The 80,848-nt window shown below is 71.8% G+C and carries 59 protein-coding genes, 2 tRNA genes and 2 pseudogenes; 40 read left to right on the top strand and 23 right to left on the bottom strand.

What is annotated here, in order from left to right; translation table 11 throughout:
- Nucleotides 1-45 precede the first annotated feature (45 nt).
- Entirely contained in the window at nt 46-696 is a 651-nt protein-coding gene (locus ACFV6E_RS30945; RefSeq protein ID WP_385160992.1) for a TetR family transcriptional regulator, read from the bottom strand.
- A 114-nt stretch (nt 697-810) separates the two neighbouring features.
- Between ACFV6E_RS30945 and ACFV6E_RS30940 the strand changes: the two genes are divergently transcribed.
- On the top strand, nt 811-2,334 hold the full coding sequence (locus tag ACFV6E_RS30940) for an FAD-dependent monooxygenase (RefSeq protein WP_385466077.1): 1,524 nt from the start codon (nt 811-813) through the stop codon (nt 2,332-2,334).
- Nucleotides 2,335-2,603: 269 nt separating this feature from the next.
- Here ACFV6E_RS30940 and ACFV6E_RS30935 read toward each other — a convergent pair whose 3' ends face one another.
- The 4 genes from ACFV6E_RS30935 to pepN (ACFV6E_RS30920) all read right to left on the bottom strand — a co-directional run bounded on the left by ACFV6E_RS30935 (nt 2,604) and on the right by pepN (ACFV6E_RS30920) (nt 8,528).
- The gene (locus tag ACFV6E_RS30935; RefSeq protein WP_385466071.1) at nt 2,604-3,110 is read right to left on the bottom strand and encodes a MarR family winged helix-turn-helix transcriptional regulator; all 507 of its coding nucleotides are present in this window, start codon (nt 3,108-3,110) and stop codon (nt 2,604-2,606) included.
- A gap of 61 nt (nt 3,111-3,171) precedes the next feature.
- The gene (locus ACFV6E_RS30930; protein WP_385466068.1) at nt 3,172-4,443 is read right to left on the bottom strand and encodes a hypothetical protein; all 1,272 of its coding nucleotides are present in this window, start codon (nt 4,441-4,443) and stop codon (nt 3,172-3,174) included.
- On the bottom strand, nt 4,440-5,552 hold the full coding sequence (locus tag ACFV6E_RS30925) for a HesA/MoeB/ThiF family protein (RefSeq protein ID WP_385466074.1): 1,113 nt from the start codon (nt 5,550-5,552) through the stop codon (nt 4,440-4,442). The genes ACFV6E_RS30930 and ACFV6E_RS30925 overlap by 4 nt, the downstream gene beginning before the upstream one ends.
- 399 nt (nt 5,553-5,951) lie before the next feature.
- Nucleotides 5,952-8,528: an aminopeptidase N gene (gene pepN / locus ACFV6E_RS30920; protein WP_385466065.1), complete on the bottom strand. Its 2,577-nt coding sequence runs from the start codon at nt 8,526-8,528 to the stop codon at nt 5,952-5,954.
- Nucleotides 8,529-8,640: 112 nt separating this feature from the next.
- On the opposite strand from pepN (ACFV6E_RS30920), the gene ACFV6E_RS30915 reads away from it, so the two are divergent.
- A complete protein-coding gene (locus ACFV6E_RS30915) occupies nt 8,641-9,162 on the top strand; it encodes a DUF1203 domain-containing protein (protein WP_385466062.1) in 522 nt (173 codons plus the stop codon).
- A 57-nt stretch (nt 9,163-9,219) separates the two neighbouring features.
- Here ACFV6E_RS30915 and ACFV6E_RS30910 read toward each other — a convergent pair whose 3' ends face one another.
- Nucleotides 9,220-10,236, bottom strand: coding sequence for an aspartate-semialdehyde dehydrogenase (locus ACFV6E_RS30910; protein ID WP_385466059.1), 1,017 nt, complete (start codon nt 10,234-10,236; stop codon nt 9,220-9,222).
- 259 nt (nt 10,237-10,495) lie between these two features.
- Here ACFV6E_RS30910 and ACFV6E_RS30905 point away from each other — a divergent pair, with 259 nt between their 5' ends.
- Together ACFV6E_RS30905 and ACFV6E_RS30900 are read left to right on the top strand one after the other, a co-directional pair.
- Nucleotides 10,496-11,017, top strand: coding sequence for a sigma-70 family RNA polymerase sigma factor (locus ACFV6E_RS30905; protein ID WP_385161002.1), 522 nt, complete (start codon nt 10,496-10,498; stop codon nt 11,015-11,017).
- Between the two features lies 1 nt (nt 11,018).
- On the top strand, nt 11,019-11,771 hold the full coding sequence (locus tag ACFV6E_RS30900; protein ID WP_385466056.1) for a hypothetical protein: 753 nt from the start codon (nt 11,019-11,021) through the stop codon (nt 11,769-11,771).
- A 75-nt stretch (nt 11,772-11,846) separates the two neighbouring features.
- Here the strand turns inward: ACFV6E_RS30900 and ACFV6E_RS30895 are convergent, their stop codons facing one another.
- Nucleotides 11,847-15,152: a S8 family serine peptidase gene (locus ACFV6E_RS30895; protein WP_385466053.1), complete on the bottom strand. Its 3,306-nt coding sequence runs from the start codon at nt 15,150-15,152 to the stop codon at nt 11,847-11,849.
- A gap of 300 nt (nt 15,153-15,452) precedes the next feature.
- Between ACFV6E_RS30895 and ACFV6E_RS30890 the strand changes: the two genes are divergently transcribed.
- The 3 genes from ACFV6E_RS30890 to ACFV6E_RS30880 all read left to right on the top strand — a co-directional run bounded on the left by ACFV6E_RS30890 (nt 15,453) and on the right by ACFV6E_RS30880 (nt 19,178).
- Nucleotides 15,453-15,911: an NUDIX hydrolase gene (locus ACFV6E_RS30890; RefSeq protein ID WP_385160976.1), complete on the top strand. Its 459-nt coding sequence runs from the start codon at nt 15,453-15,455 to the stop codon at nt 15,909-15,911.
- A gap of 257 nt (nt 15,912-16,168) precedes the next feature.
- Nucleotides 16,169-17,932: a TIGR03767 family metallophosphoesterase gene (locus ACFV6E_RS30885; protein ID WP_385160974.1), complete on the top strand. Its 1,764-nt coding sequence runs from the start codon at nt 16,169-16,171 to the stop codon at nt 17,930-17,932.
- Between the two features lie 91 nt (nt 17,933-18,023).
- Nucleotides 18,024-19,178: a serine hydrolase domain-containing protein gene (locus ACFV6E_RS30880; protein WP_385466050.1), complete on the top strand. Its 1,155-nt coding sequence runs from the start codon at nt 18,024-18,026 to the stop codon at nt 19,176-19,178.
- Nucleotides 19,179-19,279: 101 nt separating this feature from the next.
- On the opposite strand, the gene ACFV6E_RS30875 is transcribed toward ACFV6E_RS30880, so the two are convergent.
- Nucleotides 19,280-20,356 (bottom strand): hypothetical protein, encoded by a 1,077-nt coding sequence (locus ACFV6E_RS30875; protein WP_385160971.1) that lies wholly within the window; start codon nt 20,354-20,356, stop codon nt 19,280-19,282.
- 261 nt (nt 20,357-20,617) lie between these two features.
- Entirely contained in the window at nt 20,618-23,206 is a 2,589-nt protein-coding gene (gene pepN / locus ACFV6E_RS30870; protein ID WP_385160969.1) for an aminopeptidase N, read from the bottom strand.
- Between the two features lie 163 nt (nt 23,207-23,369).
- On the opposite strand from pepN (ACFV6E_RS30870), the gene ACFV6E_RS30865 reads away from it, so the two are divergent.
- The gene (locus tag ACFV6E_RS30865) at nt 23,370-24,014 is read left to right on the top strand and encodes a DsbA family protein (protein ID WP_385160967.1); all 645 of its coding nucleotides are present in this window, start codon (nt 23,370-23,372) and stop codon (nt 24,012-24,014) included.
- 82 nt (nt 24,015-24,096) lie between these two features.
- Here ACFV6E_RS30865 and ACFV6E_RS30860 read toward each other — a convergent pair whose 3' ends face one another.
- From ACFV6E_RS30860 to ACFV6E_RS30840, 5 genes and pseudogenes are all read right to left on the bottom strand, one after another.
- Complete coding sequence (locus tag ACFV6E_RS30860; RefSeq protein ID WP_385160965.1) at nt 24,097-24,303, bottom strand: hypothetical protein; 207 nt, start codon at nt 24,301-24,303, stop codon at nt 24,097-24,099.
- Nucleotides 24,304-24,407: 104 nt separating this feature from the next.
- On the bottom strand, nt 24,408-25,046 hold the full coding sequence (locus ACFV6E_RS30855) for a response regulator (protein ID WP_385161000.1): 639 nt from the start codon (nt 25,044-25,046) through the stop codon (nt 24,408-24,410).
- Nucleotides 25,043-25,282 (bottom strand): annotated as a pseudogene (locus tag ACFV6E_RS30850) (hypothetical protein); the annotation flags it as partial. The gene ACFV6E_RS30855 and the pseudogene ACFV6E_RS30850, both read right to left, overlap by 4 nt.
- A 170-nt stretch (nt 25,283-25,452) precedes the next feature.
- Entirely contained in the window at nt 25,453-26,094 is a 642-nt protein-coding gene (locus ACFV6E_RS30845; RefSeq protein WP_385160963.1) for a superoxide dismutase, read from the bottom strand.
- A gap of 176 nt (nt 26,095-26,270) precedes the next feature.
- On the bottom strand, nt 26,271-27,647 hold the full coding sequence (locus tag ACFV6E_RS30840) for an amino acid permease (protein WP_385466047.1): 1,377 nt from the start codon (nt 27,645-27,647) through the stop codon (nt 26,271-26,273).
- Between the two features lie 638 nt (nt 27,648-28,285).
- Here ACFV6E_RS30840 and ACFV6E_RS30835 point away from each other — a divergent pair.
- Nucleotides 28,286-28,876, top strand: a complete 591-nt coding sequence (locus ACFV6E_RS30835) for a biotin transporter BioY (protein ID WP_385160959.1) — start codon at nt 28,286-28,288, stop codon at nt 28,874-28,876.
- Here the strand turns inward: ACFV6E_RS30835 and ACFV6E_RS30830 are convergent.
- Together ACFV6E_RS30830 and ACFV6E_RS30825 are read right to left on the bottom strand one after the other, a co-directional pair.
- A complete protein-coding gene (locus ACFV6E_RS30830; RefSeq protein ID WP_385160957.1) occupies nt 28,866-30,203 on the bottom strand; it encodes an FAD-binding protein in 1,338 nt (445 codons plus the stop codon). The genes ACFV6E_RS30835 and ACFV6E_RS30830 overlap by 11 nt on opposite strands.
- 122 nt (nt 30,204-30,325) lie before the next feature.
- The gene (locus ACFV6E_RS30825) at nt 30,326-31,138 is read right to left on the bottom strand and encodes an LPXTG cell wall anchor domain-containing protein (RefSeq protein ID WP_385466044.1); all 813 of its coding nucleotides are present in this window, start codon (nt 31,136-31,138) and stop codon (nt 30,326-30,328) included.
- Nucleotides 31,139-31,369: 231 nt separating this feature from the next.
- Here ACFV6E_RS30825 and ACFV6E_RS30820 point away from each other — a divergent pair.
- Both ACFV6E_RS30820 and ACFV6E_RS30815 read left to right on the top strand, forming a co-directional pair.
- A pseudogene (locus tag ACFV6E_RS30820) lies at nt 31,370-32,132 on the top strand (serine/threonine-protein kinase); the annotation flags it as partial.
- Between the two features lie 1,823 nt (nt 32,133-33,955).
- Nucleotides 33,956-34,522, top strand: a complete 567-nt coding sequence (locus ACFV6E_RS30815; protein ID WP_385466080.1) for a hypothetical protein — start codon at nt 33,956-33,958, stop codon at nt 34,520-34,522.
- Here ACFV6E_RS30815 and ACFV6E_RS30810 read toward each other — a convergent pair.
- Nucleotides 34,509-36,113 (bottom strand): amino acid permease, encoded by a 1,605-nt coding sequence (locus ACFV6E_RS30810; RefSeq protein WP_385160953.1) that lies wholly within the window; start codon nt 36,111-36,113, stop codon nt 34,509-34,511. The two genes, ACFV6E_RS30815 and ACFV6E_RS30810, sit on opposite strands and share 14 nt — an antisense overlap.
- Nucleotides 36,114-36,358: 245 nt before the next feature.
- Between ACFV6E_RS30810 and ACFV6E_RS30805 the strand changes: the two genes are divergently transcribed.
- Together ACFV6E_RS30805 and ACFV6E_RS30800 are read left to right on the top strand one after the other, a co-directional pair.
- Complete coding sequence (locus ACFV6E_RS30805) at nt 36,359-36,847, top strand: ribose-5-phosphate isomerase (RefSeq protein WP_385160951.1); 489 nt, start codon at nt 36,359-36,361, stop codon at nt 36,845-36,847.
- Between the two features lie 106 nt (nt 36,848-36,953).
- On the top strand, nt 36,954-37,763 hold the full coding sequence (locus ACFV6E_RS30800) for an Fpg/Nei family DNA glycosylase (protein WP_385160949.1): 810 nt from the start codon (nt 36,954-36,956) through the stop codon (nt 37,761-37,763).
- A 22-nt stretch (nt 37,764-37,785) separates the two neighbouring features.
- Here ACFV6E_RS30800 and ACFV6E_RS30795 read toward each other — a convergent pair whose 3' ends face one another.
- Complete coding sequence (locus ACFV6E_RS30795) at nt 37,786-39,015, bottom strand: GNAT family N-acetyltransferase (RefSeq protein WP_385160947.1); 1,230 nt, start codon at nt 39,013-39,015, stop codon at nt 37,786-37,788.
- 159 nt (nt 39,016-39,174) lie between these two features.
- Here ACFV6E_RS30795 and ACFV6E_RS30790 point away from each other — a divergent pair, with 159 nt between their 5' ends.
- Both ACFV6E_RS30790 and ACFV6E_RS30785 read left to right on the top strand, forming a co-directional pair.
- Complete coding sequence (locus ACFV6E_RS30790) at nt 39,175-40,353, top strand: PP2C family protein-serine/threonine phosphatase (protein WP_385160945.1); 1,179 nt, start codon at nt 39,175-39,177, stop codon at nt 40,351-40,353.
- 73 nt (nt 40,354-40,426) lie between these two features.
- The gene (locus ACFV6E_RS30785) at nt 40,427-40,882 is read left to right on the top strand and encodes an HD domain-containing protein (protein ID WP_385466041.1); all 456 of its coding nucleotides are present in this window, start codon (nt 40,427-40,429) and stop codon (nt 40,880-40,882) included.
- A gap of 19 nt (nt 40,883-40,901) precedes the next feature.
- Here ACFV6E_RS30785 and ACFV6E_RS30780 read toward each other — a convergent pair whose 3' ends face one another.
- A complete protein-coding gene (locus ACFV6E_RS30780; protein WP_385466038.1) occupies nt 40,902-42,161 on the bottom strand; it encodes an acyltransferase family protein in 1,260 nt (419 codons plus the stop codon).
- 636 nt (nt 42,162-42,797) lie between these two features.
- Between ACFV6E_RS30780 and ACFV6E_RS30775 the strand changes: the two genes are divergently transcribed.
- A complete protein-coding gene (locus ACFV6E_RS30775) occupies nt 42,798-42,992 on the top strand; it encodes a hypothetical protein (protein ID WP_026178055.1) in 195 nt (64 codons plus the stop codon).
- Between the two features lie 357 nt (nt 42,993-43,349).
- On the opposite strand, the gene ACFV6E_RS30770 is transcribed toward ACFV6E_RS30775, so the two are convergent.
- A tRNA-Gly gene (locus ACFV6E_RS30770) sits at nt 43,350-43,423 on the bottom strand.
- A gap of 163 nt (nt 43,424-43,586) precedes the next feature.
- On the opposite strand from ACFV6E_RS30770, the gene ACFV6E_RS30765 reads away from it, so the two are divergent.
- The 5 genes from ACFV6E_RS30765 to clpX all read left to right on the top strand — a co-directional run bounded on the left by ACFV6E_RS30765 (nt 43,587) and on the right by clpX (nt 48,474).
- Nucleotides 43,587-43,663: transfer RNA gene (locus tag ACFV6E_RS30765), tRNA-Pro, on the top strand.
- A gap of 205 nt (nt 43,664-43,868) precedes the next feature.
- Nucleotides 43,869-45,275, top strand: coding sequence for a trigger factor (gene tig, locus ACFV6E_RS30760; RefSeq protein ID WP_385466035.1), 1,407 nt, complete (start codon nt 43,869-43,871; stop codon nt 45,273-45,275).
- Nucleotides 45,276-45,620: 345 nt separating this feature from the next.
- Complete coding sequence (locus tag ACFV6E_RS30755; protein ID WP_385160996.1) at nt 45,621-46,229, top strand: ATP-dependent Clp protease proteolytic subunit; 609 nt, start codon at nt 45,621-45,623, stop codon at nt 46,227-46,229.
- A gap of 117 nt (nt 46,230-46,346) precedes the next feature.
- Nucleotides 46,347-47,027 carry an ATP-dependent Clp protease proteolytic subunit gene (locus ACFV6E_RS30750; protein ID WP_385160927.1) on the top strand — a complete coding sequence of 227 codons (681 nt, stop codon included), beginning with the start codon at nt 46,347-46,349 and terminating at the stop codon, nt 47,025-47,027.
- 160 nt (nt 47,028-47,187) lie between these two features.
- Nucleotides 47,188-48,474 (top strand): ATP-dependent Clp protease ATP-binding subunit ClpX, encoded by a 1,287-nt coding sequence (gene clpX, locus ACFV6E_RS30745; RefSeq protein ID WP_385160925.1) that lies wholly within the window; start codon nt 47,188-47,190, stop codon nt 48,472-48,474.
- Between the two features lie 77 nt (nt 48,475-48,551).
- Here clpX and ACFV6E_RS30740 read toward each other — a convergent pair whose 3' ends face one another.
- Nucleotides 48,552-49,526, bottom strand: a complete 975-nt coding sequence (locus ACFV6E_RS30740; RefSeq protein WP_385160923.1) for a hypothetical protein — start codon at nt 49,524-49,526, stop codon at nt 48,552-48,554.
- A 135-nt stretch (nt 49,527-49,661) separates the two neighbouring features.
- Between ACFV6E_RS30740 and ACFV6E_RS30735 the strand changes: the two genes are divergently transcribed.
- The 12 genes from ACFV6E_RS30735 (at nt 49,662) to ACFV6E_RS30680 (ending at nt 68,502) form a co-directional block, all read left to right on the top strand.
- Nucleotides 49,662-52,286, top strand: a complete 2,625-nt coding sequence (locus ACFV6E_RS30735; RefSeq protein WP_385466032.1) for a valine--tRNA ligase — start codon at nt 49,662-49,664, stop codon at nt 52,284-52,286.
- Between the two features lie 234 nt (nt 52,287-52,520).
- Nucleotides 52,521-54,047 carry a bifunctional folylpolyglutamate synthase/dihydrofolate synthase gene (locus ACFV6E_RS30730; RefSeq protein ID WP_385160919.1) on the top strand — a complete coding sequence of 509 codons (1,527 nt, stop codon included), beginning with the start codon at nt 52,521-52,523 and terminating at the stop codon, nt 54,045-54,047.
- Nucleotides 54,048-54,050: 3 nt separating this feature from the next.
- On the top strand, nt 54,051-54,410 hold the full coding sequence (locus ACFV6E_RS30725; protein ID WP_385160917.1) for a DUF4233 domain-containing protein: 360 nt from the start codon (nt 54,051-54,053) through the stop codon (nt 54,408-54,410).
- 114 nt (nt 54,411-54,524) lie between these two features.
- Entirely contained in the window at nt 54,525-54,938 is a 414-nt protein-coding gene (ndk, locus tag ACFV6E_RS30720; RefSeq protein ID WP_385160915.1) for a nucleoside-diphosphate kinase, read from the top strand.
- A gap of 404 nt (nt 54,939-55,342) precedes the next feature.
- Nucleotides 55,343-56,362, top strand: a complete 1,020-nt coding sequence (locus ACFV6E_RS30715) for a rod shape-determining protein (protein WP_081217257.1) — start codon at nt 55,343-55,345, stop codon at nt 56,360-56,362.
- A gap of 241 nt (nt 56,363-56,603) precedes the next feature.
- Nucleotides 56,604-57,548 carry a rod shape-determining protein MreC gene (gene mreC, locus ACFV6E_RS30710; protein WP_385466029.1) on the top strand — a complete coding sequence of 315 codons (945 nt, stop codon included), beginning with the start codon at nt 56,604-56,606 and terminating at the stop codon, nt 57,546-57,548.
- Nucleotides 57,549-57,560: 12 nt separating this feature from the next.
- The gene (mreD, locus tag ACFV6E_RS30705) at nt 57,561-58,232 is read left to right on the top strand and encodes a rod shape-determining protein MreD (protein WP_385160911.1); all 672 of its coding nucleotides are present in this window, start codon (nt 57,561-57,563) and stop codon (nt 58,230-58,232) included.
- Nucleotides 58,233-58,368: 136 nt separating this feature from the next.
- Nucleotides 58,369-60,624 carry a penicillin-binding protein 2 gene (gene mrdA / locus ACFV6E_RS30700; RefSeq protein ID WP_385466026.1) on the top strand — a complete coding sequence of 752 codons (2,256 nt, stop codon included), beginning with the start codon at nt 58,369-58,371 and terminating at the stop codon, nt 60,622-60,624.
- A 166-nt stretch (nt 60,625-60,790) separates the two neighbouring features.
- Entirely contained in the window at nt 60,791-61,990 is a 1,200-nt protein-coding gene (rodA, locus tag ACFV6E_RS30695) for a rod shape-determining protein RodA (RefSeq protein ID WP_385466024.1), read from the top strand.
- Between the two features lie 65 nt (nt 61,991-62,055).
- Nucleotides 62,056-63,570: a CHAD domain-containing protein gene (locus tag ACFV6E_RS30690; RefSeq protein ID WP_385466021.1), complete on the top strand. Its 1,515-nt coding sequence runs from the start codon at nt 62,056-62,058 to the stop codon at nt 63,568-63,570.
- A gap of 164 nt (nt 63,571-63,734) precedes the next feature.
- On the top strand, nt 63,735-65,735 hold the full coding sequence (locus ACFV6E_RS30685; RefSeq protein ID WP_385160903.1) for a TIGR03960 family B12-binding radical SAM protein: 2,001 nt from the start codon (nt 63,735-63,737) through the stop codon (nt 65,733-65,735).
- 127 nt (nt 65,736-65,862) lie between these two features.
- Nucleotides 65,863-68,502, top strand: coding sequence for a SpoIIE family protein phosphatase (locus tag ACFV6E_RS30680; RefSeq protein ID WP_385160901.1), 2,640 nt, complete (start codon nt 65,863-65,865; stop codon nt 68,500-68,502).
- A 13-nt stretch (nt 68,503-68,515) separates the two neighbouring features.
- Here the strand turns inward: ACFV6E_RS30680 and ACFV6E_RS30675 are convergent, their stop codons facing one another.
- Together ACFV6E_RS30675 and ACFV6E_RS30670 are read right to left on the bottom strand one after the other, a co-directional pair.
- On the bottom strand, nt 68,516-69,358 hold the full coding sequence (locus ACFV6E_RS30675) for a DUF2637 domain-containing protein (RefSeq protein WP_385160899.1): 843 nt from the start codon (nt 69,356-69,358) through the stop codon (nt 68,516-68,518).
- 18 nt (nt 69,359-69,376) lie between these two features.
- Nucleotides 69,377-69,589, bottom strand: a complete 213-nt coding sequence (locus ACFV6E_RS30670; RefSeq protein WP_385160897.1) for a hypothetical protein — start codon at nt 69,587-69,589, stop codon at nt 69,377-69,379.
- Nucleotides 69,590-69,899: 310 nt separating this feature from the next.
- Here ACFV6E_RS30670 and ACFV6E_RS30665 point away from each other — a divergent pair, with 310 nt between their 5' ends.
- The 7 genes from ACFV6E_RS30665 to obgE all read left to right on the top strand — a co-directional run bounded on the left by ACFV6E_RS30665 (nt 69,900) and on the right by obgE (nt 80,586).
- Nucleotides 69,900-71,042, top strand: coding sequence for a hypothetical protein (locus ACFV6E_RS30665; RefSeq protein ID WP_385466018.1), 1,143 nt, complete (start codon nt 69,900-69,902; stop codon nt 71,040-71,042).
- Nucleotides 71,043-71,090: 48 nt separating this feature from the next.
- Nucleotides 71,091-71,843, top strand: a complete 753-nt coding sequence (locus tag ACFV6E_RS30660; protein ID WP_385160893.1) for a TIGR03936 family radical SAM-associated protein — start codon at nt 71,091-71,093, stop codon at nt 71,841-71,843.
- Nucleotides 71,844-72,105: 262 nt separating this feature from the next.
- The gene (locus tag ACFV6E_RS30655; protein WP_385466015.1) at nt 72,106-76,377 is read left to right on the top strand and encodes an Rne/Rng family ribonuclease; all 4,272 of its coding nucleotides are present in this window, start codon (nt 72,106-72,108) and stop codon (nt 76,375-76,377) included.
- 488 nt (nt 76,378-76,865) lie between these two features.
- On the top strand, nt 76,866-78,218 hold the full coding sequence (locus tag ACFV6E_RS30650) for a phospholipase D-like domain-containing protein (RefSeq protein WP_385466012.1): 1,353 nt from the start codon (nt 76,866-76,868) through the stop codon (nt 78,216-78,218).
- A 215-nt stretch (nt 78,219-78,433) separates the two neighbouring features.
- Nucleotides 78,434-78,754, top strand: a complete 321-nt coding sequence (gene rplU / locus ACFV6E_RS30645; protein WP_103551359.1) for a 50S ribosomal protein L21 — start codon at nt 78,434-78,436, stop codon at nt 78,752-78,754.
- A 14-nt stretch (nt 78,755-78,768) separates the two neighbouring features.
- Nucleotides 78,769-79,023 (top strand): 50S ribosomal protein L27, encoded by a 255-nt coding sequence (rpmA, locus tag ACFV6E_RS30640; RefSeq protein WP_006374707.1) that lies wholly within the window; start codon nt 78,769-78,771, stop codon nt 79,021-79,023.
- 126 nt (nt 79,024-79,149) lie between these two features.
- Nucleotides 79,150-80,586 (top strand): GTPase ObgE, encoded by a 1,437-nt coding sequence (gene obgE / locus ACFV6E_RS30635; RefSeq protein WP_385160886.1) that lies wholly within the window; start codon nt 79,150-79,152, stop codon nt 80,584-80,586.
- Nucleotides 80,587-80,848: the final 262 nt, after the last annotated feature.

Genomic DNA, 80,848 nt, shown 5'->3' with positions numbered 1-80,848 from the left:
GTCCGCGCACCTACGGGTGCGCGGACTCCCCCGGCGGACGTCTTTTCACGGGCTGGTCCGCGGGTGCGGCGCCGTGAGGTAGCGCTGGACCGTCGGTGCCAGCCACGCCACGATCTCCTCGCGGTGCAGCGCCACCGCGGGCGGCAGCCGCAGCACATAGCGGGCCAGCGCCATCCCCAGCACCTGTGAGGCGGCGAGCGCGGCCCGCTGCGCGGCCTGCTCCGGATCGGGGCAGACCTGCCGCGTCACGGGCAGCAGCTGCTCGCGGAAGACGCCCTGGATGCGCTCGGCCCCCGCCTGGTTGGTGACACCGACCCGGAGCATCGCGGTCAGCGCCTCGTTCTCCTCCCACAGGTCCAGGAAGTGGCTCACCAGGAGCCGCCCCACCTCCTGCGGACGCACCCGCGCGGGGTCGGGCAGCCGCAGGTCGACGTCGAGCACCGCGGCGAACAGCCCCTCCTTCGAGCCGTAGTACCGCATGACCATCGACGGATCGATCCGCGCGTCCCGGGCGATCGCGCGGATCGTCGCGCGCTCGTAGCCGTCGGCGGCGAACCGCTCGCGCGCAGCCGCCAGGATCGCGGTGCGGGTGGCGTCGGATCGGCGTGCGACGGCGGGAGCGGCGGCCGCGGAAGCGTCCGAAGCGGCCGTACCGGGCGCTGGGGCCGGAGCGGCCGAAAGTGCGTTCTCAGTCATGCCAACAAACGTAGGCCAACGTGTGTTGACGGTCCAGGGGGGTAGTCCTATGTTGGCAAACGAGCGTTGGCCCACAAGCGTTGGCCTACAACTGTTGGAGACGCCATGGACGCGATGAACGGCAAGGCCCGCACCCAGGCCCGCACCCCCCACACCCGTCCGGGGTCACGCGACGTCGTCGTCGTGGGCTCGGGCCCCACCGGGCTGCTGCTCGCCGGTGACCTCGCCACCGCCGGCGTCCCGGTCACCCTCGTCGAGAAGCGCCCGCACAAGATCAGCAACCTCTCCCGCGCCTTCGTCGTGCACGCCCGCACCCTGGAGCAGCTCGACGCCCGCGGGCTCGCCGACGAACTGGAGGCCAAGGGCGAACCCCTCGACCGCATCGCCCTGTTCGGCCGGCTCGAGGTCCCGCTCGACACCCTCCCTTCGCGCTTCAACCACCTCCTCGTCATCCCGCAGTACGAGGTCGAGAAGGTGCTGGAGCGGCGGGCCGTCGACAGCGGGGTGCGCTTCGTGTACGAGACCGAGGTGACCGGGCTCGCCCAGGACGTGGACGGGGTGACGCTCCAAGTCCGCGGGCCGGGCGGCGAGCCGGACACGCTGCGCGCCGCGTACGCCGTCGGCACGGACGGGATGCACAGCGCGGTGCGCGAGGCGGTCGGGCTGCCGTTCCCCGGGAAGTCCGTCATCCGGTCCGTCGTCCTCGCGGACGTGCTGCTCGCCGAGGAACCCGCGGAGATACTGACGGCGCAGGCCGTCGGCGACGCGTTCGCGTTCATCGCGCCCCTCGGCGACGGCTACCACCGGGTGATCGGCTGGCACCGCAAGCGGGACCTCGCCGACAACGAGTCGCTCGACCTCACCGAGGTCAAGGAGATCGCCCGGCTCGCCCTCGGCCGCGACTACGGCATGCACGACGCCCGCTGGATGTCCCGCTTCCACAGCGACGAACGCCAGGCACCGGCGTACCGCGTGGGCCGGGTCTTCCTCGCCGGGGACGCCGCGCACGTGCACACCCCGGCCGGCGGCCAGGGCATGAACACCGGCCTCCAGGACGCCGCGAACCTCGGCTGGAAGCTGGCCGCGGTCCTCGACGGGCGCGCGGGCGACGCGCTGCTGGACACCTACCAGGCCGAGCGGCACCCGGTCGGCAAGTCCGTGCTGCGCAGCAGCGGCGGCATCGTCCGCCTCGCGATGGCCAAGTACCCCTGGTCGATGGCGTTCCGGGCCGCGCTCACCACGTTCCTCGACCACGTGGGCCCGGCCCGCAGGCACCTGACCGGACTGGTCACCGGCATCGGCTACGCGTACAAGGCGCCGCGCGGGGCGCACCCGCTGGCCGGCCGCCGCGCCCCGGACGCGGCCCTGCGCGGCGGCGGCCGGCTCTACGAGGCGCTGCGCGGCGGCCGGTTCGTCCTGCTCACACCGGAGCCGTACGAGACCGGGGACCGCGGGGACCGGCTGGCCGTCCGGCACTGGGCGGACGACCGGCGCACGACCGTACTGGTGCGGCCCGACGGGTACGTGGCCTGGGCGGCGGAGGGCCGGCGTGACGGCGGGACCGCGGACGCGGCGGCGGTCGAGGCGGCACTGACCGCGGCGGGCGCGACCGACGCACCGTCGGCCGCACTGCGCTGACTTGACGCTCGCACTGCGCTGACCCGGCGTCCGGACGCGACCGGCCGTGCTGCGCTGACCCGGCGGCCGGACACGACCGGCCGTGCTGCGCCGACCCGGCGTCCGGACACGACCGGCCGCGCTGTGCCGGCCGCACTGCGCTGACTTGACGCTCGCACTGCGCCGACCCGGCGTCCGGACGCGACCGGCCGCACTGCGCCTACCTGGCGGCCGGACACAACCGGCCGCGTCGCTCAGGCGGTCGGCCGGCCGGGGCGCGGCATGGTTGCTCAGACGTCCGTGTCCGCCAGCAGCAGGCGCAGCAGGCCGGCCAGCCGGCCGGCCTGGTCCGCGTCCAGGGCGGCGAGCGCCTCCGACTGGACGGCGAGGCCCGCGCCCACCGCCCGGTCGATCAGCCGGTGCCCGTCCTCGGTGAGGGTCACCTGGAGCCCGCGGCGGTCGTGCGGGTCGGGCGACCGGCGCAGCAGACCGGCGCGTTCCAGCTTGTCGAGGCGTCCGGTCGTGCCGCCGGTGGTGAGCATCAGCGCGGCCGAGAGCCGGCGCGGGGAGAGGGTGTACGGCTCGCCGGCGCGGCGCAGGGCGGCCAGTACGTCGAACTCCCCGCGCGAGATGCCGAACTGCGCGTAGGCCCGCTCCATCCGGTCGCCCATCGCGCGGGCGAGCCGGAAGACGCGCCCGAAGACCTCCATCGCGGCGGTGTCGAGGCCGGGCCGTACGGCGGCCCACTGCGCGACGATCGCGTCCACGGCGTCCTTGCCGGTCGGGTCGGCTGTCATGGGACGAGTATCCGCCGCCGCTGGACGAGGCGCCCGGAGCGACGGTCCGCCCGCGGGCCCTTCAGTGCGCGGACTTCGTGGTCAGCGCCGTGCGCCCGCGGGGCCGCCGGTTGCGCCACCAGGTGCGGGCCCAGAGCAGGTGCATCCCGCCGAGGGCGACGACGACCGCGGCGGCGTCCAGACGCTGCGCGGCCGAGTGGCCCGGACCCAGCGCACGCACCGCGCGGGCGAAGAGGGTGAGGTCCGCGGGCAGGCTGACGGTGGCGAGGAAGGCGAGGCACAGCGTGGTGCCGACGACGAGCACGACGCTGTAGACACGGACGGCGCGCCGTTCGTGACCCGGCAGCGCACGGCTGGGATCGCACAGTCCGGCGCGCGCCCCGGAGCCGTTCCCGCGCCCGCCCGCGGGGCCGCGCAGCAGCCGCCGGACGGCGTACTTGGTGTACGCCACCCCGTCGCCGTACAGGTCACGGCAGCCGGTCAGGTCCTGGAGCACGAAGTACAGGTCCGTGCGCATGAAGACCATGAGCTGGAAGGGGAGCGGGAGCAGGGCGAGGAGGGTGAGCGCGGCGAGGATCCGGTGGGCGGTGCCGCCGGCGGCGGCCGAGGCCAGGGCGGCCAGCGCGGCGACGGTCAGATTGGTGGCGATACCCGCCAGATAGGCGGTCAGCCGGTGGCGACGCGGCGCGAGTTCGATGCCGCTGATGTCCGTCTGCATGACCAGGAATTGCAGCCGGGTGCCGAGCCGTATCCGGCCGGGTACGCCGGTCGCGCGCGCGGCGACGAGATGCGCGCACTCGTGGAGGAGCAGCAGCGTCCAGCCCGCGCCCGCGCCGAGGGCGATCACCGCGCTGCCGTGCGGGCTCCAGAGCAGGGTGTGATAGCTGAGCCGTACGGGCGGGCGGGACAGCAGGGTCACCGCGATCAGCAGCCCGATCAGCACGGGGACGACGGGACTGAGCACCCAGCGCACGTGCCGGGGCCTGATCCGGGGGAACGTCGGCTGCGGCGGCGCGGGCTGCTCCACCGCGCGCCCGTCCAGCTCGGCGACGAACCCGAGGTCGAGCAGGCCCGCCACGAAGTCCGGTACGTCGATGTCGTCGCCCGTCGTCTCCCGTAACCGCGCGCCGGTCTCGCCGGCGCTCAGGCCCTGGCCGAGCAGGTCCAGGGCCTGCTTGCCGACCTCGGGCAGGGCCACGAAGCGGCCCGTGGCCAGCCGTCCGACGATCCACTCCGCGCCGTCGGGACGGGAGCCGAGGCGGTGCAGCCGGACGCGGGTGGCGGCGGTGGGCGCGGCGGGCGGCGTGCGGCTGTCCTCGGCGGCCGCGCTCATCCGCGCTCCCCGGCCTCGGCCGCCCGGCCGCCGCAGGCCGCGCAGTCCGGGTCCCGGGGGAATCTCTGGAGCACGGGGTCGCCCGGCAGCATCAGGTTGAGGCCGAAGCGGAAGCCCGGTTCGAGGGCCGGGACACCGGTGAGCAGGGCCAGGGCCGCGTGCGCGAGGAGGCCGCCGGAGAGCCCGGCGGTGACGGCGGACGCCGGGTTCCAGGGCATCCGCGGTGAGGCGACGTCCTCGTCCTGGCCGGGCGCGAGCCGCAGGTCGCGGCGGGCGATCTCGCCGGCCCGCAGACACTCCCAGCAGGCGCCGCGGCCGGGTACGTACACACCGGCGGTGACCAGGGGGCCGCGGTAGCCGGCGGCCACCCACGGCAGGTCCGCCGCCAGGCAGACCCGGTTGGCCCAGCGGCGGATGGCGTCGGGGCGGTCGGCGCTGAGCACGAGCAGGTCGTAGCCGGGGGCGGCGGCCACCAGGTCCGCCAGGTCGGCGGGGCCGCGCACCTCCCGGCGTTCGCCCGTCACCGTCACGTCGGAGTTGAGGGCGCGCAGGGTGGCGAGCGCGGCCTCGGTCTTCGGACGCCCGAGGTCGGACTCGCGGAAGAGCGGCTGGCGGTTGAGGTTGGACAGCTCCACCGTGTCCGGGTCCACGCAGTGCACGTGCCCGACGCCGGAGGCGACCAGGCTCTGGGCGGCGTACCCGCCGGTGCCGCCGACGCCGAGCAGCAGCACCCGGGCCCGGCGCAGCCGCAGCTGGGCCTCCCACGGACTGGTACGGGGGCCGAGGTCCATCCAGCGCAGCAGCGGCACGCCCCGGCTGTAGCGGACCTCCTCGCGCTCGGACACCGGGACGGCGGCGCCCGCGTCCTCCACGAACCCGGCCGCCAGCAGATCGGCCATGGCCAGCCGGGCGTCCTCGCCGGGGAGCCCGGGATGGGCCCGTACCACCTCGGCGACGACCGCGGCCGGTGCGCGGCTGCCGTCCATCGCCCCGACCAGGGTCCAGATCCAGCCTTCCGGGTCGGAGATCTCGGCGCCGATGCCGTGGACGACGCTGCCGATCCGGACGTTGCCCTCGGACGTGCGGTACGCCCGGTGCTCGGGCTTGATCCGTGGGCGCTCCAGGGCCCCGACCGCTTCGACCGTCGCCGGCACCGTCACAGTGACCCCTTCCCGCGCACTCCACTTGTGGGACATCCCTTGACACTGTGATCGCCTGAGCAGAGCCTTTTCAAGACGCGGTCAGGGGGTCGCGTCAGGACGCTCAACACCCCTACGTCGGAGAGGAGTTGGCGTGCCTATCAAGATCGTCATCCGCCCGCTGGACAAGAAGGAGACCACGGGCGACAGCAGCGGAGGCAACGGCGGCTGACCGCCGCCGTGCGGCACGTGCGAAGGGGGCGCCCGGTGATCACCGGGCGCCCCCTGTCACGTACGGAGCCGGAGTACTAGTGCCCCGGCAGGCAACGTTTGCCCGTCAAGGAGCGGCGTCCGTTGCCTGTTGGGGCACTATGCCTGGGTGCCCGCCGCCGCGTCCGCCGCCTGGGCCGTCAGGGCCCGCTCGACGCCCGCGCGGGACTCCGAGATCAGGCGCCGCAGGGCCGCGCTGGGCTCCGCGGCGGCCAGCCACGCGTCGGTCCTCGCGAGGGTGTCCTCGGTGACCTGCACCGACGGGTAAAGGCCCACCGCGATCTGCTGGGCCATCTCGTGCGACCGGGAGTCCCAGACGCCCTTGACCGCCTCGAAGTACTTCTCCGTGTACGGGGCCAGCAGCTCGCGCTGGTCGGTCTGCACGAAGCCGCCGATGACAGCCTCCTGCACGGCGTTCGGCAGCTTGTCGGACTCCACGACCGAGGCCCAGGCCTCCGCCTTCGCCTCTTCGGTGGGCCGGGCCGCCCGCGCGGTCGCCGCGTGCCGCTCACCCGCCGCGGTCTTGTCCCGCTCGTACTCGCCCGCGATCTCCGCCTCGTCGAACCGGCCGACCGCGGCGAGCCGCTGCACGAACGCCCAGCGCAGCTCGGTGTCGACGGCCAGGCCCTCGATGACCGTCCGCTCGTCGAGCAGGGCCTCCAGCAGGTCGAGCTGCTCGGGCGTGCGGGCGGTCGAGGCGAAGGCGCGGGCCCAGGCGAGCTGGTGGTCGCCGCCCGCCTCGGCGGCCCGCAGATGGGCGAGGGTCGCGTCCGTCCAGCGGGTCAGCAGCGCCTCGCGCGCGGCCGGGTCCGCGTACAGCTCGATCGCCAGCTTGACCTGGCGGTGCAGCGACTGCACCACGCCGATGTCGGTCTCCTTGCCGATGCCGGACAGCACGAGGGAGAGGTAGTCGCGGGTGGCCAGTTCGCCGTCGCGCGTCATGTCCCAAGCGGACGCCCAGAGCAGGGCGCGCGGCAGCGACGCGTCGAAGTCGCCCAGGTGCTGGGTGACGAACGCCAGCGACTCCTCGTCGAGCCGGACCTTGGCGTACGACAGGTCGTCGTCGTTGAGCAGGACGACCGCGGCGCGCATGCCGACGAGCTGCGGCACCTCGGTCAGCTCGCCGTCGACGTCCAGCTCGACGCGCTCGCCGCGCACCACCCGGCCCTTCTCGTCGGGGCCGTACAGGCCGACGGCGATGCGGTGCGGGCGCAGCACCGGCTCGCCCTTGGCGCCCGCGGGCAGGGCGGGCGCCTCCTGGCGGATCGCGAAGCGGGTGATGACGCCGTCCGCGTCGGTCTCGATCTCCGGGCGCAGGACGTTGATGCCGGCCGTCCGGAGCCATTTCTGCGACCAGGTCTTCAGGTCGCGGCCGCTGGTCTCCTCCAGCTTGCCCAGCAGGTCCGACAGGCGCGTGTTGCCGAACGCGTGCGCCTTGAAATAGGCCTGCACGCCGCGGAAGAACTCGTCCATGCCGACGTAGGCGACGAGCTGCTTGAGGACGGAGGCGCCCTTGGCGTACGTGATGCCGTCGAAGTTGACGAGCACGTCGTCCAGGTCGTTGATCTCCGCCATGATCGGGTGCGTCGAGGGGAGCTGGTCCTGCCGGTACGCCCACGTCTTCATGGAGTTGGCGAACGTCGTCCACGAGTGCGGCCAGCGCGAGGCGGGGTGGTGCGCCTGGCAGGCGATCGACGTGTACGTGGCGAACGACTCGTTCAGCCACAGGTCGTTCCACCACTCCATGGTCACCAGGTCGCCGAACCACATGTGGGCGAGCTCGTGCAGGATGGTCTCGCCGCGCACCTCGTACGCCGCGTCGGTCACCTTGGACCGGAAGACGTACTGGTCGCGGATGGTCACCGCGCCCGCGTTCTCCATCGCACCGGCGTTGAACTCCGGCACGAAGAGCTGGTCGTACTTCTTGAACGGGTAGTCGTAGTCGAACTTCTCCTGGAACCAGTCGAAGCCCTGCCGGGTGACCTCGAAGATCGCGTCCGAGTCGAGGTACTCGGCGAGCGAGGGCCGGCAGTAGATGCCGAGCGGCACGGACTGCCCCTCCTTCTCGTACACACTGTGCACCGAGTGGTACGGCCCGACGATCAGCGCCGTGATGTACGAGGAGATCCGCGGCGTCGGCTCGAAGACCCAGGTGTCGTCCTTGGGCTCCGGGGTCGGCGAGTTGGAGATGACGGTCCAGCCGGTCGGCGCCTTCACGGTGAACTGGAAGGTGGCCTTCAGGTCGGGCTGCTCGAACGAGGCGAAGACGCGGCGGGCGTCCGGCACCTCGAACTGGGTGTACAGGTACGCCTGCTCGTCGACCGGGTCGACGAACCGGTGCAGACCCTCGCCGGTGTTGGTGTACGCGCAGTCCGCGACCACCCGCAGCACGTTGCGGCCCGCCAGCAGGCCCGGAAGCGCGATCCGCGAGTCCTTGAAGACCTCGGCGGGCTCCAGCGGGTCACCGTTGAGCGTCACCTCGTGGACGGTCGGCGCGACCAGATCGATGAACGACTCGACGCCGGTCTCGGCGGAGTCGAAGCGCACCGTGGTGACCGACCTGTAGGTGCCACCCTCCTGCGCGCCGGAGAGGTCGAGATCGATCTCGTACGAGTCAACGGTGAGCAGCTTCGCCCGCGCTTGCGCCTCTTCGCGGGTCAGGTTTGTGCCAGGCACGCGGTCATCTCCTCGTGATGTGTTCGGTGGCGCCATCCTTCCACGGGCCCGGGGCGAAGGCGATGTCCGTTTCCCGCCGGTGAACACGGCGGGCCGCGGCCAGCCTGGAGACATGACCGACACCACGACGCAGCACTTCGCACGTGCCATCGAGCCGGGCGCCCTGAAGGAACTCCGCGACACCGACGACGCGGGGCGGCCCTGCGCCCCGTTCACCGACGACGAGGGCGGCGCCCCGCTCCGCTGCTGCCTGCGCCGCTCCGAACCGGGCGAGCGCATCGCCCTCGTCTCCTACGCCCCGCTGCGGCGCTGGGCCGCGCGGACGGGCGCCGACCCGGGCGCGTACGACGAGCAGGGGCCCGTCTTCCTCCACGCCGAGGAGTGCGGCGGGCCGTCGTCCGGGGCCGGCCACCACTCCCTCACGAGCGCGGGCTCCCTGCGCGTCGTCCGCCGCTACTCGGCCGCCGGGCGCATCCTCGGCGGCCGGCTGATCGAGGTGCCGGGCCCGGCCGACGCCACCGACGCGGCCTTCGAAGCGGCCTTCCGCGCCGCCTTCACCGACCCGGACGTGGCCCTGGTCCACATCAGGGCGGTGGAGTACGGCTGCTTCTTCTACGAGGTACGCAGGCCGTAGGGGCACGGGCCGCCGAGTGCTTGGTCGGGCGCTGAGCGGCCGGCCCGGCGCGGACGGTCAGTCGCTGAGCTGTGCCGCCACCAGCTCCGCGATCTGTACGGCGTTCAGTGCCGCGCCCTTGCGGAGGTTGTCGCCCGAGACGAACAGGGCGAGGCCGTGCTCCACGGTCTCGTCGGCGCGGATCCGGCCCACGTAGGAGACGTCCTGGCCCGCGGCCTGGAGCGGTGTCGGGATGTCGGAGAGGGCGACGCCGGGGGCGCCGGCCAGCAGCTCCGTGGCGCGCTCGACGGAGATCGGGCGGGCGAAGCGGGCGTTCACCTGGAGGGAGTGGCCGGAGAAGACGGGGACCCGGACGCAGGTGCCGGAGACCTTCAGCTCCGGGATCTCCAGGATCTTGCGGGACTCGTTGCGGAGCTTCTGCTCCTCGTCGGTCTCGTTCAGGCCGTCGTCCACGACGGAACCGGCCATCGGCAGCACGTTGAAGGCGATGGGGCGCTTGTAGACGTTCGGCTCGGGGAAGTCGACCGCGTCGCCGTCGTGGGTCAGCTTGTCGGCGTCCGCGACGACCTTCTGGGCCTGCCCGTGCAGCTCGGCCACGCCCGCGAGGCCCGACCCGGACACCGCCTGGTAGGTGGCGACGACCAGCGCCTGAAGGCCCGCCTCCTCGTGCAGCGGCTTCAGCACGGGCATCGCGGCCATCGTCGTGCAGTTCGGGTTGGCGATGATGCCCTTGGGGCGGTCGGTGATCGCGTGCGGGTTCACCTCGGAGACGACAAGGGGGACCTCGGGGTCCTTGCGCCAGGCCGAGGAGTTGTCGATGACGACCGCGCCCTGGGAGGCGACCTTCTCGGCGAGGGCCTTGGAGGTGGCCCCGCCCGCGGAGAAGAGCACGATGTCGAGGCCGGAGTAGTCGGCCGTGGCGGCGTCCTCCACCGTCACACCGTCGACGACCGTCCCGGCCGAGCGGGCCGAGGCGAACAGACGCAGCTCGGTGACCGGGAAGTCCCGCTCGACCAGGATCCTGCGCATGACCGTGCCCACCTGACCGGTGGCTCCGACGATTCCGACCTTCACCGCGACTCCTTAGTGCCTGCATTGCCGTGCCTGCAATGCCTGGGTTTCCATCATGCGTCTCACCGGTGGCCGGATGTCCAATCCTTTGCCCGAGGGGTGGGACGCCCCGTGTGACGTATCCCTCGGGCCGCGCGCGCGTGTGAGCCACGTCTCGGGGCGCCTCCCGCCGAACGTTTCCGGGCGCCCCGGCGTCCTAGGACAAACGCGGCCGGGCCCGCCGGACGGGGAGCGCCGGGAGGGGCCCGAGGGAGGGGTGAGTGTGCTGCGCGGAAAGAGCCGCCGCGGCCAGGGGGTGGAGGATCCCCTGGACGCGGCCCAGGAACGCCGGGTGCGCGCGGTGCTCGCGCTCGGCGGCGTACCGCAGGCGGACCTGCCGGACGGGGTGCAGCAGGTCCGCCTGCGGCTGCTGGAACGCGCGGCGAAGGGCGACGAGGCACCGCGGGACGTGTCCGCCTGGGCGGCGGTCGTCGCCTCCAACCTGGCGATGGACTGGCACCGGGCCAAGCGCAGACAGGAGCGGCTCGGCGAGCGCCTGGCCGCGCTGCGGCAGCCCGAGCAGCCCGCCGACGACGAGGCCCGCGTGCTCTCGCTGACCGTCGCCCGGGGCCTGGACGGACTGCCCGACGCCCAGCGGCAGATCCTGGTCCTGCGGTTCTACGCCGACCTGCCGGTGCGCGGGATCGCCGAGGAGCTGGGCATCCCGGAGGGCACGGTCAAGAGCAGGCTGCACTCGGCGGTCCGCGCGCTCCGCGCCCGCCTGCACGAGGACGAGGTGGTGTGACATGGCCGACGCGTACGGAGCCGACGCCCGTGGGGGCGAGCCGGCCGGTGCGGCCGTGGACCCGCTCCTCGCCGCGCTGACGGACGAGCCGCTGCCCGAGGAGGTCCGCGACGACGCCGCCTTCCTGGCGGAACACCGCTCGGCCCTCGCGGACGTGGCCCTGCTGCGGGAACAGCTCACGGTCCTGGCGGACGCACTGACCGGACCGGACAGCTCCGACAGCGCACCAGAACCGAAATCGGCACCGGCGCCCGTCAGGAAACGCCGCCGCCCCGGCGCCTTCGCCCTCGCCCTGGGCGGTCTCGTCGCCGCCGTCGCCGTCTCCGTGGTGCTCGGCATGGGCTGGCTCGTCGCGCGGGGCGGGGGCGTCTCGGAGGACAGCGGTGCCGCGGACAAGGCCGCGGCCGGCGACAGCGGGTCCGCGAAGCGGTCGGCCGAGGGGTACGTCGCCTGCGCCCGGCTCATCGTGGAGGGCACGGTCGCCGCGGTGGAACCCGTACCCGGGACCGCGCGGGAGCGCGTCACCCTCGACGTGGACCGCTACCTCAAACCGGACGACGGCGGGGACGAGGTCGGCTTCGTGATGGACACGGACGCCGACCCGCGGCCGCGCGTGCACGACCACGTCCTGATCGGCATCCCGCGCGGCGCCACGTCCCCGGACCTGTGGGCCACGGGCGACAAGGCCGTCGCCCGAGAGCGGGCGCGGATCCTGGCGGCGCTCCCCGGCTCCCGCACCACCGACTGCGGCTGACCGGCGCGGACGGGACAACGCGGAGGGCGGGCGCCCGCGCACGGACGCCCGCCCCCCTGACTGCTGTACCGCCGGTTACTGCGTGACCTTCTCGATCAGCACGCTGCCGGTGCCCGCGACCGTGCCGCGGGCGTTCACGAGCTGCACCTGGCCGAAGAACTCGCGTCCCTCGGGCGCGGCCGCCGCGGCGGTGACCGAGGCGGTCACCGGGACGGAGGCGCCGGTGGCCAGCTCGACCGGGCCCGACCCGTCGACCGTGACCTGGCCGAGGGAGGACGCGTAGAACACGTTTTGGTAGTCGTACGCGGTGGAGCCCGACGGGACGGAGTAGGCCGCGACCTGGACGGTGTACGTACCGGCGGCGGGCGAGGCGACGGAGACCGCCTCCTCCGAGTCGCCGTCGGCGGAGCTGCCGACCTCGTTGCCGGCCGCGTCGTACACGTACAGGTCGAGGTCCGCGGCCGTGTCGGAGACGCCGCCGATGGCGACGTCGAGCGACGTGGCGCCCTCGGGCACCTCGACCGTGGTGGTCGTGGTCGCGCCCTCGGCGATGGTCGGCCGGTCGTTCTTGGCCGAGCCGAGCGGGCCGCCCTTCAGCGAGCCGTCGATCGCGGCGAAGTCGTTCGTCACCTTCCAGGAGGCGGTGGCCGGGGTGCCGACCTTCGCCTCGGGCACGGTCACGACCGCCGGGTCGAAGGTGGCGCCGAGCACGGAGACGTCCAGCTTGTAGGGGTTGTCGAGCAGCGGCGAGGTGCGGCGCGCCTCGACCTCGATCTCCCAGACGCCCGGCTGCGGGTCGGCGTACGAACGCACGTCGGGCTTGCAGCCGTTGCCGTCGAGGTAGTTGTTGTAGCAGTACGGCGTGGAGGTGTTGTCGACCGGGACGCCGTAGGGGTGGATGGCGATGAACCGGGTCTGGCTCAGGCCCTTCAGCCCGCCGATCGCGACCTCCAGGGACTTGGCGCCCTCGGGGACCGTCACGAAGTAGGACTGGGTGCTGTTGCGCTGCACCGAGTCCGACGCGGAGTAGCTGTACTTCAGCGGGGCCGAAACCACGACGGTGGTCATGACCAGCTTGTCGGTGCCGACGGTCCTGGGGTCGTCGACCTCCAGGACCGCGGACTTCAGACCCGCCGACCTGGGCGCGGCCTGCACCTTGACGGTCACCGGCTTGTTCAGCGGCAGCTTCACCTCGTCGGAACCGACGATCTTGAAGGTGTTGCCCGCGTTGTTCTCGAAGTGCAGCTCGTGCCGGACCGCCTTGTCGGCGCCGGACGTACGGGTCAGCGTGATCTCGTACGTCTTCTTCTGGCCGGCCTTCAGACCGCCCTCGCGGTCGTAGAGGCCGGTGCCGTGGCCCGGTGTCTCCAGGTACTCGTCGATCGCGGTGTCGACGGGGGCCTTGACCGTGTACTCGTGCGCGGTGGCGCCCTTCTGGATCGACTTCCAGGCGTCGACGATGTTGATCAGGCCCGCGCCCTCCTCGTACGCCTGCACGCCCTTGATGTGGTCGGCGGTCGAGGTGAGCGCCGTGCGCAGGTTCGCCGGGGTGAGGCCGATGTGCTTCTGCTTCGCCGCGGACAGCAGCAGCGCGGAGGCACCGGCCGCCTGCGGGGAGGCCATCGAGGTGCCCTGGAGCATCGAGTAGCCGGCCGGCAGCGAGTAGCCCGCCTCGGCGACCGGGGAGCCCGGCAGCCAGGTCTGGGTGGTGTTGATCGCGGCACCCGGCGCGGAGAGCGTCGGCGTGAAGCCGCCGTCCTCACGCGGACCGCGCGAGGAGAACGGCATCATCGCGTACTTCGCCGACACCGCGGAGCCGTAGTTGGCGGCCCAGGTCTCCTTGGAGATGGTGGCGCCGACCGAGATGACCTTGTCGGCGAGGCCGGGGTCGCCGATGGTGTTGGCGCCGGGGCCCGAGTTGCCCGCGGAGATCACGAGCTGGACACCGTAGGTGTCGATGAGCCGGGTGTAGAGCTCGGCGCGCGCGTTGTTGCCGTCGTTGAGGGAGGGCAGGCCGCCGATCGACATGTTCACGATGTCGACGCCGCGGTTGACGACGAGGTCGATCATGCCCTCGGTGAGCGCGACGTTGGTGCAGCTCCCGGTCCAGGTGCAGGCGCGCGAGGAGACGAGCTTGGCGCCCGGGGCCGCGCCGTTCATCTTGCCGCCGAACAGACCGTTGGCGGAGGTGATGCCCGCGACGTGGGTGCCGTGCTCGGACTCGATGACGCCGATGTTGACGAAGTCGGCCGTCTTGCCGACCCAGTCGCCGCCGTAGGGGTCCATCGGGACGTCCTTGCGGATCTCCACGACGAACGGCTGGCGCTCCACGACGTCGGTCTTCGGGTCGTCGGTCCCGAAGTAGCCGATCTGGTAGCCGTCCTTGTACGGCTTCAGCGGGGTGTCGTCGCCGAAGTCGTGGTTGTTGTTCAGGTCGACGCGGACGGTGCCGGCCTTCGCGTCGTACAGGACGCCCCAGGAGTCGATGGTGTCACCGTCCCGGTTGGCGTCGCCCGCGGCGTCGCCGCCCGCGGTGTAGGACTCCTTGAAGGTGCTGATCTGGTACGAGCCCGCGGGCGCCGTCCAGCTGCTGCCGCCGTAGGTGAAGGAGGTCCCCGAGACGGAGGTCACCATCGGGCGCCAGGTCTGGTCGGAGTCGACGATCGGGTCGGTCGAGGTGACCCAGTCGACGATCTTCCGCTCGCCGGTGGTGGTCTTCTGCAGTGCCGGGTGGCCGAGGTCCACGCCCGAGTCGAGGATGCCGATGGTGACGCCGCGGCCGTCCGCCTTCGGGTTCTTCTTCACGAAGTCGACGGCACCCGTCTCGAAGGACGGGTTGTACGGGTTCTCGGCGGGGGTCTTCGCGTTCGGGGCCGCATAGGTCTTGGCCGACGCCTTCGAGGAGGCGCCCTTTGCGGTGTCCGCGCTCGGCGTCGGGTCGTCCAGCTCGATCTCCTCGCGTAGATCGATGCCGTGCACGGACGACAGCTTCGCGGCGGCGGCGATGGCCGAGTCCGCCTTGGCGGTGGGGACGGTGGCGCGGACGTAGCCGAGCTTGTCGTAGGTGCGGCCCACGGAGGCGCCCTTGACCGCGTCCAGCTTCCCGGCGACCTGGCCGGTCTGCCCGGGAGCGGTGGCGATCATCATCGTGACGTTCTTGGCGCCGCCCGCCTTCGCCTCGGCGAGGAGGTCGGCGTCGTCGGAGCCGAGCTTGGCGGTCGCGGACTTGGTGCCCGGGTCCGCGGGCGCGGACGGCTGGTCGGCGGAGAAGGCCATGGGTATCGGCCCGGCCGCGGAGAGCGCGGCCACCAGACCGGCGGCCACGGCCACGCGGGCCACGCGTCTCGCGCCCGATATCGGAGCGCGCTGAGGGTCGGTCATCAGCATCCCTTGTAGGTAAAGGAACGAGCGTGGAACGACCGGCCCGGGGATCAGCCGGAGCCGGTCGCGGCAGTTCGTAGCTGTTCTGAGCTGGTCGTATCAGTCCGGTATGTGCATCCGGATGACCGCTCAGCTTTACCTGAGGGGAAGTTGTTTGGGGAGACTTGACCGGGGCGGGACGAACGCTTGGCGTAATTCCGCCATGCGCCACGGCGCCCAAAGCGGCACAGGACGGGACGTTGCCGACGATGCCCCGGGGAATGCCCGCACCCGGCCGCCACGCTGCCGTAACGTCTGGTCATGCACCAGGAGTTGCGGGTGGCGGCCTACGCCGTGTGTGTACGAGACGGGCGGATCCTGCTGGCCCGCTGGGTCGCAAGGGACGGCAGCAGGCGGTGGACCCTGCCGGGCGGCGGCATGGACCACGGCGAGGACCCCTACGACACCGTCGTCCGCGAGGTGACCGAGGAGACCGGGTACACCGTCGAACCGGTGACCCTGCTCGGCGTCGACTCCATCCGGCGCGCCTACCCGCGCCGGCTCGGCTCCGGCGCCGACTTCCACGGGCTGCGCATCGTCTACGAGGGCCGGATCACCGGCGGCGAACTGCGGCACGAGACGAACGGCTCCACCGACATGGCCGCCTGGCACGCCCTGGACGAGGTGCCCGACCTCTCGCGGGTCGCCCTCGTCGACATCGGCCTCGCCCTGTGGCGCGAGCGCCCGGCCGCCGGACGCGCGGCGGTGGCCGACGTGTAGCGGTCACCGCGGGACCGGCGCACAGACCCCGCTACCCCGCGAGGTGAACGCGGAGTGACCGCCTCCGAGCCGTTCGGAAAGGGTCCCGTGGACGCGCAGGGTAGTCCTAGATCCACGTACCGTTATCGGCGTTGCCCGTTGCGGTCCAGTTAATGCGCAGGCCACCCCCGGTGCCAACGATCCGGAGTGAGCGGGAAGTTCCCACGAGGGACCCCCGCGACCTCTGCTGACGCGTTCGCACCCGGGGAGATAGCGCCATGTCGCGCCTACGCTCTGTCGCCACTGCCGCCGCCGCTCTCGACCGCCGCACCCTCCTCGCCGCCGCCGGTGCCCTGACCACCTCCGCGGGCATCGGCTACGCGCTGCGGCCCGCCGCCGACGCGCACGCCGCCGCGCAGACCGCCGCCGCCCCGGGGCAGGCCCCCGTCGCCATGTCCCGCCGCGCGCCCGCCGCGCCGCTCGCGCCGTACACCCGCGGCACCACCCTGGCCGCCGTCGCGGTGCGCGGCGAGGGCTCCGGCTACCGGCGGCTCGGTGACGGCCCCGCCTGGCAGCGGGTGGTGCGCGGTGAACTGGCCGGAGCCAAGGACGGCCGGGAGGGCCGCCGCACCGCGCTCGCCTCCTTCGTGCAATTCACCGACCTGCACCTGGTCGACGTCCAGCACCCGCTGCGCTACGAATACCTGCGCGCGCAGACCGCCAGCGCCTGGCGTCCGCAGGAGGCCCTGTCGGTGGCCGGCGCGGTCTCCCTGGTGGAGCGGGTCAACGCGCTGCGGGGAGCCCCCGTCACCGGCTCCCCGCTGCACTTCGTGATGACCACGGGCGACAACACCGACAACAACTCCAAGACGGAACTCGACTGGTTCCTGAAGGTGATGAGCGGCGGCCGGGTCACCCCCAACTCCGGCGACCCGCGCCGCTACGAAGGCGTCCAGAGCAGCGACCTCAAGCTGTACTGGCAGCCCGACGCGGCCCTGCGCGACGCCGACAAGCAGCTCGGCTTCCCACGCATCCCCGGCTTCCTCGCCGCCGCGATCCGCGAGCTGAACAGCCCCGGCCTCGGCCTGCCCTGGTACTCCACGGTCGGCAACCACGACGCCCTGCCCGGCGGCTGCTACGCGCCCGGCGACTCCTTCTTCGCCGAGTTCGCCGTCGGCGGCAAGAAGCTGATGACCCTCGACACGGCCGCCGGGAAGGCGATCTGGGACAACGTCAAGAAGGGCGGCGACCCCAAGGGCGTCGACTTCCGGGCGATGCTCAAGGCGCAGGCCCGCCACATGAGGCCGGTGACCCCGGACCCGGCGCGCGCCCCCTTCACCCGCGCCGAGTACCTCAAGGCCCACCTGGATCCGGCGCACACCGGCCCCGGACCGGTCGGCCACGGCTACTCGCAGGCCAACCTCGACGCGGACACCCAGTACTACTCCTTCCGCATCGCCGACGGCCTGATCGGCATCAGCCTCGACTCCACCGACCCCGGCGGCCACTACGAGGGCTCGCTCGGCACCGCCCAGCTCACATGGCTGGAGAAGACGCTGAAGGACAACAAGGACGCGTACGCCGTCGTCTTCAGCCACCACACCAGCAAGACGATGCGCAACCTGCGGCCCGACCCCGCGCACCCGGGGGAGCGGCGGCACGGCGGTGACGAGCTGGTCGCGGCGCTCGGCCGCCACTCCAACGTCGTGGTCTGGGTGAACGGGCACAGCCACAAGAACCGCATCACCCCGCACCAGGCGTCGGGCGGCGGCTCTTTCTGGGAGATCTCCACCGCCTCGCACGTCGACTTCCCGCAGCTCGCCCGGGTCATCGAGATCACCGACAACCACGACGGCACGCTCTCGCTGTTCACCACGCTGATCGAGTCCGCGGCCCCGCACCGCACGGACCACACCGACCTCACCCAGACCGGCCTGGGCTCCCTCTACCGCGAGCTGGGCGCCAACGCCCCGGGCGCCCGCACCGACCTCGGCGGCTCGGCCGACGACCGCAACACCGAACTGGTCCTGAGGAAAGGCTGAATCACGCTCAACCCCGGTACCGGTGGTCAACTCCCGCCGCCCCGGTGCGGTCCCCTTCCCCGACCGTGTCACCACACGAGAGGGGCAGGACATGTCAGTGCGTACGGGGCTGGTGGGAGTGACCGCCGTCGCGGTCGCCGTGGCTCTGGCGGGACCCGCGGTCGCGGCACCCGCCGGTGACGGGCACGGAACCGGTGACGGACACGACGCGACCCGGCGGGCGATGGACGCCGCCGTGCGGGACGGCGTCCCGGGCGTCACCGCCACCGTCCGGGACGGCCGCCGCACCTGGTCGGCCGTCTCCGGCACCGGCGACCTCGAAACCGGCGCGCCCCGCTCCGCCGACGACCACTACCGCGTCGGCAGCATCACCAAGACCTTCGTCGCCACGGTCCTCCTGCAACTGGAGGCCGAGGGCCGGCTGTCGCTGGACGACACCGTGGACGCGTGGCTGCCCGGCGTCGTCAGCGGCAACGGCAACGACGGCCGCGCGATCAGCCTCCGGCGGCTCCTCAACCACACCAGCGGCATCCACAACTACACCGAGGACGACGGTTTCGCCCGCACCTACTTCCTGAAGGACGGCTTCCTCCAGCACCGCTACGACACGAAGACACCCGCGGAACTGGTCGCCGTCGCGACGGCCCACGCCCCGGACTTCGCCCCCGGCACCGACTGGCACTACTCCAACACCAATTACGTACTGGCCGGCATGGTGATCAAGAAGGTCACGGGCCACTCCTACGCGACGGAGATCCGCCGCCGGATCATCGAACCGCTCGGCCTGCACGCCACCCTCGTGCCCGGCACGAACCCCAAGGTCCCGAAGCCCAGCAGCCGCGCCTACGGCAAGCTCTCCCGGTCGGACACCGGACCCACGTACGACGTCACCGAGCTGAACCCGTCCCTCGCCTCCGCCTCGGGCGAGATGATCGCCGACTCGGCCGACCTCGACCGCTTCTACTCGGCCCTGCTGCGCGGCAGGCTCCTGCCGCCCGAGCAACTCGCCGAGATGCAGACCACCGTCGAGGCCGGCGAAATACCGAACGCCAAGTACGGCCTCGGGCTCATCGACCGTGAACTGAGCTGCGGCGTCCACGTCTGGGGCCACGGCGGCGGCATCCACGGCTCCACCTCGGAGGCCGTCACCACCGCCGACGGCAGGCATTCCCTCGCCCTCAACTTCAACGGCGACTGGTCGGGCGACAGCGACGCGGTGCTCGAAGCGGAGTTCTGCCCCGAGTAGCGCGAGCAAGAAGGAAGGACGGACAGGAGGAGGGGCCGCCGGTCGTCCGGCGGCCCCTCCTCTCCCCTCCTGGTCCCTGCCCGTCCGGGCCCGGTCCGCGGCTACCGGGGCAGTACCATCACGTACGCCGCCGGATCCCGGTCGGCGGCGGCCATCAGCGCGGTGCGCACGACCGCCGCCTGCTGTTCCAGTGCGTCCCGGAGCTTCCTGGGCGTGAGATGCACGACCGTGATGCCCAGCCGCTCCAAGTGCTCGCGCTTGCGGGCGTATTCGGAGAACAGGGCGTCATCCTCCTGGCGCGGTGCCCGGGTGTCCAGCTCGACCGCGACCGCCTGCTCCGGCCAGTACGCGTCCAGACCGCCGAGGTGCGGCCCTCCGGGTAGCCGCAGATCGACGTTCCACACCGGATCGGGCAGACCGTGTTCGCGGACCATGCGGTAGAGGCGGTCCTCGGCGATCGAGCGGCCCTCGGCCAGCAGCGAGTCCACCGCGTCCACCACGTGCGGCCTGCTCAGCAGCCGCGCCCGCGTCAGCTCCCGTACGACCGACGCCGGTTCGCAGTGGCCGCCGCGTACCGCCTCGGTGAGCAGCCGGCGTACCACCCCGGCGTCCATCAGATGCGCGACGGCGTCCGCGAGGGCGCGCGGGACCGGGGCGACCGGAACGCCGGTGACCTGGACGGGGGCCGGCAGCGCGGGCGCGCGCACCACCCGGGCGCAGCCGGTCGAGCGCAGCCGGCGCAGCCGGGGCACCAGGACGTCGATCCGGTCCAGGGAGAGCAGCGGCGGCGCCGACGCCAGCCCGTGCAGGGTCAGCGCGGCGAGGCCGGTGATCATCGCGTCGGCGTACTCGGGTTCCGGGGAGTTCCCGGGGCTCGCGTGCCGCTCGGGCCCGGCCGGGCCGGACTGGGCCGGGACCGCGGGCGCCGCCCCGCCGAGCGGGGCGCGGGCCGCGTACAGCAGGACCGCGTGCAGCCGTTCCTCGCTGGTGGGCGGCCCTGGATGGAGAAGGCAGACGCCGGGCAGGAGCTGCTGCCAGCGGCCGCCGGGGCGGCAGTTGGCGTTGGTCTCGGCGGCGGTCACTCCGCGCGCCCGCAGCTCTGCGGTGGTCAGCACGCGCCGCCGGACGCCGGACAGGCGGTGCGAGGGGGAGGGGGAGAGCGGGGTGTTGTGGTTCATGACCCGGCACCTTCCGCGCCGGATCCGCTCCCTAACCGCTGTTACACGCTTGTCGGCGAATCCGGACAAGCCCGTCCTAAAGTACGGGCGTTCGACTGCCGAAAAGGGCTGGTCCGGCCGGGCGGACAGCCGGGTTACGGCCTGGGATACCCGGATTCCGTAACCGCCGCACACGGCAGGGGGGCGTGCGCCCCCGGGGCACCGGTCGCGCCGGTGCCCCGGGATGCTCCGTGTCCGCCGGTGCCGCGGGGCGGCCGTGCGCTACGCGGAGGCGGCGGCCGTGTCGCACGCCTGCGCGCGCAGCGAGCGCGCCAGGTCGTCCCGCGCCTCCAGGACGAGACGGCGCAGGGCGGGCGGCGCGTCCTCGTGCGCCGACAGCCAGGCGTCCGACGCGGCCAGCGTGTCCGGCGAGTCCTGGAGCGAGGGGAACAGGCCCCGCACCACGTCCATGCCGATCTGGATGGAGCGCTCCGCCCAGACCCGGCCGATCGCGTCGAAGTACTTCGGCGCGTACGGCGCGGTCAGCTCCCGCTGCCCGGACTGCTGGAAGCCCGCGATGGTCGCCTCCACCAGCGCGTTGGACAGGGCGTCCGACTCCACGACCGACGCCCACGCCTGCGCCTTGACCGCCGCCGACGGGCGGGCGGCGAGACAGCGGACCTGGTGCCGCTTGCCGGACGCGGTGTCGTCGCGGGCCAGTTCGGCCGCCAGTTCCTGCTCACCGGCCGAGCCGTGCGCGGCGAGCGGCTCCAGGAACGCCCAGCGCAGCTCCTGGTCGACGTCCAGGCCCTCGATCGCCTCGGTGCCCGCCAGCAGCCCCCGCAGCAGGGCGAGTTCGTCCTCGCCGGAGGCGACCCGGGCCAGGAACCGCGCCCAGGTCAGCTGCTCCTGGCTGCCCGCGGCGGCGCGCCGCAGCTCCGTCACCGCGCCCTCGGCGAGCAGCCGCCCGCCCTCGGCCCGCCACCCGGGGGCCGCGTAGTGCACGAGCGCGGTGTGCGCCCAGCCGTGCAGGGTCTGGAGCACGCCGATGTCGCTCTCGCGCCCGGCGAAGCGCAGCACCAGGGCGACGAAGTCACGGGCGGGCAGCAGCCCGTCCCGGGTCAGGTTCCACAGTGCCGACCAGCACAGCGCGCGGGCGAGCGGGTCGGTCAGGTCGCCGAGCCCGGCGCGCAGCGTCGCCAGCGAACCCTCGTCGAAGCGGACCTTGCAGTACGTGAGGTCGTCGTCGTTGACCAGGACCAGCTCGGGCGCCTCGGCGCCGGCCAGCTCCGCGACGACCGTGCGCGGCTCGTGGACGTCCAGCTCGGCGCGGGCGTAGCGGACCAGCGGGCCGCCGGCGGTCTCGCGCCGGTAGAGGCCGACGGCCACCCGGTGCGGCCGCAGCTCGGGGTGCGACTCGGCGGCCTCCTGGAGGACGGCCAGTTCGTCGATCCGGCCCCCGGCGCCCAGCAGCACCTGCGGGGTGAGGGAGTTGACGCCCGCGGTCTGCAGCCAGGACCGCGACCAGGCGGCCAGGTCGCGCCCGCTGGTCTCCTCGAGCGCCGACAGCAGATCGCCGAGCCGGGTGTTGCCGTACGCGTGCCGCTTGAAGTAGCGGCGGGCGCCCTCCAGGAACGCGTCCCGGCCGACGTACGCCACGAGCTGCTTGAGCACGCTGGCGCCCTTGGCGTAGGTGATGCCGTCGAAGTTGAGCTTGGCGTCCTGGAGGTCACGGATGTCGGCCGTGACCGGGTGCGTGGAGGGGAGCTGGTCGGCGCGGTACGCCCACGCCTTGCGGCGGTTGGCGAAGGTGATCCAGCCGTCCTCGAAGCGGGTCGCGCCCACCAGCGAGAAGGTCCCCATGAAGTCGGCGAAGGACTCCTTCAGCCACAGATCGTCCCACCACTCCATGGTGACCAGGTCGCCGAACCACATGTGCGCCATCTCGTGCAGGATCACGGTCGCGCGGGCCTCGTACGACGCCCGCGTCACCTTGCCGCGGAAGATGTACTCCTCGCGGAAGGTCACCAGACCCGGGTTCTCCATCGCGCCGAGGTTGTACTCGGGCACGAACGCCTGGTCGTACTTGCCGAACGGGTACGGGAAGTCGAAGTTGTCGTGGAAGAAGTCCAGACCCTGCTTGGTGACGAGGAAGACGTCGTCCGCGTCGAAGTACGGCGCGAGCCCCTTGCGGCACATGGCGCCGAGCGGGATCTCCAGCTTCGTACCGTCGTCGAAGGTGCGCGAGTAGCTGTCCGTCACGTAGTGGTACGGGCCCGCCACCACGGCCGTGATGTACGTCGAGATCGGCTTCGTCTCGGCGAACCGCCACACGCCGTCGGTCAGTTCCCCGGCGCCGTTGCCCCAGACCGTCCAGCCCTCGGGGGCCCGCACCTCGAAGCGGTACGGAGCCTTGAGGTCCGGCTGCTCGAAATTGGCGAAGACCCGCCGGGCGTCCGCGGGCTCGTACTGGGTGTACAGGTACACCTCGTCGTCCTCGGGGTCGACGAAGCGGTGCATGCCCTCGCCGGTGCGCGAGTAGGCGCACTGGGCGTCGACGACCAGCTCGTTGTCCTCGCGCAGGTCCTCCAGGGCGATCCGCGCGCCGTCGAAGACCTGGTCCGGGTCGAGGTCCTGGCCGTTCAGCGAGACCGAGGTGACGCTCGGCGCGATCAGGTCGGCGAAGCTGCCCGCGCCGGGCTCGGCGCACCGGAAGCGGATGGTGGTGACCGACCGGAAGGTGCGCGGCCCGTCCTCCGCACGGTGCTCCCCGACGGCGGACCGCAGGTCGAGGGAGACCTCGTACGCCTCGACGGACAGCAGCGCGGCCCGCTCCCGGGCCTCGTCGCGGGACAGATTCTCACCGGGCACGGGCGGCACCTCTCAACTGTGACGGTCGGTACGAACAGGACCGATCCTGCCATGTGCCCCTGACGGCGCCTACCCGGGAATGGCCGGGACGGCCGTGACTGTTCCCGTGGGAAGAGTCCGCAGCAGTCCGCAGCCGTTGGCAACCGTTCTCACGAGGAGAGCCATGTCCGAGAAGACCCCCGTCGACTTCTGGTTCGACCCGTCCTGCCCCTGGGCCTGGATGACCTCGCGCTGGGTGCTGGAAGTGGAGAAGGTGCGCGACATCGAGGTGCGCTGGCACCTGATGAGCCTCGCCGTCCTGAACGAGCCCAAGCTGGACGAGCTGGACGAGGGCTACCGGGAGTGGCTCACCACCCAGGCGTGGGCGCCCGTACGGGTGGTCGCAGCCGCCTGGCAAAAGCACGGCGACGACGTCCTCGGCCCGCTGTACACCGCGCTCGGCGAGCACTTCCACAACAAGGGCGAGGGCCCCACCCGTGAGGCGATCGCGGCGGCGCTGGCCGACGCGGGTCTGCCCGCGGACCTGATCGACTACGCCGACCAGGAGGACTTCGAGTTCGACGCCGAGCTGCGCGCCTCCCACAAGGAGGGCATCGACAAGGTCGGCCAGGACGTCGGCACGCCGGTGATCGCGGTACCGGGCGCCAACGGACAGCAGCTCGCCTTCTTCGGCCCGGTCGTCACCCCGGCGCCCAAGGGCGAGGAGGCGGCGAAGCTGTGGGACGGCACGCTGCTGGTCGCCTCGGTCCCGGGCTTCTACGAGATCAAGCGCACGCGGACGGCGGGGCCGGACTTCAGCAACCTGTAGGCGGCCCGTACACACGGGGGACCGGCCGCCGCGGCGCGCACTCCGCGCGGCGGCGGCCGGAATTCGTCTCCGTGGCGTACCTCTACAGGAACTCGACGGGCAGCGTCCCGCCGTCGTGCTTGTCGGTCCACCGCTGGAAGCGCAGACAGCCCTTGCGGGTGCAGCGCCAGTAGTCCTCCACGTTCCGCTTGCCGGTGATCTCCCGGATGGCGGCCTTCTCTGCGTCCCACCGCACTCGGCGGAAGTCCTGCATGGTGCCGCAGTTCAGACAGTCCAGGTGCTTGTACACGAGCGCCCCCTAGGCCGGTGCCCAGGCGACGGGCCCGGCCTTGCGAGCGTAGGGGCGCCGAAGCCGCGGCGTCAGCCCGCACCGCACCCCACCGCCCCCGCCCCTCACGGCGACCGCCTCAGCAGCCCCTTCTCCATCGCCACCACCACCGCCCGGGTCCGGTTGTTCACGTCGAGCTTGGCGAAGAGCCGGAGCAGATGGGTCTTGACCGTCGCCTCCGCGATCACCAGCCGGCGGCCGGTCTCCGCGTTGGTCAGCCCGTCCGCGACCGCGTTCAGGACGTCCGCCTCGCGGGGCGTCAGCGGCACCATGGCGGGCCGGCGCATCCGGGCGACCAGCCGCTCCGCCACCCGGGGCGCGAGCACCGTCTCCCCGCGCGCCGCCGCGTGGACCGCGTCGACGAGCTGCTCCCGGGTGGTGTCCTTGAGCAGATAGCCGATCGCCCCGGCCTCCACCCCGCGCTCGATCTCCGCGTCGGTGTCGTACGTGGTCAGGATCAAAACCCGCGTCCCCGGCCGGCGGGCGACGATCTCGGTGGTCGTGACCCCGTCGAGCACCGGCATCCGCAGGTCGACCAGGGCGACGTCCGGCTCGCAGCGGTCCACGAGCTCCAGCGCCGCGCGCCCGTCGCCCGCCTCGCCGACGATCTCGATACTGGGCTCGGCGGCGAGCAGCGCCACCACCCCGGCGCGCATCACCGCGTGGTCGTCGACCACGAGGAGGCGTACGCGTTCCCCGGTCAGCGTGCCGCTCCGTTCTCTCCGGACACCGTCTCCCGGGAAACCGTCTCCCCGGACACCGTCTCCCGGGAAACCGTCTCCTCGGACGCCGGCGGTACCAGCGCGAGGACGCGCGTACCGTCGCCCACCGAACTCGTCACCGTCAGCCGGCCGCCCAGTTCCGCCAGCCGCTTGCGCATCCCGTCGAGCCCGAAGCCCGTCGACTCCGCCACCAGGAACCCGGTCCCGTCGTCGGTGAGGACCCGGGCCCTGGGGGTAACCCCCGGCGGGTGGTCCCAGGGCGCGGAAGAGCCCCCCACGAGTCACGTCCTCGCGGGGGGCTCTCCGCCATACCGCCTGCTTGCGTGAAGGTTGAGAAGACGATCACGAGCAGGACGAAGGGGCCGGGGTACGGCCTGGGCTTCGGGGTTCAGGGGGCGAGCAGCAGTACGTCCGTACGCGACCTGGCGGCCTCGTAACGGCGGGCCACGTCCTGCCAGTTGACGACCGCCCACATGGCGTCGATGAAGTCCACCTTCTGGTTCCTGTACTGGAGGTAGAAGGCGTGCTCCCAGGCGTCGAAGACCAGGATCGGGGTGGCGCCCTGGCCGACGTTGCCCTGGTGGTCGTAGACCTGCTCGACGACGAGGCGCCCGCTGAGCGGTTCGTACGCGAGGACGCCCCAGCCGGAGCCCTGCGTGGTCGCGGCGGCCTTGGTGAGCTGCGCCTTGAAACCGGCGAACGAGCCGAAGGACTCGGTGATCGCGTCGGCCAGGTCGCCCACGCCGTCCGCGGCCAGCGGCTCGCCGCCGCCGTCACCGGTCATGTTGTGCCAGTAGATCGAGTGCAGGATGTGCCCCGACAGATGGAAGGCGAGGTTCTTCTCCAGGCCGTTGACCGCGCCCCACGTCTCCTTGTCCCGGGCCTCCGCGAGCTGCTCCAGCGTGTCGTTCGCGCCCTTGACGTACGCCGCGTGGTGCTTGTCGTGGTGCAGCTCGATGATCTCGGGGCTGATCACGGGCGCGAGCGCGGAGTAGTCGTAGGGCAGTTCAGGAAGTGTGTAGACGGCCATGGCGGGTCCCCTCCGACCTCTTATTGCAAACAGCTTGCAAGTGCACGCTAGCAGCAAGAGAGTGGTCCCGCGTGCCCGGGCACGCGAAAGGGCCCTCGCACGAAACCGTCCTCCGTGCGAGGGCCCTGCCGCGGGCGGCCGACCGGGTGTCGGCCGCGGTTGGGGAGTGCCGGGTGTCAGTCGCGGGCGCGCGCCCGCTGCCAGGCGTATCCGACGGCGGCGAGCACGAGCGTCATCGCGCCCGTCGAGTAGAGCTGCACCCGGGTGTCCGGCTGCCGCGCCATCAGGACGAACACCCCGGCCATCCCCGCCATCGCGACCCACGTAAGGACCGGGAAGGCCCACATCCGCACCGCCAGCCGCTCCGGCTCGGTCCGCTCCAGCAGCCGCCGCAGCCGGAGCTGCGAGACGGCGATGAGGATCCAGACGACCAGGATCACCGCGCCGATCATGTTCAGCAGCCAGGCGAAGACGTCGTCGGGCCGCCAGTAGCTGAGCAGCACGCAGCCGAAGCCGACGACCGAGGAGACGAGCACCGCCACCCGCGGCACCCCGCCGGACACCCGGCCGAGCGCCTGCGGCGCCTGTCCCCGCTCGACCAGCGAGTACGCCATCCGCGAGGCGCCGTAGATGTTGGCGTTCATGGCGGAGAGCAGTGCCACGAACACGACCACGTTCATGAGCTGCGCGGCGCCCGGGATGCCGAGCCGGTCGAGCGCGGCCACGTACGGGCCCTTCTCGACGACCTCTTTCGCGTCCCACGGGACGAGCGCGACGATGACGGCCATCGAGCCGATGTAGAAGACCGCGATGCGCCACATGGCGGTGCGCACGGCACGGGCGACGCCGCGCACCGGGTTCTCCGACTCGGCCGCGGCGATGGTCACCGTCTCCAGACCGCCGTACGCGAAGACGGAGGCGAGCAGGCCGATGACCAGGCCCTCGCTGCCGTTGGGCAGGAAGCCGCCCTCGCCGGTGAGGTTCGACAGGCCGGGGGAGCCGGTGCCGGGCAGGACGCCCAGCAGGGCGAGGACGCCGAGTACCAGGAAGAGCGAGATCGCGCCGACCTTCAGCGCGGCGAACCAGAACTCGAACTCGCCGAAGTTCCGCACCGCCGCGAGGTTGGCCGCACACATGACGACCATGAACAGAGCCACCCAGGCCCACTCCGGGGTGCCGGGCAGCCAGCCGCTGACGATCTGCGCCGCGCCGATGCCCTCCAGACCGACGGCCGTGCACATCAGCACCCAGAACGACCAGCCGGCGGTGAAGCCCGCCCAGGGCCCGACCGCCCGCTCGGCATGCGCCGAGAACGAGCCGGACGAGGGGTAGGCGGCGGACATCTCGCCGAGCATCCGCATCACCAGCATGACGAGCACGCCCGAGATCGCGTACGCGACGACGATCGAGGGGCCGGCGGCCGCGATGCCCGCCCCGGACCCCACGAACAGCCCCGCCCCGATCACACCGCCCAGCGCGATCATCGACAGATGGCGCTGCTTCAGCCCGTGGGTGAGCGGCGGTGCCGGATCGGCGACGGCATTCCGAGGCATGGCGCGGGTGTCCGTAACGTGAGACGTGACAAAAACTCCCACAGTCTGGGTGCTCATGACAGAAAAGCAAAACGCCTGTTCACGATACGGACGAAGCCGATACGGAGCGTCGAAATCCGGTTACCGCCAGGCGCCGCACGCGTAACGCCGCTCGAGCCCGCCGAACCGCACCCCGCGACCCGGCAGCGGCAACCGCACGGCCGGACGAATGGCAACCCTCCACGGCCCGCAGTCGCGATCGCACGGAAGGGGCCGTGCCGGTACATCAAATGCCCGTCGCTCGCGTGGTCACGGGCGAAGGCGAGCCGGACATCTCCGGGGCGGCCGCGTGAGCGACGGGCGGATGTAACGGCGCGGCCCCGACCCACCCCCGACAGCAGGCGCCCCGGCAGCCACCGTCGGCAGCCGCGCCGACAGCAGATTGGCGAGACCATACAGCGCACCCAAACCCGCCCACCGTGACCGCCCCCTCCCCACCTCAGTGACCGGCATCACGTCGGACGAGGTGTGAACCGCCGCTTTGTGAGGTGCCCACCAAAGCCCGGATCACCGCTTTGTCGAGCGCTGACGGTGATCGGCCGCACGCCCTGGGATAGCGTCACGATGTCCCGACCCTGCCGACACCCGCCGGAGTCCACATGAGCGCCCTGAGCACCACCGCCGCATCGACCTCCCGCCCCGGCGAGGTCCTCGCCGACCTGATCCCCTCCTCCCGCGTCCGGGACGCCGCGCTCGTGGCCGGCGGCGCCGTGCTCACCGGGATCGCCGCCCAGATAGCGCTGCCCGTGCCCGGCTCGCCGGTGCCGGTGACCGGCCAGACCTTCGCCGCCCTCCTCGTCGGCACCGCGCTCGGCGCCCGCCGCGGTCTGCTGTCGCTCGCCCTCTACGCGCTCGTCGGCATGGCCGGTGTCCCGTGGTTCGCCGGGGGCGGCTCCGGCGCCGGCGCGCCGTCCTTCGGCTACGTCCTCGGCATGCTGCTCGCCGCCACCGCCGTGGGCGCCCTCGCCCGCCGCGGCGCCGACCGTTCCGTGCTGCGCATGGCCGGCACGATGCTGCTGGGCGAGGCGATCATCTACGCGATCGGTGTCCCGTACCTGGCCGTGGCCACCGGCATGTCGCTCACCGCGGCGATCGCGGCGGGCCTCACCCCGTTCCTCATCGGCGACGCGCTCAAGGCGGCCCTGGCGATGGGCGCGCTGCCCACCGCCTGGAAGTTCCTCAAGAAGTGACGTCCGCGAGGGCGTGAGTGCCGGGGAAGAGGCTCGCCGGGTCGTACCGCGACTTGATGACGGCGAGCCTCTTCCGCGTCTGCGGGTCGTACAGACCCGCCGTGCGGTCGCCCGCGCCGAACGCGAAGTTGACCGCGCGCCCGAGCGTCCACGGCGCCAGCTCCGCGAAGGCCGGGTCGAGCAGCGCCCGCGCCGTCGCCCGGCCGGCCGTCGTCAGCAGCCGCACCAGGAACCGCCCTTCGCGGTACGGCACCGAGTTGGGCGCCGCCCGGCTCAGCGCGCCGCCGAGGTGGTTGATCTGGACGACGGCCATCGCGGGCGCACCCGGCCCGGTCCCGGCGAGCACCCGCCCCGCCGCCGCGACGTCCAGCGCGCTCAGCACGACGCCCTCGCCGTAGTACGTGTGCGGGGTGTCCGGATCACTGTGGATGCTGGGGCTCTCGGCGTACGGCATCTCGCGCAGGGTGTCGCCGAGCGCGGAGCCGAGCGCGCGCAGCGGGGCCACCAGCCGTTCCCCTTCGGCGGCGGAGTCCGTGCAGGCGACGCGCACCGAGAGCACCCGGCGCCCGCGCAGGTGCGGCGGCAGCGCGGGGAGGTCAGGGTAGGGCACGACCGCCAGCGACGAGGTGACGGAGTCCGGCAGGCTCCGCGTCCAGTGCTCGTACGCCCGCAGCACGGCCACCGGCTCGACCCGCGCCGCGTCGAAGGCGAGCGAGCCGCCGTACAGCCGGTCCACCGGCAGCAGCGCGGTCTCCAGCGCGGTGACGACGCCGAGGCCGTGCCCGCCGCCGAGCAGCGCCCAGTACAGCTCCGGTTCGGACCCGGCGGTCACCCGGCGCGTCCGGCCGTCGGCCGTCACCACGTCGAGCGACCGCACCAGATCGGCCGCGTAACCGAACCGCCGGCCGAGGATGCCGAGCCCGCCGCCGAGGGTGTACGAGACGGCGCCCACGCCCGGCGCCGAGCCGTTCGGCGGGGCCAGCCCGTACGGCTCGGCCGCCGCGACGACCTGCCCCGCGCGGGCCCCGGCCGCGATCCGGGCCGTGCGGGCCGCCGGGTCGACCGTCACGCCGTCCATCCGCCGGGTGGTGATCAGTACGCCGCCGGACGCGTCGCCCGGCAGGCCGTGCCCGGTGGCCTGCACCCGGACGGGCAGCCCGCGCGCCGCGGCGTACCGCACCGCGGCCACCACGTCGTCGGCGCAGGCCGCGGGGAAGACCGCGGCGGGCCGCTGCGTGAAACCGGTCTGGAACCCGGCGAGTTCGTCTTGGTACCCGGCGTCACCGGGGCGTAGGAGGAGCCCGGTCCCGCGTTCAGAGGTGTCCATGGCGCCGATGGTGGACGGTAAAACCTGACAAGTACGGTCAGGTTTTACCGTCCACCGCTGTAGTTGCCGTCCGTCGCGTCCCGTCGCTTTCCGCCGCCGTCCGCTGCTGCCCGCGTGCTGCCTCAGCCGAGGTCGCCGTGGTCGCCGTGGTGGCCGAGGCCCGGCTCCGTCCGGCGGCGGGTCCACCACAGACCCGCCGCGCCCGCGGTGATGAGCACCGTGCCGCCCGCGCCGAGCGGAAGCAGTTGGTCGGCCGGCCCGGTCTTGGGCAGCTCGTCGCGACTGCCGCTGCCGCCGTTACCGCCATTGCTGTCGCTGCTGTCGCTGCTGTCGCTGCTGTCACCGCCGGGGGCCGCGGGCTTGTTGTCGGTACCGAGCAGCAGCGGGGTGGCCGGGGCGTTCGGCGACGGGTTCGTGGTCCCGAACGGTACGGGGCCCTGCTGCCAGAACGTCTTCTTCCCTGCACTGTCCTGCACCGGCAGGCAGATCTTCCCGGTCTTCTTCAGATCGAAGGCCGCGTCGACGTCGTACGACTTCGAGGCGCCCGCCCCGAGCGAGCCGACGGCGCAGCTGAAAGCGCTGTTCGAACCTTTTGGAAGATCGGAATCCGAAAGGGCCGTGCAGCCCTTGACGCCCTTGATCTGCATTCCGTCGAAACCGACCACCAGAAGCCGTACGCTGCCGCTTTCCTTGGTCCCCTCGTTCTTCACCGTGGCGGTCAGCGAAGTCCCTTGAGTTTTGTTGTCGACCGATATCCTCTCGGGTAGCCGGGTGGTCAGCTTTACGCCCGCCGGCGCTTTGTCGACGGCCTTTCCCCCGTCGCTGCTGCCCGGACCGGTGTCGTCCGCGGTGGCGGTGAAGGCCAGTACCATCGCGGCCGAGAAAGATGCTGTGAGCAGCAACCCTGCGGCGGTCGTCGTACGGCGAGCACTCATGTTCGTCCCCCTTGGCTGCGCCTGAATTCGCAGTACTTGAAGAGGTACCACAAGATTTCTCCGCACTATGCTGTTACGGACCGAAGTGTGACCATTGGCTTTCGGCTGTTGCGGAGTTCGTGGCGCGTGTTGAGGGGGTGCACGGGATTGCCGGGGAATGTGCAGGGTGGTGCTCCGGGATTAATGGTGACCGGTCGCTACCGATTGGCCGAGAGTATCGGCCAGGGGGGAATGGGGCGCGTGTGGCGTGCCTCCGACGAAATACTCGACCGGCAGGTGGCGGTCAAGGAGATGCGGATCGACGGACTCGACCCGGAGGACGCCCGCACCCGCAGGGAACGCGCGCTGCGCGAGGCCAGGGCCACAGCCCGGATCGACCATCCCAACGTCGTCCGCATCTACGACGTGGTGGACGAGGGCGAGCGGCTGTGGATCGTGATGGAACTGGTCGCGGGGCGTTCGCTGGAACAGATCGTGGTGGCCGACGGGCCGCTCTCCCCGCCCGGGGCGGCGCGGCTCGGGCTCGGGCTCGTGGCGGCGCTGCGCGAGGTACACGCGGGCGGTGTACTGCACCGGGACATCAAGCCGGGCAACGTGCTGGTCGAGAACCGCGGGCACCGGATCGTGCTCACCGACTTCGGCATCGCCGCGATGGAGGACGCCAAGGCGCTGACCGTGGTCGGGATGCTCGTCGGCTCCCCCGACTACATGGCGCCCGAGCGGATCTCCGGCCGCCCGCAGGGTCCGCCCTCCGACGTCTGGTCGCTGGGCGCGACGCTCAGCGCGGCGCTGGGGGGCCGCTCGCCGTTCTCCCGCTCGACGACCCTCGCCACGCTGCACGCCGTCCTGTACGAGGAGCCCGAACTCCCCGCCGCGGCGGGCCCCTTGCGCGACATCCTGGCGTCCCTCCTCCGGAAGGAACCGACGACCCGCCCGGGCCTGGAACAGTTGGAACACCTCCTCCTGCCGATCGCCCACCCGGAACCGGAACCGCGCCGTGCAGGACCGCCGGGACCACAGCGGGGGCTGTGGCAGAAACCGGGCGAGGACCGAGCCCGGGAGGAGACCGACGGCCGGGACGAGACCGGGGCCTGGGGACAGGTTCCGGGCACGGAGCCGGAGACGGCGCCGGGACCGGGGCGGAGGCCGGTGCCGGAAGCGGAATCGGGAGCGGGCGCCGAAGAGGTGCCGAGGTCGGCGCCGGGTGCGGGGCCGGAAGCGGTGCCGAGGCCGACGCCGGGGGCGGGACCGGGAGGGGCACCGGCACCAGGCCCGGTGCTGTGGCCGAGCCCGGCACAGGGCTTCCCGACAGCTCCGGACAATGGGGCTCCGGCCGCTCCGGATCACGGGTCTCCGCTCGTTCCGGAGAACAGGTTCCCGACCGCTCCGGATTACGGGGCCCCGGCCGGACCGGGCGACGGATCTCCGACCGCTCCGGACCACGGCGCCCCGACCGGGCCGGATCACGGGTCTCCGGTCGGATCGGATCACGGGTCTCCGGTCGGACCGGGCCACGGGTCTGCGGCTGCTCCGGGCGACGGGTCTCCGACCCCTCCGGGCAATAGGTTCCCGACCGCTCCGGATCGCGGGTCTCCGGCCGCCCCGCACCATGAGCCCTCAGTCGGCCCGCGCCAGGGGCCCTCGGCCGGACCGGATCGTGGGCTCTCGGCCGGGTCGCGCCATGAGCCTTCAGCCGAGCCGGGCCAGGGGCCCTCGGCCGGACCGGATCATGAGCCCTCGGCCGGGCCGGACCGCGGGCTCTCGGTCGGGCCGCGCCATGAGCCTTCAGCCGAGCCGGGCCAGGGGCCCTCGGCCGGGCCGGATCATGAGCCCTCGGCCCGACCGGATCACGGGCTCTCAGTCGGACCGCGCCACGGGCCCTCAGCCGGCCCGCGCCACGAGCCCTCGGCCGGACCCGGTTACGAGCCCTCGACCAAGCCGGGCCGCGATGAGCCGGAGCCGGGTGCCGACGCCGTACCGGGTGCCGACGCCGTACCGGGTGCCGACGCCGTACCGGGTGCCGACGCCGTACCGGGCGCCGATACCGCACCGGGGACCGGCCTGGACCCGGCCCCGATGGCCGGCCCGACTTCGTCCCCACCCCCGACCCCACCCCCGACCCCACCCTCACCCTCAGGCTCGACCCCGACGGCCGACCTGGACACGGCGCCGGCGGGTCACCCGTCCCCGGGCCCAAGGGTCTTACGAGAGCCGGAGCCGGAGCCGGAAGTCCCTCTGCCCGGTCCGGAACCGCGTCCTGAGCCGCGGCTGACCCCCGACCCTGTGCACTGGCCCGAGGCGGGAGCGGCGCGGGACACGGCCGACGCCGGAGCCGTTCCCGACGAAGCGGGCGACGCCGAGTCGGCGGATCAAGCCGACGTACCCGACCAAGCCGTAACCAACAGCGCGCCCCCGACCGCCGACCGGGACAGGACCGCCACCCACGCCGAGCCGACCGGCGAAGCCGCACCTGCCGGCCCGCACGAGACAGCGGGCCGCTCCGAAACCCCCGTATTCCTGCGCTTCGGCCCGGTCAGCCCCGTCGCTCCGGTCCGGGACGCCGTACCGGAAGCGCACGTACCGGCAGCCGCCCCCGCCCTGCCCAAGGCCCCGAACCCGGCTACCCCCAGCACACCCCCGAACGCCTCCACGGAAACGTCCAGCACCCCCGGCACTTCCACCGAAGCCCTCTCAGAAGCCCCCTCCGAAGCTTCCGCAGCGTCCGCCGCGCCCCCCACCCCGTCCCCGCCGAAAACCGCCCCGGCCGGCCGCCCCGCCACCCTCCGCCGCGCAGGCATCGTCGTCGGCACCGGTGTCGTGCTCGCCGGAGCCGCCGTCTGGATCGTGGTCGCGGCGACCGGCGGGTCCGCGGACCGGGACGCGGACGGCGGCGCCTCGCCCACCGCGTCCGCGCCCGCCGCCACCTCGCCCACCGTCGACGGCACCGCGCGGCCCCCCACCCTGCCCCCGGGAGCGCACCGCGAGGCCGGCGGCTTCGCGTGGGCGACGCCCGACGGCTGGCGGCGGGACGTGAAGACGGGCGCCGAGGTGCACTACACCTCACCGGACGGCGGCCAGGAACTCGCCGCCAAGTCCTCCCTCGCCCGCGGCGACCTGATGGACACGTGGCGGACCTCGGAACAGAACGCGCACCAGGGCGAGGACTACCGGAAGATCCGCCTGGAGGAGACGACGTTCCGCGGCCGGCCCGCGGTCGTGTGGGAGTACACGTTCACCCTGAAGGGCGTGCCCTGGCACGCCCGGCTCCTCGGCTTCGACCAGGGCGGCAAGTCGTACCAGGTCAACACCTGGTACCAGCCGGGCGTCGAAGCCGAGGCGCTGCCCATCTACGAGAAGGTCAAGGACAGCTTCACGGTGCTGTGACCCGGGCGCCCCCGGAATCCTCCGCGCCCCCGGAATCCTCCGCGCCCCCGGAATCCTCCGCGCCCCCGGCGCCGGACGCGCCCCCGGCGCCGGACGCGCCCCCGGCGTCCACCACGCCGCTCACGCCGCTCACGCCGCTCACGCCGGACCCGCCGCCCCCGCGCCGCCCCAGCCATTGCCGGCCCACCGCGACCACGACGACCACCGCGGCGACGAGCAGGGAGAGCAGTACCGTCTCCCGCCCGTCGTGCTCGGTGTCCGTCAGCATGTAGCCGAGGACGAAGACGATCAGCGCGGCCGTCGCCCAGGTCAGATACGGGTACAGCCACATCCGCACGACGAGCTTCTCCGGCGCCACGCGCTCGATGATCCGCCGCATCCGCAGCTGCGAGAAGCAGATCACCAGCCAGACGAACAGGGCCACCGCGCCGGAGGAGTTGACGAGGAAGAGGAAGACGGAGTCGGGATACTTGTAGTTGAAGAAGACGGCGACGAAGCCGAAGACGACCGAGACGACGATCGCGGCTCGCGGCACCCCGCGCGCGGTGGTCCGGGCGAACGCCCGCGGCGCGTCCCCGCGCTCCCCGAGCGAGAACGCCATCCGGGAGGCCGTGTAGAGGCCGGAGTTCAGACAGGACAGCACCGAGGTCAGCACGATGAAGTTCATGATCTGGCCGGCGTGCGCGATGCCGAGGGAGTCCAGGGCGGCGACGTAGGAGCCCTTGTCCTCGACGGACGGGTCGTTCCAGGGCAGCAGCGCGACCACGACGAGGATCGAGCCGAGGTAGAAGACGGCGATCCGCCAGATGATGCTGTTGGTGGACTTGGTGACCGCGCGCTGCGGGTCCTCGGACTCGCCGGCCGCCAGCGTGGCGATCTCGCTGCCCATGAAGGAGAAGACGACCAGCAGGACGCCGGTGAGGATCGCGCCCGGACCGTGCGGCAGGAAACCGCCGTGGCCGGTGAGATTGCCGAATCCCGCCCGGTCGGTGTCGGCGCCGGGCAGCACCCCGAACACGGCCAGCAGACCCACCACGATGAACGCGCCGATCGCCACGACCTTGATACCGGCGAACCAGAACTCGAATTCACCGTAGGAGCCGACCGAGACCAGATTGGTGGCGGTGAGCACGAGCATCACGATCAGCGCCCAGCCCCACTGCGGCACCGCGGGGATCCAGCCCTCGAGGATCTTCGCGCCCGCGGTCGCCTCCACGGCGAGCACGACCACCCAGAAGAACCAGTACAGCCAGCCGATCGAGAAACCGGCCCAGCGGCCGAGCGCGCGGTCCGCGTGGGCGGAGAACGAGCCGGAGGCCGGATTGGCCGCGGACATCTCCCCGAGCATCCGCATCACCAGCACCACGAGGGTGCCGACGAGAGCGTAGGACAGCAGGATGCCGGGGCCCGCGGTGGCGATGCCGGTGCTGGAGCCGACGAAGAGCCCGGCTCCGATGACACCGCCGATGGCGATCATGGACAGATGGCGGTTCTTGAGTCCTGCCTTGAGCCCCGGATCACCGGGGGCGGGGGAGACACCGGCATCTTCAGGGCCGTCTCCGGCCTTCGACAGGGTCGGCTGCGAGGTCATGGGGGGTTCCTTTGCGCCGGCGGACAGAATTCCCGTACGCGGGGGGACGAGCGGGGTACGGGAACTCGTACGCGCGAGATGACCGGCGTACGAGTCGGTCCAGTGAATCGGAGGCAAAGAAATTCGTGAACCTTTGATTCCGGATCGTTACTTGAGGTTTTACTGAGCTTTCATAGTGTTGCCCCTGTATTTCCGGTACGGCACCCGGCGAGGCCGATCGGAAACGGCCGTGTCACACTCGGACCATGCGCGTGTATCTCGGCTCCGATCATGCCGGTTTCGAACTGAAGAACCACCTCGTCGACTGGCTCAGGTCCGCCGGCCACGAGCCCGTCGACTGCGGGCCCCTCATCTACGACGCCCAGGACGACTACCCGCCCTTCTGCCTGCGCGCCGCGGAGCGCACGGCGGCGGACCCGGACGCCCTCGGCATCGTGATCGGCGGCTCCGGCAACGGCGAGCAGATCGCGGCCAACAAGGTGGCCGGCGTCCGCGCCGCCCTCGCCTGGAGCGAGGAGACCGCCGCGCTCGGCCGCCAGCACAACAACGCCAACGTCGTCGCGATCGGCGCCCGGATGCACACGCAGGAAGAGGCCACCAAGTTCGCCGAGGTGTTCCTGGGCACCCCGTTCTCCGGCGACGAGCGGCACATCCGCCGCATCGACATGCTCTCGGTGTACGAGACCACGGGCGAGCTCCCGCCGATCCCGGCCCACCACCCGCAGCAGCCGTAACACCGGCGTCGCCCGGCCCGGCGGTCCGTACCCGAGAAGCGGGGACGGGCCGCCGGGCCGCGCGCCGGACGCACCCCGATCACCCAGCAGCGCAGCAGGAGGACCCGTGCCCGAGGGGCACACCATTCACCGCCTGGCCGAGGACTACGCCGCCGCCTTCGCGGGGCGCCCCGCCCGGGTGAGCAGCCCCCAGGGCAAGTTCGCCGACTCCGCGGCCCTGCTCGACGGCACCGTCCTGGAGTCCGCCGACGCCCACGGCAAGCACCTCTTCCTCGGCTTTTGCGGCGCCGACTGGGTCCACATCCACCTCGGCCTCTTCGGCAAGGTCGGCTTCGGCGCCCAGCCCGCCCCGCCGCCCACCGACACCGTCCGCCTCCGCCTGGCGAACGACACCTCCTACGTGGACCTGCGCGGCCCCACGGCCTGCGCGCTGATCACGGGCGCCGAGAAGCAGGCGATACACGACCGCCTCGGCCCCGACCCGCTGCGCCCGGACGCCGACCCGCAGGCCGCCTACCGGCGCGTCTCCCGCAGCCGTACGACGATCGCCGCGCTGCTGATGGACCAGAAGGTGATCGCGGGCGTCGGGAACGTCTACCGCGCCGAGGTCCTCTTCCGGCACGGCATCGACCCCTACCGCGCGGGCAAGGACGTCACCCCGGCCGAGTGGGACGCGATCTGGGCCGACCTGGTGGCCCTGATGCGCGAGGGCGTCCGCCACAACCGCATCGACACGGTCCGCCCCGAGCACACCCCCGGGGCGATGGGCCGGCCGCCGCGCGTCGACGACCACGGCGGCGAGGTCTACGTGTACCGGCGGGCCACGCTGCCCTGCCACATCTGCGGCGGCGAGATCCGCACCGCCGGTCTCGCCGCCCGCAACCTCTTCTGGTGCCCCGGCTGCCAGCAGCGCTGACCGCCCCGCCGGAAGTCAGACCTCAGAACCCGTGCGGCAGCCACGGTGCGACCGCCGAGGAGAAGCCCGTCGCGGCCTCCTGGAGCGCGCCCAGGCGCTGCTCGCGCACCCGGCCCGCCGCCGCCAGCGACGTCAGGGAGATCCCGCCCAGATACGCCGCCCCCAGGTCCCGTACGGACAGCGCGAGGTCGGCCGGGTCCGCGGTGCGCACGCAGGTCGCGCCCTTGGTGTCGCCGCTGAGCCGCCAACGCCCCTCGTTCCAGGGGCAGAAGGCGTCCTCGACCTCGAACACCACGTCCACCGGCGCCTGGTACGTACGCGCCTCCAGCGCCGCCCCGACGTCGACCAGCCGCAGGTACAGCGAGTCCCGCACCCGCAGATTGCACCGGCGGACGTCGGACACCAGGTGCTGCCAGCCGTCGTCCACGGGCGTGCTGTGCACCCGCAGCGTCGTCGTCAGGTCCAGGTCGAACAGGAACCGCCACAGCGCCGCCCGCACCTCGGGGCCGAGCCCCTCCAGCTCGTTCAGCTTCACCATGCCGTTGTGCCCGGCGGGCCCCCAGTCGGGTTTGACGCGATAGCGCGCGTACCCCACGATCTCGCCGTCCCGCTCCGCGACCACGCACTGCAACGGGGACGCGCCCTGCCGCTCGCTCTCCGGGTCGAGAATGCCGAGCCGGTCCCAGCCGGGCCGCCGCGCGAGCAGCCCGGGCCGCCCCGGCACCAGCCGGGCGTAGACCGCCTCGCACGCGTCGAGCACCTCGGCCGGCGCCGCGTACCGCAGCCGTACGTCATCCGCACCGGCCGGGACCGACAGTCCCACGCGGGTCGTGTCGATCTCGGCCTGGAGCTGCTGGGTCGCCATGCCGTAGCCGAACCGGCCGTAGATCGCGGGCTCCGAGGCCGTCAGCACCGCCAGCGGCTCGCCCCAGGAACGGACGTCGTCCAGCTGCCGCCGCATCATCGAGGTCAGCACCCCGCGCCGGCGGTGTGTGGCCGCGACGCTGACCATCGTGACACCGGCGGCGGGGACCGAGGCGCCCCCGGGGACGGTGAGCCGGAAGGTGAAGGCACCCGCCGTCCCCACGCAGCGGTCGTCCTCCCAGACGCCGAGGGAACGGTCGAACTCCGTCAGCGCGTCCCACAGCTCCCGCTCCTCGGCCGGTTCCGGTACTCCGCCGAACGCGCGGATCAGGTTCGCGTACCAGACGTCCAAGTCGGCCTGCCGCAGCACCCGCAAGTCAGTCGTCATAGGCCATGCCTACCAGGGGGCCGGGGGGCGGGCGAGGGATTTTCGCGCGGGTCGCAGGCCCGTTCTCTCCTGAGATGTCCGTGAAGTTCCGCGCTCGGACGGGGGACAAGTGGGACCTCCCGTGCCAAGCGGCAGGTCCGATGGATAAGGTCCCGAGCAATGGCAGCAGGACGAGAGCGGCGCGCGGAAGCCGAGACGTCGACGGCCCGGTTGAAGAAGCAGTGGCACCGGGCCCGTGTCGCGCTGCGCAGATCCGCCGTCGACTACTTCCGCGGCGACGGCTCCGACTGGGTCGCACTGGCCGGTCTGCTGCTCACCATCCCGGTGATCGCGGCCACCACGATGGTCAACTCCGTGTGGTGCTCGCCGGCCGCCCTGGTCCTGCCGATCGTCGCCGGCGGCCTGCTGCTGCGCCCGGCCAGCCTGCTCGGCCTGTACGCCGCCGCGGCCACCGCGCTGATCGTGGAGTCGGTCCGGCTCGGCCCGTACACCGAGGGTCCCTCCCGGGTCACCCCCGGCGTGGTGCTGGTCGTCGCGGCCTGCGGCTTCTTCGGGCTGATCATCGCGCAGTTCCGCAGCCGGGTCGGCGTGCCCTGGCGGCGTGGCGGCACCATGCTCTTCGACCTGCGCGAACGCATCAGGGTGCAGAGCAAGCTGCCGAAGCTGCCCGTCGGCTGGCACCGGGAGATGGCGCTGCGCCCCGCGGGCGGCCAGTCCTTCTCCGGGGACTTCGTGGTCGCGGCCCGCACCAACGGCGGGCGGACCCTGGAGGTCGTCCTCACCGACGTGTCCGGCAAGGGCATGGACGCGGGCTCCCGCGCCCTGCTGCTGTCCGGCGCCTTCGGCGGCCTGCTCGGCTCGCTCCCGCCGCACGCCTTCCTGCCCGCCGCCAACGGCTACCTGCTGCGCCAGGACTGGGACGAGGGCTTCGCCACCTCCACCCATCTGGTCCTCGACCTGGACTCGGGCGACTACGAGCTGTTCACCGCCGGGCACCCGCCGGGCCTCCAGCTCAGCGCGGGCAGCGGCCGCTGGGAGGAGAAGGCCGCCGACGGCCCCCTCCTCGGCGTCTACGATGGCGCCCAGTTCGACCCGGTCAAGGGCTCGCTGCGCCCCGGTGACGTGCTGATGCTGTTCACCGACGGCCTGGTGGAGACCGCCGACCGGGACATCGTCGAGGGCATCGACCGGCTCACCGGCGAGGCCGACCGCTATGTCGCGGGCGGCTTCCACGGCGCCGCCTGGCACCTCATCGAGGCCGTCGCGAAGGACGTCAACGACGACCGGGCGCTGCTGCTCATCTGCCGCGAGGGCCCGACGGCGGCGTCCGCCCGCTGAGCACCCGAGAACGGCCGGCGCGCAATTCGCCACTGGGGCCCCGGCGGCCGCCGCGCCGTAAGACACTGGCGAGGTGACGCGAACTCTCCTCACCCTGGCCGAAGTCGAAGCCCTCGCCCGCGCGGCGCACGCCGATCGGACGGACAAGGCGGGACGGCCGTACGCCGAGCACCTCCGAGCCGTCGCGGAGGGGGTGCTCGAGCGCGGCGGCGACGACGATCAGGTCGCCGCGGCCTGGCTGCACGACGCCGTCGAGGACGACGCCCTGTCACGGGAGTGGCTGGACGCCGCCGCCCTGGCGCCGCGCACGAAGGAGATCGTCCTGGCGCTCACCAAGGGCGAGGACGAGCCCCCGGAGGCGTACGCGCGGCGGATCCGCACCACTCCGGGGGCGCTGCTGGTGAAGGCAGCCGACCTGGCGCACAACGCCGATCCGGCCCGGCTCGCGGTCCTCGACGAGCACACCCGGGCCCGCCTGGCCAAGAAGTACGCCACCATGCGCGCACTCCTCGGCCTGCCGCCGTCCTGACGGGGTCCGGCGGGGGTCTCTACCGAGAGACCCGCTGAGCCGTCTGCTGCGCCGCCTGCGGGGCGGCCTGCTCGGCGGAATGCGTGCCACCGGCGGACGGCGTGCCCCCGGTGCGGGTGCGCTCGCGGGCGATCTCCGCCGCGTCCTGCTTGAAGGCCCACTCCATCCTCGGCTCCATGGCGAAGCGGAACATCCGCTGCACCGGCGGTGTGCACAGCGCGGTGATGACCGAGGCCGCGACGGCCGTCACGAGGATCTCGCCGCCGGGCGTGTGCACCCAGGAGTGGTCGAACCAGCCCCAGAAGCGCGAGCCCTTGGCCAGGAAGCCGTGCAGCAGATAGCCGTACAGCGTGCCCGCGCCCAGCACCGTGAACCACATCTTGCGGCGCGGCACCCAGGCGAAGAAGCAGGCGGTCAGCACCATCGAGCAGCCGAAGAGGGCGAGCGTCATCACGACACCGGCCCACCAGGGCGAGCCCAGCTCCTGGGCGCTGTCGCGGTGGTAGAACCACGCGGACGTCATCTTCGGGGCCGTCCAGTACGCCACCGCCAGCGCCGCCGCGAAGACGGGCACCGACAGGACGCGGATCTCCGGGCGCCGCATGAACTGGAAGTGGGCCGGCTTCATGCACAGACCCATCACGAAGAACGGCAGGAACTGAAGGACGCGCTGGAGGTCGAGATCGTCGCCGATGTCCGGCGAGACGGAGGCCAGTACGGCGATGGCGAGCGCGAGCGGCAGCGGCCAGCGCACGGCCTTCCAGATCGGGGTGGTCAGCCGCCACACGAACAGGGCGACCAGGAACCAGGTGAGGTACCAGGGATCGAGCAGGCTGATCGGCTGGTCCGGATCGTGGTCGGCCCACCGCTTGAACAGCGAGTAGGCGACCTCGAAGATCACGTACGGCACGGCGACGCCGGTGACCAGCCGCCTGAGCCGGTCGGGGCGCATGTCGAAACTGCGGGAGAAGTAGCCGGAGATGAGGATGAAGGCCGGCATGTGGAAGGTGTAGACGACCATGTACAGCGCCTCTGCGGCGCGGCTGTCGTCGGTCAGCGGCTCCCAGGCGTGGCCCATCGCGACCAGGACGATCGCCAGGTACTTGGCATTGTCGAAGAACGCGTCCCGTTGTTTGACCGGCTTGGTCTCCGGGGACCCGGTCCCGGGAGAGGGCCGCGGCGTGGACGCGGAGCGCGGGCTCGGCACTCCCTCCGCCGGCGAGGTGGCCGGGGGGAGCGGCGCGCTGTTGGGGCCGTGCGGACGCAACGAGTTCGTCACAGAGCATCCCACCAGCGCACCGGCGGGAGGATCCGGGACCTCGCTGCACATGCGGGGGACGAGGCAGCGTGGAACATCTGAGGCACCCTAGCGTTGTCTGTGGGATTCCGTAAAACCCCTCGGTGTCATTCCTGGTTATCGCCTGCGGATACCCCGGATTTCGTGGAGCCAACATCCGAATGCGGGGCGGCTGTTGAGGCGGATGGCTCTAGCGAACCGCCCCTTGTGCCCCGCTTCATCCTGACTAAACGCCGCATAACGCCCGCGGGCGACTCTGGTGGAATGTCCGGTTGATTGCCTTTTAGTGGGTCCGTGTTCACCTGCCCCGAAGACGGCGCCGGCGGGCCCCGGTGTGCCTGTGGCAACAATTCGAATTACCTGCGAACAGATTGTGTGCACGCCGAAACGATCACCCTTGATTTCCTGTGCGCGAGTGACTCGAATTGCCGTGCGGGGCCGCCCGGTTGCGGTGTCGCGGCCCCTGACGCCGATGTGGTGGCCATGCTTCCGTGGCCGACGATGCCTCACCTGCCGCATACGGTGGCCCTGTTGGTGGCACGATGGTCCTGGCGGGGGTGCGCGGGGATGGCACCCCCGGGCCGGGAGAGCGGAACCGACCGTAGGGTGTGATCAGTTGTGGCCATTTCGCTGTCAGTGGTGCTGCTGTTGGCGATCATCCTGGTGGTGTTGATCCGGGGAGGATCGATCAAGGCGGGCCCCGCCATCGTGGCGATTCTCTTCGGCTTCTTCCTCGCCTCGACCGGGATGGCCCCGTCCATCAACCGGTTCCTGAACTCGATAGCGGAGACCATCAACTCGATCAGCTTCTGAGCCGGTGGCCGCCGCGGAGCGCCGCCGGGCGCCGGTGCGCGCCGTCCCGGACGGCGCGGCCCCGACGGGCCGCCGCGCCGCCGGCCGCCCGGCCCCTCTGGCCACGCCCGGCCCGGCCGGTACTCACCCGGCCGGGCGGAATACGGCCTTTCTCGGCCTCCGGCCGCCGTGCACCGCCCGCCCGGACCCGGCGCACGCCGCGGGGCGGCCCGGCAACGGCGGTATCCCGTCGCGCAGGGTCGAGCGCGCGGACAAGGGGAGCGTGAGGGCGCGCGGGGGCTCGAAGGGCGGCGTGCGCACCCGTAACGACTCGGGGCCAGGCGGAGGAGTGAACCTCCGGCCTGGCCCCGACATGTCTGGAGCGGGCGACGGGAATCGAACCCGCGTAGCTAGTTTGGAAGACTAGTGCTCTACCATTGAGCTACGCCCGCACAGCTCGCACCGCAGGTCAGCGACCGCGGCACAGAAGGCATCGTAGCGGGTGGCACCGCCTCGGCGCACACCCCCTCAGCGCATCGCCCGCCCGGCCCGGGAGTGCCCCGCAAATGCGGCGGCCGCACCGTCGGCGGGCATGTACCCTACGTGTCGCACCGACGGGGTGTGGCGCAGCTTGGTAGCGCGTCCGCTTTGGGAGCGGAAGGCCGTGGGTTCAAATCCCGCCACCCCGACCAGCAGGATCACCCCCCGGGCCCCGTACGGGCCCGGCTTACCGGCTCACCTTTTGGGGCGTGTACCGCCTGCGGTTACTATGCAAGCTGCGCGCCCGTGTGTCTGCACTCCCATGTCTCTCAGGGGCCGCGAATCCGCTGAGGCCCTGCCGGTCGGCACAGGCACGCAGCAGAACCCCCAAGAAGTCAGCCACAAGGAGACCGAACCGTGAAGAGCGCCGTGGAGAACCTGAACCCGACCCGGGTTCGGCTCACTGTCGAGGTGCCCTTCGAGGAGCTCAAGGACAGCCTCGACGCGGCGTACAAGAAGATCAACCAGCAGGTCACGGTGAAGGGCTTCCGGAAGGGCAAGATCCCGGCGCGCGTCATCGACCAGCGGTTCGGTCGTGGCGCCGTGCTGGAGGAGGCCGTCAACGACGCGCTCCCGAAGTTCTACACCGACGCGGTCAACGAGGCTGAGCTGAACGTTCTCGGCCAGCCCGAGGTCGACATCACCGAGCTGAAGGACGGCGAGACGCTGAACTTCACCGCGGAGGTCGACGTCCGCCCGGCCATCGAGATCCCGGACTACTCGGGCATCGAGGTCGAGGTCGACGCCGTCGAGGTCACCGACGAGGACGTCGACAAGGCCGTCACCGAGCTGCGTGAGCGCTTCGCGTCCACCTCCCCGGTCGAGCGTGCCGCCGAGGACGGCGACGTCGTCACCATCGACCTGGAGGCCAAGGTCGACGGCGAGGTCCTGGAGGACGGCATCGCCTCCGGCGTCTCGTACACCATCGGCTCCGGCGAGCTGCTCGACGGCATCGACGACGCCGTGAAGGGCGTGGAGGCCGGTGGCGAGGCCACCTTCGCCTCCGAGCTCAAGGGCGGCTCGGCGGCCGGCAAGGAGGCCGAGGTCACCGTCAAGGTCACCCAGGTCGCCAAGCGTGAACTGCCCGAGCTGGACGACGACTTCGCGCAGCTCGCCTCGGAGTTCGACACCCTGGAGGAGCTGCGCGCGGACAGCCGCAAGCGCCTCGAGAACATGAAGCAGTACGACCAGGCCACGCAGGCCCAGGAGCGCGTCCTGGAGAAGCTGCTCGAGCTGGTCGAGGTGCCCGTCCCCGAGAAGCTGCTCGAGGACGAGATCAACACCCGTAAGCACAACCTCGAGCACCACCAGCTCGGCCAGATGGGTCTCGACCTCGAGAAGTACCTCGAGATCCAGGGCAAGACGGCCGAGGAGTTCGACACCGAGACCAAGGACGCCGCGGTCAAGGGCATCAAGACGCAGTTCGTCCTGGACGAGCTGGTCAACAAGGAGAAGCTGAACGTCAACCAGGAGGAGCTCACCGAGCACCTCATGCGGCGCGCGGCCTCCTCCGGCATGTCCCCCGACCAGTTCGCCCAGGCGGTCGTCGAGGGCGGCCAGGTCCCGATGCTGGTCGGCGAGGTCGCCCGCGGCAAGGCCCTCGCGGTCGTCGTCGAGGCCGCCACGGTCAAGGACACCAACGGCGAGGTCGTCGAGCTGGACGACGACGAGGACGAGACGGCCGAGACGGCCGAGACCGCCGAGGCCGCCGAGACCGCCGTCGAGCAGGCCGACGAGGCCGGCACCGAGGCCGAGGAGAAGTAGGCGACGCGGTCCGACCGCCTCGCGCGCAGTCGCACACGGGCCCCCGGGAGACACACGTCCCGGGGGCCCGTGCGGCACCACGGGGGCGGCGCGGACCGGGGCCCGGCGGGTGTCCCGCGGGTGCCGTTCCGTACGCCCCGACGGCGGGCGACCTGCGCTCACAGCGAACAGTTCCCTCTGCGGGATTCCCCGGAGGGACCAGCGCGTTAGGGTCCTTGAATACGAGGGCAGGGGAGTCCCCGAAGCCGCCCCGGGGCGGTGCGGGCGGGACCCCACGCCTGAGCAGAAGACGTGAGACGGCCCGGCGCCGTCGTAAGACGAGCAGGTGGATACGTGACGAATCTGATGCCCTCCGCCGCCGGCGAGCCTTCCATCGGTGGTGGCCTCGGCGACCAGGTCTACAACCGGCTGCTCAACGAGCGGATCATCTTCCTCGGCCAGCCGGTCGACGACGACATCGCGAACAAGATCACCGCACAGCTGTTGCTCCTTGCCTCCGATCCGGAGAAGGACATCTACCTCTACATCAACAGCCCCGGCGGCTCGATCACGGCCGGCATGGCGATCTACGACACCATGCAGTACATCAAGAACGACGTGGTGACCATCGCCATGGGCATGGCGGCCTCGATGGGCCAGTTCCTGCTCAGCGCGGGCACCCCCGGCAAGCGCTTCGCGCTGCCGAACGCCGAGATCCTGATCCACCAGCCCTCCGCGGGCCTCGCGGGCTCCGCGTCGGACATCAAGATCCACGCCGAGCGGCTGCTGCACACCAAGAAGCGGATGGCTGAGCTGACCGCGTACCACACGGGTCAGTCGGTGGAGCAGATCACCCGTGACTCCGACCGCGACCGCTGGTTCGACCCGGTCGAGGCCAAGGAGTACGGCCTCATCGACGACATCATGCCCACCGCTGCCGGCATGCCGGGCGGCGGCGGCACCGGGGCGGCCTAGGCGGGCTCAGGCCCGGCGCGGGCCGCCGTGCCGGCCTACGGCCGGATCGCGCGGCACGCGAGCCCCGCAAGCCCCCCAGCGACCGCCTCAGCCCCTTTCAGGCTTCCAGGAGACACAGTGAACGACTTCCCCGGCAGCGGCCTCTACGCCCGCACGCAGGCCGAGTACACCGGTCCTCGTGCGGAGTCCCGCTACGTCATCCCGCGCTTCGTGGAGCGCACCTCGCAGGGCGTGCGCGAGTACGACCCGTACGCGAAGCTCTTCGAGGAGCGGGTGATCTTCCTCGGCGTCCAGATCGACGACGCCTCCGCCAACGACGTCATGGCGCAGCTGCTGTGCCTGGAGTCGATGGACCCCGACCGGGACATCTCGATCTACATCAACAGCCCCGGCGGTTCCTTCACGGCGCTCACGGCCATCTACGACACGATGCAGTTCGTGAAGCCGGACATCCAGACGGTCTGCATGGGCCAGGCCGCCTCGGCCGCCGCGGTCCTGCTGGCCGCCGGCACGCCGGGCAAGCGGATGGCGCTGCCCAACGCGCGCGTACTGATCCACCAGCCCTACAGTGAGACCGGTCGCGGGCAGGTTTCCGACCTGGAGATCGCGGCCAACGAAATCCTCCGGATGCGTTCGCAGCTCGAGGAGATGCTGGCCAAGCACTCGACCACGCCGATCGAGAAGATCCGCGAGGACATCGAGCGCGACAAGATCCTCACGGCCGAGGACGCCCTGTCCTACGGTCTGGTGGACCAGATCATCTCCACCCGGAAGATGAACAACTCCGCGGTGGCGTGACGCAGGGCTGTATCGTCTGCCGCTCCTTGGCACGGTCCACGTCAAAGTGAACCGTGCCAAGGGGGGCCCGAACGGGGGGCCCGGCAAGGTACCGTCGGACATAAGGCAGCACCAGGAGCCGCTGGACCTAGGCGTCTCCCAGGCGAAGGGGAAGCACACCGTGGCACGCATCGGTGACGGCGGCGATCTGCTCAAGTGCTCGTTCTGTGGCAAGAGCCAGAAGCAGGTCAAGAAGCTCATCGCAGGCCCCGGTGTGTACATCTGCGACGAGTGCATCGATCTCTGCAACGAGATCATCGAGGAAGAACTCGCGGAGACGAGCGAGGTCCGCTGGGAGGAACTGCCCAAGCCCCGCGAGATCTACGAGTTCCTCGAGGGCTACGTCGTCGGCCAGGAGGCCGCGAAGAAAGCCCTGTCGGTCGCGGTGTACAACCACTACAAGCGGGTCCAGGCCGGTGAGAACGGCGGCGCCCAAGGCCGCGAGGACGCCATCGAGTTGGCGAAGTCCAACATCCTCCTGCTGGGCCCGACGGGCTCCGGCAAGACGCTCCTCGCGCAGACCCTGGCGCGCATGCTGAACGTCCCGTTCGCCATCGCCGACGCGACGGCGCTGACGGAGGCGGGGTACGTCGGCGAGGACGTCGAGAACATCCTCCTGAAGCTCATCCAGGCGGCCGACTACGACGTCAAGAAGGCCGAGACCGGGATCATCTACATCGACGAGATCGACAAGGTGGCCCGCAAGAGCGAGAACCCGTCGATCACGCGCGACGTGAGCGGCGAGGGCGTGCAGCAGGCCCTGCTGAAGATCCTCGAGGGCACCACGGCCTCGGTGCCGCCGCAGGGCGGGCGCAAGCACCCGCACCAGGAGTTCATCCAGATCGACACGACGAACGTGCTGTTCATCGTGGGCGGTGCCTTCGCGGGCCTGGAGAAGATCATCGAGTCCCGGGCCGGCGCCAAGGGCATCGGCTTCGGCGCGACGATCCGCTCCAAGCGCGAGCTGGAGTCCAAGGACCAGTTCGAGGACGTCATGCCCGAGGACCTGGTGAAGTTCGGCATGATCCCCGAGTTCATCGGCCGGCTCCCCGTCATCACCTCGGTCCACAACCTCGACCGCGAGGCGCTCCTCCAGATCCTGGTGGAGCCGCGCAACGCGCTGATGAAGCAGTACCAGCGCCTCTTCGAACTCGACGGTGTGGAGCTGGAGTTCGAGCGCGAGGCGCTGGAGGCCATCGCCGACCAGGCCATCCTCCGCCAGACCGGCGCCCGCGGCCTGCGCGCCATCATGGAGGAGGTCCTGATGTCGGTGATGTACGAGGTGCCGTCCCGCAAGGACGTGGCCCGCGTCGTCATCACCGCGGACGTCGTCCATTCGAACGTGAACCCGACCCTGATCCCGCGCGACGCGCGCGGGCGGGGGCCGGGCGAGCAGAAGACGGCGTAGCGCCGAACCTACGCTGACACGCATACGGAAGGGCCCCGGTCGACCGACCGGGGCCCTTCCGTCGTACTCGGTGCGCGTCAGGCCTTGACGCGCACGTCGTTGCGGAGCTTGGCGGCGTTGGCCGCGGCGTCCTCCATCGACATGCCCTTGCCCGCGGCCATCTGCGCCACCTCGATCGACAGGACGTAGGCGACGGTGCTGTGGTCGCCCCAGATGCACAGCGGCATCGTCACCTTCTTCGGGGCGCCGCTGTCGGTCTGCGACGAGTCGTTGTTCGTGATCTCCGACTCCTGGCACTTCATGATGCCGTTCTCAAAGCCGTCCGGCGTGAACTCCTGCGGGCTGCCGAGCAGCTTGCCCTCGGTGTCGTCGTCGCTCTGGTCCTTCTCGGCCTCGGTCTTCATCTTGGCGAACATCGCGTCGACGACCGCCTCCGGGTCGTCCACGGTGCCGTACACGCCGCTGAAGGTGATCTGCTTGGCGGTGAGGCCGTCGCCGGACTGGTAGGAGGCCGAGACGTCCTTGGGGTCCTGCACGCCCCACTTCTCGGCGTCCTTGATGTCCTCGTCGTCCATCGAGTCGGTGTCGCTGTCGCTCTTCTTGTAGTCACCGCCGAGCACGGTGGCCGGAGTCGTCAGCTTGTGCGCGCCGTCGTCGGCGATGTCCGCGCCGCCGCCCCCGCCGAACACGAAGTACGCGCCGACCGCGATCGCCGCCACGACCGCCACCGCGCCGATGATCAGGCCCGTCTTCTTCTTGCCGCCGCCGGGCGCGGGCGGCTGCGGGACGCCGTAGGGCTGCTGGCCGTACGGCTGCTGCTGACCGTACGGTCCGGGCTGCTGACCGTAGGGCGGCTGCGGGGGCTGCTGCGGCGGAACACCGGGAGGGGACTGCTGGGGGTAGCCGTAACCGGGCTGCTGCGGGGGCTGCTGGGGGTAGCCGTAGCCGGGCTGGGGGGCCTGCGGCGGCTGCTGGCCGTACGGGCCCGGCTGACCGTACGGTCCGGGCTGCTGGGGCTGCCCGCCGTACGGGCCCGGCTGGTTGTAGCTCATTACTGGGTTCCCCTCCGGATACTTATGTGTTCCGAACATCCTGACGCAAGGAGCGGGGAGCGCGGGCATCGGGGCCCCTACCGTTACTGAAGAATCCCGTTTCGGGACGGGGCCGTGACACCTCTGACTGAGCCCGTGACCGACAACGCTCAGCAGCAGCCGCCAGCATCCACTCCCGAACTGCCGACCCAGTACGCGCCGGCCGACGTAGAGCGGCCGCTGTACGAGCGCTGGGTGGAGCGGGGCTATTTCGAGGCGGACGCCATAAGCGACAAGCCGCCCTTCACCGTCGTCATCCCGCCGCCGAACGTCACGGGCAGCCTGCACCTCGGGCACGCCTTCGAGCACACCCTCATCGACGCCCTCACCCGCCGCAAGCGCATGCAGGGTTACGAGACGCTGTGGCAGCCCGGCATGGACCACGCCGGCATCGCCACGCAGAACGTCGTGGAGCGCGAGCTCGCCAAGGAGGGCAAGTCCCGCCACGACCTCGGCCGCGAGGCGTTCGTCGAGCGCGTCTGGCAGTGGAAGGGCGAGTCCGGCGGGCAGATCTCCGGGCAGATGCGCCGCCTCGGTGACGGTGTCGCCTGGTCGCGCGAGCGCTTCACGATGGACGAGGGCCTCTCCCAGGCCGTCCAGACCATCTTCAAGCGGCTCTACGACGACGAGCTGATCTACCGCGCCGAGCGCATCATCAACTGGTGCCCGCGCTGTCTCACCGCGATCTCCGACATCGAGGTCGAGTACCAGGACGACGACGGCGAGCTCGTCTCCATGAAGTACGGCGAGGGGGACGACACCATCGTCGTCGCCACCACCCGTGCCGAGACGATGCTCGGTGACACGGCCGTCGCCGTCCACCCCGAGGACGAGCGGTACAAGCACCTGGTCGGCAAGCTGATCAAGCTGCCGCTCACCGACCGTTCCATCCCGGTCGTCGCGGACGAGCACGTCGACCCGGAGTTCGGCACCGGCGCGGTCAAGGTCACCCCGGCCCACGACCCGAACGACTTCGAGATCGGCCAGCGCCACGACCTGCCGGCCATCGCCGTCATGGACGAGCACGCCGTCATCACGGTCCCCGGCCCCTTCCAGGGCCAGGACCGTCTGGAGGCCCGCTCCGCGATCGTCGCCGCGCTGCGCGCCGAGGGCCGGATCGTCGCCGAGAAGCGCCCTTACGTCCACTCGGTCGGCCACTGCTCGCGCTGCAAGACCACCATCGAGCCGCGCCTGTCCATGCAGTGGTGGGTCAAGGTCGGCCCGCTGGCGAAGGCCGCCGGCGACGCGGTCCGCGAGGGCAAGGTCAAGATCCACCCGCAGGAGATGGAGAAGCGGTACTTCGACTGGGTCGACAACCTGCACGACTGGTGCATCTCGCGCCAGCTCTGGTGGGGCCACCGCATCCCGGTCTGGTACGGGCCGAACGGCGAGGTCGTCTGCGTCGGCCCCGACGACGAGGCGCCCACCGGCGAGGGCTGGCACCAGGACACCGACGTCCTCGACACCTGGTTCTCCTCCGGCCTGTGGCCGTTCTCCACGCTCGGCTGGCCCGAGCAGACCGAGAGCCTCGCGAAGTTCTATCCGAACTCGGTCCTGGTCACCGGCTACGACATCCTCTTCTTCTGGGTCGCCCGGATGATGATGTTCGGCCTGTACGCGATGGACGGCACCCCGCCGTTCCACACCATCGCCCTGCACGGCATGGTCCGCGACCAGTTCGGCAAGAAGATGTCGAAGTCCTTCGGCAACGCGGTCAACCCGCTGGACTGGATGGACAAGTACGGCTCCGACGCGCTCAGGTTCACTCTCGCCCGTGGCGCCAACCCGGGTGTCGACGTCCCGATCGGCGAGGACTGGGTCCAGGGCTCGCGCAACTTCGCCAACAAGATCTGGAACGCCACGCGCTTCGCGCTGATGAACGGCGCGACGGTCGAGGGCGAGCTGCCGCCCGCGGAGCAGCTGTCGGCCACCGACCGCTGGATCCTGTCCCGGCTGAACGCCACGGTCGCCGAGGTCGACGCCCTCTACGACGACTACCAGTTCGCCAAGCTGTCGGACGCCCTCTTCCACTTCGCCTGGGACGAGGTCTTCGACTGGTACGTCGAGCTGTCCAAGACCACGTTCATGGGCGGCGGCGCGGCCGCGAAGGTCTCCGGGCGGGTCCTCGGCGAGGTCCTGGACGTCACGCTGCGCCTGCTGCACCCGATCGTCCCGTTCGTCACGGAGACGCTGTGGACCACGCTCACCGGCGGTGAGTCGGTCGTCATCGCCGACTGGCCGGAGGACAGCGGCTTCCGCGACGCTGCCGCTGAGCGCGAGATCGAGACGCTTCAGCAGGTCATCACGGAGGTCCGTCGCTTCCGCGCCGACCAGGGGCTCCAGCCCGGTCAGCGGGTGCCGGCGCAGTTGTCCCTGGACGGGACGGCGCTCGCGCCGCACGAGGCGGCGATCCGCCAGCTCCTGCGGCTCCAGCCGGAGGGCGAGAGCTTCTCGGCCACGGCGACGCTGCCGGTCGCGGGGGCCACGGTGGCGCTCGACCTGTCCGGCACGATCGACGTCGCCGCGGAGCGGAAGCGGCTGGCGAAGGACCTTGCCGCCGCTGAGAAGGAGAAGGCTCAGGCGAACGCGAAGCTCGGGAACGAGGCGTTTCTCGCGAAGGCTCCGGATCATGTCGTGGACAAGATCCGGGGGCGGCTGTCGAAGGCGGACGAGGACATCGTCCGGATCTCGGCGCAACTGGAGCGGCTGCCGCAGGCGTGACCCACCGGGGGCTCCTCGCCCCCTCCGCCCCTACCCGTCCCGTACCTGGGGCTCCGCCGCGGACCCCGCTCCTCAAACGCCGGAGGGGCTGATGTCAGCCCGTCCGGCGTTTGAGGACGAGGCCGTCCAGGCCGAAGCGGGGGTCTGGGGGCGGCAGCCCCCAGGGATACGGGACGGGAAGGGGCGGAGGGGGCGAAACCATCGGTCGGCGACCCGGCTCCGTAGACTGGTGGCGTGAGTGAGCTCCCCCCGCACGACAGTCACGACGACAGCGCGTCCGATCCGCTCGACCCCTTCGAGGAGATCGTGGCGACCGAAACCGACCGCGACCCCGACCTCGCGGTGATCGAGGCCGGCAGCCGCACCCTGCGCGCCCAGGGCGGCCCGCCCCAGGCGGACGTGCCCGCCCGCCCCGCCGACCCGGAGACCGACAAGGCGCTGCGCGAGGTCGAGGCCGAGCTCGCCACCCGCTGGGGCGAGACCAAGCTGGAGCCGTCGGTCAGCAGGATCGCCGCGCTGATGGACGTCCTGGGCGAGCCGCAGCGCGCGTACCCCTCGATCCACATCACGGGCACGAACGGCAAGACTTCCACCGCCCGCATGGTCGAGGCCCTGCTCGGCGCCTTCGAGTTGCGCACCGGCCGGTACACCAGCCCGCACGTCCAGTCGATCACCGAGCGCATCAGCCTGGACGGCGCCCCGATCACCGCCGAGCGCTTCATCGAGACGTACGACGACATCAAGGCGTACGTGGACCTGGTCGACGCCCGGCAGGAGTACCGGCTCTCCTTCTTCGAGGTGCTCACCGGCATGGCGTACGCGGCCTTCGCGGACGCGCCGGTCGACGTGGCCGTCGTCGAGGTCGGCATGGGCGGCAGCTGGGACGCCACCAACGTCATCGACGGTGCCGTGGCCGTCGTGACCCCCATCGACCTGGACCACACCGACCGGCTCGGGGAGACGCCGGGGGAGATCGCCCAGGAGAAGTCGGGGATCATCAAGCCGGACGCGACCGTGATCATGGCCCAGCAGCCGGTCGACGCGGCCCAGGTGCTGCTGAAGAAGGCCGTGGAGGTGGACGCGACCGTGGCCCGCGAGGGCCTGGAGTTCGGCGTCGTCTCCCGCCAGATCGCCGTCGGCGGCCAGCTCCTCACCCTGCGCGGGCTCGGCGGGGAGTACCCGGACGTCTTCCTTCCGCTGCACGGCGCGTACCAGGCGCACAACGCCGCGGTGGCGCTCGCCGCGGTCGAGGCGTTCTTCGGCGTGGGCGCGGCCCGTCCGGAGCCGCTCGACATGGACACCGTCCGCAAGGCGTTCGCCTCGGTCTCCTCACCGGGCCGCCTGGAGGTCGTACGGCGTTCCCCGACCGTGGTCCTGGACGCCGCGCACAATCCGGCGGGCGCCCGCGCCACCGCCGAGGCCGTCAGCGAGGCGTTCGACTTCAGCCGGCTGATCGGCGTGGTGGGCGCGAGCGGCGACAAAAACGTGCGGGGGCTGCTCGAAGCCTTCGAGCCGATCTTCGCCGAGGTCGTGATCACGCAGAACACCAGCCATCGCGCGATGGACGCGGACGAGCTGGCGGGCGTCGCCGTGGAGGTGTTCGGCGAGGACCGGGTGCAGGTCGAACCGCGGCTGCCGGACGCGCTGGAGGCCGCGATCACCCTCGCCGAGGAGGAGGGGGAGTACTCCGGCGGCGGCGTCCTCGTCACCGGTTCCGTCATCACCGTCGGCGAGGCCCGACTGCTCCTGGGGAGGGGCTGACCCGTGCGTACGCTCTGTGCATCGACCCTGATCGGCGAGTTCTTCGTGATCGGCTTCGCCGGTCTGGTCGCCATGAAGGACCCGGATCTGTCCATGGGCCTGGTCTGGACGGTCAGCGGCATCGCCATGGCCCTGTGCGTGCTGTTCTGCGGTGTGGTCACCCGCCCCGGCGGCGTCCAGCTCGGCTGGGCGCTGCAAATCGCGCTGATCGCCTCCGGTTTCGTCGTCCCGACCATGTTCTTCATGGGCGCGGTCTTCGCCGCCCTGTGGTGGGCGTCGGTGCACTACGGACGCAAGATCGACGAGGCGAAGGCCCGCTTCGCGGCGGACCGGGCGGAACCGGGCACCCCGGCCGGCGCCTGACCGCCACCGTGCGGCCCGGCCGCCGGTCTCCACTCCCGGCACTGGGTAAAACCCGCTCAGGCCCGCCCTGTAGCCTCTGAGCCCGCACACCATGTGATCGAAGGAGCCACCACCGTGAGCCAGCGCACCCTCGTCCTGCTCAAGCCCGACGCCGTCCGTCGTGGCCTGACCGGCGAGATCATCAGCCGTATCGAGCGCAAGGCCGGCTGGCAGCTCACCGCGCTGGAACTGCGCACCCTGGACCAGGAGACGCTCGAGGCGCACTACGGCGAGCACAAGGGCAAGCCGTTCTACGAGCCGCTGGTGGAGTTCATGGCGTCCGGCCCCGTGGTGGCGCTGATCGTCGAGGGCGAGCGCGTCATCGAGGGTGTGCGGGCGCTGGCCGGCCCCACCGACCCGATCGCCGCCGCACCCGGCTCCATCCGCGGCGACTACGGCGTCATCGTCCGGGAGAACCTGATCCACGCCTCGGACTCCGAGGAGTCCGCCGAGCGCGAGCTGAAGATCTTCTTCCCGGGCCGGGTCTGACGCCCGTACGGAGCCGGTTCCTTGCCGGGAATCCGCGCGGCTGACACGCCCGGTCCGCCGTGCGGATGTTCCCGGTCTTCCTGACGCGACGTCAGCCGCTGAATTCGCGCCAACCACCGCAGTACGTCATTGATCGCCCCCGGACCGCGCTGACCAGGGGCGGACGAAGATTTTCGGACAGCCCCTGGCATATGCGCGGCGATCGGGGGAACGGATGCCCCCGATGGCCCGTCTCCACAAGCGGGGCCGTGCGTCATCTGCTGACAATGGCGAAGACCCTCGCGCAGTGTTCGTGCAGGCGCGTCTACGATGGAAGCCTTCACGTCACAGCACCCACCTCGCCGACCTGAAAAGCCGTCAAAGCTCCACTTGGGAAGGCCAGACGAATCCTGATGGGGAACTCAATGTCGTTCATCGGCCGTGACATGGCTGTCGACCTCGGGACCGCCAACACGCTGGTGTACGTCAGGGGTCGCGGGATCGTACTCAACGAGCCGTCCGTCGTCGCGATCAACACCAACACCGGTGGCATCCTCGCGGTCGGCGCGGAAGCGAAGAAGATGATCGGGCGGACCCCGGGCAACATCGTGGCCGTGCGTCCGCTGAAGGACGGCGTCATCGCCGACTTCGAGATCACCGAGCGCATGCTCCGCTACTTCATCCTGAAGATCCACAAGCGGCGCTACCTGGCCCGTCCGCGGGTCGTCGTCTGTGTGCCCTCCGGCATCACCGGCGTCGAGCGCCGTGCCGTCATCGAGGCGTCGTCCCAGGCCGGCGCCCGCCAGGTGCACATCATCGAGGAGCCCATGGCCGCGGCCATCGGCTCCGGCCTGCCGGTCCACGAGGCCACGGGCAACATGGTGGTGGACATCGGCGGCGGCACCACTGAGGTCGCGGTCATCTCGCTCGGCGGCATCGTCACCGCGCAGTCCATCCGGGTCGCCGGCGACGAGCTGGACAACGCGATCATCCAGCACATCAAGAAGGAGTACAGCCTCCTTCTCGGTGAGCGGACCGCCGAACAGATCAAGATCACGATCGGCTCGGCGTACGACCTCGACACTGACGAGCACACCGAAATCCGCGGCCGCGACCTGGTCTCCGGGCTGCCGAAGACCGTCGTCATCTCCGCGGCGGAAGTCCGCAAGGCCATCGAGGAACCGGTCAACGCGATCGTCGACGCCGTGAAGACGACGCTCGACAAGTGCCCGCCGGAGCTGTCCGGCGACGTCATGGACCGCGGAATCGTTCTGACCGGCGGCGGAGCCCTGCTGCGCGGGCTCGACGAGCGGCTGCGCAGGGAAACCGGAATGCCGATCCACATCGCCGAGGACCCGCTGGACAGCGTGGCGCTCGGCTCCGGCAAGTGCGTCGAGGAGTTCGAGGCGCTCCAGCAGGTTCTGGACGCCCAGCCGCGCAGATGACGAACACGTCGATTCCGCCGTACGAGATGATCTCCTCTCGTGCGGCGGATCGTTGATATAGAGGCATAAACTCCGGCACAGCGTCCCGGGACGCGAGTGGCGCCAGCGGCTCCGCTCCGCGCACCCCGGACACCCCGAACATCAGCCGTATCCCGCTTATCCCGCACTTTCCGTACATCCTGAATATCCCGAACATCCCGAACATCCCGCATTTCCGACGAGGAAGGCACGGCCGCCGCACGTGAGGGACACACGAGAGAGCCGATTGCTCCTGGTGCTGCTGATCGCCATCGCGTTCGCACTGATCACGGTGGACATCCGCGGCGGGGAGGACTCACCGGTCGACGGCGCCCGGCAGGGCGCGGCGGCGGTCTTCGGCCCGATCGAGAACGGGGTGTCGTCCGCCGTCGACCCCGTGGGCAACGCGATCGCGGCGGTCCGCGACTCCGGCGACCGGCACGACCGCGTCGCCGAACTGGAGAAGGCCAACGCCGAGCTGAAGGCGAAGCTCGGCAGCGACGCCCGTAACAACAGCCGCCTCAAGCAGCTCGACAAGATGCTGAAGACGGCCGGCGCCGGCCAGTACGGCATCAAGGGCGCCCAGGTCATCGCGATAGGAGCGGCCCAGGGCTTCTCCTGGACCGTCACCATCGACGCCGGCGCCGACGACGGCATCGAGCGCGACATGACCGTCCTCAACGGCGACGGCCTGGTCGGCCGGGTCACCACCGTCGGCCCGTCCACCGCCACCGTGCTGCTCGCCAACGACCCCGACTTCACCGTGGGCACCCGGATGGAGTCCACCGACGAGCTCGGCTTCGCCGCCGGACAGGGCGACCGCCCGCTGCGCGTCCAGCTCCTCAACGGCAAGGCCGACGTGAAGAAGGGCGACCGCCTGGTCACCTTCGGCTCGCAAGGAGACAAGCCCTTCGTCCCCGGCGTCCCCGTCGGCACCGTCTCCCGCGTCGACCCGTCCGGCGGAGACCTCACGCGCACGGTCTACGTCAAGCCGTTCGTGTCCTTCACCAAGCTCGACGTCGTCGGCGTCGTCGTCCAGGCCCCCCGCAAGGACCCGCGCGACGAGGTGCTGCCCGCGAAACCCAAGCCCACGCCCAGGCCGACGGTCACCGTCACGGTCACCCCCTCCGCCGACGCCCCGGCCGACGGCCAGCAGCAAGAGCAGTAGGAGCTGAATCCCATGCGTGTCAACCGGATCCTGCTCTCCACCGCCCTGGTGGTCGTCGCCCTGGTGCTCCAGGTGAGCGTCCTGGCCCGGCTCCATCTGCCGGGCGCCGTCCCCGACCTGATGCTGCTGACCGTGCTCGCCCTCGCCATGGTCTACGGCCATGTCGGCGGCGCCCTCATCGGCTTCGGCGCCGGCCTCCTCGCCGACATCGCCCCGCCCGCCGACCACGCCGCCGGCCGCTACGCCCTGGTGCTCTGCGTCATCGGCTACCTCGCGGGCCTGGTGAAGCCGGAGAACGGACAGCTCAAGTCGGCGACCGGACCGATGGCCGTGGTCGTCGCCGCCGCCATCGGCTCCACCCTGCTGTACGCGGGCGTCGGCGCCCTCGTCGGCGACACCGCCGCCCGCCATGTCGGCCTCGCCGGGCTGCTGTTCAGCGCCGCCCTGTACGACCTGCTGCTCGCGCCCTTCGTGGTCCCGGCCCTGATGGCCCTGGCCCGCCGCGCCGACAACGATCCGCTCGCCGAGACGGGCAGCGCCGCGAAGGCGGCCGACGTCTCCGCCGGCTGGCTGTCCTCCGGCACCGGACTGCGCATCGGCGGCCAGCGCAGCGGTCTGCGGGTCAAGGCGGCCAAGGCGCGCGTCGCCCGCGCCGGCCGTATCAAGGGGGTCAAGCGGCTGTGAGCGAAGGCCGGTTCCCGGCACACAGCCGGGACGTGTACTCGTACTACTCGTACACACACTGAGAGGGGGAGGCAGCAGCAGTGTTCACCGCGCATCCGTCGTCCACCCCCACCCCTTCCAGGGATGGGCACCGCCGATGACCAACATTCCGGAGACCGGACGGACCCCGCGGGTCCAGATCCGGCTCGTCGTCATCCAGATCCTCGTACTCTCCCTCCTCGGCACCCTCGGCGGCCGGCTCTGGTACCTCCAGATCCGCAACGGCGACGAGTACGCCAAGGAAGCCTCCGGCAACCACGTGCAGCAGGTCGTCCAGCCCGCGGTGCGCGGCTCGATCCTGGACGCACGCGGCGTGCCGCTCGCCGACAACGAGACCCGGCTCGTCGTCTCCGCCTCCCGCACCGACCTGATGAAGATGGACGACGACGGCGAGGCGGTCCTCACCAAGCTCGCCGGTGTCCTCGGCATGAAGCCCAAGGACGTCATCGAGAAGGTCCGGCTGTGCGACGCCAAGACGCCCCAGCCGTGCTGGAACGGCTCGCCCTACCAGCCGATCCCGATCACCGACGAGGCCACCCCGAAGCAGGCGCTCCAGATCCGCGAGCGCTCCGAGGACTTCCCTGGCATCACCGCCGAGCCCGAGGCCGTGCGCCGCTACGCCGCCCCCGGCGAGGCCAACACCGCCCAGGTGCTCGGCTACCTCTCGCCCGTCACGGACGAGGAGATCACCGAGGCCGAGGACACCGACTCGCCCTACCTCCGCTCCGACCAGGTCGGCCGCTCCGGCCTGGAGCGCCAGTACGACAAGGAGCTGCGCGGCAAGGCCGGCGTCACCCGCTACGAGGTGGACAACCTCGGCCGGGTCATCGGCAAGGCCGAGTCCGACGCCGCCGAGCCCGGCTCCAACGTCGTCACCAGCATCGACGCCCGCGTCCAGCGCGTCGCGGAGTACGAGCTGAACGAGGCGATGGTCAAGGCCAGGCAGCAGTTCGACAAGATCACCGGCGAGAACTACAAGGCGGACTCCGGCGCTGTCGTCGTGATGGAGGCCAAGACCGGCCGCATCGTCGCCATGGCGTCCAACCCGACGTACGACCCCAACGCCTGGGTCGGCGGCATCTCCGGCAAGGACTACACCGCGCTCACCGGCAAGAAGTCCAACTACCCGCTGCTCAACCGGGCCATACAGGGTCAGTCCGCCCCCGGCTCCACCTTCAAGGTGGTCTCCACGGCCGCCGCGGTCGAGGCCGGCTACGAGTGGGACGGCGGCTACCCCTGCACCAGCTCGTACTCTGTCGGCGGCCAGGTCTTCAAGAACTTCGAGGGCGAGAGCTTCGGCCCCATCTCGCTGGGCCGCGCCCTCGAAGTCTCCTGCGACACCGTCTTCTACGGCCTCGCCGACAAGGAGTGGAAGAAGGACGGCGGGATCAACCCGAAGAAGGGCGAGCCCAAGGACTACTTCTACAAGGCCGCCCACCAGTTCGGCCTCGGCCAGGAGACCGGCGTCGACCTCCCGAACGAGGTCACCGGCCGCGTCCCCGACCGCCAGTGGAAGCAGGACTACTGGAAGGCCAACAAGGACGCCTGGTGCAAGTCCGGCAAGAAGAACGGCAGTTACACCGAGAAGATCGCCTACGAGAACTGCCTCGAAGGCAACAAGATGCGCGAGGGCGACTCGATCAACTACTCCATCGGCCAGGGCGACACCCTCGTCACCCCGATCCAGGAGGCCGTGATCTACGGCGCCCTCGCCAACGGCGGCACCATGCACACCCCGACCATCGGCAAGGCGATCATCAGTGCCGACGGCAAGACCGTCAAGGAGATCAAGCCCGAGGTCAGCGGCAAACTGCCGGTCGACAAGGCGACGGTCAAGGGCATGGACAAGGCGCTCGCGGGCGTGGTCACCGGCGGTACCGCCGCCTGGAAGTTCCAGGGCTGGCCGCAGGACAAGATCGAGATGCACGCCAAGACCGGTACCGCCGAGGTCTACGGCAAGCAGACGACGTCCTGGCTCGCCACCTACAGCAAGGACTACACGGTCATCATGACCATCTCCCAGGCGGGCACGGGCTCCGGCGCCTCCGGTGAGGCCGTCCGCAACATCTACAGCGCCATGTACGGCGTCCAGAAGGACGGCTCGATCGACAGCAAGAAGGCCCTCCTGCCCACCCCGGAGAAGGACCTGCCCAAGGTCAAGAGCGACGGCTCGATCACCGCGCCCAAGATCTCCAAGGACCCGGCCAAGGACCTCCAGGCGAGCGAGGAGGACGAGACCGGCGCCGACGACGGGGACCAGCCCGCGGCCACCACCAGCCCGACCGGCACCGGCAACCGCGACACCCGCAGGCGCAGCGCCCGGCCGAAGAAGAGGCGGAGGGCGCTGACGTGACCGCCGCGCTGACGACGAGGCGCGGGCCGCGGACGTGCGTGACCGCCGCGCTGACGACGAGGCGCGGGCCGCGGACGTGCGTGACCGCCGCGCTGACGACGAGGCGCGGGCCGCGGACGTACGTGACCGCCGCGCGCACCCAGGAAGACCGGAAAGGGGCCCGGACATGACCGGCGCGAACGGCTTCTCCGTGTCCGGCTACGGGCCCGCCCGGGCCGGCTGGACGCGGATCTTCGCCCGCGACTCACTGGCCCGCCGCCTCGACTGGCCGATACTGCTCTCGGCCATCGCCCTGTCCCTGATCGGCACGGCCCTCGTCTACTCGGCGACCCGCAACCGCACCGAACTCAACCAGGGCGACCCGTACTACTTCCTCGTCCGCCACCTGCTCAACACCGGCATCGGCATCGCCCTGATGATCGGCACCGTCTGGCTCGGCCACCGCACCCTGCGCACCGCGGTACCGATCCTCTACGGCATCTCCGTCTTCCTGGTGCTGATGGTGCTGACCCCGCTCGGCGCCACCATCAACGGCGCCCACGCCTGGATCGTCATCGGCGGCGGCTTCTCGCTCCAGCCCTCCGAGTTCGTGAAGATCACGATCATCCTGGGCATGGCCATGCTGCTCGCGGCCCGGGTCGACGCGGGCGACAAGGCCTACCCCGACCACCGCACGGTGGTGCAGTCCCTCGGCCTGGCCGCCGTGCCGATAGCGATCGTCCTGCTGATGCCGGACCTCGGCTCGGTCATGGTCATGGTCGTCATCGTGCTCGGCGTGCTGCTCACCTCCGGCGCCTCCAACCGCTGGATCTTCGGCCTGATCGGCGCGGGCGCCGCCGGCGCCATCGCGGTCTGGCAGCTGCACATCCTCGACGAGTACCAGATCAACCGCTTCGCCGCGTTCGCCAACCCCGAGCTCGACCCGGCGGGCGTCGGCTACAACACCAACCAGGCCCGCATCGCCATCGGCTCCGGCGGCCTCTTCGGCACCGGACTCGGCCACGGCTCCCAGACCACCGGCCAGTTCGTCCCCGAACAGCAGACGGACTTCGTCTTCACCGTCGCCGGCGAGGAACTCGGCTTCGTCGGCGCCGGACTGATCCTGCTGCTCCTCGGCGTCATACTGTGGCGCGCCTGCCGCATCGCCCGCGAGACCACCGAGCTGTACGGCACGATCGTCGCCGCCGGGATCATCGCCTGGTTCGCCTTCCAGTCCTTCGAGAACATCGGCATGACCCTCGGCATCATGCCCGTCGCCGGCCTCCCACTGCCCTTCGTCTCCTACGGCGGCTCCTCCATGTTCGCCGTCTGGGTGGCCGTCGGACTGCTCCAGTCGATCAGAGTGCAGCGGCCGATGTCGGCCTGAAAAGCGAGGTGAGGGGGCGCCCACGGGCTGCCCCCGTTCACCTTTCACGGCTACATTCGGGCTGTATGGCGGACACCAAGCGTGAGATCGAGCGGAAGTACGAAGGTCCCGCGGCGTCCGAGGCCGCGGTACCACCCGACCTGAGCGGCGTCCCCGGAGTCGCGGACGTCATCGACAAGGGCATCACCCGGCTGGACGCCACCTACTACGACACAGCCGACCAGCGGCTCGCCGCGGACTCCCTCACCCTGCGCCGCCGCACCGGCGGCGACGACGCCGGCTGGCACCTCAAACTGCCCGTCGCGGACGGCGTACGGGACGAGATCCACGCACCGCTTTCTGAGACGGTCCCCGACCGCCTCACCGCCCTCGCACGCTCCCGGATCCGCGACGCCGAACTCGTCGCCCTGGTCCGGCTGGCCACCTCCCGGCACGTCCACGAACTCGTCGACGGCGAGGGTTCCCCCCTCGCCGAGGTCAGCCTCGACCGCGTACGCGCCGAACGGCTCCACGGCGGCGCCGACACCGCCGAGTGGACCGAGATCGAGATCGAACTCGCCGACGGCCAGGACCCCGCCTTCCTCGACAAGGCCGGCAAACACCTGCGCAAGGCCGGACTGCACCGCTCCGCGTCCCCCTCCAAGCTCGCCAAGGCGCTCGCCGAGACGGGGTCGAGGACCAAACCGCGCAAGCACGAGCACGCCGAGCCCGTCACCGCGGGCGACCACGTCCTCGCCTACCTCCGCGCCCAGCGCCACGCCGTCATCGAGCTCGACCCCGCCGTCCGGCTCGACGCACCCGACTCCGTGCACCGCATGCGCGTCGCCACCCGCCGGATGCGCAGCACCTTCCGCTCCTTCGGCAACGTGCTCGACCGCGCCGTCACCACCCCCGTCGCCGTCGAGCTGAAATGGCTGGCCGGAGAGCTCGGCGTGGACCGCGACCACGAGGTCCTGACCGAACGGTTCACCGAAGCGCTCGACGCGCTGCCCCGCCCGCTGCTCTCAGGCCCCGTCCGCAACCGGCTGCGCGCCTGGTCCACGGCCCGCGGCGGCGACTCGCGGCGCCGCCTGCTCGCCGTACTCGACAGCAAGCGCTACCTCGACCTGCTCGCGGCCCTCGACCGGCTGCTCGCCGAGCCGCCGCTGCGCGAGGCCGCCGCCGCGAAACCGCACAAGGTGCTCGCGGCCGCCGTCCGCAAGGACTTCGAGAAGGTCGCCGCCCTGGTCGAGCACGCCCTCGACCTGCCCTCCGGCGGCGACCGCGACGTGGCGATGCACGAGGCCCGCAAGAAGGCCAAGCGCACCCGGTACGCCGCCGAGGCGGCCACCCCCGCGCTCGGCAAGCCCGCCAAGGCGCTCACCAAGGCCGTCAAGTCGCTGCAGAACCTGCTCGGCGAGCACCAGGACAGCGTCATGGCCCGCGAGTCCCTGCGCGAGCTCGCGGACCAGGCCCACGCGGCGGGGGAGAGCACCTTCACCTTCGGTGTCCTGTACGGGCGCGAGGAGCAGCGGGCCGCCGTCGCGGAGGCGGGGCTGCCCGGCACCTGGAAGAAGGTGGGCAAGCGGGCGGCCCTGTGAGCGGGCGCGGCCGCGCACCCGCGGATCACTGAGCGTGCGGCGAGTTCCTCCGGCCGCGTTAGGCTAGATGGTCACCTCTGGATGGAGACGTGTACGTCCAGACGGTCACCCGCCTCCGGCCTCCGGCCGGGGGGACCCCCAGTCCGCTCACGAAGGTCCGCGAGATGCCTGCCGAACCCGCCGAGGCCGCCGAGACCGCTCCGACCGCCGAGACCGCCGAATCGGTGTTTCCGCAGCTCGAAGCGTTGCTCCCGCATGTGCAGAAGCCGATCCAGTACGTCGGCGGAGAACTCAACTCCACGGTGAAGCCGTGGGAGTCCACCGACGTCCGCTGGGCGCTGATGTACCCCGACGCCTACGAGGTGGGCCTGCCCAACCAGGGCGTCATGATCCTCTACGAGGTCCTCAACGAGCGCGAGGGCGTCCTCGCCGAGCGCACCTACAGTGTGTGGCCGGACCTCGAGGAGCTGATGCGCGAGCACGGCGTCCCGCAGTTCACCGTGGACAGTCACCGCCCGGTGAAGGCCTTCGACGTGTTCGGCCTCAGCTTCTCCACGGAGCTCGGCTACACGAACATGCTGACCGCCCTGGACCTGGCCGGCATCCCGCTGGAGTCAAGGGACCGCACGGTCGACGACCCGATCGTCCTCGCGGGCGGCCACGCCGCCTTCAACCCCGAGCCGATCGCCGACTTCATCGACGCGGCCGTGATCGGCGACGGCGAGCAGGCCGTGCTCGATATGACCGGGATCATCCGCGCCTGGAAGGCCGAGGGCCGCCCCGGCGGCCGCGAGGAGGTCCTCTTCCGCCTCGCGAAGACCGGCAACATCTACGTCCCGGCCTTCTACGACGTCGAGTACCTGGCCGACGGCCGCATCGCCCGCGTCGTCCCGAACAAGTCCGGCGTCCCGTGGCGTGTCTCCAAGCACACGGTGATGGACCTGGACGAGTGGCCCTACCCCAAGCAGCCCCTCGTGCCGCTCGCCGAGACCGTCCACGAGCGCATGTCGGTGGAGATCTTCCGCGGCTGCACCCGCGGCTGCCGCTTCTGCCAGGCCGGCATGATCACCCGCCCGGTCCGCGAGCGCTCGATCACCGGCATCGGTGAGATGGTCGAGAAGGGCCTGAAGGCGACCGGCTTCGAGGAAGTCGGCCTGCTCTCCCTGTCCTCCGCGGACCACTCGGAGATCGGCGACATCGCCAAGGGCCTGGCGGACCGCTACGAGGAAGACAAGATCGGCCTTTCCCTGCCCTCCACCCGCGTCGACGCCTTCAATGTCGACCTGGCCAACGAGCTGACCCGCAACGGCCGCCGCTCGGGCCTCACCTTCGCCCCCGAGGGCGGCTCCGAGCGCATGCGCAAGGTCATCAACAAGATGGTCTCGGAGGAGGACCTGATCCGCACGGTCGCCACCGCGTACGGCAATGGCTGGCGCCAGGTGAAGCTGTACTTCATGTGCGGCCTGCCCACCGAGACCGACGAGGACGTCCTCCAGATCGCCGACATGGCGATGAACGTGATCCAGAAGGGCCGCGAGGTCTCCGGCTCCAACGACATCCGCTGCACGGTCTCCATCGGCGGCTTCGTGCCCAAGCCCCACACCCCCTTCCAGTGGGCCCCGCAGCTCAGCGCCGAGGAGACGGACGCCCGCCTGGAGAAGCTCCGCGACAAGATCCGCGGCGACAAGAAGTACGGCCGCTCCATCGGCTTCCGCTACCACGACGGCAAGCCCGGCATCGTCGAGGGCCTGCTCTCCCGCGGCGACCGCCGCCTCGGCGCCGTCATCCGCGCCGTCTACGAGGACGGCGGCCGCTTCGACGGCTGGCGCGAGCACTTCAGCTACGACCGCTGGATGGCCTGCGCCGAGAAGACCCTGCCCGCCTTCGGGGTGGACGTCGACTGGTACACGACGCGCGAGAAGACGTACGAGGAGGTCCTGCCCTGGGACCACCTCGACTCCGGCCTCGACAAGGACTGGCTCTGGGAGGACTGGCAGGACGCCCTCGACGAGACGGAGGTCGAGGACTGCCGCTGGACGCCTTGCTTCGACTGCGGGGTGTGCCCGGCCCTCGACACTTCCATCCAGATCGGTCCCACGGGCAAGAAGCTGCTGCCGCTGACCGTGAAGAACGCGGCGCCGGCACCGAGCGGGCACGCGCACTGACGCGGGCGGGGCGCCCTGCCCGGGACGGGTGAGGCGTCCGCCGGGGCCGGGGGACGCCTGTGCGGCTATGCAGGTGAATGGGGCGTAGCGGGCTTTTCGGGGCGAGGGCCGTGGGCACCCGGGGCGCATGGTTTGTCCCAGTCCGCCCGGGGCGGCGTCGCGATGGCTGGCGCCGGTGGTGGAGAACGTCACGGTGGCGCGGCGGTTCGTGCGGTCGGTGCTGGGCGGTGTCGCGCCGGAGCTGGTGGACACCGCTGAGCTGCTCGCCGGTGAGCTGGTGACCAACGCGGTGCTCCATGCCCGTACCGACACCGAGGTGCGGGTCTGGGCCGCCGACGGGCGGGTGCATGTGCGGGTCGCCGACCGCTGTCCGGGGCGGGGCCTGGTGCCGCACGACCGGCATCGGTACGCCTGCACCGGCAGGGGACTGGCGCTGGTGCAGGAGCTGGCCTCCAGCCACGGTGTGCACAGCGACGCGGACCACAAGACGGTCTGGTTCGAGCTGTGGCCCGAGGCACCGACGCCGCCGGAGTCGGCGTGGGAGACCCTGGCGCCGTCCGGCCGGACCGTGACCGTGGCGCTGAACGACGTGCCGTACACCCTGTACTGGTCGGCGCAGCAGCAGTGGGAGGGGCTGCTGCGGGAGCTGTTCCTCGCCGGTCACGCCGACGGCGGCTGGACCGGGGTGGAGCCGGCGGAGCTGGCCGTCGCGCAGGACGTGAGCCACATGATCTGCGCGTGCATGACGGCGGCGGTGCAGCAGGAGACCCCGGACAGTTCGACGCTTTCCATGCTGGTGGGGTTCGCGGCGGACGCCGGGCCGGGCGTGCGGACGCTGCGCCGGGTGCTCGACGCGGCGGACGCCGCCGCGCAGCAGGGCAGCCTGCTCACCCTTCCGGCGCTGCCGCAGATCAGGGCCTTCCGGCACTGGCTGTTCGACCAGATCACCGGCCAGCTCGCCGGTGGACCCGCCACCGCGTGGACGCAGGTCCCGGGCGAGCCGGACGCCCACCCCACCGACCTGGCGCCCTGGGACGCGAGCGTGGTGGAGGCCGGTGACGTGCCGACCATCGCGGCCGACGACGGCAACCGGATCATCGCGGTGAACAACGCCGCGGCGAACCTGCTCGGCTGGCAGGTGCACGAACTCGTCGGGCAGCGGCTGACCGTGCTGATGCCCAAGCACCTGCACCAGCGCCATGTGGTGGCCTTCTCCTCGCTGCTGCTCACCGGCGAGGCCCGGATCCTCGGCCGCTCCGTGCCGGTTCCCGCCCTGCACCGGGACGGCAGGGTGATCCCCGTCCGGCTGTCCATCCAGACCCAGGAGGCGGTCGACGGCCGCACCGTCTTCGTCGCCCAGCTCACCACGACGACCGCCCCGCCGGTCTCGGCGCGCCCCGCGGAGGAGGACCGGCACGCGACACGGCCCGCGCCGGGTCCCGTGCATTTGCCGACCACCACCAGGAAGGCGCGGGCGGGGAGCGAGGCGAAGGTGGCGCCGGAGTGGCTGTCCCTGTTCGCCGACACGGGTGCGGCCATGCTCAGCACCCTCGACCTGCACGAGCGGCTGCGGCGGGTGTGCCAGATCCTGACCCGGCAGCTCGCCGACTGGTGCGCGGCGGACCTGCTCGACGAGGCGGGGCGGGTGGAGCGGATCTGCGTCGTCCACCGCGATCCCCGGGTGCCGGTGTCGGGGGCGCATCTCGGCAGGCTCCCCGCGGTGACCGAGGCGACGCGGGGGCCGCTGTCCCGGGTGCTGCGCGGCGCGGGCCCCCTGCTGGTGACCGAGCTGGGTCCGCCGGGGCGGGCGCAGAGTGCGCTGGACGCGCGGCAGCGGGAGCTGGCGGAGCAGTTGGGGGTGGGCAGCGCCGTCATCGCTCCGCTGCGCACCCAGCGGGAGGTTCTCGGTGTCCTGACCCTGGTCCGCGACTACGACGAGCACCCGTTCGCGAAGGAGGACATCGCCCTGATCGCGGAACTGGTCCGCGGCATCGGCCTCGGGGTGGACAACGCCCGGCTGCACCAGTACACCCACTCCAACGCCGAGCATCTGCAGCGCGCCCTGCTGCCCGAGCTGCCCCGGCTCGACGGGCTGGAGCTGACCGCCCGCTACGTACCCTCCAGCACGACCGCGGAGGTCGGCGGGGACTGGTACGACGCCTTCGTGCTGCCGGGCGGTGACACGGTGGTGGTCATCGGCGACGTGTCGGGGCACGACCTCCAGGCGGCCGTCGCCATGAGCACGCTGCGCAACATGCTGCGCGGCATCGCCGTAGACCGCGAGGAGCCGCCCGGGGACGTGCTGCGCCGTCTGGACCTGGCGTGCCACACCCTGTCGCCGCAGTCCACCGCCACCTGTCTGTACGGCCTCGTCAAACCGGACGGCGGGTCGGGGAGCCTGCACTACTCCTCCGCCGGCCATCTGCCGCCGCTGCTGACCACGAAGGACGGCGCCACCCGCTATCTGGACGCGGGCCGGGGTGTGCTGCTCGGCATGGACCCGCGCATGCCCCGCCCCTCCGCCTGCGAGCCGCTGCCGCCCGGTTCCACCCTGCTGTTCTTCACGGACGGCCTCATCGAACGCCGCGGGGAACCCATCGACGACGCCATGGCCCGGCTTTGCCGGCACACGGCGGAGCACGCGCGGGACCCGCTCGACATGTTCTGCGACGAACTGATCCTCAAGTTCGGTGCCGACACCACCGACGACATCGCCCTGCTCGCCGCGCGCCCCGGCCCGAATTCCCGAACAGTTACTGATCAATAATTACTGATTCTGATTATCGGAGGCGCGTCGATTTTTCTGTGGCCGTGTTCCGCTTGGCTCCGGAGGGCCGCGATGCCGGGGGTGCGGGATGCTGCCGGTGCCGGGAGATCCGCTGGCGCGGCGGCCGGGTCAGGGTGATCTGCCGGACCAGTTGCTGGAAGCAGGCCAGGGACGCGACGGCGGGCAGCGCGGCCGCGGCGACCCCGGTGAAGCTGCGGTCGGCCTCGGCCACGCACAGCATCATCGCGAGCGAGGAGAACAGCAGGACGACGCACCACGAGTGCACGGCGCGGCGCTGGTGCAGGGCGGTGCGCAGGATGGAGAGCGACGCCACCATCCAGGGGCCGTAGATCAGCAGCGGCCACCAGGGCAGCGCGCCGCCGCCGGTGCCTGAGGCGGTGTTGCGCAGCGGCACGTAGGCCACGATGCCGCCGAACACGCTCACCATCGACACGATGACGGCGGCGAAGGCGGCGATCACGAAGCTGACGGTCTGCAGCCAGGTGAAGCGCAGTTTGCGGACCCGTACCTTGCGGTGGCTCGCCGACGGGTGGCGGATGGGCGGCAGTTCGGCGGTGATCTGCGCCAGGTTGTCGATCGGGTCGCCGTCGGGGCGGTCGTCGGGCGGCGACTCGCTGCGGGGCGGCGGCACGGCGGCCGTCTGCTGCGCCGTGGCGGCGTCCTGGAGGAGGTAGGTCAGCTCCTCGACCGGGTCCCAGCCCTCTTCCGGCGCGGCGACCGCGGGCGGTACGTCGGCGGCGCCCAGGTACTGGCCCCTGGCCTGACCGGCGGCGTAGCCGTTGTCGGTGAACCACTCGTGTCCGGCGTAGGAGAGGTCCAGATAGTCGTCATGCACGAAGAAACCCCGCCCCCGTCAGGTGTGTGCCGCACGGCGATGGGAACGTCCCTGGCCGTTCCACTGCCGCCACAGTTCCTCCTGGGCCGCGTCCAGCGAGGTCAGCAACTCGCTGAGCAGCTCCTCGGTGACCTGCAGTTCGACCCGTGCGCCGTCTCCGTGCAGGGTGCCGCTGGCATCGGGCGATGAGTACGCCGCGGCAGGGGTGAAGATGTATCGCCCCACGGTCACGGCGCGGGCTGCGGGCGGTTTCTCCGCCGCCGTCGCGGAGCGGGGCAGGTCAAGGAACCTTGCTTTCGTCACATTCCGCTAACGCGGTCCCACTCCGCTGGATGCGCGGCAAACGAGTGAGCCTTATTCAGTGAAATCGTCGCGAAAAGCGCTTGTATTCACAGCATTTCACTGGGGCGCTCAACACCTAACTATGCGAGCGGTTTTTCACTTCAGTTTTTCATTTCATTCGTATACCGGGCGCGTCCGGGTTCGGTACCGGCTCCGTGACCTGTGCATCCAGGACGGCCGCCGCGGCGTCCTGACAAGCATGGATCTTCAGAAGCCGTCCGCCGGGCCGCCCGCGCGCCCGGGGCACGAACCGGCCGAGCCGCGGGGCGAGGGATGTCTGACCGTCGCCGTCCGGCTGCCCGTGCGGATCGTCGTACTGGTGCTGGTCGTGCCGGTGCGGATGGTGTGGGACGTGCTGGTGGCCGGCGGGCGGCTGCTGCGCGATGCCGTGCTGCGCCCGGCCGGGCGGGCGCTGGCCCGGCTGGCGTGGGCGGTCCTCGTCTGGCCGGCCAGGACACTGTGGCGATACGTCGTCGTGCCGCTCGCCAAGGCCCTCGGACGGACCGCGTACGTGCTGCTCGTGGCACCCGCGGTGTGGCTGTACCGGCACGTCCTGACGCCCCTCGGGCACGGAATCGGGTGGCTGGCGCGCGGGGCGGCCGCCGGGCTGATCCGGCTGTACCGGACGGTGCTCACCCCCGTCGGGCACGGCATCGCGTGGCTGGCCCGGGGGATCGCGCTGGTCCTCGCGGCGGCCGGCGCCGGGATCTGGGCGGTGGTCGCCCGGCTCGTCCGGTACCTGGCCGTCGTACCCGCGCGGTGGCTGTACGAGTGGGTCCTCGCGCCCGTGGGACGCGGCATCGCCTGGCTGGCGCGCGGTCTGGTGCGGCTCGTGCGGACGGTGTTCCTCGGGGTCGGCGCGGCGATCTACTGGACGCTGCGCGTCCTGCTCGTGCTGCCCGCGCTCGCCCTGTGGCGGTGGGTCCTCGCCCCCGTCGGCCGGGCGCTCGCCGTCGTCGGCCGGGAGATCGGCGCCGCGCTGTCCCACGCCTGGCGGGTCGCCGGGTACGTGTCCCGGGCCGTCGGCCGCTTCCTGGGACGACTCTTCCGGTGGCTCTTCGTGGAGCCGGTGCGCTGGATGTACCGCACGGTCCTCACCCCGGTCGGGCACATGGTCCGTGACGTGCTGCTGCGGCCCGCCGCCGAGGCGGCGCGGGCCGTGGGCCGGACCGTACGGCAGGCCCTGGCCGCCGCGCGGGAGTCGGTCCGGCAGACCCGCGCCGACATCCGGCGGGCGCTCTTCGGCGAACCCCGGGCCGCACGGCCGGTGGCCCGGCGGAAAACGGGTAGCAGCGAGGCACGTACCCTGGAAAGAAGCAGAACCGCTCTCACGAAGGACTGAACGACACTGGGCAAGCGACAGCCCGAAGGCCCGCCGCCCGCACCCGCGGTGCAGCGCATCCGACTGCGCTACACCAAGCGCGGCCGCCTTCGGTTCACCAGCCACCGTGACTTCCAGCGCGCCTTCGAGCGTGCGCTGCGCCGCGCCGAGGTGCCCATGGCGTACTCGGCGGGGTTCACACCGCACCCGAAGGTGTCGTACGCCAATGCCGCACCCACCGGCACGGGCAGTGAGGCGGAGTATCTGGAGATCGCGCTCACCGAGGCGCGTGACCCGGAGCGGCTGCGTGCGCTCCTCGACGAGTCGATGCCCGCCGGGCTCGACATCGTCGACGCGGTGGAGGCCCGTACCCCGGGTCTCGCCGACCGGCTCACCGCCTCGGTCTGGGAGCTGCGCCTGGACGGCGTGGCGCCCGAGGAGGCGGGGCGCGCGGTCGACGCCTTCAGCGCGGCCGAGAGCGTCGAGGTCAGCCGCAAGACCAAGAACGGGGTGCGCACGTTCGACGCGCGCGGTGCCGTCGCGGGCCTCGAGACGCGGAATCCGCAGGCTGATAGGCCGACGGACCGGCCCTGTGCGATACTGCGGCTGGTTGTTCGGCACGTGACGCCTGCCGTTCGACCCGACGACGTCCTGTCCGGTCTCCGCGCCGTGGCCGACCTGGCGCCGCCGGTCCCCGCAGCGGTGACCAGGCTGGCGCAGGGGCTGTTCGATGAAGAGACCGGCACGGTGACCGACCCGCTCGCGCCCGACCGCGAGGCAGCGCCGGACACGGCCGCTGCCGCCGCGAAGGCGCCGGCGTAAGGAAGGTTCCGCGTAAGGACGGACGTCGTAGCGCCGCCCTCGTACTCGGGAGCCACCTGGGTCGGGCAGCGCACCGACACAGAAGACTTTCGCCAGGCCGTACGCACACATGGTGTACGGAACCGGCGAGACAGGACACAGAGAGCTCCCGTGCGGCGCCCGCGCCCCGGACGGCGGCACCGCGCACCGCGCGAGCCGCGGACGTCACCGGCATCGCCGGACCAGGTGCGGCGCCCGGGAGCCTGACGGGAGATCCACCCGCATGCTCGAGCCGACCGAACCCACCGAGCCCGCCAACAGCTCGGACAACCACGACACCCCCAGCGACACCCTGCCGCCGCGGCGCCGCCGCCGTGCGGCGTCGCGCCCCGCCGGGCCCCCGGCCGCCGCCTCCGAGGCCGCCGCCGAGACCACCGCGCCCGCCGTGGCCCCCGAGACGCCCGACCGGTTGGCCGCGGACGAGACCGTGACCGGCGAGGTCACGGACCCGGAGACCGCGGAGGCGGAGGAGACCGAAGAGACCGAGGCCACGGCCGAGGCCCCGGCCGAGGACGCCGCTCCGCGCCGTACGCGCCGTCGCGCCACCCGGCGCGTGTCCGCGCCCGAGGGCGCCGCCGCCTCCGGGACCGAGGCCGAGACCGTCGTGCCCGCCGCCGAAGCCGGGACCGCCGAGTCCGTGGCCGCCGAGGTGGCCCCCGACTCCGCCGTGACCGAGGCGCCCGAGAGCGCCGAGGAGGGCGCTCCGCGCCGTACGCGCCGTCGTGCCACCCGGCGCGCGTCCGCCCCCACCGGTGCGCCGGCCCAGGCGGAGAGCGCCGTCGCGGAGGCTGCCGAGCCCGCACCGGCCGCCGACACCACCGGGACCGCCGCTGAGGTCTCCGCGCCCGCGGAGCCCGCCGCCGTCGCCGAGGAGCCCGCGCCCGCGCCCGCCCGCCGTACCCGGCGCCGTGCGACCGCGCCGGTCCGTACGACCGAGTCCGGCGCCGACGCGTCCGCCGCGACCGTCTCCGCCGAGGAGGCCGCGCCCGCCGCCGAGCCCGTAGGCAGCGCCGAGGCCGCGGCACCCGCCGCCGAGGAGCCCGCCCGCCGTACCCGCCGCCGTGCCACCCGGCAGGTGTCCGCGCCGGAGAGCGCCGCCGCCGAGGCGCCCGCGACCGGTGACGACGCGCAGGCCGAGCCCGTTCAGGCCCCTGCCGCCGCGCCGCGCAAGCGTGCCGCGCAGGCACCCGTCGAGGCCCCGCAGGCCGAGACCGCACAGACCGAGACCCCGCAGCCCGAGGCCGCGCAGGCGGAGGACGGTGCCGCTCCGCGTCGTGGGCGGCGTCGTGCCACCCGCAAGGCCGCGGCCGGGTTCTCCGCGCCGACGCCGCGGAGCGCCGAGGACGGCGAGTCCGTGCGCCGCCCGGCGCGGCCCGCCGTCGCCGTCTTCCAGGCGCCCGTGTTCACCGAGCCGATGTTCCAGACGCCCGAGCGCGCCGCCGCCGAGGCGGCCGAGGCGCGGCTGTCGGCGCCCGAGCCCGCCGAGCCCGAGGCGGCGGCCGTCGACGTCGAGGCCGCCGAGGAGCCTGTGGGTACCCGCAGGCGCCGGCGCCGCCGGGCCGCCGACGAGCCTGCCGCGAGCGAGCAGGCCGCCCCCGAGAGCGTGCCCGCCGAGCCCGTCGACTCCGCCGATTCCGCCGACGAGGACGAGCCCGCCGAGGGCGAGGAGTCCGTGGAGGACGCCGCCGAGGGCGACGACTCGGAGGAGACCGGCTCCCGGCGCCGGCGCCGTCGCGGTGGCCGTCGCCGCCGCCGCGGCGATTCCGGCGAGTCCGACGCCGAGCAGGGCGACGACGACCTCGCCGCCGAGCAGGCGAACCGGGACGCCGGGAACGCCGAGGACACGGCCGAGCAGTCCGCCGACGACGCGGAGGGCGACGACGAGCGCGACGAGCGCGAGGAGTCGGGCGGTTCCAGCAGCAGCCGTCGCCGCCGCCGTCGCAGGCGCCGCGCCGGTGACTCCGCCGCCGACACCGAGCCCGGTGACGGCGACCCCGAGCGCACCGTCGTCAAGGTCCGCGAGCCCCGCAAGAAGGACGAGCGCTCCGGCGACGGCTCCGACGAGGTGCAGTCCATCAAGGGCTCGACCCGTCTCGAGGCCAAGAAGCAGCGCCGCCGCGAGGGCCGCGAGCAGGGCCGCCGCCGCGTCCCGATCATCACCGAGGCCGAGTTCCTGGCCCGCCGCGAGGCCGTCGAGCGCGTGATGGTGGTCCGCCAGTACGGTGACCGCACCCAGATCGGCGTCCTCGAGGACAACGTGCTCGTCGAGCACTACGTCAACAAGGAGCAGTCGACGTCGTACGTCGGCAACGTCTACCTCGGCAAGGTGCAGAACGTGCTGCCGTCGATGGAGGCCGCCTTCATCGACATCGGCAAGGGCCGCAACGCCGTGCTCTACGCCGGCGAGGTCAACTTCGAGGCGCTGGGCATGGCCAACGGCCCGCGCCGGATCGAGAGCGCCCTGAAGTCCGGCCAGTCGGTGCTCGTCCAGGTGACGAAGGACCCGATCGGCCACAAGGGCGCCCGCCTGACCAGCCAGGTCTCGCTGCCCGGCCGCTACCTGGTCTACGTCCCCGAGGGGTCGATGACCGGCATCAGCCGCAAGCTGCCCGACACCGAGCGCGCCCGGCTGAAGACCATCCTCAAGAAGATCGTCCCCGAGGACGCGGGCGTCATCGTGCGCACCGCCGCCGAGGGCGCGAGCGAGGACGAGCTGCGCCGTGACGTCGAGCGGCTCCAGGCGCAGTGGGAGGACATCCAGAAGAAGGCGAAGAGCGGCAACGCCCCGACGCTGCTCTACGGCGAGCCGGACATGACCGTCCGGGTCGTCCGCGACATCTTCAACGAGGACTTCTCCAAGGTCATCGTCAGCGGCGACGAGGCGTGGGAGACCATCCACGGGTACGTGTCCCACGTCGCGCCCGACCTGGCCGACCGCCTGTCGAAGTGGACCTCCGAGGTCGACGTCTTCGCGACGTACCGGATCGACGAGCAGCTGATGAAGGCGCTCGACCGGAAGGTCTGGCTGCCCAGCGGCGGTTCGCTGGTGATCGACAAGACCGAGGCCATGGTCGTGATCGACGTCAACACCGGCAAGTTCACCGGCCAGGGCGGCAACCTCGAGGAGACCGTCACCAGGAACAACCTGGAGGCGGCCGAGGAGATCGTGCGCCAGCTCCGGCTGCGCGACCTGGGCGGCATCGTCGTCATCGACTTCATCGACATGGTCCTGGAGTCCAACCGGGACCTGGTGCTGCGGCGCCTGCTCGAATGCCTGGGCCGGGACCGTACGAAGCACCAGGTCGCCGAGGTCACCTCGCTCGGCCTGGTCCAGATGACCCGCAAGCGGGTCGGGCAGGGCCTGCTGGAGTCGTTCTCCGAGACCTGCGTGCACTGCAACGGCCGCGGCGTCATCGTGCACATGGAGCAGCCGTCCTCCACCGGAGGCGGCGGCAAGCGCAAGAAGCGCGGCCGCGGCGGCGCCGAGCACGTCCACGAGCACGAGCACGAGGCCGCGTCCGGCGGGTCCGCCGAGACGGTCGAGCCCGCGGCCGAGACCGAGACCGAGGCGGAGGTGGCGGCCGAGGCCGCCGCGCCCGCCGCGCTGCCCGCGCCGGAGTTCACCCCGGACGAGGAGCTGTACAGCAGCGCCGCCGAGGCCGAGGCCGCGGCGTCCCGGGGCCGTTCGCGGCGCCGGGCCACCCGGCGGGCGTCGGCTCCGGCCGGTGCGCCGCGCGAGGAGCGGGCCTCCCGCTCGCGGAGCGAGCGCGGTGAGCGCACCGAGCGCGTCGAGCGCGACGACGAGCGGGCCCCGAAGTCCCGTGAGGCGGCCGAGGCGGAGCCCGTCGCGGCCGAGGACCCGGTCGTCCCGGCGGCCGAGGCCCCCGCGGCCCCGGAGGCTCCCGCGCCCGAGGCGCAGGAGGAGGCGCCCAAGGGTCGTACGCGCCGTCGTGCCACCCGCAAGGTGTCGGCCCCGGCCGGTGCGCCGAAGGCGGCCGACGAGGCGGAGGCGGTGACGGTCCAGGCGTCCGCGTCCGAGGCCGCCGAGCCGCAGCCGGAGCCGCAGCCCGTGGCGGAGGCGGCCCCGGTCGCCGAGCCGGCCGAGGCGTCCGCCGAGAGCGCCGCCCCGGCCCGTCCGCGGCGTCGCGCGGTCCGCAAGGCGACCGCTCCCACCGCGTCGGAGGAGTCGGCCGTCGTGGTCGTCCCGTCCGCCGCGTCGGAGGAGTCGGCGCCGGAGGCGGCTTCCGAGGCGCCCGCCGAGGACGCCGAGTTCGCACCGGCGGCCAAGAAGACGGCCCGCAAGACGGCCAAGAAGGCGACGGCCAAGAAGGCCGCCACCAAGAAGACCGCGGCCAAGAAGACGACGGCCGCGAAGAAGACGACGGCCAAGAAGGCGGCGAAGACCACCAAGACGGCCGCCAAGTCGGCGTCGAAGAAGACCGCGGCGGCAGAGCAGTCGGTGCCGACCGTCACGGCCTCCACCGACGAGGGCTGATCCGGCCGGGACCCGGCGTCCCGGCCACGCACCCCCTGTCCCGCGGCGACACCGCCGCCGGACAGGGGGTGTTCTCTTGCCTGCGCCGCCTGCGCCGCCTGCGCCGCCCGTGCCGCCCGTGCCGCCCGTGCTGCCTGCGCTGCCTGCGCTGCCCGCGCCGCCCGTGCTGCCTGCGCCACCCGCGCCACCCGCGCCGCCCGTGCTGCCTGCGCTGCCTGCGCTGCCTGCGCCGCCCGTGCCCGCCCGCGTGCGGCCCCCCCCACGGCCCAGCTTGCGCGTCGCCGACGTCCGGCCCCCACGACCCAGCTCCCGCGTCCGGCCCCCACAGCTCCTGTCCCGCGTACGGCCCTCGTGGCCCGTGTGACACCCCCGCCGCTTGGAACACGGACGGCCCCGTGCAAAACTCGGGCGGTCTTGTCTTCGCGTTCGTGTACACGCGGGCGTCGCGTCGGGGAGGACGCGGGGCCCGTGGCAGGGGAGGGGATCACATGGCGCGCGTGCGCCTGACGGGCGGCGGGCTGCGCCGCGCCGCCGGACCGGCCAGGGGAGTCCGCCGGGCCGTCGCACTGGCGACGGTGCTGTCGGCGGCCGGGGTCCAGGCCATGGCCTGTGCCGGGGCCGCCCAGGCGGTCGGCGAGACCGCCTGGACCGAGGGCCCGATCTTCAACGATCCGCTGGGCACCACCGACCAGCAGTACGCGATCCGCACCCGCCTGGTGGAGCTGACGAACGCCGCGCTGCCCGGCTCGACCATCAAGGTCGCCGTCTACCACGTGTGGGAGGCGACAGTCGTCAACGCGCTCGTCGCCGCGAAGGACCGCGGCGTGAACGTGCAGATCCTGCTGGACGAGTCCAGCGTCAGCGACCGACCGGCGAACACGTCGTACGGCACGCTGGCCGCCGAGCTCGGCACCGACCGCACCAAGGGCTCGTACATAAGCACCTGCCCGGCGGACAAGTCCTGTCTCGGCGACCCGAAGTTCGGGCAGTCGATCATGCACAACAAGTTCTGGCTGTTCTCCGCGGTCGAGGGCGCCACGAACGTGGTCGTGCAGAGCACCACGAACTCCACGCCGTCCGCGCACACCCGCTTCTTCAACGACGCGCTGGTGCTGCCGGACAACCCGACGATGTACGACGCGTACGCGGACTACTTCGACACGATGGTGGCCCGGGACTGGAAGTCCTGGGAGTACCGCACGGTGAGCAACGGCCTGTACAAGGCGTACTTCTTCCCGCGGGCCGGCGCCTCCCGGGCCACCGACACCGTCTACTCGGTGCTCGACAACGTCGCGTGCACCTACAAGGACACCGCGGGCGTCACCCAGAAGACCAAGGTCCGGGTCGCGATCTTCAAGCTGACCCGGCTCGCGATCGCCGAGAAGCTGCTCGCCCTCCAGAAGGCGGGCTGCTCGGTGAGCGTCGTCTACGCCGAGACGGACAGCGCCAAGAGCTCCGGCGGCACCAAGGGCACCTGGGAGAAGCTGCACACCAGCGGCGGCCCCACCGTGCGCTGCTACAACGACGACCGGGACCCGGCGAATCCCGGCTCCAAGCTCACCACGCCGTTCATCATCCACTCCAAGTACATCCTGGTGGACGGCGCGTACGACGGAAAGCGGAACAAGGTCAGCTTCACCGGCTCCGGGAACTACACCGGGCCCGCGCTGCGCGAGAACGACGAGTCGATCGTCAAGGTCGACGACGACGCCGTGCACGACATGTACAAGGCGCACTTCGACCGGGTCACCAAGGTCGCCTATCCCGGCACCAAGGACACCACGGACCTGTGCAAGGGCGTGAAGCCGCTGCCGGACGACGGGGAGAAGCCGACGACGTGACGGGCCGCACAGCCAGGGCGCCCGGCCCGGTTTGACCCCCTCGGCCACGGCCCCGTAACCTTGACCGTCGGCGTGTCCACTGACGCGCCGCATCCCCGTAAACCTTCTTCCTCCCGGTGATGTGAGCCGCCGCGCTCCGTTCCCGGGAGAGGCCGTCCGGTGCGAGCCGGGGGCTGGACTGCGGGGGTTCCGTTCCGAGCGAGAGAGAGATCCGCGTGTACGCCATCGTGCGCAGCGGTGGTCGCCAGCACAAGGTTGCTGTCGGCGACATCGTTGAGGTTGACAAGATTTCCACCGCCAAGGTTGGCGACACGGTCGAGCTCTCGACCCTGCTCGTCGTCGACGGCGAAGCCGTGACGAGCGACCCGTGGGTCCTTGCCGGCATCAAGGTCCAGGCCGAGGTCGTGGACCACCACAAGGGCGCGAAGATCGACATCCTTCGCTACAAGAACAAGACCGGCTACCGCCGTCGTCAGGGCCACCGCCAGCAGTACACGGCGATCAAGGTCACTGAGATCCCCGCGGCTGCGAAGTAAGGGACTGAGGAGAGATGGCACACAAGAAGGGCGCATCGTCCACCCGGAACGGTCGCGACTCCAACGCTCAGCGGCTCGGCGTGAAGCGCTTCGGCGGTCAGGTCGTCAACGCCGGTGAGATCCTGGTCCGCCAGCGCGGCACCCACTTCCACCCCGGCGCCAGCGTCGGCCGTGGCAAGGACGACACGCTGTTCGCGCTCGCCGCCGGTGCGGTCGAGTTCGGCACCCACCGTGGCCGCAAGGTCGTGAACATCGTTCCGGTCGCCTGATCACCCAGGCCCCGTAGCAACACGTTCTTCGCGAGGGCGGACCTCGACTTCCCGTACGCGGGAAGCGGGTCCGCCCTCTGCGTGTTACACGTAAGACATTCCCGTCAATTTCTGGAGGCACTGACCATGACCACCTTCGTGGACCGCGTCGAGCTGCACGTCGGCGCGGGTAGCGGAGGCCACGGCTGTGCCTCCGTTCACCGGGAGAAGTTCAAGCCGCTCGGCGGCCCGGACGGCGGCAACGGCGGCCGGGGCGGCGACGTGATCCTCACCGTCGACCAGTCCGTGACCACGCTGCTCGACTACCACCACAAGCCGCACCGCAGCGCCACCAACGGCAAGCCCGGCGAGGGCGGCAACCGCTCCGGCAAGGACGGCCAGGACCTGGTCCTGCCGGTGCCGGACGGCACGGTCGTGCTCGACAGGGCGGGCAACGTGCTCGCCGACCTCGTCGGCCACGGCACCTCGTTCGTCGCCGCGCAGGGCGGCCGCGGCGGGCTCGGCAACGCGGCGCTGTCCTCGGCCCGCCGCAAGGCCCCCGGCTTCGCGCTGCTCGGCGTCCCCGGCGACCTCCAGGACATCGTCCTGGAGCTGAAGACGGTCGCGGACGTGGCCCTGGTCGGCTACCCGAGCGCGGGCAAATCGTCCCTCATCTCGGTGCTCTCCGCCGCCAAGCCGAAGATCGCCGACTACCCCTTCACGACCCTGGTGCCGAACCTGGGCGTGGTCACCGCGGGCGCCACCGTCTACACGGTCGCCGACGTGCCCGGCCTCATCCCCGGCGCCAGCCAGGGCAAGGGCCTGGGCCTTGAGTTCCTGCGCCACGTGGAGCGCTGCTCGGTCCTCGTGCACGTCCTGGACACGGCGACGCTGGAGTCCGACCGCGACCCGCTCTCCGACCTCGACGTCATCGAGGAGGAGCTGAAGAGCTACGGCGGCCTCGGCGACCGGCCGCGCGTCGTCGTGCTGAACAAGATCGACGTGCCCGACGGCAAGGACCTGGCCGAGATGGTCCGCCCCGACCTGGAGGCCCGTGGCTACCGCGTCTTCGAGGTGTCGGCGGTCGCGCACATGGGCCTGAAGGAGCTGTCCTTCGCCCTCGCGGACCTGGTCGGCAGGGCCCGCGCGGCCAAGCCGAAGGAGGAGGCCACCCGGATCGTCATCCGCCCGAAGGCGGTCGACGACGCGGGCTTCACCGTGGTCCAGGAGGAAGACGGCCTCTTCCGCGTGCGCGGCGAGAAGCCCGAGCGCTGGGTGCGCCAGACCGACTTCAACAACGACGAGGCCGTGGGCTACCTCGCCGACCGCCTCAACCGCCTCGGAGTCGAGGAGGAACTGATGAAGGCGGGCGCCCGCACCGGCGACGGCGTCGCGATCGGCCCCGAGGAGAACGCGGTCGTCTTCGACTGGGAGCCCACGGTCATGGCGGGCGCCGAGATGCTCGGCCGCCGCGGCGAGGACCACCGCTTCGACGCCCCGCGCCCCGCCGCCCAGCGCCGCCGCGACAAGCAGGCGGAACGCGACGAGGCGGAGCAGGCGTACGACGACTTCGAGCCGTTCTAGTCCCCGAGCCGTTCTGAACCTCCGGGCCGCTCTGGACCTCTGCGCCGCTCTGAATCTCTGCGCCGGTCCGCCGGTCTGAACCTCTGCGCCGCTCTGAACTTCTGCGCCGGTCCGCCGGTCTGAACCTCTGCGCCGGTCCGGACCTCCGAGCCGTTCCGGAACGGCGGGCCGCGCGGACCGCCGGGCGACGCGGACCGGCGAGCGCGCGGACCGGCGGGTCGCGCCGCTACGTATGCCGAGGGGCCCGGATCCACTCCAGGAT

It is taken from the genome of Streptomyces sp. NPDC059785 (assembly GCF_042732375.1).
Classification (GTDB): domain Bacteria; phylum Actinomycetota; class Actinomycetes; order Streptomycetales; family Streptomycetaceae; genus Streptomyces.
Note: the sequence above shows the minus strand (reverse complement) of the source record. Positions and strands in the feature narration are given on the sequence as shown.

What these genes read in the sequence shown, in the direction of transcription:
- ACFV6E_RS30880 (WP_385466050.1), top strand. Translation starts at nt 18,024, where the DNA reads ATGTCAGTGCGTACGGGGCTGGTGGGAGTGACCGCCGTCGCGGTCGCC.
- ACFV6E_RS30915 (WP_385466062.1), top strand. Translation starts at nt 8,641, where the DNA reads ATGACCGACACCACGACGCAGCACTTCGCACGTGCCATCGAGCCGGGC.
- ACFV6E_RS30755 (WP_385160996.1), top strand. Translation starts at nt 45,621, where the DNA reads ATGCCCTCCGCCGCCGGCGAGCCTTCCATCGGTGGTGGCCTCGGCGAC.
- ACFV6E_RS30690 (WP_385466021.1), top strand. Translation starts at nt 62,056, where the DNA reads ATGGCGGACACCAAGCGTGAGATCGAGCGGAAGTACGAAGGTCCCGCG.
- ACFV6E_RS30685 (WP_385160903.1), top strand. Translation starts at nt 63,735, where the DNA reads ATGCCTGCCGAACCCGCCGAGGCCGCCGAGACCGCTCCGACCGCCGAG.
- ACFV6E_RS30805 (WP_385160951.1), top strand. Translation starts at nt 36,359, where the DNA reads ATGCGCGTGTATCTCGGCTCCGATCATGCCGGTTTCGAACTGAAGAAC.
- ACFV6E_RS30810 (WP_385160953.1), bottom strand. Translation starts at nt 36,113, where the DNA reads ATGACCTCGCAGCCGACCCTGTCGAAGGCCGGAGACGGCCCTGAAGAT.
- ACFV6E_RS30940 (WP_385466077.1), top strand. Translation starts at nt 811, where the DNA reads ATGAACGGCAAGGCCCGCACCCAGGCCCGCACCCCCCACACCCGTCCG.
- ACFV6E_RS30650 (WP_385466012.1), top strand. Translation starts at nt 76,866, where the DNA reads ATGGCGCGCGTGCGCCTGACGGGCGGCGGGCTGCGCCGCGCCGCCGGA.
- ACFV6E_RS30835 (WP_385160959.1), top strand. Translation starts at nt 28,286, where the DNA reads ATGAGCGCCCTGAGCACCACCGCCGCATCGACCTCCCGCCCCGGCGAG.
- rpmA (WP_006374707.1), top strand. Translation starts at nt 78,769, where the DNA reads ATGGCACACAAGAAGGGCGCATCGTCCACCCGGAACGGTCGCGACTCC.
- ACFV6E_RS30875 (WP_385160971.1), bottom strand. Translation starts at nt 20,356, where the DNA reads ATGAACCACAACACCCCGCTCTCCCCCTCCCCCTCGCACCGCCTGTCC.
- ACFV6E_RS30665 (WP_385466018.1), top strand. Translation starts at nt 69,900, where the DNA reads ATGGATCTTCAGAAGCCGTCCGCCGGGCCGCCCGCGCGCCCGGGGCAC.
- ACFV6E_RS30825 (WP_385466044.1), bottom strand. Translation starts at nt 31,138, where the DNA reads ATGAGTGCTCGCCGTACGACGACCGCCGCAGGGTTGCTGCTCACAGCA.
- ACFV6E_RS30890 (WP_385160976.1), top strand. Translation starts at nt 15,453, where the DNA reads ATGCACCAGGAGTTGCGGGTGGCGGCCTACGCCGTGTGTGTACGAGAC.
- ACFV6E_RS30840 (WP_385466047.1), bottom strand. Translation starts at nt 27,647, where the DNA reads ATGCCTCGGAATGCCGTCGCCGATCCGGCACCGCCGCTCACCCACGGG.
- ACFV6E_RS30930 (WP_385466068.1), bottom strand. Translation starts at nt 4,443, where the DNA reads ATGAGCGCGGCCGCCGAGGACAGCCGCACGCCGCCCGCCGCGCCCACC.
- ACFV6E_RS30715 (WP_081217257.1), top strand. Translation starts at nt 55,343, where the DNA reads ATGTCGTTCATCGGCCGTGACATGGCTGTCGACCTCGGGACCGCCAAC.
- rodA (WP_385466024.1), top strand. Translation starts at nt 60,791, where the DNA reads ATGACCGGCGCGAACGGCTTCTCCGTGTCCGGCTACGGGCCCGCCCGG.
- ACFV6E_RS30895 (WP_385466053.1), bottom strand. Translation starts at nt 15,152, where the DNA reads ATGACCGACCCTCAGCGCGCTCCGATATCGGGCGCGAGACGCGTGGCC.
- ACFV6E_RS30795 (WP_385160947.1), bottom strand. Translation starts at nt 39,015, where the DNA reads ATGACGACTGACTTGCGGGTGCTGCGGCAGGCCGACTTGGACGTCTGG.
- obgE (WP_385160886.1), top strand. Translation starts at nt 79,150, where the DNA reads ATGACCACCTTCGTGGACCGCGTCGAGCTGCACGTCGGCGCGGGTAGC.
- mrdA (WP_385466026.1), top strand. Translation starts at nt 58,369, where the DNA reads ATGACCAACATTCCGGAGACCGGACGGACCCCGCGGGTCCAGATCCGG.
- ACFV6E_RS30900 (WP_385466056.1), top strand. Translation starts at nt 11,019, where the DNA reads ATGGCCGACGCGTACGGAGCCGACGCCCGTGGGGGCGAGCCGGCCGGT.
- ACFV6E_RS30680 (WP_385160901.1), top strand. Translation starts at nt 65,863, where the DNA reads ATGGTTTGTCCCAGTCCGCCCGGGGCGGCGTCGCGATGGCTGGCGCCG.
- ACFV6E_RS30945 (WP_385160992.1), bottom strand. Translation starts at nt 696, where the DNA reads ATGACTGAGAACGCACTTTCGGCCGCTCCGGCCCCAGCGCCCGGTACG.
- ACFV6E_RS30935 (WP_385466071.1), bottom strand. Translation starts at nt 3,110, where the DNA reads ATGACAGCCGACCCGACCGGCAAGGACGCCGTGGACGCGATCGTCGCG.
- ACFV6E_RS30655 (WP_385466015.1), top strand. Translation starts at nt 72,106, where the DNA reads ATGCTCGAGCCGACCGAACCCACCGAGCCCGCCAACAGCTCGGACAAC.
- ACFV6E_RS30740 (WP_385160923.1), bottom strand. Translation starts at nt 49,526, where the DNA reads ATGAGCTACAACCAGCCGGGCCCGTACGGCGGGCAGCCCCAGCAGCCC.
- ACFV6E_RS30845 (WP_385160963.1), bottom strand. Translation starts at nt 26,094, where the DNA reads ATGGCCGTCTACACACTTCCTGAACTGCCCTACGACTACTCCGCGCTC.
- ACFV6E_RS30790 (WP_385160945.1), top strand. Translation starts at nt 39,175, where the DNA reads ATGGCAGCAGGACGAGAGCGGCGCGCGGAAGCCGAGACGTCGACGGCC.
- mreD (WP_385160911.1), top strand. Translation starts at nt 57,561, where the DNA reads ATGCGTGTCAACCGGATCCTGCTCTCCACCGCCCTGGTGGTCGTCGCC.
- ACFV6E_RS30865 (WP_385160967.1), top strand. Translation starts at nt 23,370, where the DNA reads ATGTCCGAGAAGACCCCCGTCGACTTCTGGTTCGACCCGTCCTGCCCC.
- ACFV6E_RS30830 (WP_385160957.1), bottom strand. Translation starts at nt 30,203, where the DNA reads ATGGACACCTCTGAACGCGGGACCGGGCTCCTCCTACGCCCCGGTGAC.
- ACFV6E_RS30885 (WP_385160974.1), top strand. Translation starts at nt 16,169, where the DNA reads ATGTCGCGCCTACGCTCTGTCGCCACTGCCGCCGCCGCTCTCGACCGC.